The organism is Desulfovibrio inopinatus DSM 10711 (assembly GCF_000429305.1).
Taxonomy (GTDB): Bacteria; Desulfobacterota; Desulfovibrionia; order Desulfovibrionales; family Desulfovibrionaceae; genus Alteridesulfovibrio; species Alteridesulfovibrio inopinatus.
This window is the reverse complement of the sequence record NZ_AUBP01000005.1, coordinates 115,344-230,686: the sequence shown is the minus strand read 5'-3', so window position 1 is coordinate 230,686 and position 115,343 is coordinate 115,344. Positions and strand designations below refer to the sequence as shown.

General features: G+C 49.2%; 101 protein-coding genes and 1 tRNA gene (2 of these 102 cut by a window edge). 55 read left to right on the top strand and 47 right to left on the bottom strand.

Annotated features, from left to right (window positions below; genetic code table 11):
* From pstC to G451_RS0105575, 3 genes are all read right to left on the bottom strand, one after another.
* Nucleotides 1-267, bottom strand: partial view of a phosphate ABC transporter permease subunit PstC gene (pstC, locus tag G451_RS0105590; protein WP_027183476.1) — the beginning only. 708 nt of this gene lie to the left of the window's left edge; only the first 267 of its 975 coding nucleotides appear in the window; the start codon lies at nucleotides 265-267; its stop codon lies off the left edge, out of view.
* Nucleotides 268-302: 35 nt separating this feature from the next.
* On the bottom strand, nucleotides 303-1,325 hold the full coding sequence (gene pstS, locus G451_RS0105585; protein ID WP_051261196.1) for a phosphate ABC transporter substrate-binding protein PstS: 1,023 nt from the start codon (nucleotides 1,323-1,325) through the stop codon (nucleotides 303-305).
* 585 nt (nucleotides 1,326-1,910) lie between these two features.
* Nucleotides 1,911-2,636, bottom strand: coding sequence for a hypothetical protein (locus G451_RS0105575; protein ID WP_027183473.1), 726 nt, complete (start codon nucleotides 2,634-2,636; stop codon nucleotides 1,911-1,913).
* A 220-nt stretch (nucleotides 2,637-2,856) separates the two neighbouring features.
* Between G451_RS0105575 and G451_RS0105570 the strand changes: the two genes are divergently transcribed.
* From G451_RS0105570 to G451_RS32360, 11 genes are all read left to right on the top strand, one after another.
* On the top strand, nucleotides 2,857-3,876 hold the full coding sequence (locus G451_RS0105570) for a molybdopterin-binding protein (protein ID WP_027183472.1): 1,020 nt from the start codon (nucleotides 2,857-2,859) through the stop codon (nucleotides 3,874-3,876).
* A 194-nt stretch (nucleotides 3,877-4,070) separates the two neighbouring features.
* On the top strand, nucleotides 4,071-6,794 hold the full coding sequence (locus G451_RS0105565) for a molybdopterin-dependent aldehyde oxidoreductase (RefSeq protein WP_027183471.1): 2,724 nt from the start codon (nucleotides 4,071-4,073) through the stop codon (nucleotides 6,792-6,794).
* A 115-nt stretch (nucleotides 6,795-6,909) separates the two neighbouring features.
* The gene (locus G451_RS0105560) at nucleotides 6,910-9,282 is read left to right on the top strand and encodes a pyridine nucleotide-disulfide oxidoreductase/dicluster-binding protein (RefSeq protein ID WP_027183470.1); all 2,373 of its coding nucleotides are present in this window, start codon (nucleotides 6,910-6,912) and stop codon (nucleotides 9,280-9,282) included.
* A 79-nt stretch (nucleotides 9,283-9,361) separates the two neighbouring features.
* Nucleotides 9,362-9,577 carry a DVU_1557 family redox protein gene (locus tag G451_RS0105555; RefSeq protein WP_027183469.1) on the top strand — a complete coding sequence of 72 codons (216 nt, stop codon included), beginning with the start codon at nucleotides 9,362-9,364 and terminating at the stop codon, nucleotides 9,575-9,577.
* A 2-nt stretch (nucleotides 9,578-9,579) separates the two neighbouring features.
* Complete coding sequence (trsM, locus tag G451_RS27855) at nucleotides 9,580-10,248, top strand: DVU_1556 family methyltransferase (RefSeq protein ID WP_169727826.1); 669 nt, start codon at nucleotides 9,580-9,582, stop codon at nucleotides 10,246-10,248.
* Between the two features lie 19 nt (nucleotides 10,249-10,267).
* Nucleotides 10,268-10,732: a DVU_1555 family C-GCAxxG-C-C protein gene (locus tag G451_RS0105545; protein ID WP_027183468.1), complete on the top strand. Its 465-nt coding sequence runs from the start codon at nucleotides 10,268-10,270 to the stop codon at nucleotides 10,730-10,732.
* Complete coding sequence (gene trsS, locus G451_RS0105540; protein ID WP_034640874.1) at nucleotides 10,725-12,089, top strand: radical SAM (seleno)protein TrsS; 1,365 nt, start codon at nucleotides 10,725-10,727, stop codon at nucleotides 12,087-12,089. Before G451_RS0105545 ends, trsS begins: the two co-directional genes overlap by 8 nt.
* Nucleotides 12,089-13,432, top strand: a complete 1,344-nt coding sequence (locus G451_RS27850; protein ID WP_051261194.1) for a DVU_1553 family AMP-dependent CoA ligase — start codon at nucleotides 12,089-12,091, stop codon at nucleotides 13,430-13,432. The genes trsS and G451_RS27850 overlap by 1 nt, the downstream gene beginning before the upstream one ends.
* Nucleotides 13,419-14,495 carry an XdhC family aldehyde oxidoreductase maturation factor gene (locus tag G451_RS0105530; RefSeq protein WP_034640871.1) on the top strand — a complete coding sequence of 359 codons (1,077 nt, stop codon included), beginning with the start codon at nucleotides 13,419-13,421 and terminating at the stop codon, nucleotides 14,493-14,495. The genes G451_RS27850 and G451_RS0105530 overlap by 14 nt, the downstream gene beginning before the upstream one ends.
* A 2-nt stretch (nucleotides 14,496-14,497) precedes the next feature.
* Nucleotides 14,498-15,685, top strand: a complete 1,188-nt coding sequence (locus G451_RS0105525) for a DVU_1551 family NTP transferase (protein WP_027183465.1) — start codon at nucleotides 14,498-14,500, stop codon at nucleotides 15,683-15,685.
* Complete coding sequence (locus G451_RS32360; RefSeq protein ID WP_051261193.1) at nucleotides 15,660-17,465, top strand: HEAT repeat domain-containing protein; 1,806 nt, start codon at nucleotides 15,660-15,662, stop codon at nucleotides 17,463-17,465. Before G451_RS0105525 ends, G451_RS32360 begins: the two co-directional genes overlap by 26 nt.
* Nucleotides 17,466-17,564: 99 nt before the next feature.
* Here the strand turns inward: G451_RS32360 and G451_RS27840 are convergent, their stop codons facing one another.
* From G451_RS27840 to G451_RS0105485, 7 genes are read right to left on the bottom strand one after another with little or no spacing between them, the layout of a single operon-like run.
* Nucleotides 17,565-18,023, bottom strand: a complete 459-nt coding sequence (locus tag G451_RS27840; protein WP_051261192.1) for a hydrogenase maturation protease — start codon at nucleotides 18,021-18,023, stop codon at nucleotides 17,565-17,567.
* Between the two features lie 52 nt (nucleotides 18,024-18,075).
* Entirely contained in the window at nucleotides 18,076-19,542 is a 1,467-nt protein-coding gene (locus G451_RS0105510; RefSeq protein ID WP_027183464.1) for a Ni/Fe hydrogenase subunit alpha, read from the bottom strand.
* Nucleotides 19,539-20,735: an NADH-quinone oxidoreductase subunit B family protein gene (locus G451_RS27835; protein WP_245587780.1), complete on the bottom strand. Its 1,197-nt coding sequence runs from the start codon at nucleotides 20,733-20,735 to the stop codon at nucleotides 19,539-19,541. Before G451_RS27835 ends, G451_RS0105510 begins: the two co-directional genes overlap by 4 nt.
* 2 nt (nucleotides 20,736-20,737) lie before the next feature.
* Complete coding sequence (locus tag G451_RS0105500; protein ID WP_027183463.1) at nucleotides 20,738-21,157, bottom strand: hydrogenase iron-sulfur subunit; 420 nt, start codon at nucleotides 21,155-21,157, stop codon at nucleotides 20,738-20,740.
* 14 nt (nucleotides 21,158-21,171) lie between these two features.
* Nucleotides 21,172-22,077: a CoB--CoM heterodisulfide reductase iron-sulfur subunit B family protein gene (locus G451_RS0105495; RefSeq protein WP_027183462.1), complete on the bottom strand. Its 906-nt coding sequence runs from the start codon at nucleotides 22,075-22,077 to the stop codon at nucleotides 21,172-21,174.
* A 14-nt stretch (nucleotides 22,078-22,091) separates the two neighbouring features.
* Nucleotides 22,092-22,601 carry a 4Fe-4S dicluster domain-containing protein gene (locus G451_RS0105490; protein WP_027183461.1) on the bottom strand — a complete coding sequence of 170 codons (510 nt, stop codon included), beginning with the start codon at nucleotides 22,599-22,601 and terminating at the stop codon, nucleotides 22,092-22,094.
* Nucleotides 22,602-22,614: 13 nt separating this feature from the next.
* Entirely contained in the window at nucleotides 22,615-24,624 is a 2,010-nt protein-coding gene (locus G451_RS0105485) for a CoB--CoM heterodisulfide reductase iron-sulfur subunit A family protein (protein WP_027183460.1), read from the bottom strand.
* A gap of 1,019 nt (nucleotides 24,625-25,643) precedes the next feature.
* Here G451_RS0105485 and G451_RS0105480 point away from each other — a divergent pair.
* From G451_RS0105480 to G451_RS0105470, 3 genes are all read left to right on the top strand, one after another.
* Nucleotides 25,644-26,414 (top strand): substrate-binding periplasmic protein, encoded by a 771-nt coding sequence (locus G451_RS0105480; RefSeq protein WP_027183459.1) that lies wholly within the window; start codon nucleotides 25,644-25,646, stop codon nucleotides 26,412-26,414.
* A gap of 109 nt (nucleotides 26,415-26,523) precedes the next feature.
* Nucleotides 26,524-28,362: a translational GTPase TypA gene (gene typA / locus G451_RS0105475; protein ID WP_027183458.1), complete on the top strand. Its 1,839-nt coding sequence runs from the start codon at nucleotides 26,524-26,526 to the stop codon at nucleotides 28,360-28,362.
* 152 nt (nucleotides 28,363-28,514) lie between these two features.
* Entirely contained in the window at nucleotides 28,515-29,975 is a 1,461-nt protein-coding gene (locus G451_RS0105470) for a PP2C family protein-serine/threonine phosphatase (RefSeq protein WP_342663754.1), read from the top strand.
* 27 nt (nucleotides 29,976-30,002) lie between these two features.
* Here G451_RS0105470 and G451_RS0105465 read toward each other — a convergent pair whose 3' ends face one another.
* Together G451_RS0105465 and G451_RS32355 are read right to left on the bottom strand one after the other, a co-directional pair.
* The gene (locus tag G451_RS0105465; RefSeq protein WP_211236335.1) at nucleotides 30,003-30,431 is read right to left on the bottom strand and encodes a MarR family transcriptional regulator; all 429 of its coding nucleotides are present in this window, start codon (nucleotides 30,429-30,431) and stop codon (nucleotides 30,003-30,005) included.
* A gap of 20 nt (nucleotides 30,432-30,451) precedes the next feature.
* Nucleotides 30,452-30,835, bottom strand: coding sequence for a nuclear transport factor 2 family protein (locus tag G451_RS32355; RefSeq protein WP_051261190.1), 384 nt, complete (start codon nucleotides 30,833-30,835; stop codon nucleotides 30,452-30,454).
* A 156-nt stretch (nucleotides 30,836-30,991) separates the two neighbouring features.
* Between G451_RS32355 and G451_RS27825 the strand changes: the two genes are divergently transcribed.
* Together G451_RS27825 and G451_RS0105450 are read left to right on the top strand one after the other, a co-directional pair.
* Entirely contained in the window at nucleotides 30,992-32,830 is a 1,839-nt protein-coding gene (locus tag G451_RS27825; RefSeq protein ID WP_084448397.1) for a chloride channel protein, read from the top strand.
* A 53-nt stretch (nucleotides 32,831-32,883) separates the two neighbouring features.
* Entirely contained in the window at nucleotides 32,884-33,711 is an 828-nt protein-coding gene (locus G451_RS0105450; RefSeq protein WP_027183455.1) for a nitroreductase family protein, read from the top strand.
* 201 nt (nucleotides 33,712-33,912) lie between these two features.
* On the opposite strand, the gene G451_RS0105445 is transcribed toward G451_RS0105450, so the two are convergent.
* On the bottom strand, nucleotides 33,913-35,259 hold the full coding sequence (locus G451_RS0105445) for a glycerate kinase type-2 family protein (RefSeq protein ID WP_027183454.1): 1,347 nt from the start codon (nucleotides 35,257-35,259) through the stop codon (nucleotides 33,913-33,915).
* 60 nt (nucleotides 35,260-35,319) lie between these two features.
* Between G451_RS0105445 and G451_RS27820 the strand changes: the two genes are divergently transcribed.
* Nucleotides 35,320-35,898 carry a hypothetical protein gene (locus tag G451_RS27820; RefSeq protein WP_245587774.1) on the top strand — a complete coding sequence of 193 codons (579 nt, stop codon included), beginning with the start codon at nucleotides 35,320-35,322 and terminating at the stop codon, nucleotides 35,896-35,898.
* Nucleotides 35,899-36,003: 105 nt separating this feature from the next.
* Here the strand turns inward: G451_RS27820 and G451_RS0105435 are convergent, their stop codons facing one another.
* Nucleotides 36,004-37,458 (bottom strand): UTP--glucose-1-phosphate uridylyltransferase, encoded by a 1,455-nt coding sequence (locus G451_RS0105435; RefSeq protein ID WP_051261189.1) that lies wholly within the window; start codon nucleotides 37,456-37,458, stop codon nucleotides 36,004-36,006.
* A gap of 184 nt (nucleotides 37,459-37,642) precedes the next feature.
* Here G451_RS0105435 and recQ point away from each other — a divergent pair, with 184 nt between their 5' ends.
* Nucleotides 37,643-39,865: a DNA helicase RecQ gene (recQ, locus tag G451_RS0105430; RefSeq protein ID WP_027183452.1), complete on the top strand. Its 2,223-nt coding sequence runs from the start codon at nucleotides 37,643-37,645 to the stop codon at nucleotides 39,863-39,865.
* Between the two features lie 68 nt (nucleotides 39,866-39,933).
* Here recQ and G451_RS0105425 read toward each other — a convergent pair whose 3' ends face one another.
* Both G451_RS0105425 and upp read right to left on the bottom strand, forming a co-directional pair.
* A complete protein-coding gene (locus tag G451_RS0105425; protein ID WP_034640861.1) occupies nucleotides 39,934-41,205 on the bottom strand; it encodes a uracil-xanthine permease family protein in 1,272 nt (423 codons plus the stop codon).
* Nucleotides 41,206-41,373: 168 nt separating this feature from the next.
* Nucleotides 41,374-42,000 carry a uracil phosphoribosyltransferase gene (gene upp, locus G451_RS0105415; RefSeq protein ID WP_027183450.1) on the bottom strand — a complete coding sequence of 209 codons (627 nt, stop codon included), beginning with the start codon at nucleotides 41,998-42,000 and terminating at the stop codon, nucleotides 41,374-41,376.
* A 386-nt stretch (nucleotides 42,001-42,386) separates the two neighbouring features.
* Here upp and G451_RS0105410 point away from each other — a divergent pair, with 386 nt between their 5' ends.
* Nucleotides 42,387-43,457: a hypothetical protein gene (locus G451_RS0105410; RefSeq protein ID WP_027183449.1), complete on the top strand. Its 1,071-nt coding sequence runs from the start codon at nucleotides 42,387-42,389 to the stop codon at nucleotides 43,455-43,457.
* Nucleotides 43,458-43,492: 35 nt separating this feature from the next.
* Here G451_RS0105410 and rfaE2 read toward each other — a convergent pair whose 3' ends face one another.
* Together rfaE2 and G451_RS0105400 are read right to left on the bottom strand one after the other, a co-directional pair.
* On the bottom strand, nucleotides 43,493-44,008 hold the full coding sequence (gene rfaE2 / locus G451_RS27815) for a D-glycero-beta-D-manno-heptose 1-phosphate adenylyltransferase (RefSeq protein WP_051261188.1): 516 nt from the start codon (nucleotides 44,006-44,008) through the stop codon (nucleotides 43,493-43,495).
* Between the two features lie 4 nt (nucleotides 44,009-44,012).
* Nucleotides 44,013-44,777 carry a YkgJ family cysteine cluster protein gene (locus tag G451_RS0105400; protein ID WP_156921525.1) on the bottom strand — a complete coding sequence of 255 codons (765 nt, stop codon included), beginning with the start codon at nucleotides 44,775-44,777 and terminating at the stop codon, nucleotides 44,013-44,015.
* Between the two features lie 257 nt (nucleotides 44,778-45,034).
* On the opposite strand from G451_RS0105400, the gene G451_RS27810 reads away from it, so the two are divergent.
* From G451_RS27810 to G451_RS27800, 4 genes are read left to right on the top strand one after another with little or no spacing between them, the layout of a single operon-like run.
* Nucleotides 45,035-45,502 carry an ATP-binding protein gene (locus tag G451_RS27810; RefSeq protein ID WP_051261187.1) on the top strand — a complete coding sequence of 156 codons (468 nt, stop codon included), beginning with the start codon at nucleotides 45,035-45,037 and terminating at the stop codon, nucleotides 45,500-45,502.
* A complete protein-coding gene (locus G451_RS0105390) occupies nucleotides 45,474-45,809 on the top strand; it encodes an STAS domain-containing protein (protein ID WP_027183447.1) in 336 nt (111 codons plus the stop codon). Before G451_RS27810 ends, G451_RS0105390 begins: the two co-directional genes overlap by 29 nt.
* 51 nt (nucleotides 45,810-45,860) lie before the next feature.
* Nucleotides 45,861-46,463, top strand: a complete 603-nt coding sequence (locus tag G451_RS27805; protein WP_051261186.1) for a hypothetical protein — start codon at nucleotides 45,861-45,863, stop codon at nucleotides 46,461-46,463.
* 9 nt (nucleotides 46,464-46,472) lie between these two features.
* Nucleotides 46,473-48,203 carry a dynamin family protein gene (locus tag G451_RS27800; RefSeq protein ID WP_051261185.1) on the top strand — a complete coding sequence of 577 codons (1,731 nt, stop codon included), beginning with the start codon at nucleotides 46,473-46,475 and terminating at the stop codon, nucleotides 48,201-48,203.
* 82 nt (nucleotides 48,204-48,285) lie between these two features.
* On the opposite strand, the gene G451_RS0105375 is transcribed toward G451_RS27800, so the two are convergent.
* On the bottom strand, nucleotides 48,286-50,409 hold the full coding sequence (locus G451_RS0105375) for a PP2C family protein-serine/threonine phosphatase (RefSeq protein WP_027183446.1): 2,124 nt from the start codon (nucleotides 50,407-50,409) through the stop codon (nucleotides 48,286-48,288).
* A gap of 218 nt (nucleotides 50,410-50,627) precedes the next feature.
* Between G451_RS0105375 and rpsF the strand changes: the two genes are divergently transcribed.
* The 10 genes from rpsF (at nucleotide 50,628) to G451_RS0105320 (ending at nucleotide 59,910) form a co-directional block, all read left to right on the top strand.
* Nucleotides 50,628-50,939, top strand: coding sequence for a 30S ribosomal protein S6 (gene rpsF, locus G451_RS0105365; protein ID WP_027183445.1), 312 nt, complete (start codon nucleotides 50,628-50,630; stop codon nucleotides 50,937-50,939).
* A 3-nt stretch (nucleotides 50,940-50,942) separates the two neighbouring features.
* On the top strand, nucleotides 50,943-51,203 hold the full coding sequence (gene rpsR / locus G451_RS0105360; RefSeq protein WP_027183444.1) for a 30S ribosomal protein S18: 261 nt from the start codon (nucleotides 50,943-50,945) through the stop codon (nucleotides 51,201-51,203).
* A 12-nt stretch (nucleotides 51,204-51,215) separates the two neighbouring features.
* On the top strand, nucleotides 51,216-51,755 hold the full coding sequence (rplI, locus tag G451_RS0105355; protein ID WP_027183443.1) for a 50S ribosomal protein L9: 540 nt from the start codon (nucleotides 51,216-51,218) through the stop codon (nucleotides 51,753-51,755).
* Between the two features lie 34 nt (nucleotides 51,756-51,789).
* Nucleotides 51,790-53,178, top strand: coding sequence for a replicative DNA helicase (gene dnaB / locus G451_RS0105350; protein WP_084448395.1), 1,389 nt, complete (start codon nucleotides 51,790-51,792; stop codon nucleotides 53,176-53,178).
* Nucleotides 53,179-53,288: 110 nt separating this feature from the next.
* Nucleotides 53,289-54,587 (top strand): phenylacetate--CoA ligase family protein, encoded by a 1,299-nt coding sequence (locus G451_RS0105345; protein WP_027183441.1) that lies wholly within the window; start codon nucleotides 53,289-53,291, stop codon nucleotides 54,585-54,587.
* Nucleotides 54,584-55,090 carry a DUF456 domain-containing protein gene (locus G451_RS0105340; protein WP_027183440.1) on the top strand — a complete coding sequence of 169 codons (507 nt, stop codon included), beginning with the start codon at nucleotides 54,584-54,586 and terminating at the stop codon, nucleotides 55,088-55,090. The genes G451_RS0105345 and G451_RS0105340 overlap by 4 nt, the downstream gene beginning before the upstream one ends.
* A 76-nt stretch (nucleotides 55,091-55,166) precedes the next feature.
* Nucleotides 55,167-56,615, top strand: coding sequence for a threonine synthase (thrC, locus tag G451_RS0105335; RefSeq protein WP_027183439.1), 1,449 nt, complete (start codon nucleotides 55,167-55,169; stop codon nucleotides 56,613-56,615).
* Between the two features lie 3 nt (nucleotides 56,616-56,618).
* Nucleotides 56,619-57,371, top strand: coding sequence for a TlyA family RNA methyltransferase (locus G451_RS0105330; RefSeq protein ID WP_027183438.1), 753 nt, complete (start codon nucleotides 56,619-56,621; stop codon nucleotides 57,369-57,371).
* A 157-nt stretch (nucleotides 57,372-57,528) separates the two neighbouring features.
* Nucleotides 57,529-59,088 (top strand): glycerol-3-phosphate dehydrogenase/oxidase, encoded by a 1,560-nt coding sequence (locus G451_RS0105325; RefSeq protein ID WP_051261184.1) that lies wholly within the window; start codon nucleotides 57,529-57,531, stop codon nucleotides 59,086-59,088.
* Between the two features lie 195 nt (nucleotides 59,089-59,283).
* Nucleotides 59,284-59,910 (top strand): flavodoxin family protein, encoded by a 627-nt coding sequence (locus G451_RS0105320; protein ID WP_027183436.1) that lies wholly within the window; start codon nucleotides 59,284-59,286, stop codon nucleotides 59,908-59,910.
* Nucleotides 59,911-59,987: 77 nt separating this feature from the next.
* Here G451_RS0105320 and G451_RS0105315 read toward each other — a convergent pair whose 3' ends face one another.
* From G451_RS0105315 to G451_RS0105305, 3 genes are all read right to left on the bottom strand, one after another.
* Nucleotides 59,988-60,281 (bottom strand): peptidoglycan-binding domain-containing protein, encoded by a 294-nt coding sequence (locus G451_RS0105315; protein ID WP_027183435.1) that lies wholly within the window; start codon nucleotides 60,279-60,281, stop codon nucleotides 59,988-59,990.
* Between the two features lie 128 nt (nucleotides 60,282-60,409).
* On the bottom strand, nucleotides 60,410-60,844 hold the full coding sequence (locus G451_RS0105310; RefSeq protein WP_027183434.1) for a YccF domain-containing protein: 435 nt from the start codon (nucleotides 60,842-60,844) through the stop codon (nucleotides 60,410-60,412).
* Nucleotides 60,845-60,859: 15 nt separating this feature from the next.
* The gene (locus tag G451_RS0105305) at nucleotides 60,860-61,768 is read right to left on the bottom strand and encodes a rhodanese-like domain-containing protein (protein WP_051261183.1); all 909 of its coding nucleotides are present in this window, start codon (nucleotides 61,766-61,768) and stop codon (nucleotides 60,860-60,862) included.
* Nucleotides 61,769-61,860: 92 nt separating this feature from the next.
* Between G451_RS0105305 and G451_RS32350 the strand changes: the two genes are divergently transcribed.
* Both G451_RS32350 and G451_RS0105295 read left to right on the top strand, forming a co-directional pair.
* Nucleotides 61,861-62,349, top strand: a complete 489-nt coding sequence (locus tag G451_RS32350; RefSeq protein ID WP_051261182.1) for a rhodanese-like domain-containing protein — start codon at nucleotides 61,861-61,863, stop codon at nucleotides 62,347-62,349.
* Nucleotides 62,346-62,786 carry a MauE/DoxX family redox-associated membrane protein gene (locus G451_RS0105295; protein WP_027183432.1) on the top strand — a complete coding sequence of 147 codons (441 nt, stop codon included), beginning with the start codon at nucleotides 62,346-62,348 and terminating at the stop codon, nucleotides 62,784-62,786. Before G451_RS32350 ends, G451_RS0105295 begins: the two co-directional genes overlap by 4 nt.
* On the opposite strand, the gene bioA is transcribed toward G451_RS0105295, so the two are convergent.
* The 11 genes from bioA to G451_RS27775 all read right to left on the bottom strand — a co-directional run bounded on the left by bioA (nucleotide 62,772) and on the right by G451_RS27775 (nucleotide 75,377).
* Nucleotides 62,772-64,727, bottom strand: a complete 1,956-nt coding sequence (gene bioA, locus G451_RS0105290) for an adenosylmethionine--8-amino-7-oxononanoate transaminase (protein ID WP_211236334.1) — start codon at nucleotides 64,725-64,727, stop codon at nucleotides 62,772-62,774. The genes G451_RS0105295 and bioA overlap by 15 nt on opposite strands.
* A gap of 140 nt (nucleotides 64,728-64,867) precedes the next feature.
* On the bottom strand, nucleotides 64,868-65,647 hold the full coding sequence (locus G451_RS27785; protein ID WP_051261181.1) for a methyltransferase domain-containing protein: 780 nt from the start codon (nucleotides 65,645-65,647) through the stop codon (nucleotides 64,868-64,870).
* Nucleotides 65,648-65,653: 6 nt separating this feature from the next.
* Nucleotides 65,654-66,307 carry an alpha/beta fold hydrolase gene (locus tag G451_RS0105280; protein WP_027183431.1) on the bottom strand — a complete coding sequence of 218 codons (654 nt, stop codon included), beginning with the start codon at nucleotides 66,305-66,307 and terminating at the stop codon, nucleotides 65,654-65,656.
* Between the two features lie 2 nt (nucleotides 66,308-66,309).
* Nucleotides 66,310-67,497, bottom strand: coding sequence for an 8-amino-7-oxononanoate synthase (gene bioF / locus G451_RS0105275; protein WP_156921523.1), 1,188 nt, complete (start codon nucleotides 67,495-67,497; stop codon nucleotides 66,310-66,312).
* Between the two features lie 2 nt (nucleotides 67,498-67,499).
* Complete coding sequence (gene bioB, locus G451_RS0105270; protein ID WP_027183429.1) at nucleotides 67,500-68,510, bottom strand: biotin synthase BioB; 1,011 nt, start codon at nucleotides 68,508-68,510, stop codon at nucleotides 67,500-67,502.
* A gap of 7 nt (nucleotides 68,511-68,517) precedes the next feature.
* Complete coding sequence (gene nadA / locus G451_RS0105265) at nucleotides 68,518-69,546, bottom strand: quinolinate synthase NadA (RefSeq protein ID WP_027183428.1); 1,029 nt, start codon at nucleotides 69,544-69,546, stop codon at nucleotides 68,518-68,520.
* A gap of 6 nt (nucleotides 69,547-69,552) precedes the next feature.
* On the bottom strand, nucleotides 69,553-70,446 hold the full coding sequence (gene nadC / locus G451_RS0105260) for a carboxylating nicotinate-nucleotide diphosphorylase (protein WP_027183427.1): 894 nt from the start codon (nucleotides 70,444-70,446) through the stop codon (nucleotides 69,553-69,555).
* Between the two features lie 45 nt (nucleotides 70,447-70,491).
* Nucleotides 70,492-71,709 carry a replication-associated recombination protein A gene (locus G451_RS0105255; RefSeq protein WP_027183426.1) on the bottom strand — a complete coding sequence of 406 codons (1,218 nt, stop codon included), beginning with the start codon at nucleotides 71,707-71,709 and terminating at the stop codon, nucleotides 70,492-70,494.
* Entirely contained in the window at nucleotides 71,706-72,470 is a 765-nt protein-coding gene (locus G451_RS27780) for a 16S rRNA (uracil(1498)-N(3))-methyltransferase (protein ID WP_051261180.1), read from the bottom strand. Before G451_RS27780 ends, G451_RS0105255 begins: the two co-directional genes overlap by 4 nt.
* Nucleotides 72,471-72,480: 10 nt before the next feature.
* The gene (gene gcvT, locus G451_RS0105245; protein ID WP_027183425.1) at nucleotides 72,481-73,572 is read right to left on the bottom strand and encodes a glycine cleavage system aminomethyltransferase GcvT; all 1,092 of its coding nucleotides are present in this window, start codon (nucleotides 73,570-73,572) and stop codon (nucleotides 72,481-72,483) included.
* A gap of 29 nt (nucleotides 73,573-73,601) precedes the next feature.
* The gene (locus G451_RS27775; RefSeq protein WP_051261179.1) at nucleotides 73,602-75,377 is read right to left on the bottom strand and encodes a hypothetical protein; all 1,776 of its coding nucleotides are present in this window, start codon (nucleotides 75,375-75,377) and stop codon (nucleotides 73,602-73,604) included.
* A gap of 254 nt (nucleotides 75,378-75,631) precedes the next feature.
* Here G451_RS27775 and G451_RS0105235 point away from each other — a divergent pair, with 254 nt between their 5' ends.
* The 3 genes from G451_RS0105235 to G451_RS0105225 all read left to right on the top strand — a co-directional run bounded on the left by G451_RS0105235 (nucleotide 75,632) and on the right by G451_RS0105225 (nucleotide 78,649).
* Nucleotides 75,632-76,591 carry a GAF domain-containing protein gene (locus G451_RS0105235; RefSeq protein WP_027183424.1) on the top strand — a complete coding sequence of 320 codons (960 nt, stop codon included), beginning with the start codon at nucleotides 75,632-75,634 and terminating at the stop codon, nucleotides 76,589-76,591.
* 149 nt (nucleotides 76,592-76,740) lie between these two features.
* Nucleotides 76,741-77,766: a rod shape-determining protein gene (gene mreB, locus G451_RS0105230; RefSeq protein ID WP_027183423.1), complete on the top strand. Its 1,026-nt coding sequence runs from the start codon at nucleotides 76,741-76,743 to the stop codon at nucleotides 77,764-77,766.
* Nucleotides 77,767-77,863: 97 nt separating this feature from the next.
* A complete protein-coding gene (locus G451_RS0105225; RefSeq protein ID WP_034640856.1) occupies nucleotides 77,864-78,649 on the top strand; it encodes an inositol monophosphatase family protein in 786 nt (261 codons plus the stop codon).
* Between the two features lie 162 nt (nucleotides 78,650-78,811).
* Here G451_RS0105225 and G451_RS27770 read toward each other — a convergent pair whose 3' ends face one another.
* On the bottom strand, nucleotides 78,812-79,375 hold the full coding sequence (locus G451_RS27770) for an NUDIX hydrolase (protein WP_051261178.1): 564 nt from the start codon (nucleotides 79,373-79,375) through the stop codon (nucleotides 78,812-78,814).
* 96 nt (nucleotides 79,376-79,471) lie between these two features.
* Between G451_RS27770 and rimI the strand changes: the two genes are divergently transcribed.
* The 6 genes from rimI to G451_RS0105190 all read left to right on the top strand — a co-directional run bounded on the left by rimI (nucleotide 79,472) and on the right by G451_RS0105190 (nucleotide 83,288).
* The gene (gene rimI / locus G451_RS27765; RefSeq protein WP_034641007.1) at nucleotides 79,472-79,954 is read left to right on the top strand and encodes a ribosomal protein S18-alanine N-acetyltransferase; all 483 of its coding nucleotides are present in this window, start codon (nucleotides 79,472-79,474) and stop codon (nucleotides 79,952-79,954) included.
* 133 nt (nucleotides 79,955-80,087) lie between these two features.
* On the top strand, nucleotides 80,088-81,287 hold the full coding sequence (locus G451_RS0105210; RefSeq protein WP_211236333.1) for a phosphoglycerate kinase: 1,200 nt from the start codon (nucleotides 80,088-80,090) through the stop codon (nucleotides 81,285-81,287).
* Between the two features lie 161 nt (nucleotides 81,288-81,448).
* Nucleotides 81,449-81,928 carry a preprotein translocase subunit SecG gene (gene secG / locus G451_RS35285; RefSeq protein ID WP_084448391.1) on the top strand — a complete coding sequence of 160 codons (480 nt, stop codon included), beginning with the start codon at nucleotides 81,449-81,451 and terminating at the stop codon, nucleotides 81,926-81,928.
* 8 nt (nucleotides 81,929-81,936) lie between these two features.
* Nucleotides 81,937-82,022 (top strand) — tRNA-Leu (locus tag G451_RS0105200).
* A 213-nt stretch (nucleotides 82,023-82,235) separates the two neighbouring features.
* The gene (locus tag G451_RS0105195) at nucleotides 82,236-82,451 is read left to right on the top strand and encodes a hypothetical protein (RefSeq protein WP_027183420.1); all 216 of its coding nucleotides are present in this window, start codon (nucleotides 82,236-82,238) and stop codon (nucleotides 82,449-82,451) included.
* Nucleotides 82,452-82,583: 132 nt separating this feature from the next.
* On the top strand, nucleotides 82,584-83,288 hold the full coding sequence (locus G451_RS0105190) for a tetratricopeptide repeat protein (protein ID WP_156921521.1): 705 nt from the start codon (nucleotides 82,584-82,586) through the stop codon (nucleotides 83,286-83,288).
* A gap of 129 nt (nucleotides 83,289-83,417) precedes the next feature.
* Here the strand turns inward: G451_RS0105190 and G451_RS0105185 are convergent, their stop codons facing one another.
* Nucleotides 83,418-84,407: a hypothetical protein gene (locus tag G451_RS0105185; protein ID WP_156921520.1), complete on the bottom strand. Its 990-nt coding sequence runs from the start codon at nucleotides 84,405-84,407 to the stop codon at nucleotides 83,418-83,420.
* Nucleotides 84,408-84,664: 257 nt separating this feature from the next.
* Here G451_RS0105185 and ybgF point away from each other — a divergent pair, with 257 nt between their 5' ends.
* Genes ybgF through G451_RS0105160 form a run of 5 tightly spaced genes read left to right on the top strand, consistent with a single transcriptional unit; the run spans nucleotide 84,665 to nucleotide 89,810 of the window.
* Nucleotides 84,665-85,591: a tol-pal system protein YbgF gene (gene ybgF, locus G451_RS32345; RefSeq protein ID WP_169727825.1), complete on the top strand. Its 927-nt coding sequence runs from the start codon at nucleotides 84,665-84,667 to the stop codon at nucleotides 85,589-85,591.
* 54 nt (nucleotides 85,592-85,645) lie between these two features.
* Nucleotides 85,646-86,938: a DNA-processing protein DprA gene (gene dprA / locus G451_RS27750; RefSeq protein ID WP_034640995.1), complete on the top strand. Its 1,293-nt coding sequence runs from the start codon at nucleotides 85,646-85,648 to the stop codon at nucleotides 86,936-86,938.
* 5 nt (nucleotides 86,939-86,943) lie between these two features.
* Entirely contained in the window at nucleotides 86,944-87,888 is a 945-nt protein-coding gene (locus G451_RS0105170) for a tyrosine recombinase XerC (RefSeq protein ID WP_027183417.1), read from the top strand.
* A gap of 32 nt (nucleotides 87,889-87,920) precedes the next feature.
* A complete protein-coding gene (locus G451_RS0105165) occupies nucleotides 87,921-88,679 on the top strand; it encodes an NADase-type glycan-binding domain-containing protein (RefSeq protein WP_027183416.1) in 759 nt (252 codons plus the stop codon).
* Between the two features lie 9 nt (nucleotides 88,680-88,688).
* A complete protein-coding gene (locus G451_RS0105160; RefSeq protein WP_027183415.1) occupies nucleotides 88,689-89,810 on the top strand; it encodes a hypothetical protein in 1,122 nt (373 codons plus the stop codon).
* 39 nt (nucleotides 89,811-89,849) lie between these two features.
* On the opposite strand, the gene G451_RS27745 is transcribed toward G451_RS0105160, so the two are convergent.
* From G451_RS27745 to G451_RS0105130, 6 genes are all read right to left on the bottom strand, one after another.
* The gene (locus G451_RS27745) at nucleotides 89,850-90,134 is read right to left on the bottom strand and encodes an NHLP leader peptide family RiPP precursor (protein WP_034640854.1); all 285 of its coding nucleotides are present in this window, start codon (nucleotides 90,132-90,134) and stop codon (nucleotides 89,850-89,852) included.
* Nucleotides 90,135-90,235: 101 nt separating this feature from the next.
* The gene (locus G451_RS0105150) at nucleotides 90,236-90,526 is read right to left on the bottom strand and encodes an NHLP leader peptide family RiPP precursor (protein ID WP_027183414.1); all 291 of its coding nucleotides are present in this window, start codon (nucleotides 90,524-90,526) and stop codon (nucleotides 90,236-90,238) included.
* Nucleotides 90,527-90,586: 60 nt separating this feature from the next.
* A complete protein-coding gene (locus G451_RS32340; protein WP_169727824.1) occupies nucleotides 90,587-90,877 on the bottom strand; it encodes an NHLP leader peptide family RiPP precursor in 291 nt (96 codons plus the stop codon).
* Between the two features lie 72 nt (nucleotides 90,878-90,949).
* Complete coding sequence (locus G451_RS27735) at nucleotides 90,950-91,234, bottom strand: NHLP leader peptide family RiPP precursor (RefSeq protein WP_051261173.1); 285 nt, start codon at nucleotides 91,232-91,234, stop codon at nucleotides 90,950-90,952.
* Nucleotides 91,235-91,343: 109 nt separating this feature from the next.
* Complete coding sequence (locus G451_RS0105135) at nucleotides 91,344-92,750, bottom strand: radical SAM/SPASM domain-containing protein (protein WP_027183413.1); 1,407 nt, start codon at nucleotides 92,748-92,750, stop codon at nucleotides 91,344-91,346.
* 50 nt (nucleotides 92,751-92,800) lie between these two features.
* Nucleotides 92,801-93,787, bottom strand: a complete 987-nt coding sequence (locus tag G451_RS0105130) for a hypothetical protein (protein WP_156921519.1) — start codon at nucleotides 93,785-93,787, stop codon at nucleotides 92,801-92,803.
* Between the two features lie 619 nt (nucleotides 93,788-94,406).
* Here G451_RS0105130 and G451_RS27730 point away from each other — a divergent pair.
* Entirely contained in the window at nucleotides 94,407-94,685 is a 279-nt protein-coding gene (locus G451_RS27730) for an NHLP leader peptide family RiPP precursor (protein WP_051261172.1), read from the top strand.
* 54 nt (nucleotides 94,686-94,739) lie between these two features.
* Here G451_RS27730 and G451_RS0105120 read toward each other — a convergent pair whose 3' ends face one another.
* The 6 genes from G451_RS0105120 to G451_RS0105095 form a co-directional block, all read right to left on the bottom strand.
* A complete protein-coding gene (locus G451_RS0105120; protein ID WP_027183411.1) occupies nucleotides 94,740-94,970 on the bottom strand; it encodes a hypothetical protein in 231 nt (76 codons plus the stop codon).
* A gap of 58 nt (nucleotides 94,971-95,028) precedes the next feature.
* On the bottom strand, nucleotides 95,029-96,636 hold the full coding sequence (locus tag G451_RS0105115) for a glycosyltransferase (RefSeq protein ID WP_034640851.1): 1,608 nt from the start codon (nucleotides 96,634-96,636) through the stop codon (nucleotides 95,029-95,031).
* A gap of 139 nt (nucleotides 96,637-96,775) precedes the next feature.
* The gene (locus G451_RS0105110; RefSeq protein WP_027183409.1) at nucleotides 96,776-99,712 is read right to left on the bottom strand and encodes an NHLP bacteriocin export ABC transporter permease/ATPase subunit; all 2,937 of its coding nucleotides are present in this window, start codon (nucleotides 99,710-99,712) and stop codon (nucleotides 96,776-96,778) included.
* Between the two features lie 7 nt (nucleotides 99,713-99,719).
* The gene (locus tag G451_RS0105105) at nucleotides 99,720-101,891 is read right to left on the bottom strand and encodes an NHLP family bacteriocin export ABC transporter peptidase/permease/ATPase subunit (RefSeq protein ID WP_027183408.1); all 2,172 of its coding nucleotides are present in this window, start codon (nucleotides 101,889-101,891) and stop codon (nucleotides 99,720-99,722) included.
* Between the two features lie 126 nt (nucleotides 101,892-102,017).
* Complete coding sequence (locus tag G451_RS0105100) at nucleotides 102,018-105,065, bottom strand: PD-(D/E)XK nuclease family protein (protein ID WP_027183407.1); 3,048 nt, start codon at nucleotides 105,063-105,065, stop codon at nucleotides 102,018-102,020.
* Nucleotides 105,062-108,286 carry a UvrD-helicase domain-containing protein gene (locus G451_RS0105095; protein WP_027183406.1) on the bottom strand — a complete coding sequence of 1,075 codons (3,225 nt, stop codon included), beginning with the start codon at nucleotides 108,284-108,286 and terminating at the stop codon, nucleotides 105,062-105,064. The genes G451_RS0105100 and G451_RS0105095 overlap by 4 nt, the downstream gene beginning before the upstream one ends.
* A 250-nt stretch (nucleotides 108,287-108,536) precedes the next feature.
* Between G451_RS0105095 and G451_RS0105085 the strand changes: the two genes are divergently transcribed.
* From G451_RS0105085 to G451_RS32335, 5 genes are all read left to right on the top strand, one after another.
* Nucleotides 108,537-109,415 carry a pseudouridine synthase gene (locus G451_RS0105085; RefSeq protein WP_051261171.1) on the top strand — a complete coding sequence of 293 codons (879 nt, stop codon included), beginning with the start codon at nucleotides 108,537-108,539 and terminating at the stop codon, nucleotides 109,413-109,415.
* Nucleotides 109,416-109,552: 137 nt separating this feature from the next.
* Nucleotides 109,553-110,818: an ATP-binding protein gene (locus G451_RS27725; protein WP_051261170.1), complete on the top strand. Its 1,266-nt coding sequence runs from the start codon at nucleotides 109,553-109,555 to the stop codon at nucleotides 110,816-110,818.
* Nucleotides 110,819-110,907: 89 nt separating this feature from the next.
* A complete protein-coding gene (locus G451_RS27720) occupies nucleotides 110,908-112,155 on the top strand; it encodes a response regulator (protein WP_051261169.1) in 1,248 nt (415 codons plus the stop codon).
* Between the two features lie 65 nt (nucleotides 112,156-112,220).
* Nucleotides 112,221-113,438 carry a response regulator gene (locus G451_RS0105070; RefSeq protein ID WP_027183404.1) on the top strand — a complete coding sequence of 406 codons (1,218 nt, stop codon included), beginning with the start codon at nucleotides 112,221-112,223 and terminating at the stop codon, nucleotides 113,436-113,438.
* On the top strand, nucleotides 113,428-115,343 hold the 5' portion of the coding sequence (locus G451_RS32335) for an HD domain-containing phosphohydrolase (RefSeq protein WP_051261168.1). Its footprint extends 106 nt past the window's final position; only the first 1,916 of its 2,022 coding nucleotides appear in the window; its start codon is at nucleotides 113,428-113,430; its stop codon lies beyond the right edge, outside the window. The genes G451_RS0105070 and G451_RS32335 overlap by 11 nt, the downstream gene beginning before the upstream one ends.

The following is a 115,343-nucleotide window of genomic DNA, read 5'->3' as shown; positions in this document are numbered from 1 at the left end:
CGTTCCCCAAATTTCCGGTAAAATGCCAAAGATATTTTGATTTACATCCCATTGTGTAGAAACGAGTAAGTTCAAACCATATTTCTGCATCGCAGGAATGGCTTTCCCGCCGATTTCAAACAGAATGTAGGCAAGCAACACAATTGTCAGCGTCGTAAAAATGTACGCCATACCACGAAACGCCTTGTCGAATAGCCTGTCCCTAAATGAAGGGGGCGTAGCATAACTCTCGCCCCACTTCATGGGCAGTTCTTTTTGGGAATCCATCAGATCTGCCTTATATTCATTTTAAAAGAATGAATTTATTGAATGGTTTTTGCCGCTTCCGATACTTTTTTCACAACTGTTTCAGGGAGAGGGATATATCCGGCTTTGTCAGAAATAGCCTGACCTTTGAACAAGCAGTAATCAATGAGCTTGTGGATCCATTCCAGTTTTTCTTTATCTTGGTAGGTCTTGTAGAAAAGCATCCAGGTGTAGGTCACCATGGGGTAGGAATCAGCGCCTTCCGGATCGGTCACAAATACAATCATGTTTTCGGGTAAGGTCACGTTGGCCAGCGCAGCTTGTCCGCCGGCAAGACCAGGAGCAACGAATTTCCCCGCCTTGTTTTCCAGGGAAGCCATGGGGAGTTTCGTCATTTTGGCATAGCCGAATTCAATGTATCCAATTGCACCGGGAGTTTGCATGATGGTGGCTGCAACGCCGTCGTTTTTGGGCGATTTAACGAGATGATCACCAAGCGGCCAGTCAACGGTTTTGCCGGAACCAACTTTGTCTTTGAATTCTTTATTGATAGCGGCCAAATGCTGGGTGAAGTTAAAGGTCGTTCCGGAGCTGTCGGCACGAGCGACAACGGTGATGTTTTCATCAGGAAGCTTTACGCCAGGATTGGCTTTGGCAATGATGGGGTCGTTCCACTTGGTGATTTCACCAAGATAAATTTTAGAATAGGCTTCCCGAGGCAGCTTCAGTTCCTTCACGCCTTTCAGATTGTACGAAAGCACAATTTCACCGGCGGTCATGGGAAGAAGTTGAACTCCTTCGGCAACTTTGGAGATCTCTTCGGCAGACATAGCCGCATCGCTGGCACCAAAATCGACAACATGATTTTGGAAATCGCGAATGCCGGCGCCGCTTCCTTTGGACTGGTAACTCACCTGAACACCGGAATTTTCACGGCTGAAGGTTTTGAACCAAGTCGTGTATAAAGGAGCTGGAAAGCTCGCACCGGATCCAACCAGGTTGACATCTGCCAAGGCCACGGAAGGGACAAGGAGTGCAAATGTAAAGATAAATCCAACAACATTTTTCAAAACTTTCATTTTCCACCTCATTGAAGTTGTGTAAAGATGTATGGTCCGGCGTATCGTCTTCCATTGTGAAGTAAATGCCGAGGTGGTTATGTTTCCGTTACGAACTGATTATAAACAGGAAGAGAGGCTTCCAAATATTTGCTCTTCAAAGAAAGGTATCTGGGAGGATACAAAATTATTTGCTATAATTTCAAAACGATATATTGCCGTGGAAAATTTCGTATCGCTTTCCATTGTGACCAATCGTTCCATGCGATTGCGTATAGTCTTTCTTGCGAGAGAGCATAACTGTAACAATATTTTCACAGAGTAGGATAGAAGAGGGCGAAGAAGAGAAATACACGCCAAGAGCAAGAGATCGACAAAGTCCGAGAGGTTGCCTCGGAAAAACTCCGACAAGTGCTTTCACATCATTCGTGCTGATATCGGAAAAAATGGAGCGATGTGTCGGATGAGGCTGACAGCGTGCTTTGAAGGTTATGCTTCATGCTCATATCAATATGGGGACTCTCATGAGGAGATAAGGCGAGAATGTACTTAAGCTATATATTGTTAAAAGTGGAAAAGAGGGGGAGTGGGGGAACTCGACAGGCATTAATTCAACGGATCTTTCTCTAAGATTTGCATGGTGAGTGTATAAATATTCTTGCCATTATTATTGAAGCGAAATTCACATTCTTTCATATGCAGTCGAATGGTTTCACTTCGAAGGCCACGGAATTTTTCAAGACGGACACGACAAAAATCAAGAAAAGCGGCCAACGTCGCTTCGGGCGATACTATTCGTTGAAGGACATTACTTGTTGAAGGACGTAAAAAAAGATCCTCCAAACCTCCTGGAGTGAGCGGTGTTTCGAACGATTTCCAATAGCCAAGATTGATCTGTCCCTGAGCGTACATTGAGCCAGAGAGCACTGCCGTCAGTGTCGATCGTTCGCAATCAGGCATGATTTCGACAAACAGGGTTCGATCTGCTCGGAGGATTCCATATAATAAGCCCGGCCCTTTTTTATAGTATCGTCCACCGCCGAGTGTTCGGCCGATGATGAAAAACGCACTTCCGTGCGATAGTTTTTTGAAGATTGGGGCCTGCTCCAAACAGTATCTCGCAATTCGAACGCGAATACGGCGCAGATAGGTGTTGATGGTGTTTCGTGAAAATCCTGTTGATTCGGCTATTTTTCCCGCTTCAATATCAAGCGCAAACAAACTGACAATCCGTCGAAATGATTCTTCCGATATCTTTGCTCGAGCAACATATCGGTTTTTATGGGAGCGCTCAGGAGACGGGGCAGTCCCACCAGAATCAAATTGTTCCACACTTCCCTCCAACATTTTTGTTATATTACATCGAATATTGTCAAAAAAAGTGTTGTTCTTGTCTTGACCCGATACTCAAAGCACGGGTTTTATGCCAAACGTGACATACCTTTTCGAGCTAACGAAAAAAGGAAACCGAGGCAAGCTCCTCGTATCTTGATATACGGCAACCGACGACAGGTCGAAGGGGCGCGAAAAGCGCACCAAGTGGAGATTCGGTATGAAAGCGATTCCGGTGGAGCAGGCTGTAGGGACAGTCCTGTGTCACGACATCACCCAGATTGTTCCTGGCAAGTTCAAGGGGAGAGCGTTTAAACGTGGACATATTATTTCGAACACGGATGTTCCCAAGCTGCTGAGTCTTGGAAAAGAACATATATATGTCTTCGATCTGAACGATGGCTTTGTTCATGAAGACGATGCGGCCAAGCGCATGGCGAAAGCGGCGAAGGGTGAGCATTTGTCTTTATCCTCTGTATGTGAAGGCCGGATCAACCTGCATGCCGAAATCGATGGCCTGTTGAAAATCAACACTGACGCGCTGTTTGAAATCAACAGCGAAGAAGAAATTGTTTTCGCAACTATTCATGGCAACCAAGCTGTGACGGTTGGTCGTCAAGTTGCTGGAACTCGTGTTGTTCCTTTAGCCGTTGTGAACGAAAAAGTCGAACGTGTTGAAAATATTTGTGCAAATTATGGTCCAATTGTTACGATTAAACCTTTTCGTCCTTTGCAGGTCGGTGTTGTCACGACCGGGAGTGAAGTTTATCACGGACGCATTAAAGACGCTTTCGGACCTATTCTCAAAAAGAAATTTGAAAAAATGGGATGCTCAATCCTTCGCCAGGCTTTTGTGCCCGACGATACAAGCATGGCCATTGATGCTGTCAGAAGCCTCCTGGAAGAAGGAGCAGACATGATCGCCTTGACTGGCGGCATGTCCGTTGATCCTGATGATCAGACTCCAAGTGCCATTCGTGCTCTTGGTGCAGATGTTGTCACCTACGGTGCGCCGACATTCCCTGGAGCCATGTTCATGTTGGCGTATTTGGGAGATATCCCCGTGATGGGGCTTCCCGGCTGTGTCATGTACTCCAAAGCAAGCATTTTCGATCTTGTCGCACCGCGGCTTGTCGCAGGTGAAACCGTTACTCGTCGCGATATTATCGGGCTCGGACACGGTGGACTGTGTGCCGGCTGCGAGACCTGTCGCTATCCGATATGCGGATTCGGCAAATAGACAGATCGTCAGGCAATAATTTCTCCCCCCCCGGCCAAATCCGATTTTGTATCGGGCGTTGGTCATGGCAGGCGTGGTTGTAAATTGACGAAACGGCACAACCCTAACTTATGCAATCAACGTTCGCGCGTTTTTGAGAGCATGAGCCGGCCGTTTCGCCACCCCTTGTGTCAACCCAAAGGAGTTCTTGTACAATGATTCAAAAAGTTATTACCGTCAATGGCGTCGAACGTAACCTGTTCGTCAATGCCGAAGACATGCTGTCCAAAGTGCTGCGCAATCAGCTTGGCCTGACTGGCGTTAAAGTTGGTTGTGATCAGGGACAGTGCGGTGCCTGTAGTGTTATCCTCGACGGCAAAGTTGTCCGTTCCTGTATCGTTAAAATGAAACGTGTTGCTGACGGTGCAAGCATCACTACTATTGAAGGCATCGGCACACCTGCCGACATGCACCCCATTCAGAAAGCATGGATGGCTCACGGTGCTGCTCAGTGCGGCTTCTGCTCGCCCGGTTTCATCGTGTCCGCCAAAGGACTGCTTGATTCCAATCCTTCTCCTACCCGTGAAGAAGTTCGCGATTGGTTCCAGAAGCACAAAAACGCCTGTCGTTGCACCGGTTACAAGCCCTTGGTTGACGCCGTTATGGACGCCGCCAAAGTTCTCCGTGGCGAAATGTCCATGGAAGATTTCGACTTCAAGATGCCCGCCAACGGCAGCATCTGGGGAAGCAACTATCCCCGTCCCACGGCGATTGCCAAAGTTACGGGTACCTTGGACTACGGTGCAGACCTCGGTCTCAAAATGCCCGAAGACACCTTGCATTGCGCCTTGGTTCAGGCTGAAGTGTCTCACGCCAACATTAAAGGCATCGACACCTCCGAAGCCGAAAAGATGCCTGGTGTTGTTAAAGTCATCACCCACAAAGACATCAAAGGCAAAAACCGCATCACCGGTCTGATCACCTTCCCGACCAACAAAGGTGACGGCTGGGATCGTCCTATCCTGTGCGACGAAAAGATCTTCCAATTTGGTGATGCTATCGCCATCGTTTGCGCCGACAACGAAGCCAACGCTCGTGCCGCTGCTGCCAAGGTCAAAGTGGACCTGGAAGAACTGCCCGAATACATGAATGCCCTGGATGCCATGGCTGAAGACGCCATTGAAATCCACCCCGGCACACCGAACGTTTACTACGAATGCTACAACAAGAAAGGCGAAGACACCAAGCCGATCTTTGATGGCGCCGATGTTACCGTGGAAGGCGACTTCTACGTTGGCCGTCAGCCTCACCTGCCCATCGAACCGGACGTCGGTTTCGCCTACATGGGCGACGATGGTAAGCTCTACATTCATTCCAAATCCATCGGTGTTCACCTGCACCTGCTCATGATCGCTCCTGGTCTGGGTCTTGAAGCTGATCAGATCGTTCTGGTTGCCAACCCCATGGGTGGCACGTTCGGTTACAAGTTCAGCCCCACCATGGAAGCTCTGGTCGGCGCCGCCACCATGGCTACTGGACGTCCCTGCCACCTGCGCTACAACTACTTCCAGCAGCAGACCTACACCGGTAAACGTTCGCCCTGGTTCGTCAACGTCAAAATGGCTGCTGACAAAGACGGCACGCTTAAAGCCATGGACGCTGACTGGTCTTGTGACCACGGTCCGTACTCCGAATTCGGTGACTTGCTGACCCTGCGCGGTGTTCAGTTCGTCGGTGCTGGTTACAACATCCCCAACATCCGTGGTGTTGGTCGCACAGTCTGCACCAACCATGCTTGGGGTTCGGCTTTCCGCGGTTACGGTTCGCCCCAGTCCGAGTTCTCCTCGGAAGTTCTGATGGATATGCTGGCTGAAAAGCTCGGCATGGATCCGTTCGATCTGCGCTACAAAAACATCTACCGTGAAGGTTCCACGAACCCCACCGGTCAGATTCCTGAATCCTTTGCGCTGCCTCCGTTGATGGATCAGCTTCGTCCTAAATACGAAGCCGCTGTGAAGAAAGCCAAAGCCGAGTCCACCGACACGATCAAAAAAGGCGTTGGCCTCTCCATTGGTGTGTATGGCTGCGGTCTTGACGGTCCTGACGGCGCTGGCGCATACGCTGAACTGCACGCTGACGGCACCATCACCATCGGTACCGCTTGGGAAGACCATGGTCAGGGCGCTGACATCGGTGCAATCAGCACGGCTCACGAAACTCTGAAGCCCATGGGCGTTGCTCCTGAGCTTCTGAAGTTCACCTGGCCGAACACCGACAAACAGCCTGTCGCTGGTCCTGCTGGTGGTTCCCGTTCGCAGGTCATGGTCGGTAACGCCATCCGCGTTGCTTGTGAAAACCTGATGGAAGCCCTGAAGAAAGACGACGGCACGTTCCGTAACTACGACGAACAAGTCGCTGCCGGCAAACCCACCAAGGTTGAAGGTAACTGGACTGCCACCGAAGGTACTCACTGCGATCCCGAAACCGGCCAGGGCAAACCCTTCGTCATCTACATGTACGGCATCTTCATGGCTGAAGTCGCTGTTGACGTGAACACCGGTGTTACCACCGTTGAAAAGATGACTCTTGCTGCTGACGTCGGCGAACTCGCTAACAAGCTGACTGTTGATGGTCAGATCTGGGGCGGCCTTGCTCAAGGTATCGGGCTGGCTCTTACCGAAGACTACGAAGACATCAAGAAGCATTCCACGCTGGCCGGCGCTGGTCTTCCTTACATCAAGCAGATTCCTGATGAAATGGAAATCATCTACGCTGATTCCCCGCGTAAAGATGGTCCGCACGGTGCGGCCGGTGTTGGCGAACTTCCGCTGACCAGCCCCCATGCTTCCATCAGCAATGCTATCTACCAGGCTTGCGGCGCCCGCATCACGCACCTGCCCGCACGTCCTGAAAAAGTGCTTGCCGCTCTGAAAAAATAGTGGCTGCCGTTTTGTAAGCTCTTTGTCCCGGTCCGGGTCTACGCCCGGACCGGGCTTTTTCACCAAAACCCTCCCCAAGCCAGAGGCGGCTTGTACCGCCGACGGAAATCACATCATGGAACAACAGGTACTTCGTACATTTGAAGGTCGCTGCATCCAGGATGAACCGGCATACTGCAAAGCCGCTTGTCCGCTGCATATTGATGTGCGACCATTTATGGCTCATATGGAAGCCGGGCAGCTTGACGCAGCGCGTAAAGTACTCGCGAAAACCATGCCGCTTCCCGATATCCTCGGACGCATCTGTGATCAACCGTGTCGGAAAGAATGTAAACGGCAAGAAGTCGGTGATCCGGTCAACATTGGCGATGTGGAACGAGCTTGTGTTACTCTCTCGGAGCCCAATGATCGATTTCTCCGGCGTCCACCAAAAGACAAGCGCATTGCTGTTCTTGGTGCCGGACTCAGTTCCATGACGATGGCTTGGGATATTTCGACGAAAGCCTATCCCGTGACGATGTACTGTCTCGAAAATGAGCGCGGGGGCTTTTTGCTAGAGTTTGACGACAAATTTTTGCCCAAAGACGTTATTGAGAATGGCTTTGCCAGCCTCGAAAAACGCGGTGTGGTTATTGAAGTCGTTAGCTCTTTTGACCGCGCGTTGCTTGATACCTTGCTTCCCGAATACAGCGCCGTGTATGCTGGGTGCGATACGCCCAGTCTTGTCGATGCGGCGACTTTATTTGGTATTGAAGCTGATGAAAACGGTGCTCCGGTTTTCGATAGCGTATCAATGGCAACATCAATTCCAAAATTTTTCCTCGGCGGCTTTTTTAAAGACGTTGCATCATATTCTCCTGTTACGGCGGCTTTTCACGGCCGTAAAGCGGGATTGTCTGTAGAACGGCTTATGCAAGGTGCGTCGTTGACGGCTTCTCGTGAAAAAGAGGGACCGTGTAGCACACGTTTATTTACGTCCATTGAAGATGTAGAGCCGCTGGAGGCTGTACCTTTCGACCAAAACGTTGGTCTGACAGCGGAACAAGCTGCGCAAGAGGCCAAACGTTGTCTGCAATGTGAGTGTCTTGAGTGTGTGAAGGTTTGCGCATATCTTGAGCATTACAAAGGCTATCCCAAAAAGTACGCTCGCGAAATTTATAATAACTTGTCGGTTGTGTATGGACAGCGCAAAGCCAACCTCATGATCGATTCGTGTAGCTTTTGTGACCTGTGCAAAGAAGTTTGTCCTTCCGGGTTCAGCATGGCCGAGTATTGTTATTTGTCTCGGTGCGAAATGACAGCAACCGATCGTATGCCGGCCTCCGCACATGACTATGTTTTACGAGAATTTGAATACAATGCCTCGGATGCCTTTTTTCTTGCGAAACATGAGCCTGGAACTGACGCGAGTGCCTATGTTTTTATGCCTGGTTGTCAGCTCAGTGCATCATCGCCCGATCATGTTCTGAGTGTCTATGAACATCTTCGTTCACAAAAAGATGTGCTTCCCGGGGGAGTGGGATTGCTTCTCTCCTGTTGTGGTACTCCCGCATATTGGGCCGGACGTCCAGATCTCACCGAAAAGCATGCGGAATTGCTGAAAAAGGCGCTGGGCGAGCTTGGTAATCCGACCATTATTGCCGCATGTCCGTCGTGTTTGACAGAATTGGCCAAGCTTCTTCCCGATGCTCGTACGGTTTCGCTGTGGGAAATCCTTGATAAAACCATGACCGAATCAATGCCCTCGACATTGCCGGCGGGGCACCCCAGCGAACTGATGTTGCATGACCCGTGTTCGACGCGTCACGCACCTGCCATTCAAGAAGCGGCCAGACGGATCTTTGCACGACTTCAACTCGATATCACCGAACCGGAATTGACAGGTGCCTACACTGAATGTTGCGGGTACGGTGGTTTGATGGATTCTGCTCACCCAGCTATGGCGTCCAAGGTCGTGGACCGCCGAGTCGGTCAATCGGAACTTCCATTTTTAGCCTACTGTGCCATGTGTCGAGATAGTCTGTCTCGAAATGGGAAAAATGTGTTTTATGCATTGGATTATATCTTTCCCGAGTCTGCAGCATCTGAATCAATCACCAGCACCTATCCTCTTATGCGGGCGACGCCCGGCATGGCCGACCGTCAAGAAACTCGCGCCCGTTTAAAAAATACCTGTCTTGAAACCATCTGGGGAGCATCGCCCATGACTGAAGCTCTTGATGCTATGACTCTGGAGCTGTCTCAGGAAGTTCAGGATCTTATTGACAGCAGACGCATTCTGGCGAGTGATATCAAACGGGTTATTCAATTTGCCGAGTCCAACAACAAGCAGGTGATGAACCCTGATACCGGCGTCCATATCGCTTCGCATTCTCCAGCTGCGGTGACATACTGGCTTGAGTATAAACCGCTTGGAGATAACAAATATGCTATTTTGAGAGCGTGGAGCCACAGAATGCGATTGGTTACAAAGAACTACGATGCGTAATTTCTTCCGTCAGGCATAGGGCATACCATGTCTGACAGGAGAGAAAAGCAACCTTTCAGGATGCAACGGGACAGATAGTATGCAACGATTCCCTGAATTAATTGAAAAATATGCCGGGTGGCGATGTGTCACTTGTGACGAACCTATGGTACCAGCTCCGGTTCAGCTTGAGTATCTGGAAAGCGTTTTTGACGTGGAATTACCTGTGTGCCCGAAGTGCAAACAAGTGATTATTCCTGAAGAATTGGCCATGGGTAAGATGCTTGATGTGGAGCGATTGTTGGAAGACAAATGATCATGGCCTCACCGTATGAGTGTGCCGATGTTCAGGCCGCCTGCCAAGATGTCATGCATCCAGGCGGTCTGAAGCAAACCGAACTGGCCGCGACAAAAGCCGGCTTTTCGGCGGATGACATCGTTCTGGATTTGGGATGCGGCAAAGGGAGCAGTCTACGCTATCTCCGAGAAACGATGAATGTTGAAGCCTTCGGAGTAGAACCTTCTGGGGGGCTCGCCAGTCATGCACAACCGTATGTTGCTGTAGCCCAAGCTTCGCACCTCCCTTTTGGTGATGAAACACTGGATGGTGTGTTGGCTGAATGTGTTCTTTCGTTGGTTGAACAGCGTGATCGTGCGCTTTCGGATATTCTTCGTGTTCTGCGACCTGGGGGCCGTTTGGTCATGAGCGACGTTATCTTGAAAGCGGAACGTGACCGAATGCTTGATTCAGCCAAAGGTTGCATTCGCGGAGCTATGCCGTTGGATCACATCGTCAACGGATTGCAACATGTCGGATTTCGTGTGCTTCTTGCTGAAGACCATTCGCGACTCTTAGCCGATTTTGCTGCCCACCTGATCTTTGCTGGAGTTTCACTAACAACATTTTTTCCGGTTGAATGTGGCCAACACACCAATGCGAAAGTGGGATATGGCCTTGTTGTTGCCGAAAAATCGGAAAGTGTTTGATACGCGGGGGAAATGAAAAATGAGTGACGATCTTTCCATGGACTTGTTGCGATATTCCAGTATGGGGTTCAACTGTTCGCAGATTGTCATGATACTGATATTGGAAGGTATGGACCATGAAAACCCCGAGTTGATCCGGGCTATGGATGGTCTTGGACATGGATTGGGGCACTGTGGAGAAACATGCGGATGCCTTTTGGGGGGAGTGGCTGCACTGACATTGTTTGCTGGAAAAGGTTCAGCCGATGAAGAACCGCATCCACAAAAAGATGTCATGGTGGCTGAGCTTGTCGAGTGGTTTCGTGAATCGGCGTGCAAAGAATATGGTGGTATCTCGTGTGGTACCATTTTGAGCGATACCGGTGGTAAGCCGGACATGAACCGATGCAGCCTGCTCGTCAGTAACACGTATGCGAAGATCATTGATATGCTCGTAGAGTACGGATTTGATCCTTCACTTCCCAAGGAAGAACAGGATGTCTGAATCTTTGCCGCACGTCCTTTCCACAACAACAAGTCTGTGCCCGCATTGTCTTTCTGTCATTGATGCGCTGTATGTGCAGGAAGGCGACGATGTTTTTCTTATAAAAACGTGTCGTGAGCACGGACAGTGGAAAACCTTGGCGTGGCGTGGAACTCCGGCGTTTACCTCATGGCGTCTTCCCAAGAAACCGGCACCCAAACCGGTACAGGCTCAGGCAAAAGACGAAGGGTGTCCTTTTGATTGTGGACTGTGCGAGGATCATACACAACGAACATGTACGGCGTTGATTGAAGTTACCGAGAATTGTAACTTGGGATGTCCGGTATGTTTTGCACAAAGTGCGGGAACAAAAGCATCGGACCCAACGCTTGATGCCATATCGATACTTTTGGACAGGCTCGCTGTTGTATCTTCTGGCTGTAATGTTCAACTTTCGGGGGGAGAGCCAACAACGCGTGATGATTTACCTGAGATTGTTGCGCTCGCCAAAACGAAAGGTTTCGCTTTTGTTCAGCTCAATACGAATGGATTGCGTCTGGCAACGGATACAGCGTATGGAAAAGCGCTTGTCGATGCCGGCTTGTCGAGCGTTTTTTTACAGTTCGATGGGGTTGACGACCTTGTCTATACCGGGCTTCGTGGGCGTGAATTGTTTGATCTGAAAAAGCAAGCGATTGCTGCGGCTGCCGAACTTGGTCTTGCCGTCGTCCTTGTTCCGACGGTGGCAGCTGGTATTAATGAGCATCAGCTTGGCGCAATCGTACAATTCGCATTAGAGACTGGAACGGTGGTCCGTGGAGTCCATTTTCAGCCTGTCAGCCTCTTTGGTCGATTTCCGGCACAATTTTCCAAAAAGCGCATTACATTACCGGATATCATGCGTGGTCTGGAAGAACAGACCAATGGTCTTGTGCATACACATGATTTTTCGCCACCTTCCTGTGAACATGCGTTATGTTCCTTTCATGCCAAATACTTACGTGAAGCCGATGGAACGCTAAAACATATGGGGCAGACCAAGTCCTGTTGTTCGCCTCAAGTCGAGATACAACCTGTTGACGCTCTGGACGGGGCACATAAGTCCATTAGCTGTACAGCCGGACAATGGACGTTACCCAAGCTCGATAAAACTGGCGAACCACTTGGCGACATGGACGCTTTTCTTGCCGATGTCGGACAACGGACCTTCAGCCTTTCAGCCATGGCGTTTCAGGATGCGTGGTCTCTTGATCTGGAACGCTTGCGTGGGTGCTGCATTCATTGTGTTGCTCCAGATGGTCGTCTCATTCCGTTTTGCGCATACAATCTGACATCAGCCGAAGGACACCCGCTTTATCGTCAAATCAAGGACCGATAATGGAAATGACACCGCTCGACGCCTGGATCGCCCGCCGGATCGAGCAGACGGGTAATACGCTCCATCGGGAGGCTCTGGAACGATTTCAGTTGAACGCGCTGAACTCCGTTTTGGAGTACGCCTGTCATTGCAGTCCGTTTTATCGCCGGCACCTCGCAAACGCTCCGAAATCTCTGACCGCACTATCACAATGGGCAGACCAGCCTTTATTGAGCGATGAAGAATTGCGCGCATACGGCCAGGACATGGTTTGTACGTCGATGGGAGATATTTCACGTATCGTTACGTTGTATACCTCGGGTTCGACAGGAGATCCAAAACGACTGTATTTCACTGATCCGGATTTGGAACATATTATCGATTTTTTCCGTATCGGCATACCTCCCATAGTCGGCAACGGGACGTCACTCGTAACGCTTATGCCAGGCAGTCGTCCGGCAACGGTTGGTGACCTCATTGACAAGGCGTTGTCCCATATTGAAATCGACTGCGCGTGCTATGGATTTCTTACGGATCCACAAGACGTGTGGGAATTTATTCTTGCACACAAAGCGAATTGCCTTGTTGGCCTTCCCAGCCAACTTCTCGCTCTTGCTCGTTGGGCAATAGCTACAGGGAAAATTTCCGAATCGCCTGTTATGAGTGTTCTTGTTTCTGGCGAACCAGCGCCATTATGGTTGACGCACGAAATTGAAAACGTGTTTTCCTGCCCTGTGTATGTCCACTACGGAATGACCGAAACTGGATTTGGGGGAGCCGTGGAATGTGCAGCGCATGATGGTTTGCACATTCGTGAAGCGGATTTATATCTTGAAGTTATCGATCCGGTATCAGCTCGAGCGCTTGATATAGGTGATGTCGGCGAGATTGTCGTCACGACGTTGAATCGGCAAGGCATGCCACTCATTCGGTATCGAACAGGTGATTTTGCGCGACTATTACCGGGAACGTGCTCGTGTGGGAGTACTGTTCAACGCCTGGAGCGGGTCCGTTCTCGCGGAGATGCGAATGCTGACGCAACCAGAGGCGTCGAATTGGGAGCGATCGACGCCGCATTGTTGACTCATCCCGATATTGTGACGTTTGTACCGACTTTACTTCTTGAGCGAGATCGTGCGCGGCTATGTCTCGACATGGCTTCTCAGCGCAGGGACAACATTTTTGAGCGCGACATTTATGAACGCTTACGCGGGATTCCTGAACTTGCTCGTCGATTCGAGAGCAAGGAGCTGAGCCTGGAGCTTCAGTACGTCGATGCATCGACCTGCTTTAAGGTCATGCCAGCCAAACGCCGTCTTTTTGTTTCTTACGACTATAAGGAAAATGACAATGCCTCTAACTGAATCCATTCTCAAATTGCTTGAATCGAAAACTCCGTTTGCTCTGGCCAGTATCCTTCATCAAGACGGTTCTACACCACGTACCGCCGGAGCACGCATGATTGTTCTTTCATCCGGAGAGATTGAGGGAACTATCGGTGGCGGAAAAGTTGAAGCCCTTGCTATTGAGCGGGCTCAGGAAGTTATTTCGCAAAACACGCCTGTTTTGGCGACGTTCGATTTGACAGGGAAAAAAGACGAAGGCGTGGACATGATTTGCGGAGGTCGGCTCGAAGTCCTTATTGAGCCGATGATGAATGTCGATCAGCTGCAACCGGTTTTTTCGGCTTGTCGTGAGGCGCAGAAAAAACAACGTCCCTGGATTATGGTCGTGAGTTTGAATCAGACGGACGGTGGTTTGCACATTGGGCGTTCATTCTATGTTGCTCAAGAAGTCGGTTCCAATATTGAAGCGCTTGCCGCGTATGATATTCCGAAGAAGGAAACGGCAGATACTTTGGCGCAGGGAGTGAAGGGGGCTGTTTGGGATGTCGTAGAAAAAGACGGTCAACGCTATCTTGTCGAGTCCGGCATTCCGCGCGACACTCTGTATCTTTTTGGTGGCGGGCATGTTGCTGCCTGGACGGCCAAAGTGGCTGCCATCGTTGGGTTCCGTGTTGTCGTGCTTGATGATCGACCGGAGTTTTCCAATTTTGAACGATTCCCCGATGCAGAACGCTGTCTTGTCCCCAAAACGTTTGATGATATTTTTACCACGCCCGAAATGATTGATGAACCCATGGGGGCGAGTAGTTATGTTGTTATCGTGACACGCGGCCACCGTAACGACGCAGAAATTTTAGAACAGGCGCTTGAAACGCAAACGGGATATCTTGGCATGATCGGTTCCCGGTCCAAGCGGGATGCCACATATAGGGCATTGGAAGAGAAGGGATTCGATCGGAGCCGCTTTGATCGAGTGCATTGTCCCATAGGGCTCACCATAGGGGCGCAGACGCCGGAAGAGATCGGCGTAAGTATCGTCGCTGAGATGATTGCGCATAGAGCACAACTCCGGACGAGATAATTATGTACTCGCTGGCCGCCGTCGTTCTTGCTGCCGGTTTTTCGTCTCGCATGGGAGCGTTTAAACCGCTTCTTCCTCTCGGGGACAAACCGCTGGTCGATTGGTCTATTGATTTATTTCGCGATGTCGGTATCCGTCGTATTGTTGTCGTGACAGGGCATAACCGGGAGAAGCTCGAGCAGTATTTGGCAAATCGAGACGTGGAAATCGTCTATAACCCCGATTATGCCACCGGTATGTTCTCTTCAATTACAATGGCATTGGATGCCTTAGGGAATACAACATCCGGTTTTTTCCTCTTACCAGTTGATATTCCATTAGTGAGGTCGGCCACGGTCAAAGCGTTACTTCGACGATGGCGCATTGTTCATAAAACTTCACGATATTTCATCACTCCCAATTTTTTAGGAAAGACAGGCCATCCTCCGCTTTTCGATATCGAGCATCGTCGCGATATACTCAATTGGACTGGTGAGCAGGGATTGGCTGGATATGTCCGTCAGTTTACGGCCTCGAATCCGAAATGTGTTCATAATATCCGACTTGCCGACCGTTTTATTCTGTACGACGCCGATACGCCAGAGCGATTGGCGGAACTTGAAGCACAGGTGGAGTCTCGACCGTATCCTACTATGGAAGAAGCCATTGGGCTTCTTGTTGCCTTGGGTGCAGGAGATGACATGTTTCTCCACGCGACCCAGGTTGCTGAGGTAAGCATTGCATTCGCTCAGGTACTGAAGGATCGAGGAATCGATTTCGATATTGAACTGACATCTGCGATCGCATTGCTTCACGACATTGGAAAAGGGTGGCCGAATCATGCTGTTGTCGGCGCTCGGATGGCTGCCGACGCTGGTTTTTCCGGAATACAAGATGCCATCGCCCTCCATATGGATTTTCCGGCACGGGCCGAGGAGCCTATGACCTGCGCCGAACTGGTCTGCCTTGCTGATAAGTATGTTCAGGGAACATCAGCCGTTGCCATGGAAGAACGATTTGAGAAGAAACGTAAGTTGTTTGCCGACAATCCCGAGGCGTTGAAAGGGGTTGAGCGGCGTTACACCGCAACGCGCGTTTCCCACGAAAAGCTGACTCGGTTGGCAGGCCGTACACCCGAAGACATACTTGCCGCTCCTTCATCTTCGCCCGAACTGGAGAAACTCTATGATCTGCTTGTTGCGGCACGGTGAAATCGAAAAACCGGCGCAAGGAATATACATTGGGCAAACCGACTTTCCCTTGTCAGAGAGAGGGCGTGAGCAGGCGCAACATTGGGCTCAATTTTTCACAGCGGCCTTTCGTCCTCAGCACATTATTGCGAGCGATCTTCATCGCACTATGGAGACGGCTCAAATCATCGCATCCCAACTGTCAGTTCAAATAGACAGTGAACCTCGTTTCCGAGAAATCTCCTTGGGAGATTGGGAAGGGGTTTCCATGCGTCATATTAAAAAAACACAATTCGAAGCGTGGTCTGCTCGTGGGGATCGGCCGGATACATTTCGCCCCCCAGGAGGAGAAAGCTTCAATGATGTCGCCAATCGAGTTTTTCCGTTATTCAATGCGCTGTCTGTCCAGTCTGCATTACAGAATGAAACGGTTGTCATCGTCACTCATGCCGGTGTCATCAGAACGATTTTTCATACCTTACTTGGCTTGCCTATTTCCTCTTTTTTTATACAGCGTATTCCTCTTGCGACGCTGTATGTTCTTGATACTGACGAAACGGGTTTGATTCATCGGTATTCAGTCTTGCCGTGTCCCGACTCGGAATTTCCTTCCCGTGAAGAAAATCACATCTCTTTGGAAAAGGATGTAGAGTATACTCCACTTACCGGACATAACGGATTGACAGGGGGGAACCGATCATTACCTGTTCGCCTTGTTTCGCGACTTGATGCAGAAACAGCCGAAGATATAGAACATAGTCTTATGCGTCTGGGGCATCCTGACATGACAGAACGCTATCTTGCAGGCTCTGTCTTATGTCGAATCGGAGACACTGCGTTGCCCGCTATACTTGATGTTCTTCAGTGCAGGCCGTGGGGAACGAGACAAGAGGCTGCACTTGATGTCCTCAAGAGGATGGGCAATGAGAAAGCAGCGTTGGCAGTCAGAAAGTTATTGAAATCGGAAAACGAACGCATTCGTTTAAGTGGGATTAAAGCTCTTCGTCGGCTGAGCAATTCCTCGGAAGCGTTTCTCAACGCACTGCAAGACCCCTATTGGGAGGTTCGCCAGCAAGCCATTTTTGCATTGAGTGATTTGGGGCAACATGAGTTTTTGAAACCTTTGGCAGCAATGCTCAAAGATGAACATTATATGATCCGTGCCAATGCTGCCAATGCACTGGGGCGTTTACGTCATCCCGATGCGATTGATTATCTTGTCGATGCGCTCAAAGACGAAGAAAGCCGCGTACGGTCTATGGCTTTGTGGTCGATCAAGCATACGCAACAATATACCGCTATTGATGATGTATTGCATTTGTTGGAATCCGAGACAGATCCGGAGACATTGCGGCGATGTATCCGTACGCTAGGCGAGTTTCGTTCAATCAAAGCCATTCCTGGTTTATTGACTCTTCTACAGGATGGGGGGCCGACGGTTCAAAGTGAGGTGTTGACCGCATTGGGCCAGGTCGGGGGACAAGACGCTCTCGAAACCTTGGCGCGTTTTATGGAATCGTCAAACTCAGATTTGGCAAGTAAAGCTGCATGGAGTCTTGCAGCGATTGGGGAACCTGCTCGAGCAGTACTGGAAGGACTATTATCGCATCCCAACGACAACACCAGGAGTTTAGCCGTTTTTGCGCTGGGTCGGATTGGTCTCGCACAAACTGCTGAAAGCATTTATCAGGCATTGAAAGATGAAAGTGCTATTGTTCGCAATCAAGCCAAAAAATCTTTGGATAGAATAAAAGGCAGGTCGTCTGCGACAAGTAAAAAAACGAGTAGGGGGAGACGATAGTAATTTGATTTTGAATACATCCTTAATAGCGTTGAGAGAACAATGACGGTTCGTTGTGTTGATAGCCGGCGTTACACAGGAAGTATCTCGTCTTTTTATTTAGCTTTTTTCAAACACCATTTCTTGAATTTGCTTCACGACGGTGTCAATAGCGGCACACACCTCTGGTGAGCATTGTCTGGAAAATTCTTTCACATCCTTGGCTTCGATCAAAATAATGCGCAAGTCCGCTGGCATTTTTTCAGGGAAGAGCTCGTAACCGACTTTCAACGTTGCCCCCAATGTAATGGCATGGGAGTTCGCAAGAGAGGTGGAGTTGAAAATGTCATCAATGCCGACGTTAAGAATGGATCCCGGTTGATTCCCCAACATACAGGCGTCGACAACAATAACCTGGTCTCGTCCCATACATCGATCGATGATTTCAAAACCGACTGTATAGACTTCTAACGTGTCGCATGGCGCGCCTAGCTCCTGAAGTTTTTCAATGACTTCAATTCCGGCACGATCGTCTTGCAGCAACGGATTGCCGATACCCAGAACAAGCGGTGTTTTCATAGTTGTCTCCGGAACAAGCGAGTCGAGGAGCGGCTATGAGGCCATACGGAGTTTAGATGTTTTTCAATGTTTTGTAGAGTGTACCGTCGCTCTGGAAAATATTGATCTCCATGGCGGTTTGGGTGCCGCTGACCGTATGCGTAGCGCAGGCAAGACACAAATCGTAAGGACGGAACGCCATTTCAACATAGTTCAACATACCTTCGGAGACCTCTCCGCCTTTGATGAAGTGTTTGGCTGCTTTCTTCACTGCCAGATTGATGGGGCCGTTGTTGTGTGTCGTGGCAACGATGAGGTTGGCTCCGGTCACAATGCCTTTATCGTCGGTCTGATAATGATGAATAAGCGTGCCCCGTGGTGCTTCAATAATGCCGACGCCTTCGCCAGTCACCTGTGTAGGCCTGGTCCAGGTTTCGCGGGATGTAATACTCGGATCGGAGGCAATCTCGACGATTTTTTCGGCAGCGTTGAGCATTTCAATGGCACGGGCCCAGTGATAGCCCAGAATGTGATGAACGGGTTTACCGCCGAATGTGGCGTGGAACTGCTCAAAATGTTCCTGCGCCAAAGGGGTATCCATCCCGTCAATGATATTGAAGCGGGCCAATGGACCAACCGAATAGAGGTTCGTGTCGGGACCTTCCTGAATACCGTTCCAATCGCCGAGTTTTTTCTGGTAGGGGAACTTGAGGTACGACCACGGCTGGACACGTTCGGAAATAAAATCGAGGTATTCCTTGCCTGTGAATGTGCCAACCACATTGCCTTTGGCATCAATAACTTTTTGCACGCCGTCATAGTACGTGATCGTATTGTCGGGAGAGACGCTTCCCATATAGCCGACTTCAACTTTGTACATGTCTCCGGTGACAAGTTCCATGTATGTGTCATTTTTCAGCACGATATCATCGAAAATTTGAAGCGTGATTTGTCCCAGTTCGACGAGTTCTTCCCCCCATTTCACGATCTGTTTGCGTTCGTCTTCGCTAATGGAGCGCGACCATCCACCGGGCAGACCGGCAACGGGATGGTTGGGACGTCCTCCAAGCAATTCGAATATTTTAACTGCTTTGCCGCGCTTTGAAAGAACACGCTTCGCTGTTTCTTTACCGACGGCTTCGATGAGGCCTACAATATTGCGTTTAGCCGGATCGGCCTGAGGTCCGACAACGAAATCAGGAAAACCCAAAGCATAAAGAATGACACAATGGTCTTCCACGTAATGTGCATTAAAAAAGAGTTCGCGTAATTTTTTCCCGGTTGGTGGGGGCTCCACACCAAAAACACCATCCGAGGCTTTTGTCGATGCCATGAAATGTACAGCGCGACAAACACCGCATACCGTAGAAACCGTACGCGGTACTTCTTCCATTGGCATGCCTTGAAGAAATTTTTCATATCCCCGAAATTCAACGGTCTGGAAGAAAGCGTCGTCGACGTTTCCTTGGTCATCGAGAAAGATGGCTATTTTGCCGTGTCCTTCCAGTCGGGTAATAGGGTTGATCTCTATCTTTTTCACGGTAAATTCCTTCTTGAAGGGACGGACTCGGCAGATTTCCTTTTATCGATCATGCCTGAGGTGTAGGAGTAACGATATACGAACTTCGCAAGCTGTGGATATTTCTCCATAAGCTGATCGCATGTCCGTTCGTCTTTCAACGTCGAGCCAATTGTTGTCAGGCATCGAGCGCCGAAATCCTTGATCCCCGGAATGGGCCCCCCGCAACCACGGCATGGCATATTGGCTTTGAGGCAGGCCGCGCCACAATCACCTTGTGTCATGGGGCCGAAACAGATGTATCCTTGTTGGAGCAAGCACTTTACCGGGTCGGGTTGGCCCTCTACGGTACGAAAAACCTGTCCGACAGGGCGACGCATTTCACCGGTTATTGCCGGGTTCCGTGTGCAGACATCACAGACGGCTTTTCCGCTGGTGAGCCAGGTTCCTTTGGCGGGCATTTCACCGGAAAGGACAAGATTGACGGTCGCGGCAATGAAGTCGTGATGTGGAGGACAACCGCCAATAAAAAAGTCAACATCGACCAATTCGGCGATGGTCATGCAGCGATCCGTAAAAGCAGGGATGGTCAAATTGTACTTTCCATCCAAGATATATTCAGAAGTCGGCAACACACCGTCCGGGTTGTCTGTACTCCATGATTGTTTGTAGGCGTAGTCGAAGAGCTCGTCCTTGGTATGGAGATCGCCCATAGCGGCGACGCCACCAACAGTGGCGCAGGCTCCAAACGCCACAAGAACTTTGGATTTCTGGCGTAACACGGTGACCATATGTTCGTTTTCCGTGTTGCGCACCATACCGTCGACAAATGCCAAGTCGATGAAATTATCAGGGTATGCTTCAAGATCTTTATATTTTACATCGGCCGCTGTGGGCGCCCAAAAGACGATTTCAAGATGGTCGAGCGTATCGACAAGTTTTTCCGAGATATCAATCAATGCCATCTCGCAGCCAGCGCAACCTCCAGCCAGCATGAACGCAAACTTGAGTTTTTCCGACTTTTCCGTTTGTTTTTTTTCGGCCTTCACCTGAGCAATGTCTTTGTCCTCGATTGAAGTGGCGACGTCTTCAAGGTGTTGGGGAGCGGTATGTGTGTGACGCTCAGTCTCATCCACTGGGGAGGGATTCGAAATATTTGAGTTTGTGTTCTCCCCATCGGTCTCATTGAACATCTTGGAAATGAAAGACATCATGCTCACGGTTTTACCGCCTTTTTCAGGGGGCTGGGGCCAAGCTCGATAAGCTCATTCGTGAACTCGGTGACAACTTCAGCGAATTTCATGCCCTCGGCGCCTGAAATCCATTCGAGCCGGAAACGGCGACTATCGAATCCTTCGTCCGCAATGAGTTTTTTGAGGAGCTTCATGCGCCGGGCCGCTTTGTAGTTTCCTTCTTTGTAATGGCAGTCTCCGAAATGACAACCACCTACAAGAACACCATCTGCACCACGGCGGAGTGCTTCCAGGATGAACTCGGCTTCTACCGTGCCCGAACATGGGACTTTGATGAGTTTAATGGTCGGTGGGTATTTGCACCGGAGGTTACCGGCCAGATCCGCTCCCGCGTAGGTGCACCATTGGCAGGCGAATCCGACAATATTGGGGTTAAAGGACATACTTTGCCTCCGTACTATATCAAGCGCTTTTCGCTTTGGATGTCGTCGATAACAACATCACGGTTCACTTTGCTTATAGCCGCAACTTCTTTGGGGTTGAATCCCATGGCCAATGCGAGAAGCTGCGTGGCGTAGAGCACTGGAATTTCGAAATCGATGAGATCACGTTCTTTCAGCAAGGGTTGTGACATATCGAATTGGAGAAAACAGGAAGAACATGTCGTGACAATAAGATCAGGATTGAGTTCTTCCTTGATGGATAGAAGTTTTGTTTTGAGCAATCCAAGAGACTTCTCCACATTCGTTGAGCGCATGCCGCCCATGCCGCAACAGCTGGCCAGGCGGCTATATTCTGGAGCGGAAGCGCCTGTCGTTTCAACGAGATCGCGCAACAACGTCGGCTCAAAGGGGTTGGATTCCTTGATATGACATATATCGGACGGCCATAAGGTATGACAGCCGGGTTGGACGGCCACAGTCAGTCCGGATAAATCATATTTCAGTTTACTTTTGATTTTTTCTATTCCGACTATTTCATGAAGCACATGCGACACATGATAGATATTGCTTGTTCCCTTGTATTCACGATTGATCATCGCCAATTTTTCATTGACCGCTTTTTTGCGTTTTGGGTCGGTGTCGATGAAGTGCTTCGCTTCGGATAAGATACCGAAACAGGAGTTGCACCCTATCATCACGTCCAGTCCTTTTTCTTCGGCAATCGTGATATTTCGCCCCGATAGTGAGCACCATGTGGTCAGATCGAAAGACGGAGCCGTTCCCCAGGCAGGGCAACAGCCCGCACCTTCCAGATCAACAGGTTCGATACCGAGCTTGGGAAATACTTTGCGAAAGGATTGTTCAATATCGGGCGCTTTGAAGGGGATGTTGCACCCCAGATAAAGGCCAAATTGTTGCATGGCCACCGCTCCTTTTAGAAAAGTCCCAGTTCGGACATGGGGCTATTGTCCATAAGCGTCTGAATTTCCTTTTGGGCCTTTTCATCATACGCCGATGTTGGTGCCTTGCCTGGCAGGCCAACGCTTTCGCGAAGCGCTTGGGCGTCGGTAAAAACAGCGTGACCACGTTCATACAGTGTCATCTGAACCAACGTGCTCGATGTGGAAATAGCCAATTCTTTTGCTTGGTAACGACGAAACGCAAAAACGACTTCTAGCGGCCGAACGCCTTGTGGACATACTTCCGTACAGCGGTTGCATGCCTGACAACCCCAGGTTGACGTTTCTTCTATGATCTCTTCGAGCTGGCCTTCCTGAAGTTTTTTGATAAGCAGTCGGCATAAGACCGGAAAACCGGCACGAACACCAGGACAGACTGCCGAACACGCTCCACACTGAACGCATTGCAGGATACCTTCACCACCATTCGCAATAATGGTCAAAATGGCTTCATCAATTTTTTCTTTGGAAAGCTGTATACTCATGGTGGAAGATCTCCTAACGCGTCAACGCTTCGATTTGTGCCATGATCTGTTCTTCTTCGAATCCGTGCAGCACGATAGCGCCGCTCGGACACGTCGCCGTACAGACGCCACATCCTTTACACTGAGTGATGTCGATTTCGGCTCGCGGCCGGTCCCCCCAGGTCTTCAGGGTGATAGCGAAATACGGACACAGCGGAACACAAATTCCACACCCCGAACATTTTTCGGGATGAATTTCGGAGATGGTAGGAGCAATACGCACGTGACCTTGGGCAAGTGGAATTGCTGCTGCCGCCGCTGCGGCTTTGGCTTGGGAAACGGTATCGGGGATATCTTTGGGGCCTTGGCAGCAGCCTGCGAGAAAAATGCCTTGGGTCGATGTTTCTACGGGACCAAGCTTGGGGTGAAGTTCGCGGAAAAAACCTGATCCATCGAATTGGAGACCCAATGTTTGGGCAAGCGTTTTGGTGGATTCGGGAAGTTCGATTGCCGTTGCCAGTACAACAAGATCGGATTCGATCTCAATATTTTCTTGGCTTTCCATATCATAGGCAAGGACACGGAGCGTCTCGTCACCCACTTTTTGAATACCACCCACTTTGCCTTTGAGAATATGAATGCCCATACGACGGGCACCGGTGTAGTATTCATCGTAGCCCTTGCCAGCGGTACGGACGTCGATGAAGTGTATGAATATATTGATATCAGGGTACTTTTCCTTGATGAGACGGGCCTGTTTGACCATGTACATGCAACATATACGAGAGCAATAGGTGTGATGCCTCACGTCGCGTGACCCCATACAGGAGAGAAAATTTATTGTTTTGGGTCGCGTGTTGTCCGAAGGGCGGAGAAGTTGGCCGCCAGTGGGGCCGGTGGCAGAGATGATACGTTCGAGTTGTAAGGCCGTGATGACATTAGGGGAAGACGGCGCCATCTCCTTGAACGCATCCTTTTCCATGACTTTATATCCCGTGGCGGCGATGATGGTGCCGACGGCGACTTCGACAACCTCACCGAATGGGTCATAATTGATGCTTAGGTTGATCGCACCTGACGGACAAGCGTTTTCACATGGTGCAAGTATAGGGAAGCCGGTTTTATGATCGATTGTGGGGGCGGTGCCGACTCTGCGGCCGGAGCAGCTAATGCAGGCATCCATATCAATGACGGCTTTCTTCGGTACAGCTTGAGGAAAGTGGATATAGGTTGCACTACGTTGCGACATTCCCTGATTGAATACATCGGAAGTTCTTCCGGGGCAGACTTCGCTGCAAGCAGCACACCCTGTACATCTGTTCCAGTCGACGTATGACTGTTTTTTCTTCACTTTAACCTTGAAGTTTCCGATGTAACCGTCAACATCAATCACTTCGGAATAGGTCATCAGTTCGATATTCGGGTGGTTTCCAACATCGACCATAAGGGGGGTTAGGATACAAGCCGAACAATCGTTCGTGGGGAACGTTTTGTCGAGCATCGCCATGATACCGCCGATGGAGGGCTCTTTCTCCACGAGATATGTTTTATAGCCTAAATTCGCCAGTTCCAGGGCCGAAAAAATCCCTGCAACACCGCCTCCGATAACCATGGCTGCTTTGGTGACATCGACAAATTTATCCTCAAGTGGCTTGAGACGAGCGGCCTTCCCGACAGCCGAAGCAACAACGAGCTTTGCTTTCTCCGTAGCTCCGAAAGGATCGTGTTGGTGGACCCAGCTCGATTGGTCGCGAATATTTGCCATTTCAAAGAAGTATTTGTTGAGCCCTGCGGCTTCGCACGTGTTTCGAAAGATGGGTTCGTGCGTTCGGGGTGTACAAGCGGCCACTACCACACGATCGACTTTGCCGTCTTGAATGTCCTGCTTAATCATCTCTTGGCCCGAATTCGAGCACATAAACAGGTCACTTTGGGCTGAGGTCACATCGGGGAGCGTTTCGGCGAGTGCCCGCACGGCTTCGACATCAATGACTCCCGCGATGTTCGAGCCGCAGTGGCAGACGTACACACCCACTTTTGCCATGGTTTTCCTCCTTTGGCAGTTCTCTCATTCCACCACGTAGCTTGAGTGATTGCCAATGGTTGAGAATGTTGTGTCTGTAATTCTTCTCACAATATCGCAATGGGTGTGATATTGCATTTGTTATGTATACAGGTGTTAACATGGAAAGTAAATTGTGTTACGAAATGTACAGTAGTAGTATTGTTTGTATTGAGGACGTGAAGAAAAGATTGGAAAACTTTTTTTGTAACACCTTGAAATTGTAGTCTTTAATTTTTGAAGAGAGGGAGCCTGTTGGGTCTCATCTGAAAAAGAATAGTGATCTCGGAATCAAATTTTATATTAAACGAATGTGATGATGAAATGAAATGTTTATATTACGAAAAAAGAATCTCTTTGTACAGGGTGTTTGAATTTAATTTTGTATCGTCAAACGTTGTTATGTAGGGGGAGTTGTTTTATTTTTTATTCATTGAGCGTTGTTGTTATTGTATTTATCATGTTATGATTAAAATATGCAGTAGTGTGTTGCACGATAAATGTCTAAAATGATGTATGATGTTTGAAATATGGTGTGCTCTTTCCGCATTGATTGGAGGTGACGAATGAGTGGTTTGACTTCTTGATCATGTGGCAAGGAGTCTCGTGATGTTGAGGGTGTTATTTTCGTATGCCACAATCAATATGTCGATTCTGTCTAAGACCGAAGTATGGGTTGAGAATGTCGGTGGAGTTCTTTTTCCATGCTACTATTGGGTGTTGAGTGCTGGCGTGCGATGGTGCAGAACGCGCAGAGACTGTGGAAGAAATCCTTTTCAGACTTAAATATGTCATTTGCGTTGCAAGGTTGTTCTTCTTCGGTGTGGAGGGGGTGAGGTATTGACGGGAATCTCTTTACCGCCTAAATTGCTATGCATAAAGAGAGTACCGCATCGGCTTATGTTGAATGAATGAAAAACCTGAAAAGACGCCGAAGAGCGAATTGGTAGTGCTTTGCGAAGCCTTCGCCGTTCAACGGCGCGATCGTTGTGGATCCCCTCATGAAATCAATATCCCGCAGTTTCTCTCTTCTTTTTGTCGTTTTGGCTATGTTGTGCTGCACGAGTAACGCTTTCGCCGACCGGTTTATTGCTGTTTCCGATTACTGGTGCCCTTATGCGTGTCATCCTGGGAATATGTCGGGATATATTGTTGATATATTGAAGTTTTCCTTTAAAGGATCCCCCAATAAACTCGATTATGAAATCGTGCCGTGGCAGGAGGCCTTACGGTTTACCACCACAGGCAAATATCAGGCTCTTATTGGGTGCACCAAGGACGAAGCGCCAAACTTTATTTATCCAACTGAACCAGTAGGATATTCCTCCAACGATGTCTTTGTCAAAAGTGATTCCAACAAAGAGTTTAAAGATGTCCATTCCTTTGCCAATGGTATCCTTGGAGCGGCGTTTGGGTATGACTATGGAGACGATGTAAACTGGTATATTTTGCAGAACCCCACAAAAGTGGTTTTGGCGAGTACAGATAAGCCCGTCATGGAAAATTTGTTTATGCTCGTCAACGGGAAAGTTGATTATATTATCGGCGATAAAAATGTCGTAGAATGGGCCGCCCGTCAGTTGGGTTTTCTGGGAAACATAAAGAATATCGGCAGTGTCGGAGAGCCTATCCCTATCTTCGTCGGCTTTACCCCCGTAGATAAGGCATCCCCGGAGCTGGCCAAAACGTTGGATACAGGACTTGCTGCATTACGTCAGAGCGGAAAGTTGCAAAAGATTCTTGACAAATACAGCGTAAAGGATTGGAAGTAGCGCCGCACGAAACCTCTTTTTCTCTCTTCATTCCCAAACCAAATTATTGAGATGAACGGCACGGCACGGTCATAGAGGTTTGCCGCGCCTGCAAGGAAGCATTGCATCAATGAAAAATACCGTAACAAATCCGCATTTGCGAAATATTGCCATTATCGCTCACGTTGACCATGGAAAAACAACACTCGTCGACGCCATGTTCAAACAAAGCGGTTTATTCCGTGAAGGTCAGGCTGTTGATGATCGACTCATGGATAATATGGACTTGGAACGTGAGCGTGGCATTACCATTGCCGCCAAAAACTGCGCCGTTGTATGGGATGACGTCAAAATTAACATTGTTGACACCCCTGGCCACGCCGACTTTGGTGGAGAAGTCGAACGCGCCCTGTCCATGGTCGATGGAGCTGTCCTTTTGGTTGACGCTTCCGAAGGGCCGCTTCCCCAAACACGATTCGTTCTCGAAAAAACTCTTCGTCGGGGGCTGCCGGTTATTGTTGTTGTCAACAAGATTGACCGGCAGGATGCACGTCCCGAAGAGGTTATCAACGAAATTTACGATTTGTTCATCGACCTTGGTGCCGATGAGGAACAATTGGAATTTCCTATATTATACGCCATTGGGCGAAACGGTGTCGCTGCAAAGACTCTGGACCAAGAACTTGTTGATTTGCGCCAGCTCTTCGAGACGATTTTGTCGGAAGTTCCCGGACCGACGTATGATCCTTCCGAACCGTTTCAGATGCTTGTCTCCGACCTGGGATACTCCGATTTTCTCGGCCGCTTGGCCGTGGGAAAAATTGCCGGTGGCTTCGTCAAAAACAATGAAAGCCTGATTTGTAATGGTGAGAACGACCGCGTCACACCGCTTCGAGTGACACGTATTCAGGTTTACGAGGGCTTGAGCCTTAAGGACGAAAACGAGGCTGAACCTGGTGATATTATCGTATTGTCCGGGATTGAAGACGTGAAAATCGGGGATACGATTTGTACGCGCGATAATCCCCGTACGCTGAAGCGGTTGCATGTCGATGAACCGACCGTCTCCATGAAGTTCACCATTAACTCGTCCCCATTGGCAGGACGAGAAGGGAAGTTTGTGCAGTCGAGTCGCATTCGCGAACGGTTGTTCAAAGAAACACTGCTCAATGTGGCTATCCGAGTCGAAGAGACCGAGGAACGTGACAGTCTCATCGTCAAAGGCCGTGGTGAATTCCAGCTCGCCATTATCATTGAAACCATGCGTCGAGAAGGCTTTGAATTGAGCGTGGGGCGGCCTGAAGTCATTTATAAGTATGAAGACGGCAAAAAGCTTGAGCCTATCGAACGCCTTTTTATCGATTGTGACGAGAATTTTACCGGCGTGGTGACGGAAAAGTTGTCCATCCGAAAAGGTCGCATGGTCAATCTTATCAATCATGGTTCGGGACGCGTTCGTCTCGAATTCAGCATTCCGTCGCGTGGCCTCATTGGATATCGAGATGAATTTTTAACCGATACCAAAGGAACCGGTATCATGAACTCGTATCTTGAAGGGCATGAGGAATACCGTGGCGATTTTCCGTCTCGGTTCACCGGCTCCATTGTGTGCGACCGTCCTGGCTCGGCGGTGGCATATGCTTTGTACAATCTGGAGCCACGAGGTCAGCTCTTCGTTGTTCCTAATGATCCTGTGTATGAAGGGCTGATTGTCGGTGAGCATAACCGCGACAATGATATTGACGTCAACCCAACGAAAGAAAAGAAGTTGACCAATATGCGGGCTGCAGGCAAAGACGAGAATATCGTTTTATCACCAGTAAAGCCTATGACTCTTGAACGGGCCATTCACTTCGTCAAAGAAGATGAGCTGGTTGAAGTCACGCCGGTGTCCATTCGTTTGCGGAAGCTCGAACTGTCCGCGACCAAGCGGTACACCATGCGGAGCCCAAAGAAGAAATCGAAATAATTACCGCCTGGCCGACTCTGGCATGTGGCGGAACTGGAGGAACCTCCATGAATTTTCGCTCCATCATTACAGATAGGCCGGGATTGTTTATTACTGGAAGTATTGTCATTACTGCTGTAATGGCCCTCTACGGGGGACAGGTCTGACCATTTATTGACAGCCTGTCCCCCGTGCTATTGGGGACACTCATTTTCATCGGCTTCGTGCCTGCTTTTTTTCTTCGAGGTCCATTGGAGAGGCGGTTGGTTTTGTCTCAACCGCGACTGGCGCAGCCGCGACGACAATTCTGGTTGGACTACGGTCTTGTTATTTTGGCTGGGATTGTGTCATCCAATATTTTATATTGGTGGTTTCATTTTCCTTTCGTAAGCCCGGCTCAACTTATGACCGGCATTCTTGCATCTGGTTTTTTCTTTGGACTTGAAGGCGCTTTGTCGCGTCAACGTACTCTTCTCTCTCAGGCCGCTTTGGGAAATGCCGAATACGAGCCACCAACAGCGTTTCGCCCTTTAACTCGTTCTTTTACCTTTGTTGCCATCTGTACGACCATTTTCGTTTCAGTCATCCTTGGTCTTATCTGGTTTAACGATGTCCGTTGGGTGACAGAGATGGGGGGCAACGACTGGGTGATTGACCAGGCTCGTCAGTCTGTACTGTTAGAGATTGTTTTTGTTCTGTTTGTATTATTGTTCGAGGTTATGCGCCTCATCCATCTCTATTCGACGAATCTTTCAATGCTTTTTGGGTTGCAGACTCGAATATTAGAGCGAGTGGCCAAAGGGCGTCTGGATCGATCCGTTCCAGTGGCTGCAAGTAATGAATTCGGTGTTATTGCTGTTTATACAAATTCCATGATTGAGGCCTTGCAGCACAGACTCAAACTCATGGGGGCTTTGCGTGTGGCGGAGCAAGTCCAAAAAGGACTTCTTCCAGATACGCCTCCCGTCATCCCCGGACTTCAGATTGCAGCGTCCAGCGTGTATTGTGATGAAACCGGTGGTGATTATTACGATTTTATTCCAACTCAAAACGGTACGGCTATCGTTGTTGCAGACGTGGCCGGGCATGGTATTGGACCGGCGCTGCTTATGGCTGCAGCACGTGCTTTTCTTCGAATGGCACCGTGTGGCGATCCGGCTGAGCGTCTTGGCAAAGTCAACGAGATGCTTGCCCAAGATGTCGTTGGTACTGGACAATTTGTCACGCTTTTCTATCTTGAGATACTTCACGAAAATCGTTGTGTCCGATGGGCGAGAGCAGGGCACGACCCCGCATTGGTGTATGATCCCGTCAGTAAGTCGTTTTATGAATTATCTGGTTCGGGTTTGCCCTTGGGAGCGATTGAGGACGCGAAATACAAAACCGAAGGCCCCAAATGCCTTCCGCCTGGAGCATTGCTTGTGCTCGCCACGGACGGCATATGGGAAGCTCGAAATGAAGATGGAATCATGTTCGGCAAGGATCGTTTTCGAGATGCCATTGTCGAATACTCCACGGAAAGCACTCAAGATATTGTTTCAAAAGTCCTCCAGGCGCTTGACGACTTTGTGGGCCAGGAACCGTACGACGATGATATCACGCTCGTTGTCATCCGTTTTTTGTCTGAGGCATAGGGTTTACTCTGCACAGGAAGATCCTCCTCAACCGGAATCTAGATCTTTTGAAGAGTTCGTTCGCATGAATGTGGCAATGATGGAAAAGTAGCCAGGAAGCAGTGACTTGAGTTTATGTTTTCCCTGAGACGTCAGTCGAATATCGAGAGATCGACTATCTCTCTCAGCTTTATCGATGGTTATGAAACCAGCTTTTGACAAACTTTGCAGCGTTGTTGTCAAGACAGGCTTGGAAACATCAAGACGTTGCAGAATATCCTTGGCTGACATTGCGTCTCGTTCCGGTTCGCGATCAAGAATAATAAGAATAAGAAATCGAGTCTGCGAGAGCTGCTGAGACCGAAAATAGGCTTCCAACTCCCGCAGAAGCAAAGACGCATTTCGCATCATGTGCAAAGCGTCCTTCGTTGCTGCTGTATCCATTTCATCAAATTGTGCCGCATACGCAGAGAGCATGCGATCACTTGGAAGGTCTTTCAGGAAGAACACATTGAAGCCTTGGCGTTGGTAAATTGTTTATGACGGATTTTCCAACCTGTTGTGGTATTGATCAAGCTTATGAAATCAGTGAATTCGTGACCGAATGCCGGCGCGTATGCTTGAACAAACGCTATGTTTTCCTTTTGTTCAAGCGCGAGTATTCGTTTGACATACGGTTCTCCGCTTTGTTTTTGGCTGGGGCGGCTCAGAACGCGCTCCACAAACTCATCCAATGTCCATTGCGTATATTTTCCATCGAAAAAGCCGACAATCATGGCATCTTCATGAAATGCCCTTCGAATTTTTTTTTCATCAGCCTCAAATGTTCCTTCAAAATACCATAAAACGGGTTGAGTGATGGCGTCGTCTGCGTGTGTCATGGTAAATCCTCGTATTGGCGTGTGCTGAGCTTGCATATTTCGTTCATGGCTATTTAGTTAGCATGATAACTAAATAGCCATGAACGAATTTGAGGTCAAGCACATTGATTGCCAGTACGTGACAGAGAGGGGGGAAGGCGGGTATAGAGCGGTATCATGTCAACGCCAGAATCGTCTTCTCATCACAATCCTATCGCCGCTATTTTCAAACAATCCTGTCGGTATCTTGGCCGCCCCAAAGATACTCGTGTGTATTGGCGACGGGTTCGCCGGCGAGACTTTCTGTTGCATCTTGGTGCGATTGTCATTGGAGCGCTGGCCGCGGCTGGAGCGATTTTGTTCCGAACACTCATCGATTTTTTTCAGACGCTTTTCTGGCCACATGGTGCTACGTTCTTTGATAAAGTCACGGTATCACCCTGGTGGTTGCTCCTGTTAGTTCCCTTTTTCGGCGGACTTGTCGCAGGACCTGTCATTACGTTTTTTGTTCCGGAAGCCAAAGGACCAGGGGTTCCGGAAGTCATTCTTTCTGTCGTTAAACAGCAAAGTTACATTCGTCATCGGGTAACATTTCTTAAAGCAGCGGTAACGAGTTTACTCATTGGTTGCGGTGCTTCTGTCGGTCGGGAAGGTCCCATTGTGCAAATTGGGGCATCTGTAGGATCATCATTAGCTCGTCTTTGGAAACTCCCACTGGATTTGCGTCGTATTTGTCTCGCCTGCGGAGCGGCGGCAGGTATCGCTGCGACGTTCAATGCGCCGTTAGCCGGAACATTGTTTGCCATTGAGGTCATACTGTTTGACCTTGAAGTCGCCTACATTACGACTATTATTATTGCAGCTATTACGGCGTCTAAGCTCTCCCGTTTGTTTTGGGGAGATTTCCAGACGTTTCATCACGGCCATTTTGTTGTCTCGCATCATGCCGAAATTGGGATGTACCTCGTCTTGGGGCTACTTTCCGGACTTGTCGCCATCCTTTTTGTGCGGTCTATTTTCGCCCTTGATCGGCTTTTTTTCTGTCTGCGACTCCCGGAATGGACAAAGCCCGCTTTAGGAGGACTTCTCCTCGGTGTGCTCGGTCTCTATTCGCCTTATGCGCTTGGCGTGGGGTACGAGTCCGTCAATATGGCGCTCGACGGTTCAATGACGCTGCAGATCGCTTTTTTGGTCTTTTTTACTAAAATTGTGGCGACATCATTGTGTATTGGGTCCGGCATGAGCGGGGGGATTTTTGCGCCGTCATTGGTGCTTGGAGCGGTTACCGGCACAGCATTCGGTTTTGGTCTCAATGCGCTGTTTCCTCTTTTGGGTTTGCATTGGTCGGTCACTCCGGCGAATTATGCCCTGGCCGGAATGGGGGCCATTGTCGCCGGAACGACGCTTGCTCCGATTACAGCGATTTTGACAATTTTTGAGCTGACGATGAGCTATTCAATCATCTTGCCGCTTATGGCCGCGTGTATTGTCAGCGCAATGATAGTGCGTCGTTTCTATGGATATTCCGCCTACGAAAAGAAGCTGCTTGATCGCGGGGTGAATATTGTCCGTGGTCATGATGTCGGGGTGCTCCGCAATCTCATTGTACGCGATTTCATGACCCGAGAGTTTGAAAGTCTCTCGCTGAAGGATACTTTTTTCGATGTTCTTGGTCGTGTTTGCCGATCCAAAGAACCGCAATACGTTGTTCTTGATGATGAGGAACGTCTCGTCGGGGTGGTCACTTTACGCGATATATCGCCGTATCTCGGCGATTTTCACGAAAACAAAGATGCGCTGACGGCAAAAGACATTATGTCGTCCGAAGTCGTCACCTTGACAGAAAATGCCGACTTGGAGGATGCGCTCAATATCTTTGAGCAGCATCGAGTCTCATTTGTCCCGGTTGTATCACAACACTTTACAGATCATGTTATTGGAACGTTGAAGAAGGATGACGTGCTTTCCGCGTATAAAACCTGGGTTATTAAAGATGGTTTTCTTTCGTGCGGTTGAGAATGCCATTGTGGTCTCAACAAATTTTCCAATATGTGTGAAAAGGAGCATTCATGCCGTTTCTTCATGTTGACGCCAGCTTGTGCCGCAAAGACGGACTGTGCGCCAAGGCCTGCCCGGCAAATCTTATCCTTGCCGGCGATGGTGAAGTGCCTGTTTTTGTTGAAGAGAAAAAACAGAAGTACTGTATTGGGTGTGGGCATTGTGTTGCGGCCTGTCCTCACAATGCGCTTTCTCTGGAGTCGATACCTCCTGGACCTGTGGAGCCCATACGACGTGAGTTGCGTCTCACTCCTGAACAGGTCGTCCAATTTCTCAAGTCTCGACGTTCCATTCGTCGATTCAAGCCTGTTCCACCTTCTCGTGATACATTGGAAACGTTGCTGGACGCTGCACGTTATGCGCCGAGTGGACATAACGCTCAACCCGTGAAATGGATCATGGTTGCTGCTCCAGAACGCGTTGCAGAGATTACCCGTCTTATGGTCGACTCCATGTCTGTACTCATCAAATCTGATCCTGTTGTTGCGAAGAAGTTCTTTCTTGCAGGGATCGTGAAAGCATATAGAGCCGGTCGTGATTTGGTGTGTCGCAATGCACCCTGTCTGGCGATTGTTGTTACTTCTGGACACGCAGTCACCGCACAGACCGATGCGTTGGCCGCAGCTGAATATCTTGATTTGGCAGCCCATGGCTTGGGGGTTGGTGCGTGTTGGGCCGGGTATGTTGCGCTTGCTTGCAAAGAATATGAGCCTTTACGCGAAGCTCTTGAATTGACGCCAGATGATACGGTCCACGCCGGTCTCATGCTTGGCTATCCAGAGGAACGCTATTTCGCCATTCCACCGCGGAAGTCTGTCAAAGTGACTTGGGTCGAGTAGGGCATATGGTGCTTTTCAAGCAGATAAAAACGATTTGAAACGCATTTTCAACGGTGCATACACGGTCTGCACGCCGATTTTCATGGTCGCACATTTCGCTGCAACATCGCAGAGCACAAAAATAAAAACGGGGCGGTTGAAGAGAGGCCCCTTCAACCGCCTAGAATACTTGGTGTTCGTGTTTCGTCAGTTCTGCAAATTTCATTTCACGATCAACGCGGCGATATCCATAACATTGGTCTTGGTTGGCCCGGTGATGAGCAAATCATCGAGTTGTTTGAAGTAGTTATAGGAATCATTGTGGTCAAGAAACTGGGTGGCATTCAGTCCCAAGACATTGCCACGGCTGACAGTCTCTGCCGTAGCAAAGGCGCCAGCCGCATCGGTTGGGCCATCGGTTCCGTCTGTTCCTGCACTGAGAAACGCGAGATTTTGGGAAGGGAGGCCTTCAGAAGCGGCTTTGTCGAGCTCCAACGCAAAGGCAAGTGCCATTTCCTGGTTGCGTCCACCTTTGCCTTTGCCACGAATGGTCACCGTGGTTTCTCCTCCTGCCAAAATGCACGCTGGACCAGCGGTCGGCCGGCCGGTGCTGGCTGCCTCAAGGCCTACCGACGCAAGAAATTTCGCAACCTGCGATGCTTCTCCATTCAAGGTAGACGTCAGAACAAGAGGGTGCAATCCTAACGATTGCGCCTTATTGGCGGCAGCAGCCAAGGCTTGTCTATTATTGGCAAGGATATAGTTCTCGACGTTGTTGAAAATGGGATCGCCTGGTTTGAGGGTTTCGGCTACTGCTTGGGCCAATCCAGCTTCAAGCAACTCCAGGACATCTTCAGGAAGCGACGGGCGGAGTTTAAAGGCGTCGATGATGTTCATGCAATCGGCGAATGTGGTTGGATCCGGGGCGGTTGGGCCAGACGCAATGGCACTCAGGTTGTCGCCGATTACATCGGATACAATCAGGGTGACGACCCGTGCCGGATAGGCTGCTTGGGCGAGACGACCACCCTGTATACCGGAGAGGTGTTTTCGGATCGTATTGATTTGATGAATTTCAGCCCCGCACGCCAGCAATTGCCCGGTGAGACGGCGTTGGTTGACAAATGAGACAGGTGCCATAGGGCAGGGGAGGAGTGCGCTGGCTCCCCCTGTCAAGACGACAAAGACGAGATCGTTCTCACCGAGAGGTGTGACAAGTTCAAGGATTTCATGGGCAGCATGAAATCCGGCCCGATCCGGAACAGGATGGCTGGCTTCAAGCAGCCGAAGAGTAGACAAAGGAAGACCATGCCCGTATTTGACCACACAGACGCCGTCGTCGAGGTCATCACCTAAAATATCTTCCATGGCTTTGGCCATGGGAGCGGCCCCTTTTCCTGCGCCAGCAACGACAATGCGCTCATAGCGGGATAAATCAATGGCCTGGTCATTGATGAAAAGATGATCGCCTTGACGACGCAGGTGATTGAAAACAGCCGTATCCGGGCTTACTGCTTGAATTGCGGCTTGAACTATGGTTTGCAACTGGTCTTTAAGCGCCTGGGACATGGCATATCCTTCTGAGTTGTCTCCCCGGTCGCGTACGAACGCATGAACAAGGAGCATGTTTTGGGAAAGGCTTCGAAAGAGTCGAACGTCGTAATGGAAAAGATGGCGGTCGACCCAGAATTTGACTTGATGTACTTCATGAGTGTCAACAACAGCAATCAGATTGAGCAGGGTCTGCTGGAGCAGTTGGAAACCTATTGGAAAGCGTGGAAACCGCTTTTGCATGCCTATCGCTTCTTCCGTCCGGAAGAGGAAGACAAAGGTTATGTTCTCGTATTTTTCAATGGCGACGTCGAAGACGCAGTAGAAGAGGTCTGGCAGAATTCTCCTTCAAGTGGCATGGCTGCTCATAACTTGGCTATTTCCCTGGTCATGCTTGCCGTGCAGGGACTGGTTCCTCAAGTCATGGCCGGAGCATGTGCGCCATTACCGAAGCCGGACAAGGACATTCGCAAAAAGTTTAAAAAACTTGGTTTGGAATGGCGCGATGCAGGTACCGTCAATCGGAATTATGCGGTTTTTACTCCATTTCCTTATGCCGGTGGATGTGAGATTTGCTATCTGAAAGACGATTGTCCGAAGAGCGCTTACCGACCGCAGCCCGATTGTAATACGTTTTGTGGCGTTAAACTTCCGTAAGAGCAATGTGTTCGGGGGCCGTCGTTGATGGCCTACGAGATGTCGCCAGCCCAAAACCGCGGAGAATTCCCGGTTTTGGGCTGGCGGGCTTATTTTCAGCATTCGTTACACTAATTCCACAACGCCTGTGAGTTCAGACCCGGCTTTGATGACAACAGGTCGACTTGTGGTATTCTCCAGCGTGACATCCCCTTTGATGACCACGTCCTTTTCAAAAACGACATTGCCTTTGATGGTGAGTGAATCACATTGCAAGAGTGATGGGGCTCCATGAGGAAATTTGGCAAAAAAATCGTCAATTTTTTTGTAATATTGGGAATCCAACGATATGATCGGAAGATCCTTTTTCCGTTCAGGGTTTTGGATAACGGTACCTTCCTCGGTGAGGAGGTAACAGTCGGACATGACAACAAGCAGGTCATTTGTCGTTTTGACTGGAGCGAAACGCAAACGCGGCACACCAAGTGCTTTGGCACGTTTAAAGTTGGAAATGGCTGACCCCATCGCTGTTTCTATTTGGACGACGTGGGGGGAAGAAGAGTTTCTCGGGTCTACAGTTTTAGGATTAATGATCATATCAAGCGGCATCATGCGGTTTTCAATAAAAACCGTTTCAAGTTCTTTCAAATCAAGCCAGAGAGAATTTGTATTGAAATAGCGATATTTTTCAATATCTTGAAAGGATTCAATTTCATTGGATGGACATTGCGCGACTTCGCGAAGGACCAGACTGCCTGTTTTATTCAGTCGGGCCAAGTGGCCACCTTTTTTGTCGGAAGCAGTCCGTCTCGCGACTTCCATCGCAAAAGGAATTTCTTCTTCAACCATATAGCCGAGAACCCGTTCATCCATGATGGCGCCAAGGTTGTCGGAGTTGGAAACGAACGCGTAGCGATATCCGTTTTCCAGGCAAGTTTTCAGCACTTTTGACGTGACCAGTGCGGTATAAAAATCGCCATGTCCCGGGGGGTTCCATTCAAGTTCCGGGTTACTCGGCCATTGAGCGGGTTTATAATCTTCCTCGAGAATTTTGGGATAGCGATGCTGAACAAAGGCGAGGGGGATACCGGTTTTACCGTTATCAAATCCATCCTTGTCGGCAAGCATCATCGTATCGAGGTGTGTTTTAAAGCTGTTCATGAAGACCAGCGGCAGCATGGTCTTGTGCATCTCACGAAGTTTTTTCACCTGGGTAATGATGACATCGAGAAACGATTTATTTCCACGGACAGGGATCAAAGATTTTGCCTTTTCAAGTCCCATACTTGTCCCAAGGCCGCCGTTGAGCTTGAAAATGACAACACGATGCATGGACCGGCGTCCAGCTTTTGCATAATCATCAAGGTCAAGATAGCTTTTGACGTCTTCATCCTTCAACGGTGAGATTTCTTTGTCGGACAGCTTACCTTGTGCACCGTAAACATATTGGGAATAATAGCATTTGAAAACATTGATTACGATGGAGGGCATTCCCTGCTCCTCCATTTTCAAGGCAAAAGGCTTGAACATTTGCGAAATGTTCATGTCGGTTTCGGCAGCCTTGATGCAAGACATTCTCATGGGTATCTCCTTGCCGGGAAGGTGGTTTGCTGGGAGCAACCGTATTCAATACACGGCATAAATGTATGACCGCGAAAGTGTACAGGTAACAGTGTTATATCATGGCAACTATGAAGAATTCAAGGCAATATCAAAGCAAAACGGCCTTTTTCGGTCGCGGTGACGGATAATCTGGAGAGAGACGATGACCAAACGCGACCCCGAGGATATTTTACGAGAAGTTTTTGGGTACACTGCATTTATTGGTTTGCAACATGCCGTTATTGATCATGTCATGTCCGGAAACGACACCGTGGCCATTATGCCTACAGGCAGTGGTAAATCGTTGTGTTATCAGATTCCGGCTCTGGCTCGCCCAGGAATGGGGGTGGTAATCTCGCCGCTCATTGCGCTCATGCATGATCAAGTTGACGCATTGATACAGGCCGGGGTGCATGCCGTCTATGTGAATTCTTCCATGTCATTGGCAGAACGGAATCGTGTAGAGCATGAACTTGAGCACGGCAACATCGACTTGTTGTATGTTGCTCCTGAGCGATTTGCGATTCCTGGTTTTCTGGAACGTCTGGAACGTTTGTCTCTGTCTTTGTTTGCTATTGATGAAGCGCATTGTGTTTCTCAGTGGGGACATGATTTCAGGCCCGACTATCTGAATTTATCCGTCCTTGCCGAACGATTTCCCCATGTTCCCCGTATAGCCTTGACGGCAACGGCCGACACTCCGACACGTCGCGATATTGTGGAACGCCTCGATATGCCGAAGGCTGAAGTGTTTTGTGGAGGATTCGATAGACCCAATATTCATTATGCCGTTGTCCCCAAGGATCAGCCTCGGCGACAACTCCTTACATTTATTCGGGAGCATCACGAAGGGGACTGTGGTATTGTCTATTGTCGGTCTCGCAAGAAAGTGGAGACGACGGCCGAATGGTTGGTTGAGCGAGGTATTCCGGCGTTACCGTATCATGCTGGTCTTTCCGCACAAGTGCGGCAGATCAATCAGGATCGGTTCATGCGTGAGGATGGTCTTATCATCGTGGCGACAGTGGCCTTTGGTATGGGAGTTGATAAGCCCGATGTGCGTTTTGTTGCCCACCTTGATCCTCCCAAAAGTTTAGAAGCATATCATCAGGAAACCGGACGGGCGGGACGCGATGGATTGCCGGCAACAGCGTGGATGACATACGGTCTGGGGGATATTGCGAGTTTACGACAATTACTCTTTTCCAACGGAGAAGACAGCCCGGCAAAGCGTGTGGAGCAGCATAAACTGACTGCAGTTCTTGGATTTTGCGAAACTGCCGAATGCAGACGCAAGGTGCTTCTCGGGTATTTTGGAGAAGCCCTGGAAACGGGATGTGGAAATTGCGACACGTGTCAACAGCCGGTGGAAACGATTGAAGGGAGCGTGTTGGCCCAAAAAGCGCTCTCGTGCATATTTCGCACTGATCAAATTTTCGGGGCTGGTCACTTATCGGATGTGCTTGTCGGCAAAGTCACTCCTGTGGTGGCGCGGTTTCATCACGAGAGGGTGAGTACATTCGGTATTGGTACCGAGTTTGATCGAAGACAATGGATGTCTGTGTATCGCCAGCTTGCCGCTTCCGGGGCGTTGACAGTCGACGTGGAAGGGCATGGAGGACTCAAGCTGAATGCGAAGTCATGGGAGATACTGAAAGGAAAGCGTACCGTTACGTTTCGACTTGACCCCGTGCGGACGAAGAAGAAAACAACAGTAACTCGCCGTTCGAGGCGATTCATCGAACTGGCGACTCCTCTCGACGAAGCTCTTTTTGAACGTCTGCGGGCCCTTCGTGCTGAGCTTGCGACGAAACGCGGTGTACCTCCATATACGGTTTTTCATGATCGATCGCTCGTCGACATGACCATGAAGAAACCGTGCTCCGAAGATGCCTTTTTAGCCGTACATGGTGTGGGACATGCCAAAGCCGATGCGTATGGCGAACTCTTCATGGATATCATTCGGGCGCATGTAGAGGAAAACGGATTATGCGAAGTGAAGCCCGAGGATATGGAGAGTCCGACACAGGAGGCCTATCTTGCACCGGAGTCAAAAGAGAAAGCCGTCAAAGGTGATTCACGCAAAGAAAGTTTCGAACTGTTTCAGCAACTAGAAAATATCGAAGCTGTTGCGCATCGTCGTGGCTTGTCTACCATGACGATCACTAAACACCTGGCGTGGTATGTCGAACAAGGACAGTTGGATCTGCATCGGGTCGTTTCCCTTGATGCAGATACTCTTGAACACGTGATGAAGACATTTCGTCAGATCGAGACGGAACATGGCAATATGTTACGCCCTGTTTATGAAGCACTCGGAGAGCGCATCGATTTCACAACGCTGCATTTTGTGAGAGCGGCGATGGTTGCGCAGTCCTCGTCATAAAAAAGGACGAAACCGATGAGCCGGTTTCGTCCGCACGATGGGATATGTCCTACCAGGAGCAAGTATCCTTAATCACAATGCTGCTTCACAAGATCTTCGTCATGTTTGATTTTGGGCAGTACGAGATTCAGAATGACCCCCAGAATACCGGCCAGACCGATGCCACCGAGTTTGAAAGAACCGAGGTGGAAGGTCATACCACCCACACCCATGACCACAATCAATGCGACAATAGCCATATTGCGCGGATGCATGAGATCATGTCCTGCACGCACTAGTGTATTCATACCCACAACCATGATGGCTCCGAACAGTAAAACCATGATGCCTCCCATGACAGGGACAGGAATGGTTTGCAAAACGGCACCGAGTTTCCCGATGAAGGCAAGTAAAACGGCTGTTATGGATGCCCAGGTCATAATACCGGGGTTGAACATTTTAGTCAGCGCAACGGCGCCAGTGACTTCAGAGTAAGTTGTATTGGGTGGTCCACCAAGGAATCCTGCAAGGGCCGTTGCAAGTCCATCCCCCATCATGGTGCGGTGAATTCCTGGTTTTTCGATGTAGTTGATATTGGTGACCGAGCTAATTGCTAAAATATCTCCAAAATGCTCAATGGCCGGAGCAATGGCCACAGGGACAATGAACAGAATAGCTTCCCAATTGAATTCGGGAAAAACAAAATCCGGCATGGCGAACCATGGTGCGGTGGCGACGGGAGAAAAGTCAATAATCCCAAAGAAAAGGCAGAGGATATAGCCGGCAGCAATACCAAACAGAATGGGAATAAGTTTGAAAACGCCTTTGCCAAAAAGCGAGGCAACAATTGTCACCGCCAGAGAAATCATTGAGATGATCAACGCTGTTTGCTCGGGAACGAGGACAGCCGAACCATCACCGGTTTTCCCCATGGCCATATTCACAGCGACTGGGGCCAGAATGAGGCCAATAACCATAATAACAGGACCGGTGACAACAGCAGGTAACAGTTGGTTGAGAAATGCCGGTCCGCGGGCTTTGATTAGCAGACTTAACGCAACATAAAAGAAGCCGGCTGCGCAGAGTCCACTCAATGTGCCGGGGATACCCCATGTCTGAACTCCGTAAATAATGGGTGCGATAAACGCAAACGAGGAAGCAAGGAAGACCGGAACTTGGCCTTTGGTTATCAATTGGAAAAGAAGGGTACCGGCCCCGGCCGTGAACAGCGCGACATTGGGGTTGAGGCCGGTAAGCAGAGGAACCAGGACCAAGGCACCGAATGCAACGAAGAGCATTTGGGCTCCGAGCAGGGCATCCTTGATCGAAAAGGAATAAGTCGTGGAGTTGTGCGATTGCATGATGTTTCCTTTACAGGCTGTCGAACATACATCTCCTGCGCGCCTGGGAAACGTTCAAAATATCGCATTTATTCAGAATGTTTGCTGTTTCTGAATTATGAGCGCGCTTCGCATCAGATATGTATTGAACAGCCTGTTGATTGGGACACGTTCAGATGGAGTTCGGGCCTATTTTGTTCCGAAAATTTTGTCTCCGGCATCACCGAGACCAGGTAAAATATAGCCGACTTCGTTGAGCCGCTCGTCAATGGCTGCCGTATAAATTTCCACATCGGGATGGCGTTCTTCCAATTTGGCAAGGCCTTCAGGAGCGACAACGAGAAACAATCCTTTGATTGTTTTACAACCCGCCTTTTTGAGCAGGTCAATGGTGGCGATCAAAGTACCACCAGTGGCAAGCATGGGGTCGAGGATGAGGGCTGTACGTTCCTCAATCGAGTTGGCGAGTTTGACATAATAGCTCACCGGTTCCAGTGTATCTTCATTCCGATACATGCCGACAACACTGATTTTCGCGCTGGGAATCATATCCAGAACGCCATCCATCATGCCGACACCTGCTCGAAGAATGGGAAGGACGGTTATTTTTTTCCCTTTGATCTGTTCAACTTCAACCGGTCCGGCCCAACCTTCGATAGAAATGGTTTCTGTACGCAGATCTTTCAACGCTTCATACGTGAGCAATCTGGCGACTTCATTGGCCAATGCGCGGAACGTTTTCGTGCTGATGTTTTTTTCTCGGAGAAGTCCGAGTTTATGCCTTACCAATGGATGATCAACAACATGTACGGGCATGATTGTCTCCCTTATGACTGTGGGTGACGAAGGTCCTTGGTATCAAGGACAGCTTGTATCGAAAAAAATCGATGGGTTCTACATACCAAAGAGAAGTCAGGTCAAGTCGTAAACGTGTCCCCTGGAGATACTTTTCATTGTTTTATTTGATGACTTGCAAACTTGGAGTAAGTTTGACAAGAAAACGCAGGCGGCTACAAAAACAGGGAAAAAAAGTGCGTGGGGTCTTTTTTTCTTATGTATGGAGTGAGAGTTGGTTGATCAAAATCTATTGATGACAAAATATGTTTTTTTTCTTTCATCAAAAGATAATGTGGGCAGTCAAGCGTGTTTAAAAATTCAAATATGAATGAAAGGAAAGCCGCAACCTGAGGGGTACAAACGATATGGGCGGAAAACGAAGCTATTGGGTTGGCGGACTTGTCCTTTTGTTGGCGTGTATCTTCTTTTACGGATGCGGACAAAATGAAAATACAAATAATACGTCGGAAGTCGACAAAATAAAAGCATCCTTGGACCAGGATCAGCGAGAAGAACAGCAAGCTGCGCTTTCTCAAAAAGAAGAAAAACCAGTTCGTCCACAGGGGCGGGTTCCCGTCGTTGTACCACAAATTTCTCAAAAGTCAGAATTACCGAATATACGCATTGTAGAACCAGAGCAGGAAGGGGACATTGCTTCAAATGTCCCGGGTAACGATCAAGCATCAGAAGGCGAGCAGGTGGCTGTTGCGGCAGAAACTCAGGATGATTCTTCTGTCAGCATCGCGCAAACTCCCCTTCGTGATAGTTTGCAATTAATAACTGTGGTGACTCCTCGCTGGTCGTCAAATTCCTGTGTAATGCAGCTCTATACCCGCACTCGGGACGAAGATTCCTGGACCACGCAAGGAGATGCTTGGCCATGTGCAGTTGGTCGTAATGGGGTGGCTTGGGGAAGAGGCAAGCTCATGATTGATGAGTCTGGGCCACGAAAACGAGAAGGTGATGGAAAATCACCAGCCGGAATGTTTGATTTATCCGGTGCATTCGGACGAACACCTGTCCAACAAGCCGACACCGCGGGGGTAACGCTGAATTATCGGGAAATCACGCCGGATACGGTGTGTGTAAACCAATGGGGAACAGAGTTCTATAATACTATTGTGGATGTGAAGCAAAATCCTGAAGCTGCAGGCCTGCATGCAGAACAAATGTATCGCTCATCGGAAACGAACACATGGGGACTGATTATTGAACATAATCGGCAGCATCCGGTTGAAGGTGCGGGAACATGTGTTTTCGTGAATGTGTGGCCTGGACCGAGACGTCCAACCGGTGGCAGTGTCGGGAGTGATATTGCGCATATACACGATCTTGTTCTTACACTTGACCCGAGGAAGAACCCCGTCCTCGTGGTTCTTCCTAAGGCAGTGTATCAGCAAAAAAGTCGCAAGTGGGGACTTCCAGTTTCCCACTAACAACCGAAGAATATGCGCGTCATAATGGGGTGAGTCTACGATTCTGTGGCACTGTCCTTATCGGCAATGCGTTGCAGAATGCGGGCAATGGTGGCTGTGGTTGAGTATCCAGGAAGAAGCGGTAAGCTATAGACCGTACCTCCTCGTTGTTCTACCACATCTCGTCCGACAATCTGATCGAGCGTATAATCCCCGCCTTTGATAAGGACATCGGGGGCTATTTTGCTTATGAGTTCAAATGGGGTGTCTTCGTCGAAAGCAACGATATAGTCCACACTGGAAAGACCGGACAATACCAGTGCGCGGTCGGCAAGCGGTGTTACCGGACGTGAAGGGCCTTTCAGTCGTTGGACAGAGCTGTCTGTATTGAGTCCAAGAACAAGGATATGCCCAAAAGCCCGAGCCCGCTCCAGAAGATCGACATGGCCAGGGTGGAGCAGGTCGAAGCATCCGTTCGTGAACACAATTGTTTCACGTTCTCGCCGAGGACGGAGCAATGCAATGCATGTCTCGCAGTCGACGATCTTCTGGGCGTGGTTGTCAATGTGCATAACGTTATGGACGAAGGTGGCGGTTTTCTCCAAAAAAGACCAGTCCTAACCATTCCAGACCAAAAATAAGACATTCCAGATCGTCTTTGAGAATCGCTTGTTTCCGTGCATCCTCAATGTTCAAGCGGTCGAGAATGCCGATTTCGTCCAAAAATCCACGAAACCCATCCAGGTTATATTGCGCGAGGAAGGCCATGTTGGTCTGTTTCGGGTTGAGACGGACACGTTTGTCGCGAGCCAGAGCCATAAGACGCATATATTTATCGTTGAATTCGTTGTAAGTGGCAAGATCCTGATCTTTGAGCCATTCAGCCGAGGTCCAGTTTTGGGATTGTTCGAATCCACGGCAATGCGGTTCCTGGACAATGAAAAATTGTTCGATAATATTGTCTTCGTTGTCGAGGCGTGTGGCTCGACCCAGAGGATAGGTGCGACATGCTCCAGGACGATTCGGGTAGACAGCGCATCCCTTTGCAGTCACAAACGGACAGCTTTTTTGGGCGTTATCCTCCATATTCAAATGAAGCATAGGGAAACCCGTGTCTGGAGAATGTGTGAGTGTCGCGTAATTATTAATGAACTCCTGGCTGGTCAGGTGTAAAGCCTGACGAAGACGATACACGTCGTACGGAGTGAGCATAAGTGTGAGGTCGCTACAGCAAGCATTGAAGCACGGAACTTCTGGGTGGCAAGCAAATTGGAATGATTCTCCCGGATTGAGTTCGGGGAGGCTTTTTAAAAAACGGTCAGTTGCGTCGTGGTCAGACATGAAATCTCCTTGAAGTGACATACCGGACAAAGAGCCTGAGGTTTATTGGAACGACAGGTGCTGTCTTTGCGTTGGCGGAGGGGGACTCTATCAGGAGCATAGTGGAGCGAGCAAGTCCCAATGCCACGTCGGTCTTGACAGAGATGAGGAAAGAAGCGAACGTTTTCGGGCTTTATGCGAGATTGTTGTTTACGGATGGAGTGGGAAATCGGCTGGCCTCAAAGTGAGGCGACCTTTGAACTCTTCTCAGGTGAACTATGACAAACGCCATATCGTTTCGCATTGAGAATGCGTTACCCAGCCTGGAACAGGTCGCTGAACACGTCGAGGCGTTTTGTAGCGAAAACGGCTTTACGCCGAAAGATACCTACCATATACGCTTAGTCTTGGACGAGCTTCTCACCAACGTCATTCAATATGGCTATACGGACAATGTGGTCCATTTTATATTGGTCAATCTGGCAAGCGATGGAGAAGTCTTGACTGTGCACATTGAAGACGATGCTGCACGATTCAATTTACTGGAAGTTCCCGAACCTGACGTTCATGCACCGATTGAAGATCGGCCTATTGGGGGCTTGGGAATACATCTTGTGCAGAAGCTGATGAACAGTATCCGATATGAACGCATCGGAAATAAGAACAGAATAACTTTGAAAAAGCGGATATGTTCCACAGAAACAGGGGGCAAATGTGATGGATCTTGTTGCGAAAGATGTGAATGATATTGCTGTACTTGAAATCCAAGGTCGCCTTGACAGCAATACGTCGAAGGTTCTTGAAGATAAAGTGACCGAATTGTTAGGGCAGAATACGAAAAAAATGTTGATGGATTTTAATGGTGTAGACTACATCAACAGTACGGGGCTTCGTGTCCTTTTGCTTACGCTTCAGCAATTGAAGAAGCGAGAAGGGCGCCTTGTTTTGTGTTCCATCAAAGATTACATGAAAGAAGTCTTTGATATTTCTGGATATACAGAAATTTTTCCTATTTACCCGAGTCAAGATGAGGGTCTTAAGGATCTTTCCTGAGTTGGATGAGCTAAATAGCTCTCTACAAGCGTCATTTTTGTGAGGATATCCATGCACAGGCTGCTTTTTGCGTTGCTGTTCCTGCTTCTCTTCACCGTCCCATCTATGGCCGAAGACGGGGTTCCAATGGAAATCGGTGGATTTACGCTCTTACATAATGTGAGCGAATATAAAGACACCGTGAAGATGACCAAGGCTGCAAAAGAAATGTTTCAAGAGTATCTGCAAATTGTTCCGGTATATCCCCCTGCCGGATTTCGGAGCGGGTATTTGACTCTTGGCGACTGTGCGGCCGTTGGTTCGATATTGCGTGTTAAGCTTAACTATGCCGACCCTTCCATCGACTTTTTCAACAAGGTTTTATCCGGCTTGGAGAATCGATACGGTGATCCGGACGAGTGGAGAGGAAACGCTTTCGGTACCTTGCGGACTTGGAAATGGAGTATTCAGAAGGAAGGTAAACCCAAAATTAGCATGATTTTGCAACATTATGCCGGAAAGGATGAGGCATATACGGAAGGGAATTCCATTCGTCTCGCTGTCTGGGATGAGATTTTGCGGGAAAAAAAATGTGCTGCACAAAAAGTAAAAGATGGGCAGCAAAAAAGCGGAGAAACAATGCCCACAACTCCCGATTGGTATCTTCCCAGGTAAGCCGACGCTATGACGAATGAATTACTGCATCAGCATTTTCTCGAGCGACGTTCAATTTTGTCCGGCTTGGTGTCAGAGCTCATTGATTTGACTTCCGAGACAGACAGAGCGGACCTTAAAGAAACCGCCATAGGTTTGCTGGCCAATTTGAACGAACCGTTTCTTTTTGTTGTGGTCGGGGAAGTCAAAACCGGCAAAAGCAGCTTTGTCAATGCATTGCTTGGAAGTGACATTTGTCCCGTTGCGCCAGATCCATGTACAGATCGTATTCAAATGATCATGTACGGGGTTCAGGAATCCGAAAACGAGATTTCGCCGCATCTTAAGCATATCTATATGCCCAATGAGATTTTGCGCGATATCGCTATCGTGGACACTCCCGGCATCGACAGTATTATTGAGCACCATCAAGAAATAACCGAACGTTTCATTCCGCGAAGTGACCTTGTGTTATTCGTTTTTTCGGCAATCAATCCTTACTCCAAATCGGCATGGGATTTTCTGGAGTTAGTCAGCGATGAATGGAAACGGAAGCTTTTATTTGTTCTCAACCAGGCAGATTTGGCCAGCGAAAAACAAATCGAAGTCAACACGACACAAGTGCGGCAACAAGCCATCAAGCGGAATATCAAAGAACCGAAACTTTTTTTAACCGCCGCCGCATTAGAGAAAAACGATCCGGAGCATAGTGGAATCAAAGACGTTCGGGCGTATATTCGTGACATGATTACTGGCGGTCGGCACCATGCGAGAAAAATTGAATCCGTTGCCGAGTCGGCTATGCATGTCCTTCAAGCTATTGTTGTAGGCTTAAAGGATCAGTTCGGAGCGTTGGAGCAAGATCGCAAAGAAGTAGAGAGCATTAAAAAGCGACTGAAATCGGCGCAGAAATCGTCACGACGTGAAGTTGAAGCCCTTATTGCGAGAGTATCGGGAGCCTACGTTCGACTGAGTGGGCGGCTTCTTGATGACTTTGAAAGCGAGCTGGGTTTTCATCGTATGGTATCACGAAGCATGTCCGGTCTGTTTAAGCGGAAAAATTCTCCTGAATCGTTTATTACCGAAATAAATACTCGGTTCGAAGAGGATCTTTCTCGAGAAGTCGAAGCCATTACTCGACAAGGTGCTGATCATGTCTCGGAGGCGTTGGTAGAGGCTCTACGTATGCTTATTGAGGAGCTGCGTTCCAGCCGCAATCGCACATCAGGACGTATTGATCTGGCGGCCGTGGGGAAGCAGCGGGAACACGTTATTGAAGAAGTCATCTCTCGCTTGCGCACTTTTTTGACACAGGATGATATCTCTACCCGCTTTCATCCCAGTGATATTTCCAAGATGGACCCTAAAGCGGCAATGGGAGGAGTGCTTGTTCTTCTCGGGACGGTTTTTGCCGTATCGATTCAAAGTGCCGTTGTCGACATCACCGGAGGAGTTGTGGCGGCATCCGGGATGCTTATGGCTGGATCGGCGCTTGTTTGGAACAGACCACGTCTTGTCCGTAAGGTTCGTACACGCCTGTCGGAAGAAGGAGTACGGTTGGAAGAAGAACTGCGGGAGCGTTTAGCAAGTCAGATCGACTTTATCTTCCGTGACCTCAAGAGTCGGTTTACCCCTTTCTATCAGAATGTTGAGGAACGAGGAGAAAAACTCGTTGCACTCCAAGGAGCGGAAGAGAATCTCTCCCAGCGTCTACGCGATGCCATGAGGACGTTTCACGAAACGTCGAACGAAAAATTATAGCCGTGTATTTCCAGGGTGATCCTCCTCACCCTGGAAACGAAGTGAACGAGTACGTGAGGAGAGCATCTTCGTCTCATGGCGGTTAATCGTTGAGACGTTTGATGACGACAACTGTAATGTCATCGGCTTGCGGTGCATCCTGTCGAAAGAGGGCGAGATCGTGCATAATTGCTACAACGAGATCGTTTGCCGACGCCGTGACATGGGCTGCAATGCAACGTTGCAGGCGTGATTTTCCATAAAATTCCTTTTCCGGATTTCGTGCTTCCCACACTCCATCTGTTGCGAGAACAACAATATCTCCTGAAGTGAGTACTGCGGTGCGTGTCGGTGCATAGTCCCATTCTGGCATAATCCCAAGGGGAACCCCATCTCCGGCAAATTCTTCGAATGTTTTATTTGTATGGCGGTAAACAAGCGCAGGATCATGCCCGGCGCTGATGTATTGGACCGTGTCGTTTTGTGGGGTAATTTCAAGAAAAAAGAGGGTGACGAAACGCCCTAAATTTTCTGTATCAATACTGAGGAGTGCATTGGTTGAAGTAATTATCTTCGCAGCATCTTGATGCGTCGCTGCTTGAGCCCGAAGAAACGAACGAGCCGACGCCATAAGGAGGGCGGCTTGAATCCCATGACCGGTCACGTCGCCGACAACAACGCCAATACCATCCTCAACACGTGGGAGATAATCGTAATAGTCGCCGCCGGTTTCATCGTTATAAAGACACGTTCCGGCGATATCGAACCCCGGGCATGTGGCGGCTGCTGTCGGCAAGAGATGTTGTTGTACTTCCATTGCCAAGGAAAGATCATCTTTGAGCTTTATACGCTCCCGAAGTTGTCCCACCATACTGTTGAAGGTCTGCGCCAGCTCTCCCAATTCATCTCGTGAGGCAACCGGTGCCTGTGCTTGGAAGTCTCCAGCTGCCAAGCGAAGAGCCGCTGTTACCAGATTTGCGATAGGACGAGTTACGACACGCGAACCAAAGTACGCCAAAAGAAAGACCAAAAGGATGGACGCAAGGACGAATATACCGGTTGTTCGCAGTATTTCTGATATGGAGGCCATGATGGCATGTTCAGCCTCGGTTGAGCGTTTGAGCATGACATCTCGCGCAATAACAACCACAAGCGCGATGTTGCCTTGGCTTAACGGCTTGAAGGCAATAATTGACGGCACACCATCATAGGAAGCTTCCAATGCTCCGGCTTGCAAGGTGGAAAATGAGGACATGATTGTCCGCATTGCGTTGTCATCGAGTTGAATCGGGTAAGGAGAGGTCGGTGTTTTCCATGACTCTGTCGCTTTTGTGAAGTCATGGTTGGCCACAACGATCAATGATGGTTGTGTGCTGGCTGCTTTCGACGAAAGAGGCTCTTCCGGGACAACAAGGAGTGATTGCACTGTTCCCGACCATCGTCGGGATAAGTCGTCATCAAGAAGGAGCTGATCGATGGGAAGGGTAACTCCCGTGATACCAATGATGGAATTCTGAGGGGTGTAAATCGGGGTAAAGGCCGTGAGAGCGGTCTTTCGGGTAAATGGATCGCGGACAAGCGTCCAGTGAGTTTCGTTGCGCAAAATCTGAAATTCGTCCTGAAGGAGACGTTTGGGATTGAAGTCATCAGGGATATCGGCCTGAGGAGGGTACACAGCCATAAGGCCATTCGTTAATAAGGTGAAGCACCACAGAACGGTGTTAGGATTCTCAGAGGTGAGTTTTGAGTAGAGTGGAGACAGTTCGGAGAGTCGTTGCTTGTCGGTGGCAAATGGTGCCTCATCGGTTGCTGGTGGAAAAAGAAATTGTATTTGGGCCGATTTTAATGGAGAGGGGCCCGTATTGGTCGATGTCAAAGAAGGAGGTAGCGGGGGGGATTGAATAACGGAGCCTGTGCCGGCAAATCGTTCTTCAATCGTGATCTGCTCCGGATCAAGCTGCTCTCCCGTGAGCAAGCGTTCGGCTTCATGACCAAGTAAAAGGACGGCGATCTCCATAAGTGCTTTCGATTCAGACAAGGCCTCACTGTAGAGAGTTACGGTTTGCTTGAGTTCCGCTGAAGCATACTGAGCAAGTTCGACGGCTGCCTGGTCTGACAAGGTTTTCCCAAAATGGCGTGTTTCCACAACGGAATAGAGTCTTCCAAGCAGCAATGGGGGTAAAACAAGCAGCAGTAAGGCGATAAATATTTTCCAGCGAATTTTCATGGAGATTCCATTGCTTGAGCGTTGTTGTGCGAGAAGCCGCAACATGTGCAAATGATATTTCGGTCTTGTCGTTTTTTTCGTATGAACGCAAGGCGAAACATAAAAAATGTGATTTTGGGGTTGACAACATGGGTTATTCAACATAACCGTCCTCTTTCGCCTTGCTCACCTTTGCGGAGTTTGCGCAGGGTGGGCCACAGACCACAAGGAGGATACGGATGCGAAAGTATGAATTGCTTCTGTTGTTCAGCCCTGAGCTGACAGCGGAAAACCGTCAGGAAATCACCGAAAACCTGACCAATGTTCTTGCCCGTGAACAGGGCTCCATGCTGGAATTGGATGATTGGGGTATGCGCGATTTGGCCTATCCCGTACAGAAAAAAATGCGTGGTCACTACACGCGTTACGAATTTGCCGCTCCTGCTACCGCCATTGCCGAACTCGAGCGTATTATCCGCATTACGGACGGCATTATGAAATTCATCACCGTCAAACTCGAAGACAAGTTCGAGGCGAAGGAGGAGGCGTAAACCATGGCATTCAAAAAGCGTTTTACTCCCAGAAAGAAGTTCTGCCGGTTCTGCGCCAATAAAAACCTGCCGGTGGATTACAAGCGTGCTGATATCCTGAAGGATTTCATTACCGACCGCGGTAAAATTATCGCTCGCCGCATTACCGGCACCTGTGCTAAATGTCAGCGGCGGTTGACGGTGGAGATCAAACGCGCCCGCCAGATGGCTCTGATCTACTACACCGCCACGCACAGCACTGAATTTAAAAAGAAAATGCGCTAGGAGGAGCTAGACATGAAACTCATCTTACGCGCCGATATTGAAAATCTCGGCCGGCTTGGCGAGATTGTGACGGTCAAGCCCGGCTATGGACGCAATTACCTTGTGCCGCAAGGCCTGGCGATGCTCGCTACCGAAGGCAACCAGAAAGTGTTTGAGCAAGAGCGTCGCAAGCTCCAGGAAAAAATGGATTCTATCCGTTTTTCGGCTCAGGAAACAGCAGACAAGATCAAGGCTGCTCCTATCACGATCGAAGTGCGTGTTGGCGAAGGCGACAAACTGTACGGTTCTGTTACCACCGCCAATATTGCCGATGCCTTGACGGAAGCCGGCATTGAAATCGATCGCCGCAAAATCGTGCTGGACGACCCCATCCGTTCCTTGGGTGTGTACTCGATCCAAGTCCGGTTACATCCTGATGTTCAGGCCGAAATCGCCCTGACCGTCAAACGTCACGGTCTCGACGAAGTCGAAGAAGAGCCGGTTGTCGAAGCGCCGGTCGAAACGGCTGAACCCGTCGAAGAAAGTGGACAAGCCGAAGAAACCGCAGAATAACAGAAGATCACAGTGGAATGCCGCTGGGGGCGCGATGTCGTCCTCAACCAGTGTTTCCGCTGATCTTCTGCGTAAGGTTCCCCCTCAGAACCAGGAAGCCGAACAGGCGGTTCTGGGGGGGATTCTCCTCAAGAATTCCGTCCTGCATTCGCTCATCGACGAGCTTTCCGAAGACGATTTCTATTCGCCCGTTCATAAAACAATTTATCAAGCTTGCTTGGAGCTTAACCGGCAAAATATCGCCATTGACTTAGTGACATTGGCTGATGGGCTGGAAAAAAGCGGTCAGCTTGAAGAAGTCGGCGGCCTGACCTATTTGGCCGAATTGGCTGAATCCACCGTCAGTGCAGCCAATGCAGTCTTTCACGCCAAAATTGTTCGCGAAAAATCGGTTTTACGTCGTCTTATCGGTGCTTCAGCCGATATCATTGAAAGTTGTTTCGAGTCGGGCGAAGACGTTGAATCCATTCTGGATGAAGCCGAGCAAAGCATTTTTTCAATTGCCGATGCCAAGACCAGCAAAAGCCTGGAATCCAGCAAAAATCTCATTGATCGGGTCTTTAAACAGCTTGAAGAGCGGGCTGCCCAAAACGAACTCGTGACGGGTGTTCCTACCGGCTATTATAATTTTGATGAAATAACGGCTGGTCTCCAACCGTCCGACCTCCTTATCGTTGCCGGTCGACCCAGTATGGGGAAGACGGCATTTGCCCTCAACGTGGCTATGCGTGCCGCCGGATTATATGATGTTCCCGTGGCCATCTTCTCTTTGGAAATGTCCATGGAGCAGCTCATGCAGCGCATGCTGTGTTCGTGGGGCAAGGTCGATCTGAGTAAATTGCGGCGCGGACGCCTTGGAGACGATGAATGGTCTCGTTTGTATGAAGCGGCCAACAGCTTGGCTCCGGCTAAAATTTTTATTGATGATACGCCTGCCATTAACACCATGGAGATGCGTGCCCGATGTCGTCGGCTGAAAGCCGAACACGGCCTCGGACTTATTCTTGTCGACTACCTGCAGCTTATGCGTGCCTCACGTCGTATTGAGTCACGTGAGCAGGAAATTTCCGAAATTTCACGTACTCTCAAAGGGCTGGCCAAAGAGCTCAATGTTCCTGTGGTCGCTTTGTCGCAGTTGAACCGGAAAGTGGAAGAGCGGAGCGACAAACGCCCCATGATGTCGGATTTGCGTGAATCCGGCGCCATTGAACAAGATGCTGATATTATTATTTTCCTCTATCGCGAAGCGGCCTACAAAAAGCGTGAAGAACTTACACCTGAAGACAACGTTGCCGAAATTATCATAGCAAAACAACGCAATGGTCCGACAGGGGTCGTGAAGCTGACCTTTTTCAAGGAATACACTGCGTTCGAGAATCTGGCCGATATTCCCCCTCCATCCGAGTATGGCGCATCAGGCTAAGCTCTGATACGACTGTTTCCGCAACAGTGGCCGTGTCGAGCGGTATGTTTCCCACACTGCCTTTTTATCACCGAGCGCGAAAAAGCGCGCATAACGCCAAGGAGTCAAACGTGGTTCTTGAAGCGGCGCAACGTCTTACGCGAGATGCTATTTCCCAGTGTCAACTCGCCCGGTTCAATACGGTTCTCAAACGTGCAGTCCGTTCCCCATTTTATGCAGATCGTCTCGGCGAAGTGGGCGCAACGGACGTGCCCTTGCCGTCACTTGATCACGTAAATGATTTGCCGTTTACCACAAAAGATGACCTGCGTGCTTCCTACCCTCATGGAATGCTTGCTGTTCCCAAAGAACACCTTGTTCGTATGCACGCGTCTTCAGGAACCACGGGGACGCCTACAGCAATTTTTCATACGCAAAACGATCTCAATAGCTGGGCGGAACTCATGGCCCGGTGCATGCATATGGTTGGACTACGTCCTTCCGATGTGTTCATCAATATGAGTGGGTATGGTTTGTTCACGGGAGGACTCGGCATTCATAATGGCGCCGAACGTTTGGGATGCCTGACGATTCCTTCCGGAGCAGGCAACAGCCGACGTCAGATTAAGTTGATTGAAGACTTTCAGGCCACGGCTGTGCATATCATTCCATCGTATGCGTTGCATCTCGCGTCGGTTATCTCGGACATGGGGCGCAATCCGGCGGATCTTTCTTTGCGTATTGCACTTATCGGTGCCGAGCCGCATACCGATGGCATCCGCAGACGCATTGAAGAACTCTATGGAGTGAAAGCGTACAACTCTTACGGTCTGTCCGAAATGAATGGACCAGGCGTGGCGTTCGAATGTGAGTATCAAGATGGCCTGCATGTCTGGGAAGATGCATTTTATCTTGAAGTTATCAATCCGGAGACCGGTGAAGTTCTCCCTGACGGCGAACTCGGTGAACTCGTGTTGACGAGTTTGTGCCGGGAAGGCATGCCCATTATTCGTTATCGCACACGGGATTTGACGCGAATTTTGCCAGAGCCTTGCCCATGTGGGCGCGTTCATCGACGGATTGAACGTATTGCAGGACGAAGCGATGACATGATGATCGTTAAAGGCGTCAATATCTATCCGATGCAGATTGAGCGCGTTCTGATGCAGATTGGCGAAGTTGGGGATAATTATGTCATCGAACGGTATCGTGACGGGTTTATGGATAATATTCGCGTCCGGGTGGAAGTTCGCGAGGAGTTTTTTGTTGAGGATATGCGCGCGTTGACCGGTCTGCAAAAGCGTATTTCTTCCAGCTTGCGTGACGAAATTCTCATCACTCCAAAAGTGGAATTGGTTGAACCAAAAAGCTTGCCGAAAAGCGAAGGGAAGGCGCATCGCGTTGTTGACCTTCGAGAGGACAATGCATGAGTATATTTGCGGCTGTCCTGTTTCTTCTCGTCCTGTTTGCCGTTCTCGGTCTCCATATCTTCAGTTTGCCGGCCAACTGGATTATTTTGGCGTTGGTTGGTCTTTGGGGATGGACGCACCCCGCATTGCATTTGGGAACTCTTTTTTATGTAGGGTTAGTGGGGCTAGCCCTGTTCGGCGAAATACTTGAATTCGTCGCGCAGTATATTGGTGGCAAGAAATACGGCGGAACAAGCCGAGGGAATATCGGTTCGCTCATTGGCGCTCTTGCCGGAGCGATCCTTGGGACACCATTTCTTTTGGGTATTGGCGCGTTGATTGGTGCCATTGCCGGAGCGTATGCCGGAAGTTTCATCTTTGAATACGGTCATTGTCGTAGCGCACAAGAATGCCATCGTGCCGCCATGGGAGCTATGTTCGGCAAAGTGCTCGGCATTGTCGTCAAAATTGGTGCTGGCGCTATCATGTTTGGGATGACGGCTCGGGCTATATGGCCGCAATAACGATGTTGAGGGCCGAAGCGTTGGTTTCACCCTGCGTATATGTCCGCTCTTTTTCACAACACCACGAGGTATATGTATGAGTATCGACATTTTTCCTTCTTATCGCGGCTCCATGGAATATTATTGCCTGGGGTGCTCGGCCAGATACGATATTAATGAACTGCATTATACCTGCCCCAAATGTGGCGGGGTGTTTCTTTTGGAAGACCTTGATTTCGAGGCACTCAAGGAAGATGACGGCGAAGTGTGGCGTAAGCGGTTCGATGCACGGGCATGCAGCAAAGACGCGTCACTCCGTGGTATTTTTCGGTACTATGAAATTATGGCTCCGGTGCTCGATCCGGAAGACATTGTATTCCTTGGCGAAGGACACACCCCCATTATTCCAGCTTCCAAGGCGTTGACTGAAAAGCTTGGCGTTTCCATGAGCTATAAAAACGATGGGCAGAATCCAAGCGCCTCGTTCAAAGATCGTGGAATGGCTTGTGCGTTCAGTTATTTGAAAGCGCTCGTTCGTAAACATGGCTGGGATTCGGTACTGACGGTTTGTGCATCTACAGGTGATACATCGGCAGCAGCGGCATTGTATGCCGCATATGTCGGCGATCCCATTACATCTGTTGTCATTCTTCCTCAGGGAAAAGTCACTCCGCAACAACTTGCCCAGCCTTTGGGAAGTGGTGCCGTGGTGCTTGAAGTTCCAGGTGTGTTCGATGACTGCATGAAGGTTGTTGAGCATTTGGCCGACAACTACCGCGTTGCCTTGCTTAATTCCAAGAATGCTTGGCGTATTCTCGGACAGGAATCGTACGCTTTCGAAGTCGCACAGTGGTATAATTGGGAAATGGCCGACAAGGCTGTGTTCGTCCCAATCGGGAATGCCGGAAATGTTACGGCGATTATGAGCGGTTTCCTCAAATTGCATTCCCTTGGCGTCATTGACACATTACCGCGGATTTTCGGGGTGCAGTCGTCGCATGCCGACCCTGTCTATCGCTATTACAAAGCTCCCAAATCGGAAGATCGGAAGTATGAACCCGTCAGCGTGACACCAAGTGTGGCGCAGGCCGCCATGATCGGGAATCCGGTTTCGTTCCCACGGGTAAAATATTTTGCTGATCGTTATGAAGCTCTCGGTGGTGCGGGGAGTTTTCAGGTGATTCAAGTTGAAGAACAGGCCATCATTGAAGGGATGCTCTTGGCGAATCGGCACGGCCATATCAGTTGCACGCAAGGCGGGGAATGCCTGGCCGGACTTATTGCCGCCAAGGAACTCGGTCTCATCACGACGGAAACGGCAATTCTTGACGCCACGGCACATAGCCTCAAGTTTATCGGCTTTCAGGATATGTACTTCACGGACAGTTTCCCCGATGCCTATGGCATTACGCCGAAGAAAGAATTCGTCAACGCCCCGGAACTCGTCATCGAAGCGGCCGAAAAAGAGCGGTTGTCGGAAAAAGAATATACCCTCAAGGCGGCTGAAGCTGTTGTCGCTCGACTGGGACTTGACCGCAAGGGCTAACGCGTGGCCAAAACAAAGATTCGTGCCGATCAGTTAGCTGCCGACCTCGGTTTGGCTGAAAGCCGTGAGCGAGCCAAACGACTCATCATGGCGGGGCAGATCGTCTACTACGAGCATGATATTCGCCGGCCGGTCGATAAGCCCGGTCGGCAGTTTACCCCTGATACGGTGCTTGAACTTGTCGAGCAAGAACGGTTTGTCAGCCGTGGGGGATATAAGCTGCTTACCGGGCTCGAGGCCTTTCAACTTGATGTGACCGGAGCAGTTTGTCTGGACGCTGGAGCTTCCACCGGGGGATTTACCGACTGTCTGCTTCAGCACGGTGCCGCTCGTGTGTATGCTGTCGATGTTGGCAGAGGGCAGCTTCACGAAAAGTTGCTTGCCGACGAACGCGTCATATCCATGGAGAAGGTGAACTTGCGTTTAGCTGGGCCTGACCTGTTGCCTGAGCCCGTCAACGTCGTTGTTTCAGACGTCTCATTTATATCGTTGACAAAAGTGTTGCCAGCGATTGTGCCGATGATGGCGTCGCATGCCGAAATGGTTGTCCTCGTCAAACCACAATTCGAGCTTGGCCCTGAAGCCGTCATAAAAGGTGTTGTACGGGACGAAGCAAAGCAGCAAGAAGCGATCGAACTCGTGCGCGCATGTGTCGAAAACGCACTTGGTCTCGTGTGGAAAGGCTGCGTTCCCTCCAAAATCAAAGGCCCAAAGGGCAATCAGGAATACCTCGCCTGGATTCAGAAACAGCAATAAATGCTGTCACATCGTTTCGTCTTATCGTATTTGTATCTGCAGTAAAAATATGTTTGGTGTCGTTCCTGACGCGGCTCTGTGATGAAGTGCGTCGTATACGACATGATGTCATTATTTGTACCAATATGGAATCCTACCTATGGTGAAGGAGGGACATGTGGATAGAAATTCATCAATCGATCACGTGACGAGTTTTGATGGATATTGGGATGTCGTTATCGTGGGTGGTGGAGCAACAGGTCTTGGCGTTGGTGTGGATGCCGCGCAACGCGGATATAAAACATTACTGCTTGAGCAGGAAGATTTCGCAAAAGGGACATCGAGCCGCAGCACGAAACTCGTGCATGGTGGAGTTCGCTATCTTCGCCAAGGTAATATTTCACTCGTCTTTGAGGCACTTCATGAGCGCGGTTTACTGAGTCAGAATGCCCCACATCTTGTGAGTCACCAAGCATTTATCGTTCCTTCATTTGTATGGTGGGATGGTCCGTTCTACGGTGCAGGACTGAAAGCCTACGACCTGCTCGCCGGTAAATTGGGACTTGGTCCGTCGAAGATGTTGTCTAAAGAAGAAACCTTGCGACGTATTCCCAATCTTGAACCCAACGGCTTACGCGGTGGTGTTGTTTACTTTGATGGGCAGTTCGATGATTCCCGCATGGCTGTTAACCTTGCGCAAACAATGGAAGAGCATGGCGGCGTTGCGTTGAACTACGCCAAGGTGAAGGGCTTACTGAAAGCTGGACGCATGGTGGATGGCGTTGTGGTGCAGGACCGGGAAACCGGTCGTGAAATAGACGTCCATGCGCGGGTGGTCGTCAATGCGACAGGAGTATTCGTTGACGATCTTTTGAAGATGGACAATCCCGAGGCCCGAAGCATTGTCGCTCCAAGCCAAGGGGTGCATCTTGTGTTCGACAAGGAATTTCTGCCTGGTGATACAGCAATAATGGTGCCGCACACGACAGATGGCCGGGTGCTTTTTGCTGTGCCTTGGCATGATAAAGTCGTCGTAGGCACGACGGACACACCCGTCAGTGCTGTAAACCTTGAACCGCGTGCATTAGATGAAGAAATTGATTTTATTTTAGTCAATGCAGCACGGTACATGGCCAAAGATCCATCCCGTAGTGATATCAAAAGTGTGTTCGCGGGATTGCGTCCTTTAGTGAAAGGAGAAGAAGGCCAGAGCACCGCGCAGTTGTCTCGAGATCATCACCTCGTTGTATCTCCGACGGGACTCGTGACAATTACTGGTGGCAAATGGACGACATATCGGCGGATGGCCGAAGATACTGTCAACCACGCTGCACTTGTGGCCGGTTTACCTGAACGAGAGTGTTCGACGAAGTCCTTAAAGGTTCATGGTTGGCTTAAGAATGTAGATCGCGCCGACCCGCTCCATGTGTATGGTTCTGACGGAATTTATGTGAAGAAACTCATGAAGAGCGATCCTCTCTTGGCAGAAAAGCTCCATGCAAATCTTCCGTATGTGAAAGCGGAGGTTGTATGGGCCGTACGAGAAGAGATGGCCCGAACTGTAGAAGACGTTTTAGCCAGACGGACCAGAGCGCTTTTCCTCGACGCGAAAGCAAGTATTGAAGCCGCTCCGGAAACGGCCCGCCTTATTGCTAAAGAACGCGGTCTGGGTGACGATTGGGTGCAGGAACAAGTCGCAGCATATAACGATCTCGCCAAAGGGTATTGTATGTCGTAATAGTGGATGTTTGACGCTAACGGGAGCTACCGTACTCATGGATGGACATGGCATCTCCGCAAAAAGGGCATCGATACTTCATCGAGAGGAGGAAGCGCCATGTCCACAAATGATTTCCCTCTGAGAAAACACGTAAGCCAGTGCCCGGTAAATCCCTCACGTTCATAAGTGGATTTGACTTCCGTAGTGAATAGTATGCATAACGTAGAAATGAATACCGACACAAAGATTTTAGGCGTTGAAGGCAGTCCACGAAAGAACGGGAACTCTCATCATTTACTTCGAGCCATTCTCGAAGGTGTTACCATGGAAGACAACACCTCGACACATTGTGTTCACCTTCGTGACTACAGGTATGAGCCATGTATCGGGTGCGAAAAATGTCGCAAAGATAAGATTTGCACGCGTTTTCATGACGGTATGACGTTGTTGTATCCTGAATTATTGAACAGCCGTGGACTTGTCCTGATCTCTCCCGTGCATAATTACAATATCACAGCATGGATGAAGGCATTTATAGATCGTCTGTATTGTTTTTATGAATTTAAGGATACGAGACCCCGGCAATGGTCCAGCAACCTTGCCGAGCAGGGCCGAAAGGCTGTGATTGTCGCTATTGCCGAGCAAGAGAATAAAAAAGACATGGGATTTGCTTTAGACGCCATGCATATGCCACTTGAAGCGCTTGGCTACGAAATTATCACCGAAATTCCGGTACTGAAAATTTTTGATCGTGGCGGTATTCAATCGCATCCAGACATACTGGAGAAGGCAAAACAAAGTGGAGCACAATTAGCACACACTTTGCGTCACCGCTCATAAAGTAGAGTGAGATTGGATGAACTCAAAAAAACGCCCGCTTTGAAAGAGGGCGTTTTTTTGAAAAAGGAAAAACACTATTAATACGGTCGTGGTCCCGGAGGAGCGGGAAGCCCTAAGGCTTGAATCGTTCCCGGTTCCAGCGTTCCGGTAACAGGCAGTCCATTGGCAGCCTGGAACTGTCGAACAGCACGTGCTGTTTTGGGGCCCCAAATTCCATCAACTCCACCTGAATAAAAACCGCGGGCATTGAGTGTCGCCTGAGTTTGTCGGATGATGTTTTTGGGATATCGTTGTGCATCACTGGTTTGCGGTAGGCTGAAAACAGCCAAAAGCGCAAAAATCATCACTCCAATTGCCCATCGTCTTGTCATATTGGTAACCTCCTGAAGAAGCATTTCCAAGTCGATGATTCCCTGTATTTTTTCACTCTATGCACTATGGCTGTCGTCATGACAAGCCATAATGCATAAGTTGATACAGTTCACAAAGGAAACTTTTCCTAAAACAGGCGTTGTCCGCGTACATCGTCGTCGATATCAATGACGGTTTTGCCAATTGGTGCCAGAGCAATCATGGCAAGTTTGAGGTGCTGAATGGCGAAAGGAATACCGATAATCGTGATGAAGTTCGCGAGAGCGGCTGTCACATGGCCGATAGCCAACCAAACGCCAGCAAAGATGAACCACAAAATATTACCGATAAAGCCAAGTGGTCCCGTGCCGACATCTTCTTGCCCGGTGACGAATTCGCGGCTCACAATTTGTTTGCCAAATGGCCAAAAGGCAAGATTTCCGATGACAAAACAGGCTCTGGCCCATGGAATGCCAATGATCGTAACGATCATAATAAGTCCGGCAAGATACCATCCAATACCAAGCCAGATACCACCTAAGATGAGCCAAAGAATATTCAGGAGGAAATTCACAGGTTGCATGTATGTGTCCTTTCGTTATGAGTTTCGTTCGAGAACGGGGTAACGCTGCATGAGTTGTCCCAACGCGTGCAAGTGGCGTTTTTCTTCGTCGGCGAGTTCGGTTAATGCATGGGCTGTTTCCTCGACTTCGGCCTTGGCTGCATAACGCATATACAGGTCAAGCGCCATTGCTTCAAATTGCATGGCATATTCCAAAGCGGCATGGATGGTCGAAGGGAGCGCATCTTGAATTTTTTCCGAAGAGGTCGCACCACCTTCCATGACATTGCTGAATTGATTGGTTTTTAATTCATTTTCGTCTGAGATACCTGTATTTGCCCGTTTTGCAAGGGTGAAGACAAGGGCCTTGTGTTTTTCTTCGAATCCGGCCAGTCTTGTAAACAGTTCCCGGACATCGGGCTGCTCGATACGGCCAGCCAGTTCTTGGTAAAAGCGTTCCAGACCGTCCTCCATGGCGTAAGCCAATTGGAATAATTGGAGCGGTGTTTCATTGCCTGTGAAAAATTGCATACCGAAATCCGCGGGGACTTCAACGGTGTGCCCATTCCAGGCCATGGCTCCTCCGAGCATATTGATAGCCGTAAATCCTTGCCCGGCCAACAAAGAGGCCGCCGCTGCGCTTCGTTTGCCGGACGCGCAATATGTGATAGTCGGTTTACCTTGGGGAAGTTCGTTCATTCGGTCGGTCAATTCAGCTAGCGGGATGAGTTGCGCTCCGGGAAGGTGAAACTCTTCATATTCCCAATCTTGCCGCACATCGAGCAGGGTGAAGGTGTCTCGGTTGTGATTTTGAATATAGGTTTTGGTTTCCTCGACCGTCATATTCGAGGCCGAATTGCTCCCTGATGGTTGATTCATAAACGATCCTCCGAAGAGTCGGCGTAGTAAAAATTGGAAATACTCAAGATACGGTCCTGGGTTCATCACAATTTCCTTGTTTGCTTTTGTCTCTTACTCTATGGGGAAAAGCGCGAATAGTGTCAACCTCGCGGGATAAAGAAGAAAAAGGAGTGTACGTGGCCAATTGGAAATGGAAAGGAATCCGGGCAGGCCTGCAGGCATTCGGATTATTACTCTTGGCCGTGATTCTTGCCTATGCAAGTGACATGGTGCGACCCTATTTCGGCGGGCAGTCGCTCCACAACTCCGTGGAATCGGCGAAAAGTAATGCTCCACGCCAGCTTACCATTGAAGAAGCGAAACGTCTTTTGGATGAGCATCAAGCGATATTTGTGGATGCCCGTTCTTCCGAGGAATTTTCCCAGGGACATATTCCGACGGCCATGAATGTACCACAGGAAGCGATCTACGGTGATTTTGAAGCTGCTGTTTCGAATATTCCCAAGTCGAATTTGATTCTTGTCTATTGCAGTGATGCTGCGTGTTCAAAGAGTCATGAGGTTGCTGAAGGGCTTGTTTTCCTAGAATTTCCCAACGTTGCTGTCATGCCGGACGGTATGACGGGGTGGATTCATTCCGGAGGCGACGTGGAGGTCACGCAATGAGAATCGCGTTGAGTGTGTGTCGAATTGTCTTTGGTCTTCTTTTTGTTGTCGCTTCGGTTGACAAAATTATGCATCCAGCTGCGTTTGTTGATATTGTGGGTAATTATCGACTGTTACCTGATGGCATCATTGTTCCGTTTGCCCTGATTTTGCCGTGGCTTGAATTGGTCGCCGGGGTTGCCTTGATTGTGGGAAAAGCCAAGGAAGGAGCCTATGTCATTTTGCTGGCCTTGACCGTTGGCTTTCTTGCAGCGCTTATTTCGACGCTTATCAGGGGAATCGATATCAACTGTGGATGTTTCAGTACATCGGGCACGGGGGCTTCGCTCTATTGGGATATAGGACGTGATCTTGTTATCTTGATCATTGGCCTTGCCGCGGGAAAAGATGTGTTTCAGCAGAACCCGCGGCTTGGCCGGAGATTACAAGCGCTCTAAAGCGCGTTCAATGACATTCCACGTCCCATGCAAGTCTTCATGTGACAGGCAGTACGGTGGCATGAGATAGACGATATTGCCCAAGGGGCGCAGAAAGAATCCTTCGTCCATAAAGAATTTTTTCAAGGACGCATTGAGTTTTGCCGTGGCGGCGGCATCGTGTGTTTTGATCTCGAATGCTGCAATGGAGCCGCGCAGTCGTGTTTTTTCAACCAACGGATGAGATTGTATCGCATCAAGACGCGTACGATGAATCGCGTTTATTTCTGCGATACGTCCCAAAGTGTTTTCCTTTTCCATGACGCGCAACGAGGCCAGGCCGGCGGCGCACCCGATAGGGTTGGCTGTGAAGGAATGCCCGTGGGCAAAGGCACGATCAAAGGTGTCTCCCAGAAAGGCTTCATAGAGCGAGCTGCGGCAAACCGTTGCGGCCAACGGAAGGAAACCGGCAGAGAGGCCTTTGGATAAACAGATAAGGTCGGGGGTTGTGCCGGCCACACGGCAGGCGAACAGGTCACCTGTACGGCCGAATCCGGTCATGACTTCATCATAGATAACCAGCGTATTGCAATCCGAGGCGGCTTTTTCCAGTCGTCGCAAGAATTCGGGGCGGCACATACGCATCCCCGACGCTCCCTGGATCAAAGGTTCAATGATAATTCCGGCGACTTGTCCCGCATATTGTTCCATATACGCGTAGATCGCTTCAATGGCCTGATTTTCTTTGGATTCAATGGCTTTGTCGTCGTCCCATGTGGCCGGATAGGGTAAAAAGTCTACATGGAAAGTCAGATTTTCAAATCCTCGGTAAAATCCACACGACAATCCGACAGACATCGCTCCGACCGTATCGCCGTGATACCCGCCCTGAAACGCGGCAAAACGAACTCGTTGCGTATCTCCAGTATTTCGCCAGTACTGGTGCGCCATTTTCAAAGCAATTTCGACGGCTGTTGATCCGTTATCGGAATAAAAAAGTCTATCGAGCCCTCCAGGAAGCAGGGACGTCACAGCTTGTGCGAGACGAGCCGCAGGGGGATGCGTGAAGTCGGCGAAAATGACCTGTTCCAGTGTTTCGGCTTGTGCAGCAATGGCGGCGGAGACATCGGGATGGGCATGGCCATGCGTGGTGACCCACCAGGACGAAATGCAGTCAATAAGTGTTTTCCCGGTGTCGGTATAGAGCGTTGCCCCACTGGCGCGCACAATATTAATAGGATTCGGCGCTGTTTGCGCCTGTGTGAAGGGGTGCCAAACATGTTTTTTGTCCAGATCAACTATGTTGTCCTGTGCAATGGTGGTGGGCTGTCCGAAAATTATCTGAGGGTCAAGATTGATTCCGGCGGCGAATGTGGCAATCGTCTCAGGAGTTACCGTATCGAGTTTGGGGACTTCCAAGAGCACGCGGACACGACCAAATTCTTCAATGGCCTGACGATTACCGGGATTCAGTTCTCCCGACATGATGACACCCGCGACGTGGAGTCCTCGACTTCGTAAAGCTTCCAGGCTGAGAAGAGTGTGGTTGATTGTACCAAGTCCGCTCCGGGCAACAAGGATGACCGGGAGGTCTAGTTGCGCCATGACATCGACATACAGAACTCCGTCATTGACCGGAACAAACACACCGCCAGCGCCTTCCACAATAAGTGGTCTATCTGTTTGGGGCAAAACAATGCGAGCCGGATCCACAACGGTGTTTTCACACGCTGCACTGGCTTGAGGAGAAAGCGGTTCAATGAGCGAATAGCAGGGCGGAAAGGTCTCACTGGGGCTCAATCCGGCAAGTCGGCTCACGGTGGCCGTATCGTCGTCTATATGGCATCCGGTTTGTATTGGCTTGAAGTAGGCTGCACCGAGTGCTTTAACCAAGATGGCGCTGACAATGGTCTTTCCTATCTCTGTGTCCGTTCCTGTTACAAATACTCCGTAAGGGTTCATTGTGTACCTTGACTGTTGAAAGAATAATTCGATGGTTCATTCATAAAGATAAATAAACACTATGTTACTAGATGTAACAATGTATAAGAAAGAGCTGATTTCTTCCTGTAGAGGAAAAAGAGCGCTCTAGGCTCATGGACCTATGAAGAGGCTGAGTCCTTTTTCAGGGTGGCGTAGAGGAGGTGCCATGTCAAGGTCACACCGGTATTGTCCGGTCCGGTGGGAAGCTGGGTAAGAGCCTGACGGAGTTTTTGGGGGGGCAATGGCGTATATCCAGGGCGTGGTGTTGCAGCTCCCAAGCCTTTGAGCGTGCGCAGGAAATCTTGGCCGCTCGGATACACAATGTCGAGACGGTTTTCATGCACCGATGAAACCTGATTTCCCCAGAAGTTGATCATATCCTGACGTGAAAAAAACGGGGCAAATCCAGGAGTCCTTTCCATCGTACTCAGAATATCTCGCCATTGGTGGAAGGTTTCGATGCCGGGTAAGCTCAATGCAATACACCCATCGGGCTCAAGAAGTTGAAGCAGTCTGTTTCCGGTTTGGCATAAGTCTGCGGTCCAATGCAGCGCCAGAGATGAAACGATGAGATCGAATCCAACACGACAGGCCGGGAGCTGAGCATCCATGACGGCAAATGTGGTCTGGGGCTGCCGATGTTTGTCTCGACATCGCATGACCATTGCCGGAGAGAGGTCGGTAACGAGAATTTCGGCATCGGGCCAACGACGTTGGATATGCTCCGTTAAGAGTCCAGTGCCACATCCAAGTTCAAGAATGCGGCGTGGTGGTTTTACGCATTGTGCCGCAGCAATGTGGGATAATGTGTGTGCAGCTTCTTGTTGAACAGCGGCGTAATCCTGATAGGCTTTAGCTCGGCCAAAAGCGCGGCCGATGCTGTGAGTAGAGTATGGCATGGAACGTTACATAAATCGGCGAATGAACGCGTTAATGTGGTGGGCGCACCAGTCAGGGTGCGTCAAAGGAAGTGTGTGCGGGGCGGTGTCATGGACATGGAATGTCACATCGGGACGATTGCGAAAAATGGCTTCCTGCATGGCGAGTGGGGTGACGGCATCAGCGCGCCCGGCAAGCGCCAGCGTTTGCGGAAGAGGCGTTGATCGCGCATCGAGATGCAGAAGATCGTCGAGTGCTGCTGACAACGCTGCAACGTTGGGAACGGAGTCATCAGAAAGCAATGTGATATTGTCTCCGCACAGAGTGTAAAATTCGGTGAGCAGGGCGCGGGCGTTCCGCGCAAGTTTTTTCTGCATGCGTTTGACAAGAATCGGAGTAACGCCATGAGGAAAATCATCGGTCGTACAGAAACGGGAAAAGCCTGCGAGACTCACCAATCCATCGGTAGGGAATGGAGTGGTTGCCAGGTACCGTAGAACACCAAGGGAGTGTCCGATAACAACTGTCGGCATTGAGCATATTGGAACTTCAGAGCGGGATGGTCCGAAGAAGCCGAAATCGATATCATACTGATGATCAACCTCTATGCGCTGTGCAAGAGGAGCGAACATGGTCGGGCTATAGCCGAAACCATGGATAAATACGATACGAATCGACACGACTATGTATCCTTGCGTCGAATGGTCTCAATGTGGCGATCCAAAGCATGGAGCAAAGTCTCAATATCGGCGTCGGAATGTTCGGAACAGACCGATATGCGTAAGCGCGCTGTCCCCTCGGGGACGGTCGGGGGACGTATTGCCACAACAAGAAGTCCCTCATCTCGGAGTTTTGAAGCGAGGGCTAGCGCATCGGCATCATCTCCGATGATCGCCGGAATGATGTGGGTCGATGAGCGTGCGGTATCGATCCCGCGTTCACGCAGAAATCGTCGGACGGTTTCACCATGGCGTGCTAAACGATCCCGGCGCTCTTGAAGATCGGGGACAAGTTCCAGCGCGGCAATACTGGCGGCCAGCACTGAAGGGGGGAGGGCCGTTGAATAGATGAGGCCGGCACATTTGTTGACGAGAAAATCGCAGACGGTCTGTGATGCCGCAATATAGGCGCCAAATCCACCGAGCGCTTTGCTGAACGTTCCGATAACAACGAGATTACGACAATCGAGATGCGCTGATAACCCCGCTCCGTTTTTTCCCATACAACCTGATGCGTGCGCATCGTCCAGATAGAGGAGCGCGTTGTATTCATCGGCCAGCTCGGCAAGCGACCAAATATTAGCGGCATCTCCATCCATACTGAAGACGGTTTCAGAAAGAATGAACCGTGGTCCCGGCGTATTGCAATGCTTCCTCAACAGTTGGTGCAAGTGATCGATATCAAGGTGACGATAACGGATTTGACGGACGCCAGCTGTTTTGCATCCGGCGTGCATGCTTGCATGGTTGAGCTTGTCTGAGAAAACAAGGGGGGCTGCACCAAGGGTTGTTTTATCCAAAAGAGCCGGGAGCACAGAAGAGTTCGCCTGATATCCCGATGCAAAGATGAGTGCGGCTTCCGTGCCTTTGCTTTTGGCGACAAGCTCCTCCAATTCATCGTATAGGGATATGTTGCCTCGGACGAGACGCGAAGCCCGTGACCCTGTTCCCCAGAGTTGTGTGGCTTGTGCGCTCCGGTTCATGATATCGGGATGGACCGACAATCCAAGATAGTCGTTGGAAGAAAAATCAAGATATTCCCGACCATCCTGGACAGCGCGACCTGCTTTGGATGGACCGATAGACTGCAAACGGCGAAATCGTGAAGACGGTAAGGATGCCAACGCGGCAGCGTAGGGGGCGTTCATCATGATCAGCTTCCCAGAACCGAAGGTTCCGGCTGCAAACCTGCTTTGGAGAGTTGGTCGATGTCGCGTTCCAGCGCGCTTCCTTTCGTTGTCAGATAGTCACCAACCATGAGCCCGCTGGCACCATGGGAGATGGGGCCGACGGTATCCGATCCATAGACGTCACCACGGCCTCCACAGACGCGAAGATGCTTGGTCGGAAGAATCAAACGATACAGCGCTATAATTTTTCCGGCTTCAAGCCGTGTCAGAAGCGGACGCTTTGCCAAAGGAGTTCCCGGTATGGGGTGGAGAAAGTTGACGGGGACGGAATGCACGCCCAATTCTTCCAGCGTGTGCGCCAAATCCAACCGGTCTTGCCACGTTTCGCCAAGGCCGAAAATGCCGCCGCTGCACACGTACAATCCGGCGTTCACGGCCTGTCGAACAACTTGAACGTCGTCTTCATAGTCGTGGGTCGTACAAATGGAAGGGAAGAACCGGCGGGATGTCTCCAAATTATGATGATATCCGACCAAGCCGGCCTGCTTCATGCGCTGAAGGCGTTCAGCATCGACAAGGCCAATCGAGGCGTCGGCCAGAAGACCGATTTGCCGAATCGTGCGGATCAATTCAAGAAGACGCTTGAATTCACTCGGACTGGGGCCTAACCCGCTTGTGACAATGGAAAAGCGATTCACCCCCGCTGCTTTCATTGTGCGCGCCGCAGTTTCGACGGTCTCGGCATCAATAAGTGGGTAGTCGGGGCTATTGGCCTCTGGGTAGTGCCGTGACTGGGCGCAGAATGCGCAGTCTTCGCCGCATCGGCCACTTTTGGCATTGATGATGGCGCACAGTCCGGTCGTGTTACCAAAATGCGTCTGCCTGATCGTTGCGGCCACGTCGAAAATGGCTTGGGCCGTCTTCTCGTCGGCCGAGGCAATGATATTGGTCAGTTGGCGGGCTTCGTCATAGGATGGAGAAATTCCCCGAGCCGCTTGGTCAGCGACCCGGGAAACACAAGACGGAAGAAACATATATGTCCTAGGCCGATGCGGCCAACATACGCTCCAGGGCATCCTGGGCCGGTTTGCGAATGGAATCGGAGACGGTGACATCTTCGGTCTGCTCGATAGATTCGAGGAGGCAAAGCAGTTTGTCTTCCGTAATTTTGCCCATATTGGAACACAGGCTCGTTGCCAGCGGGAGAATCGTCTTTTTTCCCGCATACTGATTGGCCAAGCGTCCAACAAGATTCGTTTCCGTACCGATGACGATTGTATCGCCTTCGGCGGCTGCTTCAACGAAGTCGATAATCTTCGAAGTCGATCCCGCATCATCGGCAAGCTCGACGACTTCGGGAGGACATTCGGGATGTACGATGACTTTCGCCTGCGGCATGCTTTTCCGGACCGCTTTGATAGCGTTTGTGGTAAAGCGGGAATGGATCACACATTGTCCCGGCCATATCACCACGTCGGCTTGAGCCGCGGCGTCCAGATCTATTTGCTGGCCGTTTTTACGAATATCGAGAATATGGCGTTTTTCTTCCGGGATACCGAGCGTGTTGCTTGTGTTTTGCGCGAGTTGTTTATCGGGCAGAAAAAGCACACCATCTCCCTGGGAAAGCGCCCATTTGAGCATTTTGGGTGCATTGGCCGAAGTACAGACCGTGCCACCATTTTTGCCGCATACGGCTTTGACGGCGGCCGAGGTGTTGACGTAGGCCAGCGGGATGAGTTTACGGCCCGACTCGGTGAGTCGGTTATACACGGTCTCCACGAGCGGAGCCGGTGCCATTTCCGACATGACGCAACTTGCTTCAATGTCGGGGATGTAGATCTTCTGTCCGGGACGGGCCAAAGTGGCCGCAGATTCGGCCATGAAGAAGACTCCACAAAAAACAATGAATTCCGAATCGAGTCCGTCGATTTTCCGCGACAATTCCAAAGAGTCGCCGAGGTAGTCGGCATGTCGGACCACATCGTCGTGTTGATAGTGATGAGCCAAAATGGTCAGTCGGGAGCCCAACCGTTCTCGGGCAGCGGTGATGCGTTCTTGTGTGTTTTGCATAGCGGTTTAGCTCGTATGGATAAGCATGCTGAAATCCGTCGAAGGCGCCGAATGCGTAATTTTGCCGATGGAAATGAAATCCGCTCCAAGCGCGGCCAGTTCGGACAGTTTGTCCATGCTGACTCCGCCGCTGATTTCGGTTTCGATGCCTTCAGGGATAAGGGAAAGCGCCTCTTTCATGACGCTTGGTTCCATATTGTCCAACATAATGCGTTCAGGCCTCAGCGAGACAGCTTCACGCACCTCATCGAGGGTACGGCATTCCACTTCGATGGGAGGAGATGATCCATCAAATATAGCAGATGCACAGAACTGGCGCAACGCTTCAACTGCGGGGGTAATACCACCGGCTTTGTCGACGTGATTGTCTTTGAGCATGAACATCTTTTCCAGATCCAGACGGTGATTGCTGCCTCCGCCCATGAGCACGGCGTACTTTTCTGGGTAACGCAGGCCGGGGATCGTTTTTCGTGTATCAAGAAGGCGTGTTTTCGTTTTGCCCATGGCGGCGACGTATTCGGCCGTCATGGTGGCGATTCCGGACAAGTGGGCAATAAAATTGAGCATAACCCGTTCAGCCTTGAGCAAAACAGCAGCAGGCCCGCGCATGGTGGCGATGAGTGTTCGATCGCTTACCGTGTCTCCATCACGAACATGCAGTTCTAAGGTGACATCGTTGGTTGCGCCCATGCGTTCGATAACAATCGGCAAAATGGGGAGGCCTGCGACGACAGCGTTTTGCTTGACGATAATTTTGGCGTCAAGGATGTCGGTCGGTGAGAAGACCGCTTCCGACGTCAAGTCGCGTCCGTCTTCCTCCAGGGCCAGATCAATGGTCGTGACAAGGTAATGCCGGGCTTTTCCCTGAAAAAATGAATCAAAGGATACGGGTTGTTTCATGCTGAAATCCTTGGGCCTTGGTGTATTGGTCGGCGATGATACACCTTAGTTTTCACGTTTTTTAAGATGACTTTTGAACCAGGCAGCAAGGCGTGGTTCTTCACCTTGGTCTTTGGGATAATAATAACGCCTCGTTGCCACGTCATCGGGGAAATATTCTTGGTCAACATACGCACCGGGGTAGGCATGTGGGTAGTGGTAGCCTTTGCCAAATCCCCATTCCCGTTGCATTTTTGTTGAAGGATTGCGGAGATGCATGGGGACAGACCGGATGCCGTTGACGGAAACTTCTTTCTTGGCTGCGAGATACGCGGCGTAGGCTGTGTTCGATTTTTTGGCAAGACTTAAATAGACCGTTGTTTCGGCGAGTGGGATAAATCCTTCCGGCATACCGATCATTTCCACAGCTTGCATACAGGACACAGCCAATCCAAGGGCAGAAGGGTCGGCTAACCCGACATCTTCGGAAGCAGACAAAATCAATCGTCGGCAGATGAACCGCGGATCTTCACCGGATTCCAGCATGCAGGCCAGATAATACAGAGCAGCATCGGGATCGCTTCCGCGAATGGATTTGATGAAGGCCGATGCCTGTTCATAATGCTGGTCGCCGTCGCGGTCCCCACGGGTGACAATTTCCGGTAACATCGCTTTGAGCACATCCGGAGGCAGCTTGTCTTCAGGAAGATTGGCGGCATATTCGAGCAAGTTCAGCAATGTTCGTGCGTCGCCTGCCGCTGTCATGGCCAGCAGGTCGAGGCTTTCCGCTGGGATAGGCAGCTGCAACGCATCGGCGCCACGTTTGGCAACCTGGAGAAGTTCCGCATGAGAAAGCGCGCGAAGGCGAAGAACATGAAGACGTGACAGAAGCTGTCGAGTCACGGAAAACGAAGGGTTTTCCGTTGTCGTCGCCAATAAACGGATTTCACCCGTCTCAAGGATGGGAAGAAAAAAATCTTGCTGCGCTTTGGAGAAACGGTGCAATTCGTCAAGGATGAGTACTTCTTTGCCAGCAAGTTGTTTACGCAGAACAGACAAACCGGCTTCAGGCGCACTCACACGAATAAAAGGTCGTCCTGATGATTCGGCAAGCAGCAATGCCAGGGTGGATTTGCCGCATCCAGGCGGACCAAAGAGGAGCAGGCTTGGTGGAGCCGGTGCCTTCATGAACGCGGCAATACGGTTCATGAGGTGGGATTGCCCAATAAATTCTTCAAGATTTTGCGGGCGAATACGTTCGGCAAGAGGACGTTTGTCAGTCATAATGAAAAAGACGCTGCCGATGAGGCGTCGGATGTTGGTCCATCGTCGTGCGAATTGACCCAGAAAAACAGTCCGAGACACATCAAAGCGGCCGTTTCCCAACGGAGCACTCTGTGCCCTAGACTGCGTTTGGTAAATCCAGCGTGCGAAAATGCATCGATTTCGTCTGGATCGAATCCACCTTCCGGACCGATGACAACAGCATGGTCTCCCGGTGCGGTCATTTCAGCAGCGGTGATTGGGGTTCCGTCCTGACAGAGAATGTATCGGCTTGAGGTGTTGGGGAATCGTCGGATGATCTCGGCAGAACCTCCTGGTGCGACATCAAGCTCTGGCAAAAACGGGTTGTCCGATTGTTTGGCGCCGGCAATGAGGTTGTCGGTCCAGCTCGTTTTCACCATGGTCGGTACGCGTCCTTGACTGCGACGTGCTTGCCAGAACGTGACCGATGTCGCTTCGAGCTCAACACATTTTTCGAGAAACCAGGCACGGCGGGATGTTTTGCCAAAACCAACAGCAAGGTGGATTCGTTGCGCCGGGCGATCCATCGTGTGCATCTCAAGGCACTCAAGTCGTGCACAGGCGCGGTCTGTCTGTATGATACGAAACAGGCCGGCCCGGCCTTGTCCGTCGAAGAGGCGGATAGTCTGGCCGGGCTTGGCTCGCAAGACACGCAGAAGATGACCGGCTTCATGACCACTGAGCACAAAGGGTTCTTGCCAGTTCTCCGGAGCGAGATAAAATGTGTCGATGCGCGACATGACGTCAGCTTTATTGTGCGTCTTCAAGCTTTATGCGCGCGGTGCCCTTTTTATAGAAGGGCAGTTCGGTCTTTTTCGCTTCAAGCTTGGTGCGTGATGCTTCGATGAAAAAGGCATCCTGGTCGGCAGCGTCGGCGTTGATATAGGCCAGCGCGACAACGTGACCCAAGCTTGGTGCAAAAGATCCGCTCGTGACAACGCCGACGGTGTTATCGGACGCATCTTTGACCGCATCATGGTGTCTGGCGCTCCGTCGTCCTTCAATGACGAGAGGAACAAGTCGTTGGCGAATGGTGCTGGATTGACTTTTACCGACATAATCGGCGTCGGATGCAGGAAGCCACGTCATGCCGGCCTCAGACGGCGTATGGTGTTCGTCGAGGTCTTGACCGTACAATGGCAGCCCCATCTCAAGCCGGAGCGTGTCGCGTGCGCCCAGGCCAACAGGTTCGACATCGTTGTGAGCGATCAATGCTTCCCATAAACCAAGGGCTTTGGAGACCGGCAAATAGAACTCAAATCCGAGTTCGCCGGTATAGCCGGTGCGGCTGACGAGAAGATTTTCTCCCTCATACGAGAGCGTTGTGAAATTGAAATATTTCAATTCGATATTTTGACCTAATACCGAAGTAAGCACGGCATAGGAACGGGGGCCTTGGAGGTCAATTTTGGCGGTTTGATCAGAGATATCCTCCAGAGTGATATGCTCAGGAAGATGCTTTTTGAGCCAATCGTAATCCAATGCTGTCCGCGCGGCATTCACAACGAGCATGTATCGATCTTGCTCAAGACAGTAGATGATGAGATCGTCAAGAATACCGCCCTCAGGGTTGAGAAGGAACCCATACCGACAGCGCCCCGGCATCAGTGTCGTGAGATTATGTGTGACAACCTTGCCCAATGCCTGGGCAGCATTCTCGCCCGAAATGAGAAATTCTCCCATATGGCAGATGTCGAACACCCCGGCTTTGGTGCGAGTTTGCTCGTGCTCCGTGAGTATCTTGGTATATTGGATGGGCATGTCATAGCCAGCAAATGGGGCCATTTTCGCGTCGTGTGCCTTGTGCCACTCTGTGAGTGGCGTTACCTTGAGTGTTTCCACGAGATCTCCTTTGCGCATACCCTGTTTTTTCAAGATAAAGCGATTTTTGCGGATTGTGATGTCTCCACCGTTTCCGGAGCGTTTTTCGTCTGGCTACGGCGGGATTTTCGGATAAGCTTAAACTCGTCAAGTGTCATGACGATGCGGCCATACGTCTTTTTAATTGACAGGCCATACGGGGTCAGTTCATCGTCCTTCTTCATGATATAGGTGCGAAGCAGGTACGGGTCATTGAGTATGGATTCGCACAAAAACAACACTTGCTCGACCAGTGTATCGAAATAGCTGACAATTTCAAATTTTAGATCATTGAGAATCTCACTGAAGCTGGTAAGCATTTCAATGTATTTTATTTTCTTTCCCTTGAACTGTCTGTCTTTGAGATCTTCAAGTTGTTTTACTTTTCTGGCCTGTTGAATGTAGCTGTATTTTGCCCATACTTCACGATAAAGACTACGATGTGGCGCAAAACGATCGTGATTTTGCGGAGAAAGCATATATGAATCAAGAGCAAGAACAACATTGGCATAAAACTCGTCGGAGTAGCCAATAATACGTCGTTGATGTTTGCTCAACCATGCATAAAGAAACTTCAGGCGTTTTTCATCGGTATCTGTATTTTCGATAATTTCCGTTCGCTTATAAACTATTCTCCCAACATATTCACCTCGTACAATATCATTGAGGCGAAGAAACATATTGTACGTATCTTTAATAATATTGATGTTGTCCAGCGATTCGCCGGTTAACGGATGAATGACTTCCTGCCGCCAAACCGAGAGCGCACGATCTTGACGGACGTTTTTGTGGCTGTATTTGTGTTGTCGGTAGATAACTCGTAACGCGACAATACGTTTCTCTGGATCGATAAAGAAACCACCGTCACCGAGCTTGGCGAGAACGTCTTTTTGTTGCTCGTCGACAGCGACCAGCGCTATTTTTTCCACTCTGGGGTAGTGCTTGTTTTCAGGATGCGAATACAGCGTTGTTATCGTGCGATCTGATTGTCCCATAACGCGAACGAGGAAATTTTCTCCCATGCGGAAGAGACGTCGAGCAAACAATGATGCCGATGTGCGACGTTCGGACACAATCGGGAAGCCATGAAGTTCCATGAGGAATTGGTATACAAAATTGCGGTTCCGCTCGTACATGGCGTCGTCTCCGACCGCAAACTTGCCGATTTTGAGCCCAAAGCGTTTGAGTTCTGTGTCCAGATCTGACGGCAATGAGCCATAGACACCGGAAAGATGAAACATCCCTCGCCCATCAAGCGACATAACATGGGCACGCTCCATATCGAGCAAAGTGGGTAATATCGATGGGTAACGCTTTAAATTTGTGATATCTTTTTTGTGAAAACGCTGTTGGAAGCTGTCTTGTAAATTTTTGGCTAAACGACCCGTCATCGTCTGAACGTTTTGCTCTATCATGAGATGGGTTAAGGGACAGGCAGCATCATTTTCGTCCAGTGATTTTTTGTGCGGGCTATGCAACATGTCGAACTGGAAAACTTCCTGGAAATAGTGCAGGTTGCGGCACAGTGCGACGAGAGAAAACCCGGGAAGCTCTTTGTGTTCGTAAAGATCGAGGTCGAAGGATGGCAAAAGTTCTCTGAATTCGGCCAAAGGATAATCTTCAACTTGGAAATACGGGCGAATAAGACAAAATTTGACATGCACCAAGTCGAGAAACAACTTGAGTTCGTCAATCGTTCGTATCTGGGGAGGGTGGGCAAGTCGAGTCCCGTCTTTCCATTTCAAGTCGGGAGCACTCGTGAACGCCTGTTTCCAATGTAAGGCCATTTTTTCTCCTGGCCGTAGAGGCGGCCTTAAATCAGTAAAACAATGGGCGATCCGCATATGTTATGCCGACCTGTTGTCCTTCCCTCTTTCTTTGTGAGTGGGAAAAGGCTATAATCAGAATCGGCTGTACGAGTTGCATTTGGAATGCTAAACAGTACACGTCATGAAACTACTTAACATAAAAGAAGACATCGTTTTCGTCAATTCCTTGCCCTGGGGGGATAGACCTCTGACGAGACGATGGGGCTGAGTTCATGCTTTTACACGAATCATTTCATACCATTCTTGCTATTGTCTGCAATGTTTTTGATGCGTACTCCGGCGTGTTGTTTCTCCCGCTTCCAGGCACACGCCAGTTTACTCTGGCTTCATCATTCAGCTTGGGTGACGATATAAGGCCGGAACTGCGATTGAATCCTGGGCAGGGGCTTGTCGGCTGGATTCTTCGCGAAGGTCAACCACTGTGCATCTCGAATTTTGACAAAAATCGCGGCAAACTCGGCTATTATTCGGGGAATGCCGAGACAAAAATAAAAGCGTTTATGGGTGTTCCTCTTGGCAAAACCCCGGGAGCCGTCTGTATTGACAGCAAAAAAACCTATTCGTTTGTCGAAAAAGACCAGAAAATTCTTTCGCAATTTGCCGGGTTGTTTTCAAGCCTGTACCTCAATATCGGGTCTGTGGAAGCTGGTCATCTGGAGTACGGGTATTACCATAGCCTGGAATTGATTAGCAGTCTGCACAAGAAAACCCCCAAATGGTCGACGTTTCAGTCACAATTTCTCAAGATTGTGGCAGAAGCGACACGGTTTCAATACTCATTTCTTGCTGTTGTTGATGATCGCAGTGGCCAGTATTTTCTTGAGGGTGTCAATGATCCGAGTTTTTTTGATACTCCTATACCACGAGCGTATCCTTTGGGTGGCGGCGCTGTTGGGTGGGCCTGTCGTAATGGGTCATCGATTGGCTCTGAAGACTTCGAGTCTTCATCGACGCCACTTTTTGGCAAAAACGATGCAGGACCGACATTTGCGAGCTTTTTGTGTTACCCGGTTGTTTTTTCCAAAAAGACGCGGGCTGTCCTTGTTTTGGCAGATCAGAACCCTGTGACCATATATGAAGAAACGAAGACATTTATTCAGATGGTCTCGGAATATCTGGCGCTATTTCTGGAAAATCTTCACCTTAAAACCAAGCTCGAAAAACCGTTGTAGACATTTGTCAGTAACAGCACTACAAGACAGATTCTTCATTCCACTTTGGAAATGGTGCAAGCTACTACGACATCCGGGCGGATTGAAATACATTTCGCACCGTTTCACGTCGTGATGAACCGTTATCCCATCCCTTGCGAGCAACTTCGATGGTATTGAGCAAATTTCTTCATATGTTTAGCAAAGATTTGGCCATGGATTTGGGTACAGCCAATACTTTGCTGTATACGCCTCGCGGCGGCATTGTTCTGAACGAACCTTCTGTCGTCGCGTTAGATACGCGCACGGACAAGTTAATTGCCGTAGGACGAGAGGCCAAAGAATTTCTTGGCCGGACTCCGGAGCGTATTCGGGCGATACGTCCCATGAAAGACGGCGTTATAGCCGATTTTGAAGTCACCAAAGAGATGATTGCCTTTTTCGTGCGCAAGGTCATCCGGGGCTTTAATCTTGTGAAACCACGCATTGTTATCTGTGTTCCGACAGGCATTACCCAGGTAGAAAAGCGAGCTGTTATTGAATCGGCCCATCAGGCTGGCGCTCGAGACGTCAAGCTTGTCGAAGAACCGATGGCTGCAGCCGTCGGCGCCGGGTTGCCTGTGGAAGAAGCCGTGGGCAATATGGTCGTTGATATCGGTGGGGGTACCACTGAGGTTGCCGTCATCTCTCTGGCCGCCGTTGCGTATGCAGAGTCCGTTCGTGTGGCTGGTGATGAAATGAACGAGGCGATTCAACGCTATATTCAGGATCAGTTTCAGATCCTTATCGGTGAGAACATGGCCGAAAGGATTAAAATCCAGATCGGTTCAGCGCTGCCGGGTAAAGAAGTCATGTCCATGGATGTATCGGGGAAAAATATAGTGAACGGCACCCCGACCACGATTACCGTGGAAGACGGAGACATCCGGGAAGCGATTAAAGATCCGGTTATGGTTATCGTCAATTCCGTGAAGCGCGCTCTTGAAAAAACTCCACCCGAATTGGTCGCCGATATTGCCAACAGTGGTTTATTGTTGGCTGGAGGGGGGGCGTTGTTGAAAGGGCTTGATGAACTTATTGCGAAAGAGACATATCTCAATGTTGTCATTGACGATGAGCCGCTGACAACGGTCGTGCGCGGAACCGGCAAGACCGTGGAGAATAGACGCTACTACCACAATATTTTCATCAACTGACGCCGGTCAGTCATTTTTTTATTATAGAACGCCAATGCACCACGTGAGGTGCATTGGCTGTTTTTGTGTTTTTCTCACCTAAACGTCAGGAGGCCTCATGCAATCCCCAACATCTCCGGAGGCGTTTTCTCGTATTGTGGACACGGTGGTATCATGCTCCGACATCATGCGACTCCATTGGGATAAACCACGAAATATCAAACGCAAAGGTCGTATCGATCTTGTGACTGAGACAGACCTCGCTGTGGAAACGGCGTTGAAAGAGGCATTGAGTCAACTGTATCCTGAGAGTTCGTTTCTTGCCGAAGAGACCGCATCTGACGCCGCGCTATCCGATATGACGTGGGTTATTGATCCTGTGGACGGAACGACCAATTTCGCTCATGGTATTCCAATGTGCTGTACTTCGGTGGGGCTTTGGAACCAGGGAGAACTCGTTCTGGGTGTTATCAGCGCGCCGATGCTTCATGAGGTATTTGCCGCAGCCAAGGGGCGAGGTGCAACGCTCAATGGTCGCCCTATAGCCGTATCAACAACGTCTGAGCTGGAAGACGCTGTTGTCGCAACAGGCTTTCCCTACGCCATTCGAGAAAATATTGATCCCGTCATGGATAATCTCAAACGAACGCTAACCGCAGCGCAGGGCGTCCGCCGTGTCGGTTCTGCCGCGATTGATCTCGCTTATACGGCGTGCGGTCGATTCGATGCGTTTTATGAAGTGAATCTCAAACCGTGGGATATGGCTGCCGGCGTGCTTATTCTCACAGAAGCAGGCGGTCGTGTCAGTACCTACAATCCAAATGAGGCGCATTCTCTCTATTCTTCGTCTTTGCTTGTTTCCAATGGGCTCATTCACGACAGGCTTGGTGCACTCCTCACCTAGGACTTGCCCATAGTAGGCTGACTTCGGGGAAATGGCAGGATATTGCTTCAATATACTGTAAGAAGCATGAGCAAGCCCTTTCCCGGACGCATTGGTTAGGACAACCTTGTATCCGAGGTTCCTCTCCCGTGAGCTGGGCAAGATATCCTTGCTACGCCAGTGTTACGAACTCCTGTCGAGCTCGTCATGCAAGTTCGTGCCGGAATCAGCAAACAATTTGTTCTTCATATAGAAGTGGACAACGGCAGGGGTGAGCGTTTCGCGGAATCGATCGACCATACAGGCCAGCTCGGCGCGATCGACAAACATGCCATCTTCAACTTCATCGGAAAGACGAATCTGTTGTGGCGTGATTGCTTTGGATTTGAATAAAGTTACAAATTCAAAAGCGGTATCGACACTCGCGTGCACTTCGTCAATGGGGCGCAGTTGATCGCATTCCACGCCGATTTCTTCAAGAAGCTCCCGGATGGCGGCATCGGTCCGGGATTCTCCGGCCTTGACATGCCCGGTAGAGGACAAATCCCAGCGCCCGGGGTAAAGCTGTTTTGACCGACTTCGTTTCTGAAGAAACAATTTTTTTTCGGCATTATATGCCAGTGTCATAACACTGCGATGAAACAAGGATTGTCTGTGGACCTCATGAAGAGGCATGACAGCCAAACACGTGTCATTTTCATCGACGACATCAACGTATTCAACAGGGATGTATTTTTTTCTTTTCATCGACCGACGTCACTGACAGGTCATATGTTTATGGCAAGACGAGACTTCTAATTCCAATTGGCGACCAAGTAAATACATGTTGGAAGCATTATGAAAATGGCTATACATACAGAGTCGTTTGTAAAGGAGCTTGGGCAGGATTTCGTGGAGGACGTTGTGTGCCTGGAAGCAGCGTCTTTTGTCGATGTGTGGTCCGCATCCCAGTATAGTGCTTTTTTGGAAAGTGGCGCCGGTCGAATCTTCGGACTCATTGAAGGAAAGGACGTCGTCGCCTATGTTGCCTTCCAAATTGTTTTTGATGAGGCCGAGATCGTTAATATTGCCGTTGATACGGCGCTACGTGGGCAGGGTAGGGGAAGAATTCTTCTTGAAACAGCGTTGTGTCAACTCGACGAAGCGGGAATCGGCGTGGTGTTTCTTGAAGTACGCCCCTCCAATACGGCAGCCCGTCGCCTCTATGAGCGGTGTGGATTTTCCCTGGCTGGAAGGCGAAAACAGTATTACGCGGACACCAAGGAAGACGCCCTGATTTACCGGCGTGAATCAATAAAAAGCCAGTCTTGTCATGGAGAAGAGTGACATGCGTATGGGGTGTATCTTTCCCCTGGACCGAATTGACTCAATTGCATAACAGGTGAGCGGGGCGCTATATTTTTCAAATTCTTTCCGCGTTCCTGCATTCGACAACCAAAAAAGAAAGGAGCCAGCCATAATGATTCGCTTTCTGGATGAAATGGATTTGAACGGAAAAAAGCTGCTCATTCGTGTCGATTACAATGTTCCTCTTGATGGAGATCGCATAACCGATGATCATCGCATTCGGGCAAGCATTCCAACGCTGACGTACGCATTGGAGAAGGGAGCGGCCCTGGTTCTGTGCTCGCATCTTGGCAAACCCAAGGGAAAAGTGGTTCCAGAGTTATCTTTGGTCCCCGTCGCCAAGCGCCTGGAGTCGCTTCTTGGACGCCCGGTTACCATGGCTTCGGACTGCCTCGGCGAACAGGTCCATTCTATGGTGGAAGCGTTGAAACCCGGCGATGTTGTTATGCTGGAAAATCTGCGGTTTCACGAAGGGGAAACGAAAAACGACGACTCCTTTGCTAAAGATGTCGCCCAGGGATTCGACCTCTATGTATGTGATGCATTCGGCGTGTCACATCGCCCCCATGCTTCGGTCGTGGGCTTTCCCAAATACACACCAGCCTGTTGTGCCGGGTTTTTATTGAAAAAGGAATGGGACTACTTAGGTGGCGCATTGAAAGATCCCAAGCGTCCGTTTCTGGCCATTTCTGGCGGTGCCAAGGTCTCGTCAAAGCTAGGCATTCTGAAGAATCTGCTGGGTAAAGTCGATGCAATGATTATCGGCGGCGCTATGGCGAATACGTTTCTAGCGGCGCAAGGGTATGACGTTGGTAAATCTTTGGTCGAGCCGGACTTGTTTGATGCAGCCAAAGAGATTCTCGACGAAGCCCGTCAGAAAAAAGTCGGGTTTTATCTGCCAGTTGATTTTGTCGTGTCGACGGATGCCGGCAAGAGCTTAGGGGATATGAGAGCGTGCGGAACGCGTCCTTTTGCTGCGATCGGGGCTGATGAAATGGCAATGGATGTTGGACCAGCTTCCAGAGCATTGTTTGCTGAAGTCGTGGCGATGTCCGAGACGATTGTTTGGAATGGTCCCGTCGGAGCGTTTGAAAATTCGGCATTTGCCAACGGGTCACTGGCTCTGGCTGAAGCCGTTGCCGAAAGTTCGGCCGTGAGCATTGTTGGCGGTGGGGATACCGACGCACTTGTTCATGTTGCCGGTGTCACAGAAAAGATGAGTTTTATTTCTACCGGAGGCGGCTCTTTTATGGAATTCATGGAAGGAAAAGTCCTTCCTGCCTTCGCCGCATTGGAAGAGTTTGGCAAATAAAGTTAGGGTATAAAGGCGGTGAGGGGGGCTTGCCGCCTTTTTTTGTAAAATTTTAAAAAATGCCTTGACAAATAGGGCAGAAACAAGCAGAGAAACGAGTCCGCGGCGCATGAAAGTGCGCTCGAATTTTTTAAGACGATTCGATGTAAAGGACGAACATTTTGCTCTCCATCATCACAACCGTTCATATTATCGCCTGTGTCATTCTGATCACCGTCGTGCTGTTGCAGTCGGGTAAAGAAGGTATGGGAGTTATTTTTGGCGGAGGTTCACAGTCCATGTTCGGTAGCTCCGGCGCCGGTGGACTGTTGGTAAAGATTACAGCATTTCTTGGAGCTGTTTTCTTGATCACCTCCTTGGGCTTTAACTACATGGCCGGTGCAGAGCGCCGCGCCAGCAAGTCGATCATTCCCGACGTCGTTATCGAAGAAAATGCGGCGGTCGAAAAAAATGAAAAAAAAGACTTGCCAACTGCTGAAGCTTCAACTAAAGATACTGCTCCTACGGACGACAAGGCAGTCACAAATGAGTCTGCAGTGTCGGCAGCTCCGGAAGTGGATGTAAAGACGGAAGCGAATTCTTCCGAAACAACTTCTGCTCCGGAAGCGGCAGCTCCTGAAACGGAGACCGCGAAACCGTAGTCCCTCGTGCCGAAGTGGTGGAACTGGTAGACACGCTATCTTGAGGGGGTAGTGGGCCACGCCCGTGGGGGTTCGAGTCCCCCCTTCGGCACCACCGGAAATAATACGGTCCGACCATTTGGTCGGACCGTTTTTTTTTTGTGTTGTGTTCATAAGAAAGCAATTGGGAATCAATAAGGGCTGAACAGGCCTTTACAGAAAAGATTGTGGTGGATAGATATGGAATGAAACTTGGGGATGTATTTTGCTTGGCGAAATGACCGCTACAATAATCGTCAAGTGATGTGCCAACAAAGGAGAGGTGGCCATGTCCATCAAAGTTGTTGAAGGACAATTGAAATTTTGGAAATTTGCCAGTGAATTTTCTAGTATCAGCAACAGTATGGCCTCGGAAGCCTTTCGTGAATATGTGAAGATTGTTGAAGCACAACAAAAAGTTGCACCTGATGTCATTCCCAAGAGGCTTGAATCGAATACTCCTCTCGAACAATCTTCAGGAAAAATATTTTCCGACAAGACGTGATGACTGAGTATTCTTTGCTCTCTAACTCGGAGACACCCGACAAGGCGTGGTCCGTAACGGTGCGTCGTGTCTTCTTTTTTTCATAACTCTTTGCCCCTTTACAGTATGAATAAGCCTATTTTTCCCGAGAACGTGAGTTCGTATCTAGTCGTATTTCTTGTTTGTTTTTCGTGTGTGTTGAGTGGATGCTCGGGAACTTTTTGGGGGTTTTCCGATTCTCCGGAAGGCTCAGGTGCCCCTGTTGAAGGAAAGAGTGATCTCAACGAGGCTCCGGTTGTTCAACAAGAACATGAAGAAACAAAACAGAAAGAGGAACCGCAACGCGGAGCAGTCTTAAAAGTGATGCCGCCGGATATGCAATCGGAAAGCGAAAAATCGCGTATCCAGAAAATTAATGCGTATCTTGACTTGGGACGAAATAAAGCTGCCCTGGCGCTTGCCGATGAATTGGTTCGTGATACCCCGAATGATTATCAGAGCTACTTACTTCGTGCTCGGATCAAATCTCTTTTGGGCGATTATGAAGATGCACTTCGGGACAATGATCGTGCGAAGACTGTTTTTACTGCAAATCAAAAAAAGTATTCCAAAAAGCAGCGCAATTTTCGGCTCGCAAAAATAGATGAAAACAGAGCTGTCACCTTGTACTTTTGGGGACCTTTACTGTCCAGCCAAACGAAACAAGAAGCAGTGGCTCGTCAGTTTAATCTTACGGTAGAGCGCATTAAATCGCGTGATAAGAACGTGTATCGCCATCTTCTTGGTATTTTGAATGCGAGAGAAAAAGGCAGTCAGGAGGGAGAAGGGGGAGACGATGCGGAATTGCCGTCTCCATAAATATAAAACGGTGTTCTCGATACTCCTCGTGTCCTAAACGAATTGTTTCGAATACGTACCAATATTAAGCGGCTTGACCTTTTTCGAAGAGGTCAAGCCGTTTTTTTTGTATCCCCAAATATTGCGAGGTTATCGCAAGAACAGAAGATAGCAAGCTGTGAGGAGGCCCGTCAGACCGATCATGGAGAACAAAGGCTGCAGAAGGAGAACGAATCGCTGTCTGAGCGGAGCATTACTGAAGACAAGGACAAACCAGAGGAGGACAGAAAGCAGCAACATTGCGGCAAATACACCCGTAGAAACCAAGATGGGAAATGCTGCTGGTAGAGCCGGGACATAGATACGTTGCACATATGCAATGGCTGCCAGACACAGAAGCGTGACAAGGTTCGTTGCCCAACCCCATCGCGCTACGAGCTTATAAGCAAATGCATAGAAGTCACGGCCGTAATCATCCCTGTTGCGACGAAGGACGAGGTAAAAACCACTCATGGCGCTGCCCGTGGTGAGCGTCAACGACAATGTGAGCGGAAGAAGATACCATATCATGGATTGTTTTGGAGGGATAAAGAACAGCATGGGGTCAAGAGTGGGCTCACTCGCGTATAATATGAAGTGCCTGAATCCTGCCAGGCAGACATACAGCCCAGCCCAGAAGAGGAGTACGCTGAGAAAGCCGATCATGGCATGAAGACGTTTGAAATTCTTCATGCGTTTCCAGACACCGCGATAGAGCAAAAAGAATATTTCAGCCAAGATAAATGCCGATCCAAATACAATGAGCGGGATAGGTGTTTTTTGCCAGAAATTTACACTTTCTGGATATTTTTGTTGAAGAAGAAGAAAACCTCCAAGCAGAACAAAAAAGACATACACGCCAAGAATGAAAGCCAGCTTACTTGCTTGTTGGCCGTATTTATTCCGGAAAGCTTTTGTACGTTTGGTGGCAGGCAATGCGCAGCCGGCCGTGATGAATGGAATTCCAGCCGCAGCAAATGCGAGAACAAAATGGATGCCGACTGGTAGGATGACGGCCATAAGGAGAAGCAGTTCGGTGAGGACCTGATTCAACGGTGTGCTCCCTGGGTTGAGCGCGATGCTTAAGGCAAAGTGGGGCACTTCGATATGCCGTAGTACTCTCGGCAATGATAAAAAAGATGCCTACTGAATCGCGCGTATCATGTTGTGGAGGCGTTTTTGCCCTAAATCCTGTCAGCATGCAAGGCGTCGAGGGCTCTCATGCTGTGTTGGTGAATGGGTTTTGCTTCAAATATGTCGATTCGTCTTTATTTCAAGCAGACCTTGATAAATGCCGCTATGTTGCATATCCATTGGGAGGTTTTTTCAGGCACGGACAGGATATGGGGAGGTCAGCGGTGAATACAAGGCTGGTGTTATCATTTTTCGCACTGCTTTTTCTCAGTGGGTGCTTGGGATCGAAGCCGAATGTATCCCAAGATAGTACACAATTTCGTTTACAAAGTCTGGAAAGTGAAGTGCAGAGTTTGCGACAAGAGTTGGATCGTCAACGGAGTGAGCTGGCCAAAGCTGAAGCTGCGCTGGCTAACAGAGGAGGTACTTCCAGCGTGCGTCCCTCTGCAGCACCGGCTCAAGCGGCGAATCAAGCTTCGGATCGTGTCCCAATAAAAACACCAACGCCGTATGCGCAATCGACAAAGTCCATGACGGGGAATAATGGGAATGATGTTTTGGATACTGGAGTGGGACGTGTTCCGCCACCCTCTTCACGTATCGCTTCATCGTCTGCAACCAATGAAAGAACACCTACCCCGTTTGCCCGCTCGACTTCTGCTTCACAGACCGTACCAACACCAACACCAACGCCGGCTGACGTCACTTCTGCCACACCGGTAACACAAGCAACCAACGCCGTCTTTGCAACACCGCGGAGTAAAGGGGGAGCCAGTGAAGACGAAATGTATAATCAAGCATTGAAATCCGTTATGAACGGAAAAACCGACAAGGCCAGAAAAGAGTTTAATGCCTTCCTTGCCACCTATCCCCAAAGCACTCTTGCGCCGAACGCCTATTACTGGATAGGCGAAAGCTATTATCACGATAATAATCTTGCGCAGTCTATTTTGAGTTTCAAAGAAGTGAGCAATAAATATCCCCAACACCATAAATCGGCAGACGCCCTCTATAAAATGGGATTGGCCTATGAAAAGATGGGGGATAAACAAAATGCTCTTTTTTATTACCGTATGCTGATTGATAATCACCCCGAATCCAATCTTCGGGAAGCCGCCAAAGGCAAAGTAACCGCATTGTCAGGCAGTTGATTCTTAGGCATGGCCGTTTCATTTTCGCCGCAGTTACACCCTTGGCGTTCTGCCATGACCGACGATGATGTTCATGAATTTTGGGCATGCCTGACCCTGAAGCACACGCAGGGCATGGGACCACGGACTTGGAGAAAAATCCTGACCTTCTACGAGACGGCACGGAACGCGACCGCCCATGTCCGTTCATGGTCCAAGGATGCAGTCGTCAGTGATCGCCAGCTTCAGGCCTATTTGGCGGAAAGTTGGCGCCATGGTGCAGAAAAGGAATTTGAGGCAGCCAAGAGGAGCCGTTTACCCGTGATGACGTGGGGACATTCCAAGTATCCCGATCATCTCAAGCAGATCCCGGACCCTCCGGCCCTGTTATATTATGTTGGTGATGTTTCCTTGCTCAATAATCCTGGAGTTGCTGTTGTCGGCGCCCGGGATTGCACGGAATATGGTCTCGATGCAACGGCACGTATCGGGCGCATGTTGAGCGATGCCGGGGTCACGGTTGTTTCAGGCTTGGCATTTGGTATCGATAGGCAAGCCCATATTGCCGGTTTACAAGGGATCGGTTCGTCCATTGCTGTCGTGGCGACTGGTCTCGATCTCGTCTATCCAGCTCAAAACATGGACGTCTGGAAGGATCTTTCTGCCGCGGGTCTTGTGATTTCCGAGTTTGCGCCAGGCACAAAACCGACTGCAGCCAATTTTCCTATTCGAAATCGTATTATAAGTGGGTTGTCGTTAGCGGTGCTTGTCGTAGAAGCGGCGAAGAAAAGCGGCAGTCTCATCACTGCACGATTAGCCATGGAGCAGGGACGTGAAGTCTATGCATTGCCAGGACCGTATGGACTTGAAACATACGGCGGGTGCCATGCTATCATTAATAGTGGTGCAAGGTTGTTTGAATCCGTTGATGCCATGCTACTTGAGCTTGCCCCCTTGTTGGAGGCCTATCTGGATTATCCACAGCGCCGAGCCGCTTTAATTGCGTCAAGACCTTCGCGAGAATTACAAACGGTGCGAAGAGCTCCCTCGAAGAAACAGAAGCCAGGTATTGAGCAATCGCGGCGTGATATACGACCGACTGCCTCGAAAGATTCTCGTGCAGATTTGCAATCTCTGGATATTTCCAAACAGAACATAGCCCCTGAAGTGTCCAAGACTGTAGAGTTATCGGAACAGGAAAGTCAGCTCATGGAGCTGCTTGTTGATGATGACAAAGTGCATATTGATACGCTTGGCCGGTCGCTCGCCTGGGATTCAAGCCAGGTCTCAAGTATACTCCTTGTCTTGGAAGTTCGTGGAATTGTACAGAAATGGCCAGGAATGTTTTATAGCAGGATTGTGGAGTGAGAATCATGAACCGTTCTGATGCGTCGGGAGATCCTCCCGTCCTACCGGATTTGATGGAAGCATATTTGGCACATCTTGATGTCCAGAAAGGCTACAGCCCCGCGACATTGCGCGCTTACCGTGATGATTTGTTTTCCTTTGAGCACTATCTCGTTTCACGTGGTGCGACAGCAAGCGCTCCTGAACACTTGACTAAAATTCACGTGAGGGGGTTCTTGGCTGAACTCCATCGACAGGGCATGCGCAAAACATCAATGGGCAGGAAATTGTCCAGTTTGCGAGGCTTCTTTAAGTTTTTACAAACGAAAAAGCGTATTTCTACAAGTCCCATGGCGTCAATCAAGAATCCCAAACCGGAAAAACGCCATCCCAAAGCGCTTAATGTTGACCAAGCGGTTTCGCTCATGGATGCCGGTGTTGGTAGAGATCCGATAATGGCGCGCGATACAGCATTAGTGGAACTCCTTTATGGTTCGGGATTGCGTATCAGTGAAGCCTTGTCACTTGATGTCGAGGATATCGATCCCTCATCGGGTGTGGTCAGAGTCATGGGGAAGGGATCGAAAGAACGTTTGGCACCACTGAGCGATGTCGCTAAAGAACGCTTGACCGAGTATATTGCACTGCGTCATGCTTTCCATGCCCAACCGGCTGAAGATGCACTCTTTCTTGGTGTGAGAGGGAAGCGGTTGCAGCGACGTCAAGCTAATCGAATTTTGGAAGAGCGGTCTCATACGGCAGCACTCCCGGAAAGCGTTAGCCCGCATATGCTACGACACAGCTTTGCGACCCATTTATTGCAGGCTGGTGCTGATTTGCGCGGCGTTCAGGAATTGCTTGGACATGCCCATCTCACCACAACCCAGCGGTATACTCATCTGGACCTTATGCGATTGATGCAAGTCTATGACAATGCACACCCCAAGGCTGCATCCGGTAAAAAGAAATAACAAGGGACATCATAATGGAGAGGTCGGTTTTCATGCGACGTTTTTTCGGAAAAGAGAACGTGCTGGCTATGATTTTTGTTTTCTCGTTTGCGTTGGCGGGTATGGCGAAGACGTCAAACGCCGATCCGATTTCGATCGCTTTGCCGGTCAATGTCAATGCCTCATACAAAGAAACGAATGTTGCTGACGCGTCGACCCTGATGCGCGCTGTGGACAAGCGTGTCGATACTGCTGTTCGTGTAGGAAATTGGATTGAATTTTCTTTCTTTCAGCCAGCAGTTGCCACACGCTTCGGATTAAAAAACGGGGATATTGATCCGGTTTCTTTTCGGCAGCATGCTCGTATCAAAACGGCTGAAATCCATTTTTCCGATGGAGGCGTCATGCCGGCCGAGTTTCTTGATACGCCTCATATGCAGTACGTCAATCTGCCGTCCATAGTGACATCTTCTTTACGCCTCGTAGTCACATCGATCTATCCGGGAGAGATGGACGATGATGTCATGGTGAGTGAAGTCTCGATTTTCGGATATGACCCTCATCATCCGCAAACGCGCTTGACCGGTCGGCTGGCAAAATGTGTGAAAAGCAGAAGTTCTGCCGATTATGGGAGTGTTTCCACTCCCTTATATTATTGTAAGGAATTTAAAGCTGATGATGGGCGTGTCTTTGGATGTCGTGATGATTTGTGTTTTCATCCGGAACAACTTATCGGGAAAAATCTTTCGATTGTCGGCATTGTGAATCCCGATAATACATTGGAGATTTTACAGGTAAATCCGGCTCAATAGGGTTTCTTTATGGGAGAAATCTCACTGACATACGATTTGGATGCGGTACGCCCCTTTCTTCCGTCTGGATTTGTTCCGGACAAAGCGTGGCCACCGATTTACCGAGCCGCACGTCTTTTTCCACGCGTATTGTCAGGCTTTGAATTTTCTCTTGGCGATTCGACCGAGCGCGTTGATTTTTCGGCGCTACTCCCCGTACTGCCTGCCACGTGGCCTCAAGCAATCCAATTGCAAACCTGTTTGAAAAACGTGGCCCGAAATCAACGTGATTTCAAGACCAGGGCCGTGTGGGAACGATTGGCTGCATTTCTCTCACAAACCGAAGAAGACGCTCCTCGTTCTGTATCAGGTCAAGACATTCAAGAACAGCTTTGGCTGGAATTCGATCTTGATCCAGACGCCGTTTATCTTCCCATTCCACGAGCGTTTATTTCGTTCATCCTCAAGCAGAACGGCAAGGTTCCATCTTCCGAAGAAATCATCGTACACGTTGAACGCGCGTTATCGAAGCTTTATGGACATGCTTTGAATCCCATGTTGTCACGGCGTCTTCATGAATTTGCGGGAGCCTTGCCGCCGGGAAGTGTCATTCGATTTTGTGGTACGGTCCTGTCTGGAGAGACTCCGGCTGTTCGGATTGTCGTTCGTACACAAGAGACGGACGATATTTTAAAGATATGCGCACAACATGCGGGCTGGGGCGGGCATTGGCAGACGCAAGAGCCTTTCATTGCCAACTTGCTGAGAGTTAAAGGTATTTTTTCTGTAGCCATGGATGTAGGCCTGGGAGACCATACTCCTAAAATCGGGATTGAATATAAACCGATGGGACAGGGAGATCGCCGGAATGCTGAGGACTGGCAACCGATGTTTGATATACTCCAACGGGAAGCGTTGTGTAGCCCCGCCAAGGCCAATGGCATGATGGGCTGGAGTGGAGAGACCACTACGGAAAACACACATGGTCTCCATGAACCTTTGGGGGAGACGCTTATTTTTTTAGGACATACGCCTCAATGGAGGTTGGTGCGTGACATCAGTCATATCAAAGTTGATTATTATCCAAATGGTGTACGTCACGCGAAAGGATATCTCGCATTTTGGAATGCCATATCACGATCCGGCCTGTAAAGGACTCGACCGGATCGTGATGTATTCTCTCGGTGTGTGTTAATTTCCACACTGCCAGACATTGCTGGAACTACTGGCGGCCGCGAGATTTTTCAGTGCTTCATCCGAAAGTTCAAGATCACTCGGGTCCACAGGCAACACAAGGTAGAGCTGTTCCGGCGTTTCCTCAAGGACCGTAATAGAAATCTTCTCTGGGACGGCGATTCCGAAGGTTTCTTGGAGTGCGGTTTGGGGATTGCTCAAGAGAGCTTTTTTAAAGGAAGCATCTTCCTGTACTTTGGCAATAATTTGTTGCGTGATTTGGTTTCTTCCTTCCTGAGACATGTTGTTTCTCCTCTCGATTGTTTAAGGTGAGTTTACGGCAAATACGATCTATACTATCTTGTATGAGCGAAAAATAAAAATAATATTTTTCCGATTATGTATTAAAATGCGTCGTCAGCTGCCCCAAGCTGTGTGGGGGAGTCTCCCGCGGCAATGTTTTTTTCGTCTTGCTCGGAGAGTTCGACATCATCAAAATCGATGGGCAAAACAAGATAGAGATTTGTGGGTGTTTCTTCGAGAACGGTGATGTCGACATTGCTTGGGATGACAATGTTGAGTGAATTTTTCAGCGTCGATGTTGCATCGACAAGAAGATTTGCTTTGAATGTGGCATCGTTTTTTGCCTTTTCAACAATAATATTCGTGACTTGTGATCGTATATCGTTGCTCATAGTATTCACTTTTATATATGGTTGATGAAGCAGAACCTTATGTTCTTATGCAAATACACATTAAAATGCATTGTCAGCTGATCCAATCTGTATGGGGTTTACCCCTGCGGTAACGTGTTTCTCGTCCTGCTCGGAGAGTTCGATATCATCAAGATCGATGGGCAAAACAAGGTAAAGATGTGTGGGAGTTTCTTCGAGGACAGTGATGTCGGCATTGTTTGGAATAGCAATGTGAAGCGAGTCTTTCAGTGCTGATTTTGCATCGGCGAGAAGTTTTGCTTTAAACGTTGCATCGGATTTTGCCTTCTCAACAATAATTTGTATGCGTTTCGATCGTACATCGTTGCTCATAGCATCCTCTTCCATAGATATTTCTTGAAGATTGATCGTACTGTAGATCCTCAAATCCTCTACGAACAAACCTTAAAATGTGTTGCTTGCTGACCCAAGCGCAATGGCTCCAGCGGAAATTTGCTTCTCGTCTTGCTCGGAGAGTTCAACATCGTCAAAATCGATGGGCAAAACAAGGTAAAGATGTGTGGGAGTTTCTTCGAGGACAGTGATGTCGGCATTGCTTGGAATGACAATATTAAGTGAGTCTTTCAGAGTAGATTTTGCATCAGTGAGAAGATTTGCTTTAAACGTTGCATCGGATTTTGCCTTTTCGACAATAATTTTTGTAACTTCTGATCGTGCATCGTTGCTCATCGTCTTCTCCTTCAGTAGTAGTTTTATTGAGTCTTTACCGTACCTTACATTGTCTCAATGCAAATTCATGCATAGGTGATATTCCATTTTTGCTGTTTGCCGCGACGTGTTATTGCGTGAACATTTTCCAAAAAAGTGCGTTTTCAATGCGTTCGTGTTTTTTCTTGTCTGTCGTATGCCAAAATGTCTGAACAAAAAATTGTTCTTTCGGATTGAGTTCAATGTGAAATTCTTGGAAAAATACTTCAGGGTTTTGATTATGTTTTTCTTGCATATCTTTGGATTTGAGGAGGAGCAGTGCTTGTAATACGTGGTGCTTGTCTATCATGTCTCCGTGCAATCCAATGGTATGACGAAAACTGTTGGCAATGAGGTCGTGTTCCTCTTGGAAATTTGTATCCAAAGGAATGGGGGCAAAGGAGGATATATGAAACTCGTGAGCTGTATTTGATTTCTGGGGCGATTTTTTGAAACAGAAGGATGGGGGGGCAAAAGGATCGCCGGTTTCTCCAAAAACAACGGCAGGGCATCCACGGCATAACGTGTAATATTCACACGCACCACATTCATGGAAGAACTGAGGACGTCGAAATTTTTTCAATTCCGTTGATCCTAAAAAAATTTCTTCAAACCGTTGTGTTTTCAAATCGCCGACAACAAGCGGGAACCGACGGCAGGCGGGAACCGTTCCGTCAGCCAAAATGCAAACACACCCCCACCCAGCAAGGCAGCCACTCACATCTGGCATGTCCTCAGGAGCGATAGGGCTAATTTCACCTCGCATAGCACGCAGAGCGTAAAATAAATGTGGCTTTTCATTGAGGAGAAGGGGATTTCCCGACGCACGAAACGATTCTTTTTTCTCAAGATAGGCGGTCAAAAGCGTATGGAGTTGGTCCGCCGATAATGTGGTGGACAGTCCCGTTGCATTCCCAACGCATGAAGCAAGATCGAAAGAAAATCGCGTTGCGTCGGTATGATGCGCAACGAAGTCTACGAGGGGAATTAATTCATCGCGGTTTTCATTGTGGAGTGTGAACATAACTTGTGGGTCAAGGTCATGCTCTCGCAACACGCGGAGCGCAGAGACTGTGCGTGCAAAACTTCCACGTCCGCGAATGGCGTCGTGTGTTGTTTCCAATCCATCCAAACTGAGCTGGTATCGTGAGACCCCAAGGTCTGCTAAACGGCGTACGTTGTCGTGCGTTAAAGTTTCCGGTGTCCCCATCATAACGACGGTTTTGCCACGGCGCTTCAATTCGGCGACAAGCTCCGGCCATTCCGGCTTGAGAAGTGGGTCTCCCCCTGTCAGTGCGAATCCTTTGATGGAGGCATTCCACTGGTGTTCAAAATCTTCAATGCGATTTAAAATATCGAAGAGTTCTTTCCCGCCAAGTTCATTCTCTCGTTCTTTCTGGTACGTTTTGGGGTCGTACATGTAGCAATGTCGGCACCGATTCCCGCATGCCGAGGTGATATGCCATTGAATGGTGAGATTGGTTATGCGCTTTTGCACAGCAAAATCCTTTCTGTCACGTTGAGAAGGCATCCTTTGCATGGCAATGACTATGGCTTCGAGGTTGGAAAAAACGCAAAATAGCCTTTTGCGAGTTTTCGGCCATCTGCATGCACTTCCATCTTAATATGATGAATTTTTCTCACTGCGTGCATGACAGGTCGAAAACCCATAAATGAACGTCCTCGATTTTCAGGTGTCTGCGCTTCATCGCCAGATACGTTGAGATGCGTTGTCCCAGGGAATTCCGTCATTTGTTGCGATTGATCTCTGGTAAGAAGATTTTGTTCTCGTAAATACGAAAAGAGATTATTCCATTGCTGTTCTGAGGAGCCCTTGGCAGAGTTCAATTTTTGGACAAACCCGACTTTGGGCGTAACAACACCAGGGCCGATGTCGACCGGTATAATGGTGTGTTGTTGCAATGGTATCAAATCTCTGACGATTTTCTCCCAATAATCGGGCGTTTGTTGCCAGGGGACATGTGCGGTCAGCCATTGGGGCATTTCAACATACGGTATGCCGTGCACACTGAGTCGTACTGCTTCGGGCTTCGGGGTGAGTGTGATTCCAAGACTCACGATTGAAGCCGAAGAAGGAAGAGCTTGAAGAAACGTTTTAATGGTCTCTAAAAGTTGTGGCTGTATTGGGTCCGTAAAGAATATTTCCAAAAGGCGTTCGATACGTCGTTGTGTATTCCCATGTTTAGGGGGGGCGCTGAGAAGTACTCCGTGGTGTAATGGAGCAAAAATACGGGGAAGTGGAACAGGACGGTTCGGTTGGACATCAAACTCAAGCCAACATGCAGATAAGTCTTTCTGCAATGCCGATGAGGAGCTTTTCCATATTTCAACGAATGATTGCAACCTGTTCCAGGCGTCACATTCGGACGAATGAGGAGGACACTGGGTGGCTTGTTGTAATGTTCTTATGTGTTGCACCTGAAGAGTTTTCGGCCGAAATAAAATAGAAAGATCCAGAGGGCCGGGAGTGTTCCCAAGACGGTTTTCAAGAACAGCGTATGTGGGGGGGAACATGTCTGTTATCCGCTGGATTGGTGGCAATGCATTGGGAGGGAACAACGCAGGATATGTCCGTCCAATCACAGGATCCAGAAGATTGCTCAATGATAAATGCAACATATATTTTCTTTGGTAGCAGTCAGTTATATGTGAAGAGAAGAGGGCTTTGTATCATGAGAGAATGCATCTCGTGAAATCAATAAATTCAAATTCCGTTGACAACGAGAACTTTTTTGCGTGTCCATTACGCCCTTTCTTTCTCCAGAACGCATGACATGTGAAAAGGTTGACAGTTGATCGTGTTTTTTTCATTGAAATATTCGTTGATTGGGGATTGCACGTATATTGAGAGTGGAAAATAGCAAGAGATAGTTCTTATAAGAAGATGATAAGGAAAGATATAACGTGTTGAGATAAAAAGGTGAAGTGAATTTTAAAAAATTTGAGAGAGTATTCGAATTCTCTTTTTATTGCTCACTATATATGAGAATCATGTAACCTCATAGCACAGGTAACGACGTTTTGTGAAAAGGCTTTGCCTTTTGTTGTCATTTCATTATATGCCAGAAAAGCCGAGGAGTAGGACTCGGGCGCGTCTGAGTTCTTTACGTGTCCATCTATGGAGGAGAAGTTCATGCCGGAAAAAACATTGCGAGAAGCCGTCACTGAAAAAGTTGTCACCAAAGCCAAGGATGACGCTGCTTTCAAGCAGGAACTTTTGGCTGACCCTAAGTCGGCTTTGGAAAAACATTTCGGGCTCGTGTTGCCTGAAGCCGTTACTCTTGAAATCAAAGAAGAAACTCCTAACCAACTCTTTCTCGTTTTGCCTATCGACCCAAGCGATGTCGAACTGCCTGAAGACGTCTTGCAAAAGATGGCTGGTGGTGATTGGGGGGGATGGGACTGCGTGTAGTGTTGAAGGAATAAACGCACAGGTCGCTTTCGTAATGTCGGGAGCGACCTGTTGTCAGATCCTTTCACCCCAAATCAGCCACACGAGTTCTGCGATGAGGAGAGACACGCCCGCCATGATGATGAGCCAACGTCGTCGTGGAACAGGGTTCAGGTATTGATCCAATTCTTCTCGCTCAGCAAGTTGATCCAGTGCGGCTTTCCGAAAGATGAGCTCTTGGTGACTGACTCCAAACATCGATGCTTCTTGATGTTGGTTGGGTCGTTCATCGGAGGGACTTCCCATAGAATCTCCTCATGGCCTATGTCATATTCAGTGTGTTGCATTCGCTACGAAATGTTCCTCAGCTTTGTGCCCCCAAATTGCGAAGGCTCTCATAGTGCTCCAACCACTTAAATGTAAATTTTGTGTCGTTTCCAACGATATTACCTTGAGATGCCAATCCAATTTGGCGACGCATCGATGTTCCAGAATTTTGACGATGCTCGCACGTTACAGTTCCGCAATACATGACCTTCCATCCTGCCAGACACAGCTGTAAATCATGGTCTGTATCATCAATTTGTGTTGGAGAGTATCGAATATCGTACCACGGTGCATCCTTCAACGAAGCAACACGTAAGAGATGTTGACAGCCCATGACAGCCCGCGTTTCTCGAATGACATCGTAGAGGCCGATATCGTATTGCATGGCTGGTATGGGTTTGCTGATGCGAATGGTTTCTTCGTTTGCTATCGCTACATGGCGATAGAGGTATTGCAACAATTTGTACTTGCCTGGAAAAACGACTTTGCAACCCACGTTACCAATTGTCGGATCAGATTCGGCAACCGTGAGCATGTGAGCTAACCAGTCTGGCTGTAGATATATATCGTCATCCAAAAAGGCGACGTAATCACTTTCGTGAGTAGATGGTTGGCTGAGAAGCCAATTGCGGGCAGCGGGCGCGCCTATATTGACCGGTAACTCAATAATTTCAAATGTATTATGAGGAAATTGGTTCCGGGCCTGTTCCACGACTTGGCGACTATGGTCTGTACATCCATTCAGCAATACTGAGATACGTGCAGAGCCGATTTGACAGGCTGCCAGACTTTCCAGCGTTTCCCCAAGAACGTCGGCTTTATTCCAGCTGTACAAGTAGATACAAACCTTGAGACGTTCCAGCAAGCTTGGGTCTGGAGTGAAGGGAGATTGGAGAGACTCCAGGCGAAGTTTATAAGGATATTGCAACGGAGCTAACGCCAATGCCTTCTCATAATATGAGATGGCCTCATCCCATTGTCCTGCACGGCGGTACATTTCCGCAATGCGACTAAAAGAAAAGGGATCAGATACATGCGCTTCGATGTCTTTCCATAACGGCCACGCTGCATCATCGTTTCCCATTGTACTGAAATGGTCGAAAAGCCGTTTGGTCCATAAAGGGCGCAGAACTTTAGGGCAATTCAAGGTTTGCAACGACTCGTCTGGGGAGCGTCCTTCCAAGAGATCCAGTCCGAGAAGAAGGTCGGCATACCGAATCGCCATAGGATGTTGGCACAGGACGGAGCGACACGCAGAACGAATTGTTTCTCCCTGATATTTCATAGATGTTTGACGTAATTGGCCGAACAGTTCTGGTTCGACATGCGTCGCCTCCAATACTTTGGTGACAATGTCAGCACCGGGAAGCAAACCGAACTTGTCAGCCAATTGAAGAATATCCGGGTCAAAATTGGCAAGCTGTGCCGCGCTCTTAATCATTTCTTCCAATAATACACGAGCATCTGTTGGCAAAGCATGACTATTTTTTTCAAGCAAACGATTGATACACGATACCGCCAAAGGCAAGTCGATCTGAAATACATGGAGATAATCTTTGAAATAGTTGCAGGCGTCGTCGAGAGAGAGGGCGTTGAGCTCCTCTTGTATTATCTGGGCATTCGATATGTTAGCGTAGCGTGACATGGTGTACTCCATATATCTCATTGTCGCATTTTCCACTAAGGACGAGAAAAAACTTTCGACGACTACATGGTCATTCCAACATCTCATACATGAGCACAGTTGGCGAGATCTTATCTAAAAGTTCAAATGGCAAGAGGCACTAAATCACCTGGCGTTTTATAAGATCAAGAAAAAGTCCTTTTTTCTGCACCAGTTCATCGAATGATCCGTATTCTACAATCTCTCCCTTGTTCATGACATATATACGGTCCGCATTTCGAATGGTGCTGAGTCGATGCGCAATGACGATTCGTGTAGCACTGCGTTGTTCCAGGCTTTGTGTGACTTGGCTTTGCGTCTGGTTATCCAGAGCACTTGTGGCTTCATCGAGCATGATAAACGTTGGTTTTCCTACGAGAGCACGCGCAAGAAGCAAGCGCTGGCGCTCTCCTCCTGAAAATGTGGAGAGTCCATTTCCCAGAATGGTATTCATCCCCATCGGCAAGTTGCGTATCGTTTCATCCATTCCAGCCATGCGAGCTGCTTCCCAGGCGTCATCCAATGTCAAGTCTCGCGAACCGACAATGTTCATAAAAATGTCCCCGGGAATGACTTGCGCATTTTGTAAGACGACACCGAATTGGCTACGTACAGCATTATTTTCTATAACGGCGAGATCTTTACCGTCATAGAGCACCATGCCGGAGTCGGGCTTGCAAAATCCGAGAAGAATGCGCAACAGGGTTGACTTGCCGGAACCTGAAGGGCCGACAAACGCTACGAATTCACCTGGTTGAACTGCAAACGAGATCGATTGCAACGCGGGTGGATCATGCGGAGCATAGCTATAGGAGACATTCGAAACTTCAAGAGCGCCGGAAAGTTGTCCCGGATCAAGTTGCTCTTCGCAGCTTTCCGGTTCGGTTTCCAGCAGTGGGCGCATACGTTCATAGAGCGGGATAATTTGTAAAATAGATGTAACGGATGTCGCGGTAGTGAGAAAAGCCACCGTAAAAGCGAGCATTGCCATATTAAAGCCGATAAACTCGGCTGAAGACATTTCTATTCTGCCCGTAAAAACAGATTCTTGTACAGTTGTTCCCCACAATGCAAGAAAAAGAATCAATGTTAAAAGCGCTGGGAGAGCTTCATTGAAAGCTTGGAGAATATTCGCAAGGCGTCGTGTCGCGAGCATGGCACGGCGTTGCCGAGTAAACGATTTTGCCCACCGAGCGAAACCATGTGCCTCCGCTCCGGACACGCGAAGTTTGCTAATGCCCGTGACAAGTTGAAGCAGGAATCCGGAAAGCCAGCCTTCCAAATGCGTAACAATGCGGAGATGTTTTACTTGTAACGCACTCCCGGCAATATTGATACACACCGCAAGAAGGACGACGATAAGAACAAAAGAAGCGAGTTCAAGAGAGAAAAAGAACAGAATGGCGAGGTACATCACGGAAAAGACTGCCCCAAGCAACGATACGATAGTGCTGCCTGAAAGCAGGAGGCGAATGTGTCCGATGCTGAGAACGCGGCTTGTAAGATCGCCCGCAACATATTGCCTGTGAAATGAAGGAGGAAGCCGAAGAACACGATCTACAATCGCTGATTGGAGCCAACTGTCCATGCGCGCTTCGATGCGCAATACATCGAAATTTCTGCTTACTTCCAAGAGGGATGCAGCAATCATGCTTAAAAAAAGGGTGATGCACAACGTAAAGAGTTTGTTCAATTCTCCTTGGGGAAGTATCACCTGCGCCAAATATTGAAAGCCAAACGGAAAAAGGGCGCCAAGAGCGCAAGCAACAAAGCCGGAAAGAAACAACCGATACAAATCCGAACGGATATCACGTAGTGCGAATCGAATAAGATCCAAACTCCCGACTGAGCGATCAGGTAGAGGCGGATAAAGACACCACGCCATGGTATTGAGAGATTGGGCGACACGCGAATTCAATGTGGACCGTTCCCCTCGTGTGGGATCGACAATAACACATTGATTTCGGGTATCATGGAGGAGTGCGGCGGGTCTGCCATCCTCGGAGAAATACACAAGAAGAGGACTAATGTCCTTTTTCCACCATTTTCCCCGTAAACGAATTTTTCGTCCACGTATGCAGGAGACGTGAAGGATATCGTCCAGCGTGGGCGCATTCTGACGCGTTGTGAATTTGGATTTGTTTGGCCAGTGCACGGTAACACCAAGCTGATGCCCGATGAGTCTGCAGGCCGCAAAGAGGGGGTCGTGGCTACTCTGCCGTAAAATTGCTTCTTCCTCGGCAGCAAGAACAGTGGAAAGTTTCTCCTGTGCAGACTCACGGGAGCGTTTTGCCGATGCTGCACGTTCGCGAATGCGATTGAATTCATCGACGCGGATGAGCTGGTGGTTCAACTCGTGCGCTTGAAGAAATAGCGAATGAAAATTCTGCAATATCTTGAGAAAATCCGGATGGTGAATGAGTTCTTCGGTCTTGTGAAAACGCAGTGTCACGGCCGTTGATGCATTGAGCCAGGCATTGGGGGTAATGGGGAAGAAAGGAGTCTTGCATATTGGTGGATCTCCCTCACAATGCGAAGCAACATCAACCATGCCTAAAAACAAAGCCGATCCTTTTTCGACGTCTGTCCACAAGACAGTGCGTTTGGCACAGACGATTTGTCCTGGAAGCAGATCGAGAACTTCACTCCTTGCGGCGGCCGGAATTTGAGTTCGTAAGATTTCGCGAACCGCGCCATTGCATAACGTCGTGACCCAGTCATCCACATGAGCGGCGACCTGCTGCGTGGATGTGATGTTTGAGAATGTGCGAAGAAAATGTGCGAACGATACGCGACGCAATGTTGTGTGTTGTTGACCTATTGCAAGAATTTCAAGGCCGGCAGTTTGGGGAGATATGCCAAAAAGAAGCTGCCCTGAAGTGATTGATCCAAGGTGATGACGTTGGCTCGGTGATGGACCGATTTTTCTGCAATAGATTTCTACCGCACCGGAAACAACGAGCCAGACGGAGTCCGTATCATGAATATCGACAGGAGTATTCCCTTGGCTTTCCACCATGACGCCGTGTTGTTCAAAGAAAGCGTGTACATCCGTCAAAACGACCTCAACTTTTTACCAGCGTACTGTAAAGACCATTGCGGCGCATCAGTTCGTTATGAGTTCCACGTTCGACCACGTTTCCTTTGTCCAATACAAGGATCTTATCACAGTCACGAATTGTGCTGAGTCTATGGGCGACCAGGACGCAGGTACACCCTCGACGTCGCAGGTTGGTATCAATGGCGAGTTCCGTTGGAGGGTCCAACGCATTGGTTGCTTCATCAAGAACAAGAATGGATGGATCATTAACGAGTGCTCTGGCGATTTCCAGACGTTGCCGTTGACCTCCACTCAAATTTCTTCCGTTTTCTTCCACAAGCGCGTTATAACCTTGGTATTTGGCTGAAATGTCGCCATGGATGCATGCATCTTTTGCGGCGCGCACAAGGGCCGATTCGGGTGCAGAGGTATCCCAGAGCGCGAGATTTTCACGAATCGTTCCTTCGAAGAGAAATATATCCTGGTTCACCATGGCCAAAGAGTTGATGAGTCTGGCAGGATGCAGATGCTTTCGGGGAATATTGTCGAACAGGATGTCGCCATCCCACGGGTCCACAAGTCCGCAAAGCAGCTTGGCGATGGTAGATTTTCCGCAACCGCTTGGGCCGACCAGGGCAACGCGTTGTCCTGGTTCGATGGTGAGATTGAAATCGGTGATAAGAGGAGGGTCAAGACGGCTGTATCCGAAAGTCATATTGCGGAACTCAACCTGGCCCGTCAATTTGGCTCCATCCTTCGCGGAAGGGATATCGACGCTCCATTGATCGGCAACACCTGCAATCGTTGGATGTTTGAGCACGTCGTCCAGGCGCATGAGATCGCCCGTGGCCTCATGGAGTTTTGAACCCAATGCGACAAGTCTGCCAATAGGACCGGAAAAGCTGAGCAACAGGCTTTGAAACGCCACGAGTGAACCGAGTGTCATCGCATGGTCTGCAACTTGTAACCCGCCGACCAGCAAGACAGCGAGCATATTCAAGGATGCGAGAAAGGCCGGAAGTGCGGTGAGAAGGAGAGTGGGTTGCCCTAATTCTTGTTGTGCATTGAGTGCGCGAACCTGGCGTCCTGCCCATTGCACAAAAAAATCGTTTTCACTCCCATTGGCTTTATAGGATTCAATCATAGTCAGACCGGACATTGTGAGACCGACGAGCAAACTTCGTTCTTGCAATAACCGGCTATTGGCATCAACTCGGGAACGTTCGAGAAATTGCAGCGCCAACAGGTTGATGATAGCAAATCCCAGGCTTATGGCCGCCAGGCGGATGTCAATGAACATCATGCCAATGAAAAAAAATACCGCCATAGCGGTGTTGATAATATTGGTAGCAAGTTCTCGAGAGATAACTTGGGCAACGGTGTTATTGATGGATATTCGTGAACTGATGTCGCCGAGATAACGTTGCTCAAAAAAAGCAATGGGAAGTCGAAGGACATGCCAGAGGAAGTTCCCTGACATGGAAAGAGAGAGTTCCGTTTCCAAACGCAAGAGTGCATTTTGTTGCATCCACGCCAGAGTTCCTTTCAGACCGAAGGCCACAAACATGCCAAGACACAACGGTCCGAACAGGTCAGATCCATCTTGAGCAAGGACGTCGTCAATGAATATCCGGAGTAGTCCGGGAACAGCCAGTCCGGGAATAATTAAAAAAAAGCCAGCGAGCAGAACGGAAATAAGGGCTTTTTTGAAGCCAGCGAGTCTTGTGGCGAGTGGTCCAAGAATACGTGCCGGTCTGCCTGCAGGCGTGAACGTGGGGCCAGGTTCGAAAGTAAGGCAAACTCCGGAATAGGATTTGTCAAATTCCTCATATGTCACTCGACGCGGGCCAGTGGCGGGATCATTCAAAAAGACATGATTTTTCCCGAAGCCTTCAATAACGACAAAATGATTGAAATTCCAAAGAATGATAGCTGGAAAGACAACCTGTTGAAGCTTATGGACTTCTTTTTTGAAGGCTTTGGCAACAAGACCGTAATGCCGTGCCGCCTTGAGGATATTGAATGCGTTGGCTCCATTTCGTGAGACCCCGCAAGCTTCGCGTAGATCTTCGAAAGGAACATACAGCCCAAAATATCCAAGAACGCCTCCCAGGCTTGCAGCACCACACTCCGTCGATTCCATTTGAAGGAAGGTGGGGGTACGAATTCGACCGGTTTTTTTACGACGAAACTTCATGGTATGAAAACATGGGGGCTTTCCAGTTCAGGCTGCTTGGTGAGGAAGAGGCTGTTTCTTTTTTCTGGATTTTCATAGGAGGTGAGTTGATCCGATGTCAAGTTCCGTAATACTTCTCCGTATATCTTACCAAGCGTAATCGGGTTTCTTCACGGCACACAATGGTTTGTAGGCACACCATGCACAGCCTTTGGACGGAGTTGCCGGAAACGTCGGTGAACGCTGCATGTGATCAACGAGAAAGCGGAGGAGCCGAGGAAGGTCACTGAGAATATGTCGTTGACGATCATGGCTTTCGATTTTTTCAGAGAACAATGACGTTTCGGTTCCATTTTCTCCAAGAAGGACAAAGGCCGCATTGTCGGGAAGTATGCCTGTGGTTTGCTCGTAGAGCAAACAATATAACGGGAGCTGAACACTTCGCACAGATGCGGCAACTTCAGGGAGAAGTTCTGTATCATCCGGTTCCCATTCTTCCATGCGGAGCTTTAATGCATCTTGATCCCAGAAGTCTTCACGAATTGTTGCGGCTTTTCCGGTCTTGTAATCCAACACAATGCGTTCCTCTCCACGTAAATCGATGCGATCCACCCGCCCGAGAAGTCGGATGAGATTTCTATTATGATGAATAGAACCATTCAAGGTCGACTCGAGTCCAATGGGCATCGTTGTCGGCGTGTTCTCAAGGAACTGACGGAGCCGAAAGGTTCCAGTTCGTCTAAGGCACAGGCGGATGTCGGCCGGAACCCGGGCGAAGAAAGGTTCTTTTTCAAGCGCTGTATGAAAAGTATGTATCAACGGAGCGGGATCAAGTTCCTGTCCGCTGATATATTTTTTGAGATATGGAGCAAAATATTCGTGGAGAATCGTATGAACAAGACTACCGAATTGAGCCGGATCACCGTCTTCGTTGATTTCTTCTAACGGACTGATCTTGCTGATATAGTTATGAAAGAAAAGAAACGGACATCGGAGATAGGTGTCAAAAAACGTTGCCGATAATGGGTATTTCCCCAAGTGGTGTTGCAGAGCGGCGACTGTTTGTGGCGTGCTTTCAATGATACCCAATTGACGTGAAATAGCAGGGACGGGCAGACTTATACTCACAAGTGGCGCTTCTCCGGGCTGGAGAAGACGTTTGAGCTTGCGTTCATTCTCCCAGATAAGTTGCTCCACAAACCGACTTCGAATGGCTTTATCCTCGAAAAGTCCTCCGGTTACTCCATCCTGATACAAAAGCACCACGCGTCTGGCACCGTTGATGAGGCGATGAAAATTATAGGCCGCAATGTGGTCACGATGTCGATTGGCAGAGAGTCCAAGCATTTCCCGTAAAGGGTCTGGCAAGAGTGGGTCGGGCTTGGCACTTTGCGGGAGAACGTCTTCGACCGCCCCGAGAACGTAGACGGTATCGAAACACAGCAGACGTGTTTCCAAAACGCCCAGAATCTGCATGCCGGTGAGCGGATCGCCTTCAAAGGCGACGCGTTCGCTTTCTACCATATGGCGAAAGATTGCAAAGAGCGCATGTTGCGGAAACGGTTCATGAGCCGCTTTGCAGTACGTGAGTTGCGGAAGCATGACATCAAGCAGGCGAAACAGGCATTCGGCATCAAGCGGAAAGCGTTCCCATATTGCTAAGGCTACCTTGTCTGGCGAAATTTCGTCGGAAGATGAGGTATCGAGAAACATGCCGGCAAGGGCGTAAATCGACTCTGCCAGTCCGGCAAGATGTGTCAATGTATCAAATTGATGAAGAAAAAGATCAGTAAGTCGTGACCACGACAGGATGATACGCTCCTGATCCAGCGCAAGTTCTTCCTGTTCGGAAAGCGGTTGAACGACGGCGCTATCAATATCAACATAGGGTTCACCATGACGAATACCGTCCTCAATGGCATGGAGGAGTTGTGCTACTTCAGGATCGGTCTGCTGAACTGCGTGTTTGAAATAGGGATGGCGAAGCAAGCGAACAACATCGCGCCAATAATAACGGGAACGAGATCCTTTAACACGCTCTTTGGAGAGTTGAAGGCGTATGATGGCATCAAGCAATTGGTACAGCGTGGATCGCGCGAGAGGAAATCCCATACTGATATTGACGTCAGTGCGTGGCAGATGATGAAGGACGGGCATAAGCATGCCTGTATCCGGAAGAACAATGGCCGTTGTTCCTGTTATTGGATGATGCTCCATATCGGCCCTGAGGGCCTTAAGCTGTGAGTGCAGGTCAAAACCTTCGTAAATAACGAGACGTTCTTCATCAGAGCGAGGAGATTGGTCATCGGTGTTAGAACTGGCAGCGTCGAAGAGACTGGCCTGATCGGTTTTCGCATGAGGATGAAATGCCAGGCCTCCATATCCACTGAAGTCTTTATGAAGCAGAGGCTTTGCCTTGAACCGATGACAGAGATCAACAATATCCGTACATGCGTAGTGAACGTTTTTCGGAGCAAGCACGATGTTCGGATCGGCATGACAAATCATATTGGCGATACCGTTTTTCCATAATGCGGAGAAGACGGTTTCTTCTGCCGTGCTCAATGCATAGAATCCACAGAGATGAATGCGACTCCGTGTATGGAGTGATACAATGGTCTCTGCAGACAGGGCTGTTTGTGCCTGAAGAAATCCCGGTGTACTCAAATGGTTGTCACGAAGAGTTTGCACGTAGGCATCATGGATTGCTTTGAGATTTTCCAAGAGAACGGCTGCTTCCTCCACCACAAGATCGCGAACATGGTCGATATTGGATGGCGTGATGCATTGCCGAAAAAGTTCTTCAAAAAGTGTATCCAGATGCCGTCCCCATGGATAAAATGTATGAAACTCTCGGGGATATTCACCAATACGTCCCGCGTCGACGAGGTCGAGCACACAACGATGAAGCAGGGCAATACGGTCAAGACTTTCAACCGGGGATAATTGACCTGCCGCGAGTGTTTGTCCCAGTTCGGCAAACCAGTCATCAACGGAAACAATGTGCGGCAAAATGCAGGGCCGCTTGAGCCGATTACTTTCGGTCAGGCTGTGAAGCAAATAGCGTTTGGGACGCCTATGGGGAAAAACCAGCGTGACATTTGAAAAATCTCCGCCGGTTTCATCAAGAAGCAATGTCGTGAGTCCATCAATAAAATCACGATCCCAGGCAACGATGCGAAAGGCACCGGTCATGATACGATCCTCACATTTTCAATTCGTCGTTCGTCAAGATAAACCAGATAGCCAGACGCGGAGTGCAATGTCTCGGCAAATGCTGTGCTGGCGGCTTTGAGATAGGCTTGAACCTGGAACCGATGTTCTTTTCGAGGGCGGCCGGTTTTATAGTCAAGAACAAATATACCTGAAGCAACGCGTCCCATAACGTCCGGTCGGAGGACACGGCCTTCGTCAGTCAGCAATTCTCGTTCGGCCATGCCGTATTGGCAGACATCGTCAAACAGAGGGTGACCTCCAAACCATTCAAGCATGGCCGTGATTTCGTGTTCCAACTGACTGCGATCCATAAATGCTTGTGTTCTTTTCAAGGTATACTGTGTGATATCTTCCGTAAGCTGACGTCGTGTTTGTGGCGAGAGCGCTGAAGGAAGCGTTTCGAGCTGTTTGATGCGAAGCGTCAACTGCTCTATGGCGCTATGTGCCAGAGAACCACGTTGATTTTCTCCGAACGACAGCGTGGCCAACATCTCCTCGTGGGTGCGTCGCTTGATTTTGAGTCGCGGTAACCAACTCATAGGACGTTGAAACGGTGTATCTTCAGGCATTGCAGGCTGGGATACAGGTTTTTCCTCGTTTGTCGCTGGCGGCAAAGCACATTCGGGCGGGGAGCCGAAGACAATACGCTCTGTTGTGTTATCTTCCGCTAGGCTGCCCAAAAGATGACGAATTATGGAAGGAATACGTGTTGTCGCCTTGTTAGGATCACCGTATTCAATAAAGAGATAAAGCTCTTCGACTGCGCGGGTCCAGGCGACATAGACAAGATTGACTTCCTCGAACACGGTATCGGCCAGAGCAGGTTCCGATAACTCTGGTGTTTTCTGATTTCGTGTGACGAGCATGTATGGACCACTGCCATCATCCTTCAACGAGACGGCTGCCGGGGAGGTGTCCGGCCGGATGCGTCCGGCATGAAATGGGACGATGACAACAGGGAATTCAAGCCCTTTTGCTTTATGCATTGTGACCACACGCACTGCATTAATGTGCTGTTGCTGTGGAATCTTTTCATCAGCAGCTGCTCCGTCCCAGAGTTCAAGGAAATCGGTCAATGAGGTGCAACCGTTTTCTGCAGCCAGATGGGCCGTTTCCATGAACCGACGGAGAAAAATTTCGTCTTCTGGAAAGTGATGGAAGGTTGCGTAGGCGCGCAGAATCTCGCAGATGAGGTCATACGGTGTCATCAAGCCGATAGAGCTGATGAAAGGCTTGATAAGACGAGCATAGACGTCCGGAAAGTCTTCTTGAAATCGGAAAAACAGTGGACCGTCGTCTTTGGTCATAAGCCAGTCAAGCCGCTCTTGCGATGAAAGGCCGCTGGCATGCCCGAAGAGGGCTTGTCCGCTCACGAAGGTCCAGAATCGAACATTGTCCAAAGGGTAGTCGAGCACGGCCAAAAAGGCGAGCAGTTCGTGAATAAGCGGGTGATCTGCCAGTCGAAGACTATTCTCCGTGACCACAGGGATTCCGTGAGCCAACAGCCAGGATGAAACTTGTCCGGCTTCGTTATTGGTTCGGGTTAAAATGGCAATATCGGAAAGGGGACGACGAGGCAGCAATTCGTCGCGAAGGAGGTCGATCAGTCGGTTGTGTATGGTTTCAATGAGATCGGTTTTCTCCATCGCTGGAAAAAGATCGGCTTGGACGTAGCCTCCGTCTTGTGGACGAGATTCCGGAATAGCTTGACCAGCATCGCCATAGGCCTCACAAAACCGGTTTACCGTATCATCAAAAATATGTTGGCTGACGTGACCAAGTCCAATTCGACTGATGGCAGCCGCAACTTCAGAATCGCCGAGTCGGGTGAATACTATGTTGTTAAAACGAACGATTTCAGGACGGCTTCTCCAGTTGGCCGGCAAGTTGTCACGTTCGACCCGAGTCAGGCCGGCGAGTTCCGGAGCATCGGCAACTTCGGTGAAGAGACGAGCATCACCGCCACGCCAGCCGTAAATCGCTTGTTTTACATCTCCGACGTAAAAGAGGCTTCCGCCTTTAGAAAGGCATTCCTGGGCTAAAAAGGCCAAAACGCTCCATTGATCCCGACTGGTGTCTTGGAATTCATCGATAAGGAGATGCATGAGTCTGGCACCAAGACGAACAAATGCCGTGCTGGCACCTTCCTCGTGCAGCATGTGTGCAGCCAAGGAAGGCCAGCCTCCGACATGGGCAACATCCCGTTCGCGCTGGCTTTGTCGGAAATCTTCGAGCAGAGTCTGTGCAAGTTGGGCAAAAGGGATCAACAGGCTTGCAGTTGAAAGACTGGCAAAAAGATTTCCCGAGGTGGCTAATGTGGTTTTAAGCTGTTTATAGGCGTTTTCAGCTTCTTGTGTCACGTTCTCTTTGGACGCCTTAAGGAGACAGTCAGCTAGACTCGGTTTGTTTGCATAGGCAGAGTCTTTCATCGCAGTCTCTGGAGTCAGTTGGTTCAGGAACTCCAGGAATTTTTTGAAATGCGATGCCGGAGACAAGCTGTGTGTCTGCAATGTTTTCTGAACATCTTCGGCTGCATGAACTACGACTTCACAGTGTGCCTGACGGAGGGCGGCGATATCCTGCGGGCTCGCCAAGGGAAAAGGAGATGTCGAAAGGAGTGTATCGAAGACAAGGCGTATCTGGTCACGCAAGGATTGGGCTATCCACATGCCTCGTGCACCCTTGATGTGGATAAGCGCAGAAATGGTATCCTCAAGAAGGGCAAGACTTGTTGCATCACCAAGCTGGATACGTCCAAGAAATCGACCATAGGCGGCATCGAAATCTTCGTCGATGGAAAAGACCGGAGAGAAGTCTGGAGAGAGCCCAAGTTCCAAAGAAAACAGCCGGACAATCATCTGCAGCAGACTGTCTATGGTACGGATGTTGAGAAGCTGACCTTGCCGCAATACGTCATCCAACAGTTTGACAGCCCGTTTCGTCAATACTGGATCGTTGTGATCGTGTTCCAGCCCGAGCGCACGTTGTTTGAGTCGTGAAATTATACGCTCTTTCATTTCCGAAGCCGCTTTATTGGTGAACGTTACCGCCAGAATCTCCGAAGGAGCGTAGCCCTTTTTAGGAAGGGGCTTTTGAAACGACGGTTGGGACTTGTCTGCCGCTAAAAGCAGCTTGAGGACGGTTTGCGTGAGACGGTACGTTTTGCCGGAACCAGCCGAAGCCTTCAGTTGTGTTATCATGAATATGTATGGGTGAGTGTGTGACAACGAATTTGTGAATATGGATTTTCCTCAACAATACATCCGAACAAAAGCTTGGCTGTTGATTGGAATTTTGTCATGTTTTTTTTTGATAAGCACGATTTTCTCCACATACGGTAATATACGTCAAGGTGTTTTCATTCTGGGTATTGTTTGATATCTAGATATTTTATGGTGATGGTCTTCTTTCGGCTCGAATGAAGTCTCACTGAAGTCAAAGAGGCCGATCTTGGTAAAAAAAATTCCTGATTCTTCTCTACGCATTTGCCTCGGCCAGTCCGACGAGGGTCGTCGTCTGGACCAGGTGTTGGCTCTCCTCGTTCCCGAGATGGGATTGCGTGGCCGACGTCGGCTTATTGATTCCGGTCGGGTTTATCTTGATGGCATACTACGGAACAAAGCATATAAAGTGCATGCTGGCCAGGTGCTTTCGCTTGACTCTCCAGAAGAGCCAGCGCAGCACGAGACTTTCGAAATACTCCATCAAACCGACGATTATGCGGCGTTGATCAAGCCCGTTGGAGTCCATTGTCAGACGTTGGCCGGTAAAATTGGCCCCACAATGGAGCAGGCGTTAGCGCATCTCTTTCCTCATACCCAAGCTCGACTTCTTAATCGTCTTGATCGGGATACTTCCGGCATTGTTATGGTTGGGTTGCATGACGCCGCGCAGGATACGTTTCGTCGGGATGAACAAGCATGTAGAGTGGAGAAGCAGTACATGGCGGTCGTTGATGGTCATGTCGCGGCTCCGCTGTGTCTTCGTGCGCTTCTCGATACGGCGGATCGAAAGCGAACGAGAATTGGCCAAGAAGACGGGGATGACCCCGCTCGTTTTACGTATGTTCTTCCATTCTCCTATGTACAAGATGATCGTATAAGTCTCGTTTCTGTGTGTATTTTCCAAGGCGCACGTCACCAGATTCGTGCGCATCTTGCGTATGCAGGACATCCGCTGATCAATGATGTCTTATATGAAGGTCCTTCACGGTCGGTTTTCGGGGAATCTTCATCGCATTTCTGGTTGCATCACCAGCGCATTACTCTTCCTGGATTTCAGACTGAATGTCCTATACCGTGGACGTGGTGGGATGAATTAAAGACCTGAAATGGTATGAATGCTTGAGGATTTATAGAACAACTATATGAATGCTTTGCAATAATCGTGTATCGGGAGTATAAGATAAAAAAATGTATACCGGACGACGATTCTGCGCAACGCGCTAAGTTCTTATGGGGGACAGAATGGACTCAAAATCAGAATCACACCATCTGCCCGATTGCTGCACACATGTTCGTGATGAATTATTGAATGCGCAACAAAATATTGAATTTCTTCTTTCATCTATCAGCTCTCTTCTTATTAGTGTCGATATTGAAGACCGGATTACCCGGTGGAACAAAAGCTCTGAAGTTGTATTTGATCTGAGCGCGGCAGATGTCATAGGGAAGCCATTCACTGAATGTGGTATTGAGTGGGCGTGGGAACGAGTCCTTGAAGGGATATATCGTTGTCGGGAGACCTTTACAGCACAACGTGTTGATGATGTTTGGTTTCGGCGGAAAAATGGAACGGACGGTCTTTTGGGAGTGACTATCAATCCGCTCATCGGGACTGCATCGAAGAAGTCCGGATTTGTTTTGCTTGGGGCGGATATCACCGATATTCGTGCAAAAGAGACGATGGCGACGCATGAGCAGAAAATGTTGTCTATCGGGCAACTTGCTGCCGGTATTGCACACGAAATTAATACCCCCATCCAATATGTTGGCGATAATCTCCAGTTTTTACGCGAAAGTTTTGAGCATATTGTTTCTCTCCTCGGACTCTACGATACCTTACTCCAGGCGACACGCCACAATGCAGAGTTAACCGAACTCGTCGCAAAGGTTGACTCGGCGAGTGAGGAGGCTGACCTTGAGTATCTCTTCGAAGAAGTTCCGCTTGCATTACAGCAGTCCATTGAAGGCGTAGAACGAGTGGGGAAGATTGTTTTATCTATGAAACAATTTTCTCATCCCGGTCATGAAGAAATGACATTACTTGATATCAACGCCGCACTCGAGAATACCGCTACGGTGTCTCGTAATGAATGGAAATATGTATCTGATTTGGAGCTTGACCTTGATCCGGATCTTCCGTTTGTTCCGGTGCTGCCCGGAGAACTCCATCAGGTCTTTTTGAACCTCATCCTCAATGCTGCTCATGCCATCGAAGAATTGAATCCACGGAACTCTGGACGAAAAGGAAAGATCGTCGTTCAAACAAGAGCTTTTGAAGATATCGTGGAGATTCGTATCTCGGATACCGGGGCCGGTATCCCAGAGCATGTTCGCCATCGTATTTTTGATCCTTTTTTTACGACGAAGAAGATTGGCAAGGGCACAGGGCAGGGGTTAGCCATCAGCCATGCTGTTATTGTAAAAAAACATAAGGGAACTATCGGATTTGAAACCGAATCCGGAAAAGGTACAACCTTTATTCTTCGTCTTCCCCGTGGTGGACATTGATTTTCAAAATATAGCGGCTCCTGTCGGTATTGTACCACTGTGATATCGGTCTTGACGATGTCATTACACCATCAGACAAAAAGTGCATTATGAATCAACCACTGCCCAAAAAGCGTATTCTTTTTGTCGACGATGAGCCTAATGTGTTGCAGGCATTGCGCAGAATGTTGCGTGGCAAGCGTAGTGTCTGGGATATGGCTTTTATCGAATCAGGACAAAAAGCCCTGGATTCGTTGTCGCATATCCATGTCGATATCGTTGTGAGCGATTTGTGGATGCCATATATGGATGGCGCTGCATTGTTAAGCGAAATTCGTCGTCGTCACCCGCATATCGTGCGCATCCTCTTTTCTGGACAATCCGATATGGATGTCGGGGTGAAATTTGTCGATCTTGCCCATCAATTTTTACCCAAACCATGCGACAGCGAAACCCTGAAGCGGGTTCTTTCACAAGCTTGTGCCTTGAGCGATCTTGTTGCAAGTGAGCCTATCAGGAAGGTTTTAGCACAGGTAAAAACATTGCCGAGCCAACCGGAAGTCTATGCAAAGCTTGTCGCTGTCCTGAATTCCTCCGTCGCTTCTACGCAAGATGTGGGTGAAATTATTGCGCATGAGCCCGCCATGACAGCGAAAATACTACAACTTGTTAACTCAGCGTTTTTTGGTGTGTCACGCACCGTGACCAATCCGGTCGATGCTGTCAAAATGCTTGGTCTCGAAACAATTAAAGTTCTTGTGCTGACGTATCACGTTTTTGCACAGTTTGATGATACGGTTTTACGAATGTTTCCTCTGGAGTGGCTTTGGTCACATAGTATTATGGTGGGGATGTTGGCACGAGAGATATGCCAACGGGAAGGACTTGGCAATGAAGCTATGGAGAGTGCCCTTATTGCCGGGTTATTGCATGATATTGGAAAGCTTGTCCTCGGGTTAAATTTTCCCGAACAATACAAGAAAGTTGTTCGCCTTGTTGAAGAAAAGCACTTCCCTTACTGGACAGCAGAACAGACCGTATTTAGAACGTCGCATGCAGAAGTCGGTGCATATTTGCTCGGTATTTGGGGGTTACCGCACACTATGGTGGAGTCCATTACGTTTCATCATAATCCGAAGCGTTGCCGTGAGACGGGATTCGGTCCGTTGACTGCCGTTCATGTTGCCGACTGTATTGAGCATTTCAAGTTTGCCGGGGAACGTACTGTCGGTAATTTTCAAATTGCGGAAGATTATCTTGAACGTATTGGCGTCGAATCAAAATTGTCGTCCTGGTATGAAATTGGTGACGAGGTCTTGCGTGCTGCAGAGTCTGAAGCCTTTACAAGTTTTCCTTAATTATCGATTGGGAATGTCTTGCTGCAGTGGTCCAAGAGTGTTGAACCAGGGATGCGCGGATAGCCATGAAAAAAGGAATTCTTTTTGTTGACGACGAACCTCGTGTTCTTGACGGGTTGAAGCGATTGCTCCGAGGGATGCGTAACGACTGGGATGTGTATTTTGCAACAAGCGGTCGAGAAGCCCTGGAGCGACTCAACAAAGAACCGGTCGATGTTATTGTTTCCGACATGCTCATGCCGGAAATGGATGGTGCTTATCTGCTTGGTGAAGTTATGCGCCGATATCCGCATACAGTACGTATTATCCTGTCTGGACAGGCAGAACGTGAATCCGTCCTCAATTCAGTACGACATGCACACCAATTTTTGCTTAAGCCATGCGATATGCAAACCCTCAAAAAATCCATATCCCGTGCTGGAGCATTGAGCGATTTGCTCGTTAATGAGCGGCTTAAAAAAGTACTTTCCCGCATCCAATCCGTCCCGGCGTTACCAGCGCATTATGCTCGTCTCATTGATGAGCTCGGATCTCCCAAAGCATCGATAAAAGACATCGGTCAAATCGTTTCCCAAGACATGGGGATGACAGCCAAAGTGCTGCAACTCGTCAACTCGGCCTTTTTTGGTTTGACGCAGAACGTATCGAATCCCGCCCAGGCTGTGAGTATTCTTGGACTGAATACAATCCGTGCGCTCGTTCTTTCTGTCAAAGTGTTTTCCATGGTAAATGAGGATGATTTGCAACGCTATGAGCTGACCGATATAGCGGAACATTGTCTTGCTGCCGGTCTGCTCTCGAAAGAGCTCGCGGTTATGGAACACCAGGATATGAATACTGTTGATGAAGCGTTTTTGAGCGGGGTTTTGCATGATTGTGGGAAACTGATGTTGGCTGCCAATCTTGGAGAGGATTACGAAGCCGTCGTAGCCTATAAACGAGAAAATCATGTGACGGCCTGGGAAGCAGAAAAATTAGTTCTCGGTGCTACTCATGCCGAAGTCGGGGCCTATCTACTTGGTGTTTGGGGTTTACCCGAATCTATTATTACGGCGATTATGTATCATCATGAGCCGGAGATATATAAGAATACGCAGTTTCATCCTCTGACCGCTGTGCATGTGGCGGATTATCTGCTCCGTGCAATGGATATTAGTCATACCGGAGAGAAGGTGCCATCATTGTCCGAAAACTATCTCTTTCAGATTGATGCTTATGATAGACTACCAGCATGGTGGGAAGCGGGAGAAATGATGATACAGGATGATGCCAATGCGACCTAGTGTGCTGTTTGTCGATGATGAGGACGCCGTGCTGAGTGCTTTTCGACGGCGTTTTCATAAGAAATTCAATGTGATTACGGCAAATGGGGCTCAAGAAGGTTTCTCAAAAGTCAAAGGGACCGATGGAATTTCGGTCGTTGTGTCGGATTTGCGCATGCCTATAATGGATGGCGTTGCGTTTTTCGAAGCTCTGCAAAAGGACTATCCTGAAATTGTTCGCGTGATGTTGACGGGCCAGGCCGATATCGCTGCCGCTATAGCAGCCGTCAACAGAGGCAATGTCTTTCGCTTCTTGACCAAACCGTGCAAGGACGATGTACTTGAAAAGACAATTCGGGCGGCCTATGCACAATATCAGCTTTCAGTCGGCGAGAAAGAGCTTCTTCGAGGTACCTTGAAAGGGGCGATCACGATGCTGACCGAGCTGCTCGCATTGGTCAATCCGGAAGCCTCCGGAAAAACGACTCGTATTCGATCCGCAGCATTATCATTAGGCCAAAAGATAGGTATGCCTGATATATGGCGTCTTGAGCTTGCGGTGATGCTGTGCCAGCTCGGTTGCGCGATGTTACCGCGGCATGTTCTCCATGAACTCTACTGTGGTCAACGTGTTGACCAGGCGGATGCCGAACTTTTCGCACGACATCCGCTTATCACTCGCGATCTTTTATCCAATATTCCCCGAATGAAGGAAATCGCTGAGATTGTGGCCTATCAAGCTAAAAATTATGATGGAACGGGTTTACCGGAGGATGAGATTTCAGGAGAGGGGATTGTTCCTGGTGCACGTATTCTCAATATCGTATTGACCTACGATGCTTACTATGAACAAACTCAAAATCGAGATGAAGCGCTTCGGCTCCTCGAAGACGTACAAGAGCGGTTTGACCCGGTCTTGTATCGTCATTTTCTTGCCTTATCCGGAGTGGAACCTCCTTTGCAATCCGCCGAGGTCAGTGTTGATGAACTTGAAACACATATGGTGTTGGACCAAGATGTTTATACTGAGGGAGGGTATCAAGTCTTTGCCCGCGGCGTGGAGCTTAATACCTCTGCCATGAAGCGGCTTCGCTTATTGGAACGAGCCGTTTCCATTGTCGATCCGATCAAGGTCCGTCTTGATCCGCTGAAGAAGCGTGCAAGAGACGAATCCCCCCATTCTTCACCGATAAAACAAGACACGGATGATGCATCTGACAGTGCCGAACCGGGAGATACAGCTGAGGAGGAGGGGGTTTTAGCGACTGTTGATATGGCGTTGACAGCACTTCGGGAGCAACGACAAGCCGATACGCTTCTCCACGCATTACGAGCCTTTTCCATGTGTCAAGAAGTCCCGATGTTTCGTGAGGACAATAGTGCTGTTCGTGCGTTGCAGACTCTTTGGTATGAAATGAAGTCCGATTCTGTCTTACAAGGTATCATTGATGAAGAAACGACGTATGAACCCGGAGAGGAAACGAAGTGGATTCATATTCTTACCACTATGTCCAGCCGTCTTGCATCCTTAGATAAACAGCGCCAGAATAAGATGGGAGCGCAAAAGAAAGTCGTCCTTCAACAATTTTTAACCAAGGCCCAATCATATCTTGATTCGGGAGAGATACGAAAGGCTCTCCCTGTACTTCGAAATGTCGTTCTCACGGCACGGGATGATACAAATGTGCTGTTCGATGTTGCAGAACGACTTATTCGAGCAAAAGAGTATGTCGTTGCAACGGAGTATCTTGACCGTATTAATGATCAAGATACGGATGTAAAAATGCAAAACAGGCTATCAAATCTTTATCGTCTTGCTCATCATCCTGAATATGCAGAGCGTGTATTACGAAATGCGTTACGGAGTGCGCCTCAACAGCATGAGTTGCTTCTTTCCCTCGCTATGGCTTTAGTTGATCAGGGAAA

Coding starts and splice junctions, on each gene's coding strand:
- G451_RS0105305 (WP_051261183.1), bottom strand. CDS start 61,768: ATGAACCCAGGACCGTATCTTGAGTATTTCCAATTTTTACTACGCCGA.
- bioA (WP_211236334.1), bottom strand. CDS start 64,727: ATGAACCCTTACGGAGTATTTGTAACAGGAACGGACACAGAGATAGGA.
- G451_RS0105150 (WP_027183414.1), bottom strand. CDS start 90,526: ATGAGCAACGATATACGATCACAAGTCACGAATATTATTGTTGAAAAG.
- G451_RS0105435 (WP_051261189.1), bottom strand. CDS start 37,458: ATGAGAATGTCTTGCATCAAGGCTGCCGAAACCGACATGAACATTTCG.
- trsS (WP_034640874.1), top strand. CDS start 10,725: ATGTCTGAATCTTTGCCGCACGTCCTTTCCACAACAACAAGTCTGTGC.
- G451_RS32360 (WP_051261193.1), top strand. CDS start 15,660: ATGATCTGCTTGTTGCGGCACGGTGAAATCGAAAAACCGGCGCAAGGA.
- G451_RS0105170 (WP_027183417.1), top strand. CDS start 86,944: ATGAACCGTTCTGATGCGTCGGGAGATCCTCCCGTCCTACCGGATTTG.
- G451_RS0105070 (WP_027183404.1), top strand. CDS start 112,221: ATGAAAAAAGGAATTCTTTTTGTTGACGACGAACCTCGTGTTCTTGAC.
- G451_RS0105495 (WP_027183462.1), bottom strand. CDS start 22,077: ATGCAACAATTTGGCCTTTATCTGGGGTGCAACATCCCCTTCAAAGCG.
- G451_RS0105255 (WP_027183426.1), bottom strand. CDS start 71,709: ATGACTGACAAACGTCCTCTTGCCGAACGTATTCGCCCGCAAAATCTT.
- nadC (WP_027183427.1), bottom strand. CDS start 70,446: ATGAAACAACCCGTATCCTTTGATTCATTTTTTCAGGGAAAAGCCCGG.
- upp (WP_027183450.1), bottom strand. CDS start 42,000: ATGCCCGTACATGTTGTTGATCATCCATTGGTAAGGCATAAACTCGGA.
- G451_RS0105425 (WP_034640861.1), bottom strand. CDS start 41,205: ATGCAATCGCACAACTCCACGACTTATTCCTTTTCGATCAAGGATGCC.
- G451_RS0105225 (WP_034640856.1), top strand. CDS start 77,864: ATGCAATCCCCAACATCTCCGGAGGCGTTTTCTCGTATTGTGGACACG.
- G451_RS27725 (WP_051261170.1), top strand. CDS start 109,553: ATGGACTCAAAATCAGAATCACACCATCTGCCCGATTGCTGCACACAT.
- G451_RS0105100 (WP_027183407.1), bottom strand. CDS start 105,065: ATGACCGGTGCCTTTCGCATCGTTGCCTGGGATCGTGATTTTATTGAT.
- G451_RS0105310 (WP_027183434.1), bottom strand. CDS start 60,844: ATGCAACCTGTGAATTTCCTCCTGAATATTCTTTGGCTCATCTTAGGT.
- G451_RS27785 (WP_051261181.1), bottom strand. CDS start 65,647: ATGCCATACTCTACTCACAGCATCGGCCGCGCTTTTGGCCGAGCTAAA.
- G451_RS0105560 (WP_027183470.1), top strand. CDS start 6,910: ATGGAACAACAGGTACTTCGTACATTTGAAGGTCGCTGCATCCAGGAT.
- G451_RS0105160 (WP_027183415.1), top strand. CDS start 88,689: ATGGGAGAAATCTCACTGACATACGATTTGGATGCGGTACGCCCCTTT.
- bioB (WP_027183429.1), bottom strand. CDS start 68,510: ATGTTTCTTCCGTCTTGTGTTTCCCGGGTCGCTGACCAAGCGGCTCGG.
- G451_RS32340 (WP_169727824.1), bottom strand. CDS start 90,877: ATGAGCAACGATGTACGATCGAAACGCATACAAATTATTGTTGAGAAG.
- G451_RS0105480 (WP_027183459.1), top strand. CDS start 25,644: ATGAAATCAATATCCCGCAGTTTCTCTCTTCTTTTTGTCGTTTTGGCT.
- dnaB (WP_084448395.1), top strand. CDS start 51,790: ATGTCGTCCTCAACCAGTGTTTCCGCTGATCTTCTGCGTAAGGTTCCC.
- G451_RS27835 (WP_245587780.1), bottom strand. CDS start 20,735: ATGATGTCTTTCATTTCCAAGATGTTCAATGAGACCGATGGGGAGAAC.
- G451_RS27850 (WP_051261194.1), top strand. CDS start 12,089: ATGGAAATGACACCGCTCGACGCCTGGATCGCCCGCCGGATCGAGCAG.
- G451_RS0105465 (WP_211236335.1), bottom strand. CDS start 30,431: ATGCTCTCTGCGTATGCGGCACAATTTGATGAAATGGATACAGCAGCA.
- G451_RS0105485 (WP_027183460.1), bottom strand. CDS start 24,624: ATGGCAAAAGTGGGTGTGTACGTCTGCCACTGCGGCTCGAACATCGCG.
- G451_RS0105410 (WP_027183449.1), top strand. CDS start 42,387: ATGGGCGGAAAACGAAGCTATTGGGTTGGCGGACTTGTCCTTTTGTTG.
- G451_RS27735 (WP_051261173.1), bottom strand. CDS start 91,234: ATGAGCAACGATGCACGATCAGAAGTTACAAAAATTATTGTCGAAAAG.
- G451_RS27800 (WP_051261185.1), top strand. CDS start 46,473: ATGACGAATGAATTACTGCATCAGCATTTTCTCGAGCGACGTTCAATT.
- G451_RS0105490 (WP_027183461.1), bottom strand. CDS start 22,601: ATGAGTATACAGCTTTCCAAAGAAAAAATTGATGAAGCCATTTTGACC.
- G451_RS0105500 (WP_027183463.1), bottom strand. CDS start 21,157: ATGTCCTTTAACCCCAATATTGTCGGATTCGCCTGCCAATGGTGCACC.
- rfaE2 (WP_051261188.1), bottom strand. CDS start 44,008: ATGCACATTGACAACCACGCCCAGAAGATCGTCGACTGCGAGACATGC.
- G451_RS27730 (WP_051261172.1), top strand. CDS start 94,407: ATGCCGGAAAAAACATTGCGAGAAGCCGTCACTGAAAAAGTTGTCACC.
- mreB (WP_027183423.1), top strand. CDS start 76,741: ATGGTATTGAGCAAATTTCTTCATATGTTTAGCAAAGATTTGGCCATG.
- G451_RS0105165 (WP_027183416.1), top strand. CDS start 87,921: ATGCGACGTTTTTTCGGAAAAGAGAACGTGCTGGCTATGATTTTTGTT.
- G451_RS27780 (WP_051261180.1), bottom strand. CDS start 72,470: ATGTCGCGCATCGACACATTTTATCTCGCTCCGGAGAACTGGCAAGAA.
- rpsF (WP_027183445.1), top strand. CDS start 50,628: ATGCGAAAGTATGAATTGCTTCTGTTGTTCAGCCCTGAGCTGACAGCG.
- nadA (WP_027183428.1), bottom strand. CDS start 69,546: ATGCAAAACACACAAGAACGCATCACCGCTGCCCGAGAACGGTTGGGC.
- G451_RS27770 (WP_051261178.1), bottom strand. CDS start 79,375: ATGAAAAGAAAAAAATACATCCCTGTTGAATACGTTGATGTCGTCGAT.
- G451_RS0105320 (WP_027183436.1), top strand. CDS start 59,284: ATGCATAACGTAGAAATGAATACCGACACAAAGATTTTAGGCGTTGAA.
- G451_RS0105295 (WP_027183432.1), top strand. CDS start 62,346: ATGAGAATCGCGTTGAGTGTGTGTCGAATTGTCTTTGGTCTTCTTTTT.
- G451_RS0105450 (WP_027183455.1), top strand. CDS start 32,884: ATGCCGTTTCTTCATGTTGACGCCAGCTTGTGCCGCAAAGACGGACTG.
- G451_RS0105120 (WP_027183411.1), bottom strand. CDS start 94,970: ATGGGAAGTCCCTCCGATGAACGACCCAACCAACATCAAGAAGCATCG.
- G451_RS27775 (WP_051261179.1), bottom strand. CDS start 75,377: ATGGCCTTACATTGGAAACAGGCGTTCACGAGTGCTCCCGACTTGAAA.
- G451_RS0105545 (WP_027183468.1), top strand. CDS start 10,268: ATGAGTGACGATCTTTCCATGGACTTGTTGCGATATTCCAGTATGGGG.
- G451_RS27805 (WP_051261186.1), top strand. CDS start 45,861: ATGCACAGGCTGCTTTTTGCGTTGCTGTTCCTGCTTCTCTTCACCGTC.
- trsM (WP_169727826.1), top strand. CDS start 9,580: ATGGCCTCACCGTATGAGTGTGCCGATGTTCAGGCCGCCTGCCAAGAT.
- G451_RS0105390 (WP_027183447.1), top strand. CDS start 45,474: ATGGATCTTGTTGCGAAAGATGTGAATGATATTGCTGTACTTGAAATC.
- G451_RS0105130 (WP_156921519.1), bottom strand. CDS start 93,787: ATGTTCCCCCCCACATACGCTGTTCTTGAAAACCGTCTTGGGAACACT.
- G451_RS0105095 (WP_027183406.1), bottom strand. CDS start 108,286: ATGATAACACAACTGAAGGCTTCGGCTGGTTCCGGCAAAACGTACCGT.
- typA (WP_027183458.1), top strand. CDS start 26,524: ATGAAAAATACCGTAACAAATCCGCATTTGCGAAATATTGCCATTATC.
- recQ (WP_027183452.1), top strand. CDS start 37,643: ATGACCAAACGCGACCCCGAGGATATTTTACGAGAAGTTTTTGGGTAC.
- G451_RS0105445 (WP_027183454.1), bottom strand. CDS start 35,259: ATGTCCCAGGCGCTTAAAGACCAGTTGCAAACCATAGTTCAAGCCGCA.
- thrC (WP_027183439.1), top strand. CDS start 55,167: ATGAGTATCGACATTTTTCCTTCTTATCGCGGCTCCATGGAATATTAT.
- G451_RS0105570 (WP_027183472.1), top strand. CDS start 2,857: ATGAAAGCGATTCCGGTGGAGCAGGCTGTAGGGACAGTCCTGTGTCAC.
- G451_RS0105525 (WP_027183465.1), top strand. CDS start 14,498: ATGTACTCGCTGGCCGCCGTCGTTCTTGCTGCCGGTTTTTCGTCTCGC.
- rimI (WP_034641007.1), top strand. CDS start 79,472: ATGGCTATACATACAGAGTCGTTTGTAAAGGAGCTTGGGCAGGATTTC.
- G451_RS0105195 (WP_027183420.1), top strand. CDS start 82,236: ATGTCCATCAAAGTTGTTGAAGGACAATTGAAATTTTGGAAATTTGCC.
- bioF (WP_156921523.1), bottom strand. CDS start 67,497: ATGATGAACGCCCCCTACGCTGCCGCGTTGGCATCCTTACCGTCTTCA.
- G451_RS27745 (WP_034640854.1), bottom strand. CDS start 90,134: ATGTCTCAGGAAGGAAGAAACCAAATCACGCAACAAATTATTGCCAAA.
- G451_RS32355 (WP_051261190.1), bottom strand. CDS start 30,835: ATGACACACGCAGACGACGCCATCACTCAACCCGTTTTATGGTATTTT.
- rpsR (WP_027183444.1), top strand. CDS start 50,943: ATGGCATTCAAAAAGCGTTTTACTCCCAGAAAGAAGTTCTGCCGGTTC.
- G451_RS27840 (WP_051261192.1), bottom strand. CDS start 18,023: ATGAAAACACCGCTTGTTCTGGGTATCGGCAATCCGTTGCTGCAAGAC.
- G451_RS0105565 (WP_027183471.1), top strand. CDS start 4,071: ATGATTCAAAAAGTTATTACCGTCAATGGCGTCGAACGTAACCTGTTC.
- G451_RS0105400 (WP_156921525.1), bottom strand. CDS start 44,777: ATGTCTGACCACGACGCAACTGACCGTTTTTTAAAAAGCCTCCCCGAA.
- G451_RS0105115 (WP_034640851.1), bottom strand. CDS start 96,636: ATGTCACGCTACGCTAACATATCGAATGCCCAGATAATACAAGAGGAG.
- G451_RS0105235 (WP_027183424.1), top strand. CDS start 75,632: ATGCTTTTACACGAATCATTTCATACCATTCTTGCTATTGTCTGCAAT.
- G451_RS0105530 (WP_034640871.1), top strand. CDS start 13,419: ATGCCTCTAACTGAATCCATTCTCAAATTGCTTGAATCGAAAACTCCG.
- G451_RS0105340 (WP_027183440.1), top strand. CDS start 54,584: ATGAGTATATTTGCGGCTGTCCTGTTTCTTCTCGTCCTGTTTGCCGTT.
- G451_RS0105375 (WP_027183446.1), bottom strand. CDS start 50,409: ATGAAAATTCGCTGGAAAATATTTATCGCCTTACTGCTGCTTGTTTTA.
- G451_RS27720 (WP_051261169.1), top strand. CDS start 110,908: ATGAATCAACCACTGCCCAAAAAGCGTATTCTTTTTGTCGACGATGAG.
- G451_RS27825 (WP_084448397.1), top strand. CDS start 30,992: ATGTCAACGCCAGAATCGTCTTCTCATCACAATCCTATCGCCGCTATT.
- pstS (WP_051261196.1), bottom strand. CDS start 1,325: ATGAAAGTTTTGAAAAATGTTGTTGGATTTATCTTTACATTTGCACTC.
- G451_RS0105315 (WP_027183435.1), bottom strand. CDS start 60,281: ATGACAAGACGATGGGCAATTGGAGTGATGATTTTTGCGCTTTTGGCT.
- dprA (WP_034640995.1), top strand. CDS start 85,646: ATGACCGACGATGATGTTCATGAATTTTGGGCATGCCTGACCCTGAAG.
- G451_RS0105210 (WP_211236333.1), top strand. CDS start 80,088: ATGATTCGCTTTCTGGATGAAATGGATTTGAACGGAAAAAAGCTGCTC.
- G451_RS0105555 (WP_027183469.1), top strand. CDS start 9,362: ATGCAACGATTCCCTGAATTAATTGAAAAATATGCCGGGTGGCGATGT.
- G451_RS27810 (WP_051261187.1), top strand. CDS start 45,035: ATGACAAACGCCATATCGTTTCGCATTGAGAATGCGTTACCCAGCCTG.
- rplI (WP_027183443.1), top strand. CDS start 51,216: ATGAAACTCATCTTACGCGCCGATATTGAAAATCTCGGCCGGCTTGGC.
- G451_RS0105105 (WP_027183408.1), bottom strand. CDS start 101,891: ATGAAGTTTCGTCGTAAAAAAACCGGTCGAATTCGTACCCCCACCTTC.